This window comes from Bacillus sp. Cr_A10, assembly GCF_029222665.1.
Lineage (GTDB): Bacteria > Bacillota > Bacilli > Bacillales_A > Planococcaceae > Psychrobacillus.
In genome coordinates, this window is record NZ_JARHXR010000008.1 from 115,344 (window position 1) to 230,686 (window position 115,343).

Below are 115,343 nucleotides of genomic sequence, written 5' to 3' on the forward strand. Positions count from 1 at the left end.
TAGAGCTATATTTGACTGTGAAGCTACTGGATATTTACTTATGCATCTATTGAAGGAATCGGAAGAAAAAAAGATTCAGTATCATGATGATTTCAACAAACACATCGGTCAAGGGGATTCCTACAAAAGAGCGAGACCATCGCATTGTACAATTCTAGCGGTGAATGATGAAGGTTTGAAAAACTTATTTAAATTAGTCTCTCTTTCTCACATCTCTACTTTTTACAGAGTTCCTCGGATTACTCGTTCTACTCTTCAAAAACACCGTGCTGGACTTATCATCGGTTCCGGTTGTGATAGAGGAGAAGTATTTGAGGGCCTAATGCAAAAACCATTAGAGCAAGTAGAAGACATTGCAAAATTCTATGATTATTTAGAAATTCATCCGAAAGAAGTTTATTCTCATTTACTAGAATTAGAATTAGTAAGAGATGAGTGGAATTTAGAAGATATTATTCGAAAGATGATAAAGCTAGGGAAAAAACTTAATTTACCGGTTGTTGCTACAGGTAATGTCCATTATTTAAATGAAAATGATGCTATTTTTAGAAAAATACTTGTAAACTCACAAGGTGGAGCAAATCCGCTAAACCGTCATGAGCTACCTAAAGTCCATTTTCGTACTACAAATGAAATGCTAGATGCATTTTCATTTTTAGGTGAAGAGCTAGCGAAAGAAATCGTTGTAACCAATCCACAAAAAATTGCCGATTCTATTGAAGATATAAAACCTATTAAGGATGACTTATATACACCTAAAATAGAAGGAGCAGATGAAGAAGTTAGATCACTTACGTATGCTAAAGGTAGAGAAATCTATGGGGAAGACCTACCTGAAATTGTGGAAGCAAGAATTGAAAAAGAATTAACTTCTATTATTGGGCACGGATTTGCGGTTATTTATTTAATTTCACATAAACTAGTTAAAAAATCGCTGGATGATGGTTATTTAGTTGGTTCCCGAGGATCGGTTGGTTCCTCATTAGTAGCAACGCTTACAGAGATAACGGAAGTGAACCCATTACCACCACACTATGTGTGTCCTAACTGTAAGCATTCTGAGTTTTTCCAAGATGGTTCAGTAGGGTCAGGATTTGACTTGCCAAACAAAAACTGTGAAAAATGTGATACTCCGTATGTAAAGGATGGACAAGACATTCCTTTCGAAACTTTTCTTGGCTTTAAAGGAGACAAAGTTCCTGATATCGATTTAAATTTTAGTGGAGAATATCAACCACAGGCACATAATTATACGAAAGTATTATTTGGAGAAGATAATGTTTTTAGAGCAGGTACTATTGGTACTGTTGCTGAAAAAACGGCGTATGGATATGTCCGTGGGTATACAAATGATAATAATATGACTTTACGCGGAGCAGAAGTGGATCGATTAGTACAAGGATGTACGGGAGTTAAACGTACAACAGGGCAACATCCTGGGGGAATAATTGTAGTACCTGATTATATGGATATTTTTGATTTTTCTCCTATACAGTTCCCAGCAGATGCACAGGATTCTGAATGGAAAACAACACATTTTGACTTTCACTCCATTCATGATAACTTATTAAAACTTGATATTCTTGGACATGACGATCCTACTGTTATTCGTATGCTACAAGATTTATCTGGAATTGATCCTAAAACAATTCCTACAGATGATCCTGAAGTGATGAAAATCTTTAGCGGAACTGAAACTCTCGGAGTTACGCAAGAACAAATAGATTGTAAAACTGGTACACTCGGGATTCCCGAATTTGGTACTCGATTTGTTCGACAAATGTTAGAAGAAACGAAGCCGTCTACTTTCTCAGAGCTTGTTCAAATTTCAGGTCTCTCACATGGTACAGATGTATGGCTAGGAAATGCACAGGAACTGATTCAAGATGGAACTTGTCAGCTTTCGGACGTTATAGGTTGTCGTGATGATATTATGGTTTATTTAATTTACCAAGGTCTAGAACCTTCGTTAGCATTTAAAATAATGGAATCGGTTCGTAAAGGGAAAGGCTTAACTCCAGAGTTTGAATCAGAGATGAAAAAAGAGGGAGTTCCTAATTGGTATATTGAATCTTGTAAAAAGATAAAATACATGTTCCCAAAAGCCCATGCGGCTGCATATGTATTAATGGCTGTGCGTATTGCATATTTCAAAGTGCATTTTCCCATACTATATTACGCGGCGTATTTAACTGTTCGTGCTTCTGATTTTGATTTGATATCCATGATTAATGGTTCCCAAACAATCCGAGCAAAATTAGAAGAAATAAATGGAAAAGGCTTGGATGCATCTCCTAAAGAAAAGAGTTTAGCTACCGTTCTTGAAATCGGACTTGAAATGTCAGAACGTGGTATTCGTTTGCAAAAAGTGGACTTATATAAATCAAAAGCAAGTGAATTTACAATTGAAGGAAATACGCTTATACCACCATTTAATGCTATTCCAGGATTAGGAACCAATGTTGCATTCCAAATTGTTAAAGCTAGACAAGATGGAGAGTTTTTGTCTAAAGAGGATCTACAACAAAGAGGTAAAGTTTCCAAAACAATTATTGAATACATGGATGCAATGGGTTGTTTAGATGGACTTCCAGATGCAAACCAGCTTTCTTTGTTTTAAAATGAAACGGGTTAATTTTCCTTTGAAAGTCACCGCTTCAATGCTTCCACTTTTGTTCTCAATTTGCATGAATTTGAGTAGTATGGTAATATAAAACTACCAATGTTTCATAGTTCTGTGACGAAAGAGTGGGATTTCCCGCTCTTTTCTGTTGTTATATAGAAAATATTGTTATATAGGAGGTATGTATGAGTAATATAACAAGTAAAATTGAAGAGCTTGTAACCCCGATTTTACAGGAGTTGAACTTAGAGCTTGTAGATATTGAATATGTCAAAGAAGGTCGCGATTGGTTTTTACGAGTATATATTGATACACCAGCTGGTGGAATTGATATCGAGCAATGTGCTCAAGTTAGTGAAAAGCTTAGTGAAAAATTAGATGTCGTGGATCCAATTAAAGAAAACTACTTTTTAGAAGTCTCATCACCAGGTGCAGAACGTCCATTGAAAAAAGATGCAGATTTTCTAAAAGCTGTCGGAAAATATGTTTATATTAAAACGTATGAGCCTGTAAATGGTGCAAAAGAATTTGAAGGGACATTACTTTCTTATTCAGATGATGAGGGTGCTTTAATTGAAGTGCGTGTGAAAACTAGAAGAGTTAAAATTCAAATTGATAAAGAGAAAATTGCGCTTGCTCGTTTAGCAATCGATTTCTCTGCATAATGTATATTGAGGAGTGATAGCTATGAGTAGTGATTTATTAGATGCGCTAACTGCGCTCGAACAACAAAAAGGAATTTCCAGAGATGTATTAATAGAAGCAATTGAAGCTGCATTAGTGACAGCTTATAAAAGAAATTTCAATCAAGCGCAAAATGTTCGTGTAGACATAAATTTAGCAACAGGTACTATGCTTGTGTATTCAAGAAAAGATGTAGTAGAAGAAGTAGAAGATGATCGTTTACAAATTTCTCTAGATGATGCAAGAGCTATTAACCCACACTATATAGTGGGGGATGTAGTAGAGGAAGAAGTAACACCTCGTAATTTTGGACGTATCGCAGCACAAACAGCTAAACAAGTTGTAACACAAAGAGTTCGTGAAGCGGAACGTGGTCTCATCTATGAAGAATATGTGGATCGTGAAGATGATATTGTCAATGGTATCGTTGAACGCTTAGATGCACGCAATATCTATGTTGGCTTGGGTAAAGTGGAAGCTGTATTACCAGTGAATGAGCAAATTCAAACTGAAACGTATCGTCCACATGATCGTATTAAAGTTTATATTACAAAAGTAGAGCGCACAACTCGCGGTCCACAAGTATTTGTATCTAGAACGCATCCAGGTTTACTTCGTCGTTTATTTGAAATGGAAGTACCTGAGATATTTGAAGGAATTGTAGAAATTAAATCGATTGCTCGTGAAGCAGGAGATCGTTCAAAAATTTCTGTATTTGCTCACAATGATGAAATTGATCCAGTTGGTTCTTGTGTTGGAGCAAAGGGTGCACGTGTACAAACAATAGTGAACGAGTTAAGCGGAGAAAAGATTGATATCGTAGAATGGTCAGAAGATCCAGTTGTCTTTGTTGCAAATGCACTTAGTCCATCCAAAGTGTTAGATGTACAAGTAAATGAGGAAGAAAAATCTACAACTGTTGTTGTACCTGATTATCAACTTTCTCTTGCTATTGGTAAAAGAGGGCAAAATGCACGTCTAGCTGCAAAACTAACTGGTTGGAAAATTGATATTAAAAGTGAAACGGACGCAAGAGAATTAGGTATTTATCCGAATGAGAATTCTCCTGAAGTTATTTTAGAAACTCTAGACGATGAAATGGATGACTTTGACTTCTATAAAGACGAAGAGTAAGCAAGGATGGTGAGTTTGGATGGCAGTTCAAAAGAAAATTCCATTGCGCAAATGTGTTGCTACAGGCGAAATGTATCCTAAAAAAGAGATGATTCGCATCGTCCGATCAAAAGAAGGAGAAGTTTCTGTCGATTTGACTGGTAAAAAGTCAGGAAGAGGCGCATACGTTTCAAAAACGATTGAAGCGGTAAATCAAGCTAAAAAGAAAAACTCCTTAGGTAATCATTTAGAAGCACCTATACCAAATGAAATTTATGATGAGTTAATCGTCATAATTGAAAGAGAAAAATTAAAATGACAGTAGAGCAACAAATAACACAATTATTAGGACTTGCAACAAGAGCGAGAAAAACTATTTCTGGTGAAGAATTAGTAGTAAAAGAAATAAGAAGCAAAAAAGCGAAGCTAGTCTTACTGGCTTCAGATGCTTCTCAAAATACTGCAAAAAAAATTAATGATAAATGTGCATCTTTTAACGTTGAGCTGCATGTCTTTGGAGACCGGCACGATCTCGGACATGCGACGGGAAAAGAGGCCAGAGTGGCAATAGCCATTATGGATGACGGTTTCGCCAAAAAACTGTCCGGCCTTCTCAACGAATATAACCGGGGGTGAGCTAATGACTAAAATCAGAGTTCATGAGTACGCGAAACAAATAGAAAAATCTAGTAAAGAAGTTATCGAGCAATTAGGAAAGCTTAATATACAAGTAGCTAACCATATGTCAATGCTTGAAGGAGACGCTGTAAAAAAATTAGATAGTGTTTACAAAAAATCAACAGAAACTACTAAAAACACTGCTCAATCAACACCACAGACTTCTACAAAATCACAACAAGTAGGACAAAACAATCGTACATCAAATCAAGGACAATCAAGACCATCAAATCAAGGACAATCAAAACCAACAGGGCAAGGTCAATCAAAGCCTTCAAACCAAGGTTCTAGACCATCAAATCAAGGTCAATCAAGACCATCAAATCAAGGTCAATCAAGACCATCAAACCAAGGGCAAGCTAGACCTTCTAACCAAGGACAATCTTCCCAAGGAAATACTTCCCAAGGATCAAACAATTATTCGAAAGATAAAAAACCTTTCAATAATAATCGTCCAGGAGGGCAAAACAGACCAGGTGGACAAAATCGACCAGGTCAAAAATTTCAAAAGAGAAGAAAAGGACCTACTACTCCTGTTCAACCACCAGTACCAAGAAAAGAAAGAGAACTCCCTGAAAAAATTACATTCACTGAGTCATTAACAGTAACAGAGCTAGCGAAAAAATTAGGTCGTGAACCATCTGAAATTATTAAAAAACTGTTTTTACTTGGAGTAATGGCAACAATTAACCAGGAACTTGACAAGGATGCAATTGAATTAATATGTGCAGACTATGGTGTAGAAGTGGAAGAAGAAATCAAAATCGATATCACTGATTTAGAAGTGCATTTCGAATCGACAGAAGATGATGAAGCTAACCTGAAGGAACGTCCTCCAGTAGTTACAATCATGGGACACGTTGACCACGGTAAAACAACTTTACTTGATTCTATTCGTCATACAAAGGTTACTGCTGGTGAAGCAGGTGGAATTACTCAACATATTGGAGCATATCAAATCGTTGATAATGGTAAAAAGATCACGTTCCTTGATACTCCTGGACATGCAGCCTTTACAACAATGCGTGCTCGTGGTGCTAAAGTGACTGATATTACCATTCTTGTAGTTGCTGCTGATGATGGTGTAATGCCTCAAACAGTCGAAGCGATTAATCATGCAAAAGCAGCCGAAGTACCAATTATTGTTGCTGTAAACAAAATGGATAAACCATCAGCTAATCCTGACCGTGTAATGCAAGAGTTAACTGAGCATGGATTAGTACCAGAAGCATGGGGTGGAGAAACAATTTTCGTACCAATTTCTGCTTTAAAAGGGGAAGGTATCGACAACCTTCTTGAAATGGTATTACTTGTTTCAGAAGTAGCAGAATTAAAAGCAAATCCAAAACGCCTAGCACTTGGTACAGTTATCGAAGCACAGCTAGATAAAGGTAGAGGTTCAGTTGCAACATTATTAGTTCAAGATGGAACTTTACGAATAGGTGACCCAATTGTAGTAGGTCATGCATATGGGCGTGTTCGTGCTATGGTTAATGATTTAGGACGTCGTGTAAAAGAAGCTGGCCCATCAACGCCAGTGGAAATCACTGGATTAAATGAAGTGCCACAAGCAGGGGATAGATTCGTCGTATTTGAAGATGAAAAAACTGCTCGTCAAGTAGGGGAAACTCGTGCATCACAAGCTCAAGTTAACCAACGTTCTGAAAAAACCCGTGTAACATTAGATAATTTGTTTGATCAAATGAAACAAGGGGAAATGAAAGAATTAAACATTATTGTTAAAGCAGACGTTCAAGGTACTGTAGAGGCAATGGCTGCTTCCTTGATGAAAATTGAAGTAGCAGGTGTAAATGTTCGAATCATTCACACTGGGGCAGGAGCGATTACTGAGTCGGATGTAACATTAGCAGCTGCTTCTAATGCTATCGTTATTGGGTTTAATGTTCGTCCTGATGTGAATGCAAAACGAGCAGCAGACCAAGAAGGCGTAGATATTCGTTTACACCGAGTTATTTATAAAGTAATTGAAGAGATTGAGTCTGCTATGAAAGGACTTTTAGATCCTGAATTCCAAGAAAAAATTATTGGTCAAGCAGAAGTACGTGAAACGTTCAAGGTTTCTAAAGTAGGAACAATTGCAGGGTCTTACGTAACGGAAGGTAAAATTTCAAGAGATAGTGGTGTTCGTATTATCCGTGATTCTATCGTTATCTTTGAGGGTGAATTAGATACGTTAAAACGTTTCAAAGACGATGCAAAAGAAGTTGCAAAAGGCTATGAATGTGGTATAACGATTAAAAACTTTAATGATATTAAAGAAAACGACATTATTGAAGCATTTATCATGGAAGAGATTAAACGATAATGATTGTATATGCAGAGTGTGAATACATCATTTCTACTGCACATTCCTTAAAAGAAAAAAGAGCTGTTCTTCAACGAATGCTCACAAGAACAAAACAAAAATTTAATGTTTCTATTGGAGAGTTGGATCATCAGGATGTATGGCAGAGAACATGTATTGGTATAGTGACTGTTGCCTCAGATAAAGTAGCAGCAGAGCGTGAACTAATGCATGCCATCCGCTATCTTGATTCTAACCCTGAGTGGGAACGTATTGAATTAAGAAAAGAATATTTATAATCAGAATATGAGGTGTAGCGATCATGTCTATGCGCGCAAACCGAGTTGCTGAACAAATGAAAAAAGAGTTAGGCGAAATTATTGTCCGAAAACTTAAAGATCCTCGTATCGGTTTTGTTACTGTAACGGATGTAGAAGTTACGGGAGATCTTCAACAAGCGACAATTTATTTAACTGTTCTTGGCGGAGAAACAAAACGTGATGATACTTTAAAAGCTTTAGAAAAAGCAAAAGGATTTATTCGCTCCGAAATTGGACATAGAATAAGACTTCGAATTACGCCAGAGCTACTATTTAAATTTGATGAATCTGCAGCTTATGGAAATCGTATTGATGATTTATTACGAGAAATTAACAAATCATCAGAAGAATAAAAAACAAGAGAAGTCTGCTTACTATAACAAGCAGACTTTTTTGTTGTAAATTATTGTTATAAGAGGTGAAAAGATGTATGAAGGTATACTTCCGTTATGGAAGGAAAAGGGGATGACTTCCCATGATTGTGTATTTAAACTGCGAAAAATATTAAAAATGAAAAGAATTGGACACACAGGTACGCTTGATCCAAGTGTCGAAGGTGTATTACCAATTTGTCTAGGTCAGGCTACTAAAGTTTCTGAATATATTATGGAGCAAGGAAAAACTTATATTGCCACAGTCAGTATTGGAGCTTCTACTACAACTGAGGATGCCGATGGTGAAATTGTTCACCACGATCAAACCGATAAACATTTTACTCGTGAACAAATTTTACACGTTCTGGATCAATTGACAGGTGAAATTGTTCAAACCCCACCCATGTATTCAGCAGTAAAAGTAAATGGGAAAAAGTTATATGAGTATGCAAGAGAAGGAAAAGAAGTCGAACGTCCAAGTAGAAAAGTTTCCATTTACCAATTAAATCTATTAGATGAAACAAAGGATTTCAACGGTAAAAATGTTTCCTTTTCAATAGTAATAGGTTGCAGTAAAGGTACGTATATTCGGACGCTTGCGGTGCAAATTGGTGAGCTATTAGGGTACCCTGCACATATGTCTTCCTTAGTTCGGACTGCTTCAGGTAGCTTTACAAAAGAACAATGTCTAACGTTATCAGAGGTAGAAATTGCTAAGGATGACGAGAGATTAAATGATTTTATGTTTCCGATAAAATATGCTTTGCAAAGTTGGCCAAGTATTGAGATTACAGCAGAAGTAGAAAAAAGTATAGAAAATGGACAGGTGATTAAAGCACATTCACTCCTTGAAAAAGTTGAAAAAATTGTATATACGCAAAATTCGGTACCTAGAGCAGTTTATGTAAAGCATCCAACAAAAAATGGTATGATGAAACCGGAGAAAATGTTTTCAACGGAAAAAGGAGATTAATATGGAAGTACATCACTTATCTTACCCAAATCATTTATTTGAGAATTTAAACAAGGATAGCTTCTCTTTAGCTATAGGTTTTTTTGATGGAGTACATAGAGGGCATCAAGCAGTTATTAAAGAAGCATACAAAAAGGCTAAAGAGCTTCATATCAAAACTGCTGTGATGACCTTCGATCCTCATCCATCTTTAGTACTTGGTAAAAGTAAAGAACAAGTATTTTATATTACTCCATTGGAGCAGAAAATAGAAATTCTAAAAAAACTAGATGTAGATACTTTATTTGTAGTTCGTTTTACTTCCGATTTTGCTAAGTTAACCCCAGCTGAATTTATTGAAGCTTTTATCAAAAAAGCAAATGTAAAGCATGTGACAGCTGGTTTTGATTTTACATTTGGAGCTTATGGTAAAGGGACTATGAAAGAAATGGATTTACTTGCTGAAGGAAAGTATTCTGTCTCAGTTGTCGATAAACAAGAAATGAATGAAGAGAAAATCAGTTCTACTCGAATTAGAGCTAATCTTAAAGCAGGTAACGTAGGAGAAGTTAAAGAACTTTTAGGTCGTCCTTTTACACTTTCGGGGGTAGTTATTCACGGAGATAAAAGAGGAAGAACGATTAATTTCCCAACTGCAAATGTACAACCAATAGAAGGCCAATATACGCCTGCAACGGGTGTCTACGCTGTGAAAATTAGAGTACAGGAAAATTGGTTTGAAGGTGTATGCAATGTTGGATATAAACCAACTTTTAACAATCCAGATGATAAAAAACTTTCGATTGAAGTACATATTATAGATTTCGATAAGTCTATTTATGGAGAAGAAGTCGATGTACATTGGTACAAGAGAATACGTTCAGAAAAGAAATTTAATGGCATAGAGGAATTAAAAGAACAGATTGCCAAAGATAAATTAGTTGCTATAAATTTTTTTAAAGAAAACGTATAAGTTGATTCTCATTCATTCCTATGGTATATTTTAAAAGTACAAAACTGTACTTAACCATTCCTTGGCTTTTTCGATTCTCCAACGATTGCTCAGGAACTGGGGATACTATGAAATTTTAGGAGGAAAATAACATGGCAATTACACAAGAACGCAAAAATGAACTTATCGCTGAGTTCAGAACTCACGAAAGTGACACTGGATCTGCTGATATTCAAATCGCAATTCTTACAGAAGAAATCAATTCTTTAAACGAACATTTGCGTACACATAAGAAAGATCATCATTCACGTCGTGGTCTTTTCAAAATGGTTGGACGTCGCCGTAACTTGTTAAAATACTTACGTGAAAACGAAGTACAACGTTACCGCGAGTTAATCGCTAAACTTGGTTTACGTCGATAATTATAACATGGAAGAAAGCGGGATTATTTTCCCCTTTTAGATTGTGACAAAAGTTTGTTGAAGTTTTTACTTCAGACTGGCTTGAAAACGCTTGTCAGTCTAGGCGCGCCAGCATGAGGCGGAAGCGAATTGAACTAATGGTTCATGAGCTTACAACGATATGCAAGGAACGAAGAATGAAAGCGTTTGTCATCAGTCTGAAAGCGGGATTCGTCCCGCTTTTTCTTTTGCATAAAATACTTCGCATAGTTTCGATATTTTTGATACACTACTTATGATACATATACTTTTATATGCCCTGTATAAGGAGTTTTTTTTAAGTTGAGAGGAGTTCTGATTAAATGAGTGAAAAGAAAGTGTTTACGTACGAATGGGCTGGCCGTACATTGCAAGTGGAAATAGGACAACTTGCAAAACAAGCAAACGGTGCAGTTTTAGTAAGATATGGTGATACAAGCGTATTATCAGTAGCAACTGCTTCAAAGAATCCTAAGAATCTGGATTTCTTCCCATTGACAGTTAATTATGAAGAAAAATTATATGCTGTTGGTAAGATTCCTGGTGGATTTATTAAACGTGAAGGACGCCCTTCTGAAAGAGCAATTTTAACTAGTCGTTTAATTGACCGTCCAATTCGTCCTTTATTCCCAGATGGATTTCGTAATGAAGTTCAAGTAATTTCAATGGTTATGTCTGTCGATCAAAACTGCTCATCAGAGATGGCGGCAATGCTCGGTTCCTCTTTAGCACTTAGCGTATCGGATATTCCATTCGATGGACCAATAGCTGGAGTTCAAGTAGGTTTAATTGGTGATGAATTTTTCATTAATCCAACTGTTGAACAAATGGAAAAAAGTATATTAGATTTAACTGTCGCAGGAACAAAAGATGCGATAAACATGGTAGAAGCAGGAGCGAAAGAAGTTTCTGAAGAAGTTGTGTTAGAAGCAATTATGTTTGGTCACAGTGAAATTATAAAACTAATCGAATTCCAAGAAAAAGTTGTTGCAGAGATAGGTAAAGAGAAAAAAGAAATTCCTCTTTTTGAATTGGATAAAGAACTTTTTGTAGAAGTAAAAGAAATTTGTGAAGCAAAACTTGTACAAGCAATACAAGTGCAAGAAAAACACGCTCGTGAAGATGCTATTACAGAAGTAAAAAATGAAGTATTAGATCAATATACAGAAAAAGAAGCATCGGAAGAAACTTTAAAACAAGTTCGCGAAATTTTGGATGCGATGGTTAAAGAGGAAGTTCGCCGTTTAATAACAGAAGATAAAATTCGTCCAGATGGTCGTGGAGTAGCTGAAATTCGCCCTCTATCTTCTGAAGTAGGAATTTTACCTAGAACACATGGTTCAGGATTGTTCACTCGTGGACAAACACAAGCTTTGAGTATTTGTACTTTAGGACCGCTTGGCGATGTACAAATTATCGATGGACTTGGTTTAGAGGAATCAAAACGTTTCATGCATCATTATAATTTCCCGCAATTTAGTGTTGGTGAAACTGGACCGATTCGTGCTCCAGGTCGTCGTGAAATTGGACATGGCGCTTTAGGCGAACGAGCTCTAGAAGCAGTGATTCCAGATGAAAATGATTTCCCATATACACTTCGATTAGTTGCAGAAGTATTAGAATCAAATGGTTCTACATCTCAAGCAAGTATTTGTGCTTCTACACTTGCAATGATGGATGCTGGTGTACCTCTTAAAGCACCAGTTGCAGGTATTGCGATGGGTCTTGTCAAAAAAGGCGAGAACTATACAATTTTAACGGATATTCAAGGTATGGAAGATCATCTTGGAGATATGGACTTTAAAGTAGCAGGAACATCTAAAGGTATTACTGCGCTTCAAATGGATATCAAAATTGAGGGTCTATCAAGAACCATTTTAGAAGAAGCTCTTGAACAAGCTAAAATTGGACGTATGCAGATTTTAGAAAGCATGCTTTCTACTATTAGTGAACCTCGTGAAAAGCTTTCTAAATATGCACCTAAAATTTCTGTTATTAAAATTAACCCTGATAAAATCCGTGATGTAATTGGACCAGGTGGTAAACAAATTAATAAAATCATTGATGAAACTGGGGTAAAAATTGATACAGAGCAAGATGGTACAATTTATATTGCTTCAGCAGACGAAGATATGATTGCTCGTGCAAGAGAAATTATAGAGAATATTGTTCGAGTTGCACAAGTTGGTGAATACTATTTAGGTAAAGTGAAACGTATTGAAAAATTCGGTGCTTTCCTAGAAATATTCAGCGGAAAAGATGGATTACTTCATATTTCGGAAATTCAAGAAGAACGTACGAAGAATGTGGAAGATGTCTTAAAAATTGGCGATGAGCTTTTAGTAAAAGTTATAGAAATCGACAACCAAGGCCGTGTAAATCTCTCTAGAAAAGTAGTAATAAAAGAAGAAAAAGAACGTGCAGAACAAAAAGAACAGTAATGAAGTAAGAAAGGTTTCCAATAATCAGCAGTAAGTAAATGGATATCCACAGGAGGCAGTTCTTTAGTCGCTGTGGGAATTCCGTTAGATCTCGAGCAGACTTGGAGGCTTGACAGATAATAAGTAGAAGAGTATAAAACGTTCCAACACAAAGGGTTGACCGTAGTTAAGTTTCTACGGCAACCTTTTTGAATGTTTGAATAATATAAATAGGGGTGTTGTTAATTTGATTAATAAAATTACTTGTGAAAATGGACTTCGTATTGTTTCTGAACATATTCCACATGTACGCTCTGTTGCTGTTGGGATATGGGTACAGGCAGGTTCGAGAAATGAACTGCCAGAAGAAAACGGGCTAACTCACTTTATTGAACATATGCTATTTAAAGGTACATCTTCAAGATCTGCAAAACAAATTGCAGAAGAATTTGATCGAATCGGCGGTAACATAAATGCATTTACATCTAAAGAAAATACTTGCTACTATGCAAAGGTATTGAATCACCATGCGACGCATGCAGTAGAAATACTTGCCGATATGTTTTTTAATTCTACTTTTGACTCAAATGAAATCGATAAAGAAAGACAGGTAGTTCTTGAAGAAATAAATATGGTGGAAGATACACCTGATGATATTGTTCATGAATATTTATGGAGAGCTATGTACGAAGACAATCCTTTAGGTTCACCAATATTAGGGAAAGAAGAGACTTTAAACAGCTTTACAAAAGAATCTATTTTATCCTATATGAAAAAACATTATATACCTGAAAATATTGTCGTTTCCGTAGCAGGTGACATACAAGAGGGATTATTAGAATATATTGAATCGCTATTTGGACATTTTAAGGGTGTAAACTCACAAGTTGCAACGCTTGAAATACCAAAGCTCAAAGCTACTTATACAGAAAATTCCAAAGAAACGGAGCAAGCACATATTTGTTTAGCTTATCCTGCTTTAAGTGTAAAAGCGGACAATATTTATAGTCTCGTTGTATTGAATAATATTTTGGGAGGCAGTATGTCCTCTAGACTTTTCCAGGATATCCGTGAGGATAAAGGGCTTGCTTATTCAATCTACTCTTACCATTCTGCATACGAAGATACTGGAGTACTTGCAATATATGGTGGAACTTCTAGTAATCAATTAACGGAATTAAAGAATTGCATTTTCGATACAATTCAAACAATTGTAAAGAATGGAATGACGGAGACTGAGGTTACAAATTCAAAAGAGCAATTAAAAGGAAACTTACTACTTGGTTTAGAAAGTACAAATTCACGAATGAGTAGGAATGGAAAAAATGAGCTCCTTTTTGGAAAACATCGTTCCTTAGATGAAGTGAGTGAAACAATTGATGAAGTAACACTGGATTCGGTCCAAGAGCTTGCAAAAGAAATATTTGCCCATGAGCCGGCTATTTCTATAATAATGCCTAAAAAAGTCGATTAGATATCGACTTTTTTTCTTGCTTTATTTCATCCAATCAGGTCCTTTTTTCTATTCACTTTGTTTAAGGAAAAGGCATATACATAAGTAGAAGTATAAGGGGGAGGGAAAAGGTTGTTACTTTCGGAACTTGCTGAAAAAGAGCTTATCCAAGTAAAAGACGGTGCAAGATATGGAAGACTTGCTAACACCGAGTTACTTTTTGATCCAACTACGGGGAAGATTCAAGGATTTGAGGTATATCAAAAGTCAGCTTCTTTTTTTCAAGGAAATAAAGCAAATAAGAAAAAAGAATTTATTTCGTGGGAAGAAATTATTCTAATAGGGAAAGACCGTATTTTGTTTAATGAAGCAGATTCTTTAAATGATTCAAGTGGTTATTATGAACAATAAGTTAGCAATCATAGGTACCGATGATCGGTTACAGTACCTCAAAGATGAATTATCCGAGAATTTAGAAGTCAAATTATTTTCAACGATGGTTTGGAATGATGAGGTTGAGAACGCAATACACGATTTCCAACCGAATATTGTATTCATGCCCATCCAAGCTATGAAGATGGAACGTCCTTTCGCTTTACCAAGTAAATGCGAATTACTTTTTGTTGGTAAGAAATACGAAGAAATAGAGGATGCATGTAACGAGAATAATAGAAAAGTATTTTACTATTTAGAAGACGAACCGTGGATTTGGGATAATGCAAATCTTACCGCTGAAGGGTTTATTAATTATTTTTATTTAAATGAAAAGCAGTCTGTGTACAACAAAAGGTTTATCATAACTGGTTATGGAAGGGTCGGAAAAAGGCTAGCATATGCACTACATCATTTAGGAGCAAAAGTAATCATATCTGTACGCTCCGAGAATCAATTGTTTGAAGCAAAAAGTTATGGATATGAAATTGAAGCATTAGATTATGTAATTGAAAAATTAAAAGATCCAACAGTTTATTTAGTTAATACAATACCTTCCAAATGGTTAAGTAATGAAGATACAATATTTTTTAATAAAATTATTGATCTTGCATCAAAGCCAGGATGCTTATTAGATTCAAGTGAAAATATTCCAGAAAATTATGCAAACCCAACAAGTCTGCCAGGGATGTATTTTCCTCAAGATGCAGGAAATTTATTAGCTAGGTCTGTTCGAACTCAATTGGCTTTACTAGAGGGGGATAATTTGTGTTAAATGGTCTTAGAATAGGTCTTGGAATAACCGCTTCTCATTGTACTTATGAGGAAGTCATTCCAATGATTAATCAATTTACAGATAAAGGTGCAACTGTTGTTCCTATTATTACGTATTCTGTTTTAACAGCAGCTACTCGTTTTGGAACAGGTGAAGAATGGATTGAAAAAATAGAAAAAGCAAGTGGAAGTAAAGTAGTTTCTAAAATTGTGGAAGCAGAGCCTTTTGGACCGACAAATCCATTAGACTGCATGGTTATTGCACCGATGACTGGTAATTCAATTAGTAAGCTTGCCAATGCACAAACTGATTCACCTGTTTTGATGGCTGCTAAAGCTACTTTACGAAACGGTAAGCCAGTTGTATTAGGTATTTCAACGAATGATGCACTTGGATTAAATGGTATGAATATAATGAAACTGCTTTCTACCAAAAATATTTACTTTATCCCCTTTGGTCAAGACAATCCTCATAAAAAACCAAACTCATTAATTGCCGACTTTACTCAAATCATACCAACCGTTGAACATGCTATTCAATCAAAGCAATTACAGCCTTTACTTATAACTCATTCATTATAAATATAATAGATAGTGTATTTTCATGTATTTTCATGTATAATATGAAACAATATCGCAAAAATGTTTTGATTTTAGGAGGAGAGCTTTTATGTCACAAGGTTATACAGTAGCAGTAGTCGGAGCGACTGGTGCAGTTGGTCAAAAAATTATTGAAAAATTAGTAGAGAGAAGCTTTCCCTATTCGACTTTAAAGCTATTAGCTTCTAAAAAATCAGCAGGTAAACAAGTAGAAGTAAATGGTTCATCCTATACAATTGAAGAAGCAACACCTGATTCTTTTGAAGGAGTAGACGTTGCTTTTTTCTCTGCAGGTGGCGCTATATCGAAAGCATTGGCAAAAGAAGCAAGCAATAGAGGTGCTATTGTTATTGATAACACAAGTGCATTCCGTATGGATAAGGATACTCCTCTTGTTGTTCCTGAAGTAAATAAACAAGCATTACATGAGCAAACAGGGATTATTGCTAATCCGAATTGTTCTACTATTCAGATGGTTTGTGCTTTAGAACCTATCCGTCAACAATTTGGTTTAAATAAAGTAATCGTTTCTACTTATCAAGCTGTTTCAGGAGCAGGGGCTGCAGCAATTGAAGAGCTAACTGTTCAAAGTGAAGCAATTCAAGTGAAAAATCCACAACCACAAATCTTGCCAGTGAAAAGTGCCGAAAAGCATTATCCGATTGCAGGAAACGTTATTCCTCAAATTGATGTGTTCGAAACAGATGGTTTTACATTTGAAGAACATAAAATGATGAACGAGACAAAAAAGATCATGTCTATGCCTGAACTCTCTATAGCTGCAACTTGTGTACGTGTTCCAGTAGTTACAGGACATTCGGAATCTGTCTATATCGAAGTAGATAATGAAAATGTAACAGTAAATGATATCAGAGAAGTGCTTTCAACTGCGAAAGGTATCACTGTACAAGATAAACCGGAGCAACAACATTATCCAATGCCATATTTTGCAGAAAATGAAGACGATGTTTTTGTCGGCCGTATTAGAAAAGATCCTTCAAGCAAGAAAGGCTTCCATATGTGGATCGTTTCAGACAATTTGTTAAAAGGGGCAGCACTTAACTCCATACAAATTGCTGAAGCTTTAATTGAAGAGGGCATACTAAAAGAGGTGTAAGAAAAATGAATATAGGTCAAGTTTCTACAGCAATGGTTACTCCATTTCAAAAAGATGGATCAATCGATTATATAGCAACAGAGAAACTAATTGAACACTTACTTACTAATGGAACTGACTCTCTAGTTGTATGCGGAACAACTGGAGAATCTCCAACATTATCAACAGATGAAAAATTATCATTAATACAATTTGTTGTAGAAAAAGTGAACAAAAGAGTTCCCGTGATAGCAGGAACAGGAAGCAATAATACAGCTGCTTCCATTGATTTATCTTTAAAAGCAGAGGCACTTGGAGTAGACGCTCTTATGATAGTGACTCCTTACTATAATAAACCAAATCAAAGAGGTATGATTGCACACTTCAAAGCAATTGCCAATGCGACTACATTACCAATAGTTGTATATAATATCCCCGGTCGTTCGGTTGTTAATTTGGAACCGGAATCGATTGTCGAATTAAGTGAAATTCCGTCGATTCAAATTGTAAAAGAAGCAAGTGGAAGTTTGGATCAAATGACAAAAATATTAGCAAACACGGAAGAGGATTTTCTAGTTTATAGTGGAGATGACTCTTTAACGTTACCACTGATTGCAATTGGTGGATCAGGAATAATCTCGGTTGCTTCTCATGTTATCGGAACCGAAATGCAAGAGATGATTCAATTATTTCATGCAGGTGAGCATAAAAAAGCATCAAGTATCCATCAACGAATTTTACCAGTGATGAAAGCTTTATTTGAACATCCAAATCCAGTTGTTGTTAAATACGCCCTTTCAAAAATAGGGTTAGAAGTAGGTTCCTTACGTTTACCTTTAGTGGAAATGACTTCAGAAGAAAAAACAGCATTCGATCGAATTTGGGAAAGTTATTTAGAGAGTAAATAATAATAAGAGGCTGTCCTGAAAGTCATAAAAAATGACTTTTTGGGGCAGCCTCTTTCTTCATAGCATCTATTTTAAAAAGTGCGATATTTTCCGTTCCAGGCGGACGCTTTCCGCGGGCGAGCGCCGAGCCTCCTCCTTCGCTACGATCGAGTGCACTGAAAAAGTCTTCAATGAGATTTCATAACAGTATGTGGACGACAAGTTGTTCACATACTCGATTATTATTTGGATCCGTTAATTTCCGTTCCAGGCGGACGCGTTCCGCCGGCATGACTTCAGCCGCTTCCCTCGCTACGCTCAGTCCAGGGTCTTCAGTTCATGCTATTCCGGCAGGAGTCGCCGCCTTCTTCTCCATTCAACTATTATCCGCTTTTCAAATAGATAACCATCTTGCCATTAATAGAGCAAGTTTTTATCACTAACATTTTTTCAATTAGTATTAATAGAAAATCGTTGAAAAAGGCGACACTCCTGCGGGAATAGCGTTAGCCGAAGACCCCACAGCGCAGCGAGGAGGCTAAGGCAACGCCAGCGGAAAGGGAGCCGTTTCAACGATATTTTCTTATTTATTGGACGAAATTATTTAGTAATGCAAATTCTATAGACTTTCAGTGCCCTCAACTTAGGAGAGGAAGGTAGGCTAAGTACGCTCCGTCAAATGGAAGGCAATCTAAGTTCGCCGCGTCCTGCGGCAATTATTGCATGACCCAACATCGTGTTGGACCAAGCGGCTCGGAACTCGCCCGCGGAAAGCGAGCGGTAAGTTTCGGAAAACATGGTTTGTCAAAAGACTTAGACTGAAGACATGTTTAGTCTTTTTATGTGATTTGCAAGTAGATGAAAGTAACTGTTCTTTAATTATTCAAAGTAGTACAAAGCTATTTTCAAAAGGTAGAGGGAAACAGAAAGAAGGTCGCTATATGATTGCCCTTCAAAAAGTCCTTGTAATGTTGAAACCAAACTCTTTCCAATGCCTTTCGCTAGCGTGATGAAAGAGATTTAATGCTTAAAGCACCACAATAGGCACTTTTTTAATTTATACTAATTCATATGAGTATGCGTTATGCTTTTATTATTGTGCGAATCGTTGACGTTCGATATAATGAAAACTAGTGGATGTTGGTCGGGTTAATTTTAGGAGGAAAACAATTGGTTAAAGTAAAAAATGAACTTATTCGAATTATACCGCTTGGTGGAGTGGGAGAAATCGGAAAAGCAATGTATGTGGTAGAAATTGACGAAGAAATATTCGTAGTAGACAGTGGACTTATGTTCCCAGAAAATGAAATGCTAGGTATTGATATTGTAATACCAGATATCACGTATTTAGAAGAAAATAAGAGTCGTGTAAAAGGTATATTTTTAACTCATGGACACGAGGATGCTATTGGTTCAATTGCGTATTTATTGCAAAAAGTACAAGCACCAGTGTATGGATCTAAGTTAACAATTGCTTTAGCTAAAACTCATATGAAAGCTTTGCCTACAAAGCAACAGGTTAAATACTTTGAAGTAACGAATAAGAGCCGTATGAATTTCCAAAATACGTATGTGACTTTTTTCCATACGACACATAGTATACCAGATTCACTCGGTATTGTTTTTCATACTTCAGAGGGCGCAATTGTGCATACAGGAGAATTTAAATTCGACCAATCAGCTAAAGGAAAATATCGCCCTGATATCGCAAAAATTGCCGGATTAGGTGAAGAAGGCGTATTTATTTTATTATCTGATTCAACGGAAGCAGAAAGACCAGGATATACAACTTCAGAAGCAGTTATAGAAAACCAATTATCAGAAACATTCCACGCTTCTCAAGGACGTATCCTTGTATCTTTATATGCTTCAAATTTTATACGTATTCAACAAGTATTAGATAAAGCTGCAGAAACTCATAAAAAAGTTGCGATAGCAGGAAAAAGCCTAGAAAATATATTTGAAATTGGGTTAGATTTAGGCTATTTTACAGTGGAAGAAGACACCATTATTCCAATAAAAGAGATATCGAAGTATAACGATAATGATATAGTTGTAATTGTATCAGGCAATCAAGGGGAACCCCTAGAAGCATTAGAAAAAATGGTTCGTAAACATCACAAAGATATAAAAATTAAAGACACAGATACAGTATTAATCACGTTTACCCCTTCTCCTGGTATGGAGGTTGGGATGTATTCAACGATGAACCAAATTGCTAAAGCGGGTGCAAAAGTATTGACTTCAGAAAAAAATGTCCATGTTTCTGGACACGGAAGTCAAGAAGATTTAAAAATGATGCTTAACTTAACAAAGCCGACTTATTTTATTCCAATTCAAGGGGAATATCGTATGTTAATGGCTCACTCTAAATTAGCTCAAGATATCGGTATGTCTAAATCAGAAATTTTTATTGCAGATAAGGGAGATATTGTCGAATATAAAAATGGAAAAATGAGAATGAGCGGAAGAGTTCAAGCTGGTAACGTATTAATTGATGGTATTGGTGTAGGGGATGTAGGTAATATTGTTCTACGTGATCGTAAGCTTTTATCGCAGGACGGTATATTTATAGTTGTTGTAACATTAAACCGTGCTCAAAAGAAAATTGCTTCTGGACCAGAAATACTTTCAAGAGGATTCGTATATGTTAGAGAGTCCGAAGAGTTAATGGATGAGTCTGCTAAACTAGTAAAAGCAGTTGTTGAAAAATATGTGAATAAAGAAACGTTTGAATGGACAAACATAAAACAAGAAATCCGCGATACGCTAAATTCATATTTATTCCAACAAACAAAACGACGTCCAATGATCATCCCGATTATTATGGAATATTAATGTGAGTATATAAGGATTTCCTTTCCGATTATTGCGGAAGGAAGTCCTTTTTATCATTTTGAGGAAAGCAGGTGACTTAGATGGCACAAAAAAGGAAAAAACCAGTCAAAAAAGCAGCAGCCAAAAAAACGTTACATCCATTAATGTATGAAATTATTGGATTAATCGTTATTGGAATTGCAATTATCTCGTTTTATGAATACGGCCTTGTCGGAAAAAGTTTAGCGTATGTAGGTTATTTTCTATTCGGTAATTGGCATATTGCTGTACCGTTTCTATTAATTGTTTTTGCACTAATTATTATGATTAAACAAACATTTCCTTCTTGGAATCATCGACTTTTATTAGGTTTTGCCTTTGTATTAAGTAGTCTTTTGTTATTTAGTCATTTATCTCTCTTTGAACAGCTCTTTAGTGGAAATGCATTAGTAACAAATTCTGTACTAAGAGAAAGTTATAGAGTATTAGTAGAAAGTGGAGGAATTACAGATAGAAGCAGTTCACTTGGTGGTGGAATGATTGGTGCTATCCTGTTTGCCTCTTTTCATGTGTTGTTTGATGCTGCTGGAGCAAAAGTAGCTGGATGGCTATTGCTATTTATAGGTATAGTATTAATAACAGGTAAAGCACTAGTTCCTTATTTAGTTGAGGTATCTCCTAAATTTAAAGAGTTGTTTAAAAGACGTAAGAAAAAATCAAAACCAGTAGTATCGGAGAGAAAAGCAAGAAGAACAAAAAAAGAAATGGTCCAAGAAGAAGCAGTTACTATCCACGAGGAAAAAACTCTTCCATTAGAAGAAGAAATAATTCAAGATTCGGCTCCTATCATTTCTGCATTTACGGAACGAATTTCTAAAAGAGAAGAGTCAACAGAAGCTCCCGAACCATTAGAAATTAATATGGAATCAGAAGTTATTGAAAATGAAGATTATCAACTCCCATCGATGTCACTTTTAGATTCACCTACTCACAGTGATCAAAGTGGAGAATTAAATGCAATTCAGGCGAATGCAAAAAAGCTAGAACAAACTTTTTTAAGTTTTGGAGTAAAAGCAAAAGTTACTCAGGTTCATTTAGGGCCAGCAGTTACAAAATATGAAGTGCTTCCTGATGTAGGAGTAAAAGTAAGCCGTATTGTAAGCCTACATGACGATTTAGCTTTAGCACTTGCAGCGAGAGATATTCGAATTGAAGCTCCAATTCCAGGGAAATCTGCAGTCGGTATAGAGGTTCCGAATAAGGAAGTTGCAATTGTTAGCCTGAGTGAAGTGCTAGAATCCAAAGAAAATAACAAGCCTAATCTAAAGCTTCTAATTGGTTTTGGTAGAGATGTGACGGGACAAGCTGTATTAGCGGAACTAAACAAGATGCCTCATTTACTCGTTGCAGGTTCTACCGGTAGTGGGAAGAGTGTTTGCATTAATGGAATAATAATCAGTATTATGATGCGAGCTAAACCTCATGAAGTGAAAATGATGATGATTGACCCTAAGATGGTAGAGTTGAATGTGTATAATGGCATTCCCCATCTTTTAGCTCCAGTTGTGACAGATCCAAGAAAAGCTTCACAAGCCTTGAAAAAAATTGTATCGGAAATGGAAAGAAGATATGATTTATTTTCTCACACAGGAACACGAAATATAGGTGGATATAACGAACACATTGATAAATGGAATGAAGAAAATGAAGAGAAACATCCAAAACTTCCATATATAGTTGTAATAGTTGATGAGTTAGCAGATTTAATGATGGTAGCTTCAAGTGATGTGGAGGATTCTATTACGAGACTTGCACAAATGGCACGGGCAGCTGGTATTCATTTAATAATTGCTACACAACGACCAAGTGTGGATGTTATTACGGGTATTATTAAAGCAAATATTCCTTCGAGAATAGCATTTGCAGTATCTTCTGCTATTGATTCACGAACTATATTAGATATGGGAGGAGCAGAAAAACTTTTAGGGCGTGGAGATATGCTTTTCCTACCTGCTGGAAGTTCGAAGCCTGTCCGTGTTCAAGGTGCATATTTATCAGATGCTGAGGTAGAACGAGTAGTAGATTTTGTCATTGAACAACAAAAAGCAAATTATCAGGAAGAAATGATTCCAGATGAAGTGGAAGAATCTTCAGAACAACTAGACCGAGATGAGTTATATGAGGATGCTTTGCAATTAGTAACAGACATGCAGACTGCATCTGTCTCCCTTTTACAACGTCGTTTTAGAATCGGATACTCTCGTGCTGCTCGAATTATTGATCAGCTCGAAATGGGTGGAGTTGTTGGTCCATATGAAGGAAGTAAGCCACGGCAAGTGCTTATATCTAAACAAGCGTTAGATGAAGAAATATGAGGACATATATAATTATTTTTTTGCAATTAGTATCACACTTTGAAGATATAATATGACAAAAACATTACATTTAGTTAAATTTTACGTTAAATCTTTTATTCTAATATTAATAAAAGTATTTATTTCAATCATTAAAAATGTTATAGTATGACTGATTAGTAGGAATCTTTTACATCGGAGGTCTGATCTCTTCAAAATGGTGGTGTTTTCGTTGACAATCAAAATAGACCATCGTCATCTGTATCTTCAAGTAATTGATCGTCTTAAACAAGACATTGACAATGGCATATTCAAAGAAAAGGAAAAGCTTCCGTCAGAATTTGAATTAGCTAAAACGCTTGGAGTAAGTCGTGCAACTTTAAGAGAAGCACTTCGCTTATTGGAAGAAGAAAATGTCATTATTAGAAGACATGGTGTCGGCACATTTGTTAATTCAAAGCCTGTTTTTACTTCAGGAATTGAACAATTATCTAGTGTTTCATCCATGATTCGAAGTGCAGGAATGGAACCGGGAACAATTTATCTTAGTTCTATGCAATCACTTGCTTCTGAAGATGATATAAAACGCTTTCAGTGTAGTGAAGAACAATCAATAATATCGATGGAACGAGTCCGTACTGCAAATGGTGAGCCAGTTGTATATTGTATAGATAAAGTTCCAGAAAATTACTTGCCAAATGATTTTCTTGTTAGAGAAGAAGGTTCTATATTTAATGCATTAGAGGAATCGGGAGAAATTAGAGTTTCGCATGCGGTAACATTTATTGATCCAGTGGGATATCATGAAATTGCTTCACCGACGTTAAACTGTGAACCAGAAACTTCATTGCTTGTATTAAAACAACTTCACTACGATGAAAATGATCGTGTAGTTTTGTACTCGAAAAACTATTTTCGAGCTGATAAATTTAGCTTTCATGTTGTTCGGAAAAGGGTGTAAAAAGATTTAAATTCCTGCTAATAAGAAAAAAAATGGGGGTTTTCAATTTGACAAAACGTAAATTTGGATTAGGACTGTCACTTGTACTTGCTGCTGGAACAATTCTTGGAGCATGTGGTGCAAAAGAAGATGAGGCTACTCCTTCAAAAGGTAATGAAGGTTCAGGTTCAACTGCAAGTGAAGCAAAAGACTTTTCTTTAGCAATGGTAACTGACGTTGGTGGAGTAGATGACAAATCATTTAACCAATTAGCTTGGGAAGGTATTGAAGCATTTGGGAAAGAAAACGGTCTTGAAAAAGGTGACGGTGGATATGATTACCTTCAATCTGCATCAGACGCTGATTACAATACAAACTTAAATAACTTAGTTCGTCGTGACTTTGACGTAGTTTATGGTATTGGTTTCCTAATGGAAAAACCAATTGCAACTATTGCTGAGCAACAAAAAGATGCTCAACTTGCTATCATTGATGCTATTGTTGATGCACCAAACGTTGCTTCTGTAATGTTTAAAGAGCAAGAAGGTTCATTCTTAGCAGGTGTAGCTGCTGCTCTAATGTCAGAATCTAAACAAATCGGATTCGTTGGTGGAATGGAAATTCCAGTTATCGAACGTTTTGAAGCTGGTTTCTTAGAAGGCGTTAAAGCTGTAGATCCAAGCATTAAAGTAGATGTTCAATATACAGGGAAATTTGATGATGCAGCACTTGGTAAAACTACTGCAAACCGTATGTACTCTTCAGGAGTAGATATTATTTTCCACGCAGCTGGTGGTACTGGTAATGGTGTATTCGCTGAAGCAAAAGAACGTAAAACAAAAGATGCAAATGCTAACGTATGGGTAATCGGAGTTGACTCTGACCAATACGAAGAGGGTGCAGTTGGTGATACTAACGTAACTCTTACATCTATGCAAAAACGTGTTGACGTAGCAGTTCAAAACATTGCAAAAGAAACAATGGCTGGAAACTTCCCAGGTGGAAAAACAGTAACTTATGGTTTAGCGGAAGAAGGAGTTGGCCTTGCTGATTCTCGTGGAGCTATTCCAGAAGATGTTCTAGCAAAAGTTAAAGAGTTCTCTGATAAAATTGCTTCAGGTGAAATCGTAGTACCTGAAACAGTAGAATAATTTTGTAACGCACATCATAAAGGCCGAGTTATCGGTCTTTATGATTCTTTAATTAGTAGATGAAAGATTTTAAATATTTAAAGTCTTCATTAGATTTTTGAGTCTAATTTAATAGATAGACATTTCAGGTTATAAGGGTTATTGATTATGAAACTATTTCCAATAATCTATAAGATGAAAATTTAAAGTCTTTCTTGTATTAATTTTGTACTAGTATAGTAGGGAGTGAATTCATTGGATTATGTAATAGAGATGCTTGGCATTCGTAAAGAGTTTGGATCGTTTGTTGCAAATGATAACATTACCCTTCAATTAAAGAAGGGAGAAATTCATGCTCTGCTAGGGGAGAATGGTGCTGGAAAGTCCACTCTCATGAATGTTTTATTTGGTCTATATCAACCAGAAGCTGGTGAAATAAAAGTTAACGGGAAATCAGTTAAGATAACTGATCCAAACGTTGCCAACGATCTTGGAATAGGTATGGTACATCAGCATTTTATGCTTGTAGAAAATTTTACGGTAACTGAAAACATTATTTTAGGTAATGAGTTAACGAAAAATGGAACTATCAATATTAAAGATGCTTCAAAAAAAATACAGAAATTATCCGAGATGTATGGTTTAGATGTAGATCCAAACGCAAAAATTGAAGATATTTCTGTAGGTATGCAACAACGTGTTGAAATCTTGAAAACACTTTATCGTGGAGCAGAAATTTTAATTTTTGATGAACCTACTGCTTCTTTAACACCTCAAGAAATTCATGAACTAATTCAAATTATGAAAAGACTTATCCAAGAAGGAAAATCTATTATTTTAATTACGCACAAATTAAAAGAAATAATGGACGTTTCTGATCGTGTTACAGTCATTCGTAAAGGTGTAGGAATTGGAACAGTTATTACTGCCGAGACAAATCCAAATGAACTTGCTTCTCTAATGGTAGGAAGACAAGTCGACTTTAAAACAATTAAGGAAGAGGCCCATCCTACTGATGACTCGCTTATTATTAAAGATTTAACTGTTACGGATTACAGAGGAATTGAAAAAGTTAAGGGATTAAACTTAACAGTTCGTAAAGGAGAAATACTAGGGATAGCTGGTATTGATGGGAATGGACAATCCGAATTAATAGAAGCTATTACTGGCCTTCGTAAAGTTAAGAAAGGTACTATTTCTATCAATGGACAAGATGTTACGAACAAAAAGCCTCGTCAAGTGACAGAAGCAGGAGTTGGGCATATCCCACAAGATCGTCATAAACATGGTTTAGTATTAGACTTTTCAATAGGGCATAATATTGCGTTACAAACATACTATTTGTCACCTATTTCGAATAAAGGAATTATGGATTATGGGAAAGTATCGGAGCTAGCAAAAAAAGTAATTAGTGACTTTGATGTTCGTACTCAAGGTGAAGATACACTTGCGCGTTCCTTATCAGGAGGAAATCAACAAAAAGCAATTATTGGTCGTGAGATTATTCGAAATCCCGAACTTCTAATTGCTGCATTACCAACGAGAGGTCTTGATGTTGGTGCTATCGAGTTTATTCATCAACGCTTAATCGAACAACGTGATAATGGAAAAGCAGTACTACTTCTTTCATTTGAATTAGATGAAGTAATGAATGTTTCAGATCGTATCGCGGTTATTCATGATGGCCAAATTGTTGATACTGTGTATCCGAAAGATACAACTGAGCAAGAGCTTGGCTTGTTAATGGCAGGTCAAAGCATAAGAGAAGAAATTGAAGTGAACCAGGGGGATAAACAGCATGTCGAATAGAGTAGTAAATATTCTTGTCCCTGTTATATCGGTTATTTTAGGGTTGCTTGTCGGAGCTATCGTCATGCTAGTTAGTGGATATGATCCAGTACAAGGTTATATTGCATTATGGAATGGTATTTTTGGAGATTCATATGCAATCGGAGAGACAATCCGTCAAATAACACCATACCTTTTATCTGGTCTAGCAGTGGCTTTTGCGTTCCGAACAGGATTGTTTAATATTGGGGTAGAAGGACAACTTTTAGTTGGCTGGTTCGCAGCTGCATATGTTGGTGTAGCTTTCGATTTACCAATGTATATACATCTTCCATTTGCTATTATTGCTGCTGCATTAGCAGGTGCTATATGGGCATTTATTCCTGGATTATTAAAAGCGAAGTTGCAAGTTCATGAAGTAATTGTAACGATTATGATGAACTACATTGCACTTCATACAACAAATGCCCTTATCCGGATTATTTCGGATGGAGGAGATAACACAGGTACTATTAAAGAGACCGCTTCATTAAAGTCGGCATTTTTTGAAAGTATGACTGACTTTTCACGCTTACATTATGGTATTTTCATTGCTCTTGCGATGGTTTTATTAATGTGGTTTATCTTAGAAAAAACTACGACTGGTTACGAGCTAAAAGCAGTTGGTTTTAACAAAAATGCTTCTCAATATGCTGGTATGAATGTAAATAAAAATATTATTTTATCTATGGTTATTTCTGGGGCTTTTGCTGGTCTAGCTGGAGCTATGGAGGCACTTGGTACATTCCAATACGCGAATGTAAAAGGTGGATTTACTGGAATAGGTTTTGACGGTATCGCCGTAGCCCTTTTAGGTGCGAATACTCCACTTGGAGTGGTTTTCGGAGCAACTTTATTTGGGGCTTTAAAATATGGGGCTTTAAATATGCCGAACGCAGCAGGAATACCTGTTGAAATTGTATCGATTGTTATTGCAATCATTATTTTCTTTGTAGCTTGTGGTTACGTTATTCGCTATTTCCTTGAAAAAATGAACAAGAAAAAGGAGGCGAAATAATATGAGCTTTTTAGATGTTCTATATTTCATTATTCCATCGGCTATTTTCTATGCTGCTCCATTAATCTTTACTGCCATTGGTGGGGTGTTTTCTGAACGTTCAGGTGTTATTAATATTGGACTTGAAGGTTTGATGGTAATGGGAGCATTTATTGGTATATTATTTAACTTAATGTTCGTAGATACTTTTGGAGCCTTTACTCCTTGGGTTTCATTACTTGCAGCTATGGTTGTCTCAGCAATTTTTTCTTTAATGCATGCAGTTGCAGCAATATCTTTCCGTGCTGACCAGACCATTTCTGGGGTTGCGATCAATATGCTTGGTGTCGCAATTGCATTATTCTCAGTGAAAATGATTTATGGTAAAGGTCAAACAGATTATATTCAAGAACGTTTTATACGATTTGACATACCATTTTTAAGTGATATACCGGTGATAGGACCAATGTTCTTTAAGGATGTTTATTCAACGTCGATTTTAGCTGTAGCTATAGCGATTCTAGCTTGGTTTGTTATTTATAAAACTCCATTTGGATTGAGATTACGTGCTGTTGGTGAACATCCGATGGCAGCAGACACGATGGGTGTAAATGTTACAAAAATGCGCTATATAGCGGTTGTATTATCTGGAGCTCTAGCTGGTATAGGGGGAGCGGTTTATTCGCAATCTATCTCAGGAGAGTTTAGCCATACTACTATAAATGGACAAGGATTTATGGCACTTGCAGCAATGATTTTTGGTAAATGGCATCCACTTGGTGCTCTAGGAGCGGCTTTATTCTTTGGTTTTGCTCAAGCGCTAAGTATTGTGGGAGGGCAAATTCCTTACATTGACCAAATACCAAGTTATTTCTTACATGTACTACCTTATGTCTTGACGATCTTGGCGGTTGCTGGATTTATAGGTAAAGCATATGCACCGAAAGCAAGTGGAATTCCATATATAAAAGGTAAACGATAAGTTTTTAAACGTTTATTTTGATCGTCTTAAGAGACACGTTAGATGTATACTATTGTTAAATCTGTAGGGACCAAATTTATTTGGTCCCTTTTATTTGGCATAGTTTAAAAGGAAGATGTATAGTGAATAGAAGATAGAGTAAACTATATAGAAAAAGGGGGATAACAACATGTTTCAGAAGTATGAACTTGCACATGGTGTTAAGCTTTATGTTAGACCGACAGAACAATTTAAAACAATTAATATTTCATTTAAATGGAAACAGCCAATTAATGTTCAAGATGCCTCAATTCGTGCAGTACTTGCCAATATACTTCAATATAGTAATGAAATATATCCTACGAATTCCGAATTTCGTAAACGTGTAGATGAATTATATGGGGCAGTTATATATTTCGATACGATAAAAAAAGGTAATAATCATATCTTTTCGTTGAATGCTGAAACTGTAAATGATGCTTATTTGTCTAATGAAAAGGTAGTAGACGAAGTAATTTCCTTGCTTTCTACAGTAATTTATAAACCCCTTTTAGTAAATGGTAAATTTGTTGATTCCATCGTAAAACGTGAGAAGGAACAAGTTATCGAACGAATTCAATCCATGTATGATGATAAAACTAGATATGCTCAACAACGTTTGCTCGAAAACATTCGTCCAGATCACCCTGCTTCCATATCTTCAAATGGAACGGTACCTGCAGTTCAAGCAGTAACAAATGATCAATTAGTTGAAATGCACAGAAAAATAATAAACGATGATGAATTATCTATTTACATAGTTGGTGACGTAGATGTTAATGACATCAAAGGGAAAATAGAAAGTCACTTCCCATTTACAGCTCGCAAAGATAAAGTATCATCCAAACACGATACACAAAAAGTAGGTCATAAAAACGAATTTTTACATGAAATACAAGAGATGAAACAAGGTAAATTACATATTGCCTATCACACACCAATTACTTTCTTCTCTGAAGAATTTCCAATTATGCAGATGACAAACGGGATTTTTGGTGGATTTGCTCATTCAAAAATATTTATGAATGTTCGGGAAAAAGAAAGTATGGCTTATTACGCATCTAGTAGTTATTCATCGATGTATGGTTTAATATTCGTGTTAGCTGGAATAGATTCGAATTTACAAGAAAAAGCAGTACAGCTAATTGATGAACAACTGAAGGTAATGCAAGCTGGTGAGATTTCTGATTTAGAAATAAATCAAACGAGATCGATGTTAAAGAACCAGCTAAAGGAAGCGTTAGATTCTGCTCGTGCACAAATTGAAATTTATGATCAATATAAAGAATTGAATGAAGAATTTACAGTAGAAGATTGGTTTGAAAAATGGTCTAATGTGACAAAAGACCAAATTCAACAAATGGCTTCTAAGATAGAGAAGGAATTCGTCTATTTCCTATCTGGTAAGGATGGTGCGGAGAATGAATAAAACTTATTTTCAACAATTAGATGAGACTTTATACAATGAACAACTACCGAATGGTTTAAATGTATATATTTTACCGAAAAAGGGTTTTTCCAAAACCTATGTAACATTTACAACTAATTATGGCTCAATTGATCGTGAGTTTATCCCTCTTGGCAAAGAAGAACCGGTTATCGTTCCAGACGGGATTGCTCATTTTTTAGAGCATAAAATGTTCGAAAAAGAAGAAGGCGATGTTTTTCAACAGTTTAGTGAAAAAGGTGCTTCGGCTAATGCTTTTACCTCGTTTACGAGAACTTCTTATTTATTTTCGTCCACAGATCATGTGTTAGATAATACAAAAACTTTGCTTGATTTTGTTCAACAACCTTACTTTACAGAACAAACAGTAGAAAAAGAAAAAGGTATTATTGCCCAGGAAATTACCATGTATGACGACCAACCAGATTGGCGATTGTATTTTGGTACGATTGAAAATATGTATAAAGAACATCCTGTGAAAATTGATATTGCAGGAACAATTGAATCTATCAATAAAATAACTGCAGATCATTTATACGAATGTTACAACACTTTTTACCATCCATCTAACATGATGGTATTTGTGGTCGGTGCAGTGGATCCAGAGATAATGATGAATTTTATAAAAGAGGATCAAGCGTCAAAATCATTTGAAAAACCGCAGGAAATAAAAAGATTTTTCCCAAATGAGCAATTATCTGTTGATATTCAAGAACGTACTCTCCAAATGGATGTACAAAAACCTAAAGTAATGTTCGGAATTAAATCAAATAATACAAATATCTTTGGAAATGAAATGTTGAATTATGAACTTTCCATGCAGGTGGCAGTCGAATTAATTTTTGGTAGAACTTCAGTCTTTTATCAAGATGTATACGAAAAAGGATATATTGATGAATCATACTCTGCGGATTTTTCAATGGAACATGGCTATGGATTTACTATGATTGGTTCAGATTCCACTAATCCTGAAGCACTTGTTGCTTCCATTAAACAAACAATCGCAGATACTCAGAATGAATGGAAATACACGGAAGATGACTTAAAGCGTGTTACACGTAAAAAGATTGGCTTTTTCTTACGTGCTTTAAATTCTATTGAATATATCGCGAATCAATTTACTCGATATTCGTTTAACAAGATGAATTTATTTGATGTAGTCCCTGCTTTGGAAAACTTAACGATGGAACAAGTAAAACATGCGTTTGAATCATTAACTAACAGTGAAATGCATACAGTATTTACCGTTCTTCCAAACGAGAAAAAGCAAAATGACTAACAAATTTGCTCTAGTTGTAGGTGCATCAGGTGAGATTGGTCATGCAATCAGTTATAAACTTGCTGAAGCTGGTTGGTCATTGTACTTACATTTTGCTAGTAATGAAGAACTTGTAAAAAGCTTGTTAGCAAAACTAGAGTCTTCTTATCCAGAACAAGATTTTTTGCTCGTTCAAGCGGATATGAGGAGTTCTGAGTCTGTAGAATCTTTAGTATCCTCGATATTTTCGCTTCAGACCATTATATTTGCTCAAGGGCATAGTTTGTATAAAGGGTTAGAAGAGACGACATTAGTTGAAATACGAGATCTTTTTCAAGTGCATGTTGAACATCCAATTTATTTAGCTGGAAAACTTACACCCAAACTTCGAAAAAATGTGAATGCCTCCATTGTTTTTGTAGGTTCTATATGGGGAGACACCGGGGCTTCTTATGAGGTAGCATATTCCGCTGCAAAAGGTGCTCAGCATGCGTTTGTGAAAGCATATGCAAAAGAAGTGGCTTTGCAGAAAATTACAGTCAATGCTGTTGCACCAGGATTTATTGATACTAAAATGAATCATCATTTAGATATGGAAGCACGAGATCTGTTATTAGAAGAAATACCTGCTGGTGTATTTGGTACTACGGATGATGTGGCAAATGCTGTCGAATTTTTAGTAAGTGAGAAAGCAAATTATATAACTGGTCAAATTATCCGAGTAAATGGTGGATGGTATATTTGATGTAAAAAGAAAAGAGAGGGATCCTGTAGCTCTTTTCTTTTTTTCTTTTATTCATCTCAAAAATCATATATGATAGAACTTATAATGAAATGAAACGTCATCTAAATAGAGGGGACAGATAACTATGGCAAGTGAATGGTTTTTTGAATATGACATTCAAATAAATCGTCCTGGACTTTTGGGAGATATCGCTTCTTTACTTGGTATGCTACGAGTTAATATCGTCACAATTAATGGTGTTGACGAAGGCCGTCGAGGAATGTTGATTAAAGCCGAAAAAAAAGAAAATATTGAACGCTTTGAGCATATTGCTTCTACGATGGAAATGATTCAATTAACCAAATTTAGGGAACCTAAGTTGAGAGACCGTTTAGCTGTTAGACATGGAAGGTATATACAACGTGATGCAGATGATAAAAAGACCTTTCGATTTGTAAGAGATGAGCTAGGTTTGCTAGTTGATTTCATGGCAGAAATATTTAAGCAGGAAGGCCACAAACTAATTGGTATTAGAGGTATGCCACGTGTCGGTAAAACGGAATCAGTTGTTGCTGCTAGTGTCTGTGCTAACAAGAAGTGGATTTTTCTATCCTCTACAATGATTAAGCAAACAATCAGAAGTCAGCTTGCAGGGGACGAGTTTAGTGATCGTAACATTTTTATTTTAGATGGTATAGTAACAAGAAAGTCAAATGATGAGAAACATCAAATGTTAGTAAGAGAAATGATGCGGATGCCTACTATTAAAGTAGTAGAACACCCGGACATGTTTATCCAACATTCGGAGTACTCTATTGATGATTTCGACTATATTATTGAACTTCGTCATAACCCAGACGAGGAAATTACGTACGAAATGATGGAGAAAAACCACGGAATGTCCGACAAAGGGATGAGTGGGTTTGGCGGATTTGGTGGATTTAATTTTTAAACGGGCAGGTGTTTTAAGTGACAGAACTAGGTGCTCGCTTAAAAGAGGCGAGAATTGCAAAAGGATTTAGTATTGATGATTTACAAGAAATCACAAAAATACAAAAGAGATATTTGGCTGGAATAGAAGAAGGAAATTATGCGACTATGCCTGGTTCATTCTATGTGCGTGCTTTTATTAAACAATATGCAGAAGCCGTTGGTTTAAACGGGGATGAACTATTAGATACTTATAAATCGGAGATTCCAACACCGATGAATGAAGAAGTATCAAAGAATATAACTACAACGCCTTCTCGAAGATCATTAGGCGGTCGTTCAACGGGCAAGTTTATGGAAGTTTTTCCGATGCTAGTAGTTGCACTTTTTGCTATCGCTATTATAGTGATTTTATGGTTTTTATTTCAAAATTCACCTAAGAATGATGAAACGGATCCAGCTGAAACTGATAACGCTTTAACTCTGGAAACAAAACCACCTACAGAGGAAAAGAATCCAGTTACACCAACTGAGGAAGAAAAACCAGACGAAGAAGTACAAGAAGAAGTTGTTGAAGAAACTAAGCCGGAACAACAGTTAACATTTGTAGAAACGCAAGGTGAAACAACAACATATGATTTAACTGGTGCAGAGTCTTATTTAGTTAAAATTGTTGCAACAAATAAAACCTGGCTGAATATTAGAGACCAGGACAACAAAATTTTAGTTGATCAAGCAGTTAATGCAGGTGAAACATTCGAGTATGATGCAAGTGCATTAACACGAGTGCGAATCCGTTTAGGTCATACACCTGGAAATACAGTATCTATAAACGATCAAGCAGTTGAATTTAAATCAGATAGTACTACTCAAAATTTAGTGATACAGTTCAACAAATAGCCATCTATTTAGATGGCTTTTTGGTCTTATAAGAAAGGAGTTTGTCGTAAATGAAAATGAATATTCCAAATCAAATTTCCATGTTTCGCATTTTTTTAATTCCAGTATTTATGTTTTTTATGCTTGTAGATTTTAACTGGGGGGATGTTAGCTTCCTCGGAGCTACAATTCCTTTAGGTCATTTAATTGGAGCGATTATTTTTATCATTGCATCCATTACGGATTTTATTGATGGTTATTACGCGAGAAAATATAATCTCGTAACTAATATGGGGAAATTTTTAGATCCATTGGCAGATAAATTATTAGTTTCTGCAGCTCTTATTATATTAGTTCAGTTTGGAATGGCTCCTGCTTGGGTAGTAATATTAATTATTAGCCGTGAATTTGCAGTAACAGGACTACGTTTAATACTTGCAAACGAAGGAGAAGTAGTTGCTGCGAACCAGTTAGGTAAAATTAAAATGTGGACACAAATCATTGCAATATCTTCATTGTTATTAGGGAATGTCTTTTTTGAAATGTTCTCTATCCCATTTGATATGATTATGTTGTATGTATGTCTCATTTTCACCTTATGGTCTGGGTTTGATTACTTCTATTTAAATCGTAGAGTGTTACTTGATTCTAAGTGATAGGAAGGAAGTATTGTTAGATGAAAGCAGAGATAATTGCTGTAGGCTCAGAGTTATTGTTAGGGCAGATTTCAAATACGAATGCCCGATTTATTTCTTCCCAACTTGCTGAATTAGGAATCGATGTTTATTTTCATTCGGTAGTGGGAGATAATCCGAAACGCTTACTCGATTCGATTAAAATCGCGGAAGAACGTGCAGATTTAATTATTTTCACAGGTGGTTTAGGACCTACAAAAGACGACCTAACAAAAGAAACTATTTCCGCTCATTTAAACAAAAAATTGGTACTTGATCAACAAGCGTTACTTTATATCGAAGACTTTTTCAAAAGAATGAACCGTGAAATGACCGAAAATAATAAAAAACAAGCATTAGTACTTGAAGGCTGTACAGTATTGCCGAATAAGAATGGGATGGCTCCCGGGATGCTACTTACATCAGAGAATCACTCGTATATCCTTTTACCTGGACCACCAAAAGAAATGGAGCCTATGTTCCAATTTGAAGCAAAACCATTACTGCTAAAATTACTCAATGAAGAAACGGTTATTTTGTCTCATGTAATGCGTTTTTATGGTATTGGTGAAGCAGAACTGGAAACGCGGGTACAGGACTTATTAGATAACCAAAAAAACCCTACATTGGCTCCACTCGCTTCAGATGGGGAAGTTACGTTACGCTTGACAGCTAAAAGTGATTCAGAAGCTGCAGCATGGGAAAAGATTGAGGTTCTTCAAAAAGAGATTTTTGACCGTGTAGGTGAATATGTATATGGGTACAATGACGACTCTTTAGCCTCTAAGCTTCAAGAGATACTAGTTGAAAATCAATTAACTATTTCTGCCGCAGAAAGCATGACTGCAGGATTATTTCAATCCGAAATTGCTGCAGTTAAAGGAATGGGTGCAGTATTAGTTGGAGGTATGATTACATATACCGAGTCTATCAAAGTCGATCAACTTGGCGTAGATCAGCAAATAATAGACTCATTTGGGGTAGTATCTAGAGAATGTGCTGAGGCTATGGCTAATTGTATTAAAGAAAAATTTAATACAAATATTGGTGTTGGCATAACAGGGGCAGCTGGACCAGATGCTCATGGTGGCCAGCCGGCTGGCACTGTCTGGATAGGTATTGCTTTAAATGATATGGCACCAGTGTCGTATAAGTTAAGTCTTTCGGGTATGAGAAACACTAATAGACTGAGAGCTGTGAAATTTACTATTCATTACTTAATTCGATTACTTCGCGAACAAGGTTTTAAAACAATTTAATCTTATTTTCATTATGAAAAACGACCCAAAATTCAATTTTGAGTCGTTTTTAAGTCCAATAATTAAATTGTCGTTAAAAATAAACGAATAAACGTTCGCTTTTTTCTTGAATATTTCTCAAACACCTAGTATAGTAGAGATAGAAATAAAAACAGACTTTCTTTTGAGGAGGAAAACAATTGGCTAATGATCGTAAAGCAGCTTTAGAAATGGCTTTAAAACAAATAGAGAAACAATTTGGTAAAGGTTCAATTATGAAACTTGGTGAAAAAACAGATAGAGAAATTTCAACATCTTCTAGTGGCTCTTTAGCACTTGATGCAGCTTTAGGAATAGGTGGATACCCAAGAGGTCGTATAATTGAGACATACGGTCCAGAAAGTTCTGGTAAAACTACAGTTGCACTTCATGCAATTGCTGAAGTGCAAAAAACTGGAGGCCAAGCGGCTTTTATTGACGCAGAGCATGCGCTAGATCCTGTCTATGCTCAAAAACTAGGTGTAAATATCGATGAACTCCTTTTATCTCAACCGGATACGGGAGAACAAGCACTAGAAATAGCTGAGGCATTAGTACGTAGTGGAGCAGTTGAAATTTTAGTTATTGACTCTGTTGCTGCTCTAGTTCCTAAAGCTGAAATTGAGGGTGAAATGGGAGATTCTCATATTGGTCTTCAAGCTCGTTTAATGTCACAAGCATTACGTAAGCTTTCTGGAGCTATTAATAAATCAAATACTATTGCAATCTTCATCAACCAAGTTCGTGAAAAAGTAGGCGTGATGTTTGGTAATCCAGAAGTTACACCAGGTGGACGTGCACTTAAATTTTATAGCTCCGTACGTTTGGAAGTTAGACGTGCAGAAGCGATAAAACAAGGTACAGATATTGTAGGTAACAAAACGAAGATTAAAGTTGTAAAAAACAAAGTAGCTCCACCATTCAGAACAGCAGAAGTGGATATTATGTATGGGGAAGGAATTTCTCAAGAAGGAGAAATTGTGGACCTTGGTTCCGAAATGGACATTATTCAAAAAAGCGGTTCTTGGTATGCTTACAATGAAGAACGTATAGGACAGGGTAGAGAAAACGCAAAACAATTCCTTAAAGAAAATCCTGCTATTAAAAATGAAATTTCACAAAAAATCCGCGAATCTCTTGGAATGACTGCAGCTTCATATACTATTGCAGGACATGAGCCAGAAGAAGAAGAGGAAGAATTTGAATTATTATTAGATGAAGAATAAAAAAGAAGTCTCTCATTTTATGGGAGACTTTTTTTCTTTTTTCAATTAATCCACAAACAAGAGTCATAGAATAACTTCAACGTAGAAAACTTATGAAGCGAACATAATGATTCCACTTCTCTAGTATCCAATTTACTAAAGTTAATGATTAGAGACTATATTTACAAAATTACTGATAAAAAAGAGGGGGATAGTGAGGTACCCCCCTCCTAATAATCTGCCGAATGATAAAGCAACCATTATATCCAAAGAATTACGATAACGATTAATAACAGATATTCCTTCTAAGGGACGAGATTAGCGCTTTTCTTTCATAATTATCCTTCCGATTCCTTGACAGAGTATTTCTACATCTATACAATTAAAATTGTATAATTTCTTTACTAATACTATGATGAAATAGGCAATATGCATTTGCATATTTGTGCCGACTGAAACTTAAAAAGAATAGCAAATAGGGGGTGTTCGAATGCCATTATTATTGGAAATTATCATCTCCGCTTTGCTTGGTCTGTTCGTCGGTGCCGTTGTTGGTTATATTTATCTGAAAAAAGTGAACGATTCAAAAGTGACTGGTGCAAAACAATCTTCTGCACTCATCTTAGATGAAGCAAAGCGAGAAGCGGAAGCATTAAAAAAAGAAGCACTATTAGAAGCCAAAGATGAAACTCACCAATTACGAATTGAAGCAGAATCTGACATCCGTGAACGCCGAATGGAACTGCAAAAACAGGAAAATCGGTTATTACAAAGAGAAGAGAATCTTGATCGTAAGGATGATGCTCTAAACAAGAGAGAAGTAGGTCTTGAGCGTAAAGAAGATGCTCTAACCGAAAGACAACAGCATATCGAACAGAAAGAAAGTAAAGTGGACGAGCTAGTGAATAAGCAACAAAGCGAACTCGAAAGAATCTCTACTTTAACACGTGAAGAAGCGAAAGCGATAATTCTTCAAGAAGTAGAAAATGAGCTTGCTACGGATATTGCTGTAATGACGAAGGAATCTGAAACACGAGCAAAAGAAGAAGCAGATAAAAAATCTCGTGAAATTCTTTCTTTAGCATTACAACGTTTTGCAGCCGATCATGTTGCAGAAACAACCGTTTCTGTAGTTAATTTACCAAACGATGAAATGAAAGGTCGTATCATTGGTCGTGAAGGTAGAAACATTCGTACGCTCGAAACTTTAACTGGTATTGATTTGATTATTGATGATACGCCAGAAGCTGTTATTCTATCAGGATTTGATCCAATACGTAGAGAAACTGCCCGCTTGGCACTTGAAAAATTAGTACAAGATGGTCGTATTCATCCGGCACGTATTGAGGAAATGGTAGAAAAATCAAGAAGAGAAGTGGATGAACAAATCCGTGAAATCGGTGAGCAGACTACATTTGATGTAGGTGTTCATAATTTACATCCAGATTTAATGAAAATTTTAGGTCGACTTCGCTATCGTACAAGTTATGGGCAAAACGTATTAAAGCATTCAACCGAAGTAGCATTTTTAGCTGGTTTACTTGCAGCAGAACTTGGTGAAGATGTAACTCTAGCGAGACGAGCAGGCTTACTTCACGACATCGGAAAAGCTATTGACCATGAAGTTGAAGGAAGTCATGTTGAAATCGGTGTCGAACTTGCAACGAAATATAAAGAGCATCCAGTAGTTATTAATAGTATTGCTTCTCATCATGGAGATACGGAGGCAACATCTGTTATAGCGGTATTGGTTGCAGCTGCAGATGCATTATCCGCAGCACGACCTGGTGCTAGAAGCGAGACATTAGAAAACTATATTCGTCGTTTAGAAAAACTAGAAGAAATTTCAGAGTCTTACGATGGCGTTGAAAAATCATTTGCTATTCAAGCTGGAAGAGAGATTCGTATTATCGTTCGTCCAGATCAAATAGATGACATTTCTGCTCATCGTTTGGCAAGAGATATCCGTAAACGAATCGAAGAAGAACTAGATTACCCTGGACATATTAAAGTAACTGTCATCAGAGAAACTAGAGCAGTAGAATACGCAAAATAGTACAAATTGTTGACAAACGCTCTCATTCAGTTTGATAATAGAGTTTTACTACGAATACAAAAAGGCTTCTAAAAGAAGCCTTTTTTTCGTGAGAGAGGATGGAAGTAGAAGTTGAAAATATTATTTATTGGTGACATTGTTGGATCTATAGGAAGAGATACATTAGAAAGTTATTTACCAAGACTTAAAAGAAAATATAATCCCGACGTAGTAATTGCAAACGGTGAAAATGCTGCAGCGGGTCGAGGGATCACAAGAAATATATTCCAAGGCTTATTGCACATGGGTGTTGATGTCGTAACAATGGGTAATCATACATGGGATCAGAAAGAAATCATGGACTTTATCGATGATACTGACTATTTAATTCGACCTGCAAACTTTTCAGAGGAAGCACCAGGTAAAGGAATGACATCTATCACTAAAAATGGGCAAACTATTTCAGTTATAAATATACATGGTAGAACTTTCTTACCTCCTCATGATGATCCATTTAAAAAAGCGACGGAGTTAGTAGAAGAAGCAAAAAAATTATCTCCGATTATCTTCGTGGATTTCCACGCGGAGGCAACTAGTGAAAAAATTGCATTTGGTTGGCATTTAGATGGAAAAGCATCAGTTGTCGTAGGCACACATACACATGTGCAAACCGCTGATTCGCGTATTCTGCCTGGAGGTACTGCTTATATTACAGATGTAGGTATGACTGGACCATACGATGAAGTACTAGGTATGAAAAAAGAAGATGTATTGTATCGATTTCAAACGAATATGCCAACTCGTTTTGAAGTTCCAAAAAGTGGGCGTTCTGTATTAAGTGGCTTTTTTGTAGAGGTAGATAGTGCTACAGGGAAAGCAATTTATCAAGAGCGTGTTTATATAAACGATGACTATCCGTTTAAAGGCTAAAGCGTCTAAAAAAATACTCCGATGCATACGTTAGATTATGGACGAAAGCAAGTTCATAATCTAGCGATAAAAGGAGAAATGATAGTGGATTCTTTAAAAGTATCTTCTCGTTCAAACCCAAATTCCGTTGCAGGTGCTTTAGTAGCAGTAATAAGAGAACAAGGGTATGCAGAAATGCAAGCAGTAGGAGCTGGTGCATTAAATCAGGCAATTAAAGCTATTGCCATAGCAAGAGGATTTGTCGCACCGAGTGGTACTGATTTAACTTGTTCGCCTGCTTTCACGGATATTATTATTTCAGGTGAAGATCGAACTGCTTTGAAGTTATTGGTAGAAAAAAAGACAAAATAAATTCAAAGTGTTGATTAACTGATAAGCGTTCATAATTTGCTTGAGGTGCTTTCTTTGAATATAGATATTGTCAAATACCACAAAGTCGCTACATAATTTGTAGCGGCTTTACTTATGAGCAAATGTTATACATAAGTGATTTTCTGAATAAATTGTGACGGTGAAATTCCGTCAAAGGTCTGAATTTCACTAAAAATACACTGAATACATAGTGAATATGACTACTTCATGATAAACTAATGAAGGAAAAAAGCATTCAACCAGATAGTAAGGAGATGTTTATATGTTGCAACAACTTTCTTGGAAAGTAGGCGGGCAGCAAGGAGAGGGTATTGAAAGTACTGGTGAAATTTTCTCAATGGCGATGAATCGCCTTGGATATTACCTTTACGGATATCGTCATTTCTCTTCTCGTATTAAAGGTGGACATACGAATAATAAAATCTGTGTACGACCTACGCAAGTTCGTACAATACCAGATGATTTAGATATACTTGTAGCATTCGATCAAGAAACAATTGATGTAAATTACAAAGAACTTACAGAGAATAGTATTATTTTAGCAGATTCTAAGTTTTCTCCAGTATCTCCTGAAGATTGTTTGGCACCTATGTATATAGTTCCATTTACAGAGATTGCAGCTGAACTTGGTACTTCCCTAATGAAAAACATGGTGGCAATTGGGGCAACATCCGCACTATTAAATTTAGATAAAGCAGTGTTCCAAGGTGTAGTAGATGAGATTTTCGGTAAAAAAGGAACAGAAGTAGTAGAAAAAAATATGCAAGCTATTCAACAAGGTTTTGATATAATGGCAGAACAATTAGGGGACCGATTAGGGGAATGGGAACTAGTTGCAGCTGATGGGAAACATCGTATGTTTATGATTGGAAATGATGCTATTGCACTTGGAGCATTAGCAGCAGGAGTACGCTTCATGGCGGCTTATCCAATTACACCAGCATCTGAAATTATGGAATATATGATTAAAAAGCTACCACTATTTGGTGGAGCAGTTATTCAAACAGAAGACGAAATTGCCGCAGCAACAATGGCTATAGGTTCTAACTACGGTGGTGTACGTGCATTTACCGCATCAGCAGGACCAGGGCTATCTTTAATGATGGAGGCAATCGGGCTATCTGGTATGACAGAGCAACCACTTGTTATTGTAGATACTCAGCGTGGAGGACCTTCTACAGGACTTCCAACAAAACAAGAACAGTCTGACTTAATGCAAATGATTTATGGTACACATGGGGAAATACCAAAAGTGGTTATAGCACCAAGTACAGGGGAAGAAGCATTTTTTGATACAATTCAAGCGTTTAATATTGCAGAAGAACTTCAATGCCCTGTCATAATCTTATCCGATTTACAACTTTCACTTGGTAAACAAACTGTTGAGCCATTTGATTATTCTAAAATTGAGATCCGTCGTGGTAAATTAGTTCAAAATGAAGAAATTCCTGTGGCGGAGGATAAAGCTTACTTCAAACGTTTTGAAGTTACAGAGGATGGTATTTCACCACGAGTTCTACCAGGTACAGAACATGCTATTCACCATGTAACAGGCGTAGAACATGATGAAACAGGAAAACCTTCCGAAGCTGCTACAAATCGTAAAGCACAAATGGACAAACGTCTTGGAAAGTTAAAAAATATTAACTTTAATGAACCTGTCTATGTAAGTGCTCCTTATGAAGAGGCAGATATTTTATTTGTTGGATTTAACTCAACAAGAGGTGTGCTAGAAGAATTACAGCAAACATTTATTGCGCAAGGGTTAAAAGTGAATCATGCCCATATTCGGTTAATTCACCCGTTCCCAGTTGATGAAGTACAGCCACTTGTTGCGAATGCAAAGAAAGTAATTGTAGTTGAAAATAATGCTACCGGCCAATTAGCAAACATCTTAAAAATGAATGTTGGTGGGCATGATAAAGTCATCCCTGTAACGAAGTATGATGGAACACCTTTCTTACCTCTACAGCTTGAAAAACAAGTAAAGGAGTTGCTTAACTGATGGTGACATTTAAAGATTTTCGTAATAATGTAAAACCAAACTGGTGCCCAGGATGTGGTGACTTTTCTGTTCAAGCAGCTATTCAACGTGCAGCAGCAAATGTAGGCATTCAACCCCATGATTTAGCCGTAATATCAGGTATTGGCTGTTCTGGACGAATTTCAGGATATATACACTCTTATGGTTTTCATGGTATTCATGGGAGAGCACTTCCTATTGCTCAAGGTTTAAAAATGGCGAACAAGGATCTTCACGTCATTGCTTCTGGTGGAGACGGTGATGGTTTTGCTATCGGAATCGGCCATACTATTCACTCGATTCGACGTAATATTGATTTAACATATGTAGTAATGGATAACCAAATTTACGGTCTCACAAAAGGGCAAACTTCTCCACGTTCTGCGGAAGGATTTAAAACTAAGTCAACACCTGGTGGAGCAATTGAACCTTCACTAAAACCGCTTGAATTAGCTTTAACTTCTGGGGCTACATTTGTTGCTCAAGGTTTTTCGTCAGATATTAAAGAGTTAACTGCAATCATTGAAGCTGGTATTAACCATAAAGGTTTCTCTTTTATTAACGTATTTAGCCCTTGTGTAACATACAATAAAGTAAATACGTATGATTGGTTCAAAGAACATTTAACAAAGCTTTCTAACGTTGAAGGTTATGATCATACTAGTAGAGAAGATGCACTAAAAGTCGTAATGGAAACGGAAGGGCTAGTCACAGGAATCATTTATCAAAATGAGAATGCTCCATCTTATCAAGAGCAAGCACCTGGATACGCACAAACTCCACTTGTTGATCAAAACTTGAAAATGAGTGAACAAGAATTTAACGCATTGTTACAAGATTTTATGTGATATGGAAGACTGCCGATATAAATCGGTAGTCTTTTTATCTGTTTTCATCAGATTATACTGGATTTCGTGAAACCGAACCGATACCGGTCAAGTATAACTAAGACGTATGTGCTATTGGTGTGTCTAATTTACAACTTTTAAGCTTTATACCTTGTAGCAATGGAGTGCTATTAAGTATAATAATAGGATGGATATTCGTGCTATTTACGAATGAAAGAAAGGAGCGTTCTCATGAACGAAGAATCACGATTACTAAGTAGTCAAGTCAAAGAACCTAATTCTCCGGACAAAAAATCCGAGAAGGATTATAGTAAATATTTTCAAACTGTATATACACCACCTTCCTTAAAAGAAGCAAAAAAAAGAGGTAAGGAAGAAGTTGCTTACCATAACGATTTTGCCATAGCTGAAGAATTTAGAGGGATGGGTCAAAATCGCAAATTTTATATTCGCACTTATGGTTGTCAAATGAACGAACATGATACTGAAGTAATGGCTGGTATATTCCTGCAATTAGGCTATGAACCAACTGATTCTGTGGACGATGCAAATGTAATCTTACTTAATACATGTGCGATTCGTGAAAATGCAGAAAATAAAGTATTTGGTGAACTAGGTCACTTAAAACATTTGAAGCAGAACAATCCTGATGTATTGATCGGTGTCTGTGGATGTATGTCTCAAGAAGAATCAGTAGTCAACAAAATATTGAAAACCTACCATCAAGTAGATATGATTTTCGGTACACATAATATTCATCGTTTACCTAACATTTTAAACGAGGCTTATCTATCAAAGGAAATGGTAGTAGAAGTTTGGTCAAAAGAAGGCGATGTAATTGAAAACCTGCCAAGAGTAAGAAAAGGTTCTATTAAAGCGTGGGTAAATATTATGTATGGCTGTGATAAATTCTGTACATATTGTATCGTGCCTTATACACGAGGAAAAGAGCGTAGTCGACGTCCAGAAGATATTATTCAAGAAATTAGACACCTTGCAGCACAAGGATATAAAGAAGTAACATTATTAGGTCAAAACGTAAATGCCTATGGAAAGGACTTTGAAGATTTAGATTACCGTTTTGGTGATTTAATGGATGATCTGCGTAAAATCGATGTAGCGCGTATTCGATTCATGACGAGCCATCCAAGAGATTTTGATGACCATTTAATAGAAGTACTTGCTAAAGGCGGAAACTTAGTAGAACATATTCATTTACCAGTTCAATCTGGTTCTTCTGATATATTAAAAATTATGGCTCGTAAATATTCAAGAGAGCATTATTTAGAACTTGTTCAAAAAATTAAAGCTGCGATTCCAAATGCATCTTTATCAACAGATATTATTGTAGGGTTCCCGAATGAGACAGATGAGCAATTTGAAGAGACCATGTCTTTATATAAAGAAGTAGGATTTGAAATTGCTTATACGTATATTTATTCTCCTCGAGAAGGAACTCCAGCTGCAAAAATGGTTGATAATGTACCGATGGAAGTGAAAAAAGAACGATTGCAGCGTTTAAATAAACTAGTAAATGACATGTCTGCGGAAGCTATGAAAAAGCATGAAGGACAAATTGTAGAAGTGTTAGTAGAAGGAGAAAGTAAAAACAATCCTGATGTACTAGCAGGTTATACAAGAAAAAGTAAACTCGTTAACTTTAAAGGACCAAAAGAAATTATTGGTAAGTTAGTACAAGTTAAAATTACGGAAGCAAAAACATGGTCACTTACTGGAGAATTAGTTGAAGTACCAAATGAACTAAAGGTGGGAATTTAATGACTACAAAGTATTCAAGAGACGAAATCATTGAAAAAGCAAAAGAAATAGCTAACATGATTGCCAACACAGAAGAAGTAGATTTCTTCAAAAGAGCGGAAGCACAAATCAATGAAAACCAGCAAGTTCGTGAAAAAATTGCCAGTCTTAAAAGTTTACAAAAACAAGCAGTAAACTTTCAACATTTAGGAAAAGAAAAGGCTCTAAAAATGATTGAAGGAAAAATTGAAGCAATTGAAGCTGAAATTGATGAAATTCCTATTGTTCAAGAGTTTAAGCAATCACAAGGAGATGTTAACAGTCTTCTTCAGTTAGTAGCTAACTCAATCTCTAACAATGTTACAAATCAAATTATTGAAGCAACCGAAGGCGACTTACTAAGAGGGGAAACGGGATCTCAAGTAAGAAACTCAACACCAGGTAGCTGCTCATAAAATATACTATAAAAGGACATACATGAATCTTTATAAGATTTATGTATGTTTTTTTTGTGGAAAAATGAATATATATTAATATATTTGGCTGGAATTTCTATAAAAAAACAAAAAAATCTATTATTTTTTATAGAATTTAATATAACTTAGTATTTATATTAGGGTGATAATAGTGAATAAATATAATAGGTTGGCAATTCGAATAATTATGGTAAAATTATAATGTACTTGGGGAATAATATATAGAAAAGGGAGGAATTGAATTGATGAAAAAGCAATTCAAATGGGTAGCAATCTTAAGTATTATAGCATTATTTATATTATCAGCTTGTGGCTCAACTGAGAATGGTTCTGAAAGCGGGTCTGGAGAAGAATCTGGTAAAACAAAAGAAGATGTTAAATTTTTGAGTCTATTAACTGGCGGAACACAAGGGACGTATTATCCTCTTGGTGGTACATTTGCTGAGTTAATTTCTACAGAAACAGATATTAAAACAACGGCAGAAGTTTCTCAAGCATCCGCTGCAAACATGACAGCGTTACAAAATGGTGAAGGTGATATTGCTTTTGTTCAAACGGACATTGCATTCTACGGAACCGAAGGTACATTAATGTTTGAAGGTAAAAAAACAGATAGTGTTTCTGCACTAGGTGCACTTTACCCTGAAACAATTCAACTAGTAACTTTGGCTGATTCAGGTATTACTTCATACGATGACTTAAAAGGTAAAAAAGTTTCTGTTGGTGCTCCAGGTTCTGGTACTTATGCAAACGCAGAACAATTGTTAGAAATTCATGGTTTAACAATGGATGACATCGAAGCACAAAACTTAGATTTCGGTGAGTCAACAGATGGTATTCAATCTGGACAAATTGACGCTGCATTTATTACAGCAGGTTATCCAACTGGTGCTGTTGAAGCGTTAAACGCAACTAATAAAGTAACAATCATTCCAGTAAGTGAAGAAAAGGCCGATGCATTGATCAAGAAATATCCATATTATGCAAAAGATAAGATTCCAGCGGGAACTTATGGATTAGAAGCAGAAGTTCCAGCAGTTTCTGTACTTGCGATGCTAGCTGTTAAAAAAGAACTTCCAGAAGATTTAGTATATGAAATTACAAAAGCAATTTACGATAACACAGAAAAAATAAGTCATGCAAAAGGGGAATTTATAAAAGCTGAAACTGGCTTAGATGGTATTGGTATTGAAATTCACCCAGGCGCGCAAAAATATTTTGATGAAGTAAACAAGTAATAATCAGGAGAAAGAGGCTCTGTTGCGAATAGCTTCGTGCCTCTTTACTCATTAAATGGGGTTCGCTTCATGAAAAAAATAATAGCAACTTGTTTAATCATAATGCTTATAAGTTTATTATTTATTCCAATGTGGACCGTGTTTGTCTTTACGGAAACAAGAAACGAGAACCCTGTTCTCCATTACATACCAATAAGTGAAGAGAAAGACTTTCAAATTATTTTTACTCATTCTATTCATCTGACTGATGTTATTGAGAGTTATAGAGTAGAAGATACAAACAAAATTCGTTTAATGTCAATGAAATATAGTGACGTTGCGATTGGTATGCCCAGTTATGCAGAGGAAGGCCAAAAGTTAAACTATCAGGATGGAATTTATACGCTTCAATATGATGATGCAGACTTACAAAACTTCACCTTATATATTGGTGATGTTGACTACCCATTAAGTTTTAAATATGAAAATAAGATGTTTGATTTAAAAACGAATCTCGTTAGAGGAAAGTCATATTTATTTGAAGTGAAAAAAATATCATTAGTTGAAAAAATGAAAGGAGTCAGACTGAATGGACGATAAGAAGAACCCAAAATCTCCAAACAACCAGTTTGAAGAGTTGTCTGTCGAAGATCAGCAGGCCATTTTAGAAAAATACGATTTAGAATCTAATACCCGTACTTTAAGTGGAATATTAAAATATGTCATTTATTTTGGTTTAATGGCATTTTCTTTATTTCAGCTATACACGGCTATTTTCGGTCAGTTCCCAGCACAAATTCAACGAACAGTCCATTTAGGATTTGGTTTATTATTTGTATTCTTACTGTTTCCTGCACGTCGTAAATTATCGAAAACTAAAATTCCATTTTACGATTTTATACTTGGAGCAGGTGCTATTTTAGTAGGAAGTTACTGGACGATTCATTATAACCGCCTCGTTCAGAGTTTAGGACAATTTGAAGGGATTGACTTTTACGTTGGACTTCTTGCAATAGTCCTAGTATTAGAAGCAGCAAGACGTGCAGTAGGTTTACCTATCACAATTATCGCAGGATTGTTTCTAGTGTATGCATATTTAGGTCCTTATTTCCCTGCATTTATGGCACATCGTGGGCAAAGTATTGAGAACATTGTAAATTTAATGTTCTTTACGACGGATGGGATATTAGGTACGCCACTAGCAGTTTCTTCTACCTATATTTTCGCATTCTTATTATTTGGTGCGTTTTTAGTGAAAACTGGAGTAGGACAATACTTTAATGATTTATCCGTTGCTGTAGCCGGAAAGTTAATCGGTGGTCCAGCAAAAGTAGCAATTTTCTCTTCTGCTTTGCAAGGAATGATATCTGGTAGCTCTGTAGCAAACGTAGTTACTTCAGGAGCTTATACAATTCCAATGATGAAATCGCTTGGTTATAAAAAGGATTTTGCAGGGGCAGTAGAAGCATCCTCTTCAACTGGTGGACAGCTAATGCCTCCAATTATGGGTGCTGCCGCGTTCTTGATGGTTGAATTTATCGGACGTGGTATAACATATTGGGATATTGCAAAAGCTGCTGCTATTCCTGCAATACTGTATTTTACTGGAATTTGGATAATGACACATTTTGAAGCAAAAAGATTAGGTCTTAAAGGTTTAACAGATGAACAAATGCCGGATCGGAAAGAGATATTAAAAAAGATCTATTTAATTTCACCGATTTTCCTAATCATTATTCTTATGATGGTAGGAGTTCCAGTTATCCACTCTGCTTTATATGGAATTTTGGCCTGCATCATAGTTGGTTTAATCAACAAGGATACTCGTCTTGGACCGCTTGAAATCTTGGATGCTTTAGTAGATGGAGCACGAACTGCTCTAGGTGTAGTTGCTGCAACTGCATGTGCAGGAATTATAGTAGGAGTTGTAGTGAAGACTGGTTTAGGTTTAAGCTTAGCAACGAGCCTAGTTAAACTTGCAGGCGGAAGTATTATGTTAACTTTGTTCTTTGTAATGATCGCTTCCCTTATTCTGGGAATGGGTGCTCCTACAACGGCAAACTATGTCATTACATCAACTATTGCTGCACCAGCAATAATCGCATTATTAGCACCAGACGTACCACAGAGTGCAGTACCAATTGTTGTCTTATTATCAGCACATTTTTTCGTTTTCTATTTCGGAATTATCGCGGATATAACCCCTCCAGTAGCGCTTGCCGCCTTTGCTGCCTCAGGTATTTCGGGTGGAGATCCTATTAAAACGGGTGTGCAGGCCTCAAAACTTGCTATAGCTGCTTTTATTATTCCGTATATGATTGTATTTTCACCAACCTTATTAATGATTGATACAACATTTTGGGAAATAATTTGGGTATTCTTTACCGCAATAATTGGAATGATTGCAATTGGAGCAGGGATGATTGGTTATTGGTATCGAAAAGTGACTTGGATTGAGAGAATATTTGCAGTAGGCTCAGGTTTATTGTTAATATATCCAGAAAGTATTTCTGATATCGTAGGATTAGTTGTATTTGGGATTTTACTAGCAATACAATTAGTTACGCGTGAGAAAAATAAGGATAAACAAGCAATTGCATTATAAATATAAAACACGAACCTCTGAGGTTCGTGTTTTATTTTTAAATATTATAAAATACTTTTACTGGTATAATAAGAAAAAGATTCATAGAATAGAGGTTTTACAATGTCCCTTAACTTTTTACAAGCCGAGAAACAGATATATGATTCTGTTGTCTTTCCTGCATTTGATTTAACGACAGTTCCAGGTGAGGTTGTTGCATTATGTACGAGTGTGAACGTTCGTGAACAGCTTATTGATATTCTATTAAGAAAGACATTGTTATCTAATGGAGAAATTCAACATAATCCAAATGAAGCATTAGGATTTTTCTTTCTTATTGATGGAGTATACGAACGTCTAACTGTTAAAGAGTCATTAAAATTTTACAGACAGTTATACAAATCAGAAGTGATTATAGAAGATATAGTTCGTTTAGTTCAACTTGATTCGAAAATAAATAAAAAATTAAAACAACTTACATACTCTGAAAAAAAACGTGTGCAGTTAGCAAACCTACTTATTCAGGATCCTGAAATTTACATAATGGAAGAACTCGATCAAAATTTAGATGTGGAATCTAAGCGTATATTTACTAACGTTCTAAAACAACTAAGAACAGCTCAAAAAACTATATTAATTTTGACTGGTTTAATTGAAAGCGCCGTTACATTTGCCGATAAAATTTTTCGATTAGATGATAAAGGAATCCATCTATTACAAACCGAAGAAGAAAATCCAGATGAAGATTTTTCGGAGGTTAATGATAATGTAGAAGATAAAATTACCCAACCTATTCGGTTTGAAAAAATCCCGACGAAAGTAAATGAAAAAATTGTATTATTTGATCCTCCTGAAATTGATTATATTGAAAGTACAGAAGGGCAAACATTTTTACATATAAAAGGAGAAAATTTTCCTTGTAGTTTTACATTAAATGAATTAGAAGATCGACTACTTCCTTTTGGTTTTTTTAGATGTCATCGTTCCTATATAGTGAATCTACAAAAAGTTCGCGAAGTCATCACATGGACAAGAAATAGTTATAGCCTTGTACTAGAAGATCAGAATAAATCGTCTGTTCCATTATCAAAATCGAAAATGGCGGATTTAAAAGGAATGTTGGGCTTAAAATAAGCTCCATTCAACCCTAAAATGACTCCTTTCACCATAAATAAGATGTTTTCATACAGTAAATCTCTTAATCTAAGGGTGTACATACGAAATGTTCAGCCAACAATTAGGAGGATGATTATGGAAAATGCAATTGAAGTAAAAGGATTAGCAAAAATATTTTCTAATTTTAAAGCACTTGAAGATGTCAATTTTTATGTGAAAAAAGGAGAAATTTTTGGCTTTCTTGGACCAAGTGGATCAGGGAAAACGACGACGATCAAAATTTTAACTGGTCAGTTAGAGCCAACCGAAGGAAAAGCACTTGTTTTTGGGGAGAATGTATCTACTCTAAATACTCCGACTGCTCGGAAGCGTTTTGGGGTTCTAACTGATAATAGTGGGTTGTATGGTCGACTAACTATATATGAGAATTTAAAATTATATTGCCAACTTTACGATCTTCCAATCAGAAGAGTTGATGAGGCGCTTGCCTTTGTAAATCTAAAAGAGGAACGTAAAAAGAAAGTATCTTCCTTATCCAAAGGTATGGCACAACGTGTTATTTTAGCAAGAGCCATCCTTCATGAACCAGAGTTATTATTTTTAGACGAGCCGACGTCTGCTTTAGATCCAGTGAACACTCTCCATATTTACAATGGATTAAGGGAGTTAAATAAAAGAGGGACAACTATATTTTTAACAACACATGATATGCAAGAAGCAGACACATTGTGTAATCGTGTTGCTTTTCTAAATAAGGGACAAATCCAGCTAATGGATCAACCAAGCAAGTTAAAAAAACGATTTGCAGATGATACTTTAACATTGGAATTGACGAATGATGAGAAACTAGTTCTTCCAAAAAATGCAGCAGGTGCGGAAGAAATGTATCATTTAATGAAAGAAAACAGAGTGGTGACAGTTCATTCAAATGAACCTACTTTAGGGGATATATTTGTAAATGTAACAGGGGGAGAATTAGTATGATCTTTTCATGGAAACGTATAAATGCTATTTTTCAAAAGGATTTTAAAGATTTTTCAAGAAATTTGGCAGTATCAATTGTTATTTTCTTACCACTATTCATGGCCGCTATTTACGGCCGTATGGGATTAGACACAATTCAAGCACACTTTTTGAGTATTAACATGACATTTGCAATGGTTGGAACTTATGTGCAATGTTGTTTAATAGCAGAAGAGAAAGAAAAAAATACGCTACGCAGTTTAATGCTATCTCCTGCTAGCACATTAGAAATTCTTGGTGGTAAAAGTTTATTATCTTTTGTTTTAACGATCGTTATTATTTTCTTTAGTGCCTTTTTATCCGAATATAATCCGACAAATATTACACTTGTTGCATTAGCTATTATTATATCTGCTGTATTTTATATTGCGGTTGGCACACTTTTAGGACTTATTGCAAAATCAGTTATGGAATCTTCTGTTTTAGTACTTCCTGTCATTGGTATTTTTAGTTTGGGGTCCTTTGTTACGGTATGGGCTGAAAAATATCCAATATTAAAACTTGCAGAATACATGCCAAGCGTTCAACTTATTGAGCTAGCTACTTTGGTAGAAGAAGGAGCAAAATTTTCTGACGTACTTTCTAATTTAGGAATTATTAGCGTATGGGCAGTACTATTTATAGTGTTAACAGTAATTGTGTATAGAAAACGAATGGTAGATTAAAAAAATATAGAAGGAATTTATATATAAATTCCTTTTATATTCAGACTGTAGATAAACCGGAAATTATTTCTATATTGAATAGATCAGGTTTTCCGAAGCTTACCGATCGCGTGCGCCGAACCGCTTGGGCAAATAAGATTTTGGTCATGCAATCGTTGCGAATAAGAAAATCGTTGAAACGGCTCCCTTTCCGCGGGCGTTGCCTTAGCCTCCTAGCCCAACACGATGTTGATCATGCAATCGTTGCCGCAAAAGTTCTTTTGCGACGAGCATTGAGCAGGAGCAGGATGCGGCGAACTTATATTGCCTTCCCCTCAACTGTGGGGTCTTCGGCTAACGCTATTCCTGCAGGAGTGTCGCCTTTTTCAACGATTTTCAAAAATAATAAATAATGTAAGTGATAAAAACTACCGGCGAAACGCGTCCGCCTTGAACGGAAATCAACAAGCCCAAAATAAATAAATTACTTTTATATTATTTTTCTGTCATAATTCCCTCACAACTTTATAAACCTAAGGACTTGTTTGTACTCAACAGTTTCTTTTATGATGGTAAGGAACAGTGGAAGGGATGAATGACGTGTTAAAAGAAGCGAAAGATTTTATTAATACGTATTACGATGAAATAGGACAATCTAATGAAAAAAAACAAGCCCGTTTAAGAGAAATAGAGAAAGAAATATTGAAAAAAGGCTGCTATGAACAGACATTAGATGAGATTACATATGGTGCTAAAATGGCATGGCGTAATAGCAATAAATGTATAGGGCGTCTATTTTGGCAAAGCTTGAATGTAAAGGATAAGAGAGATTTACTAACAGAAGAAGAAATTTTCCAAGCATTATTAGAGCATATTCAGTTTGCATCAAATGAGGGAAGAATAAGACCTACCATTTCAGTTTTTTCTTCTGTAGATGTTCGTATTTGGAACCATCAGTTAATTCGATATGCTGGTTATGAGACCTCGGATGGAGTTGTTGGTGATCCCGATTCAATTCCATTTACAAAGGTATGTGAAAACCTAGGTTGGAAAGGTGATTACAGTCATTTTGATGTGTTACCTATAGTCATTCAAATAAAAAATAATCAACCAAAGTTATTTGAGATTCCTAAAGAATACATCTTAGAGGTTTCCATTCGTCATCCTGAATATAAATGGTTTGAAGAGCTTCGATTGAAGTGGTATGCAGTCCCTATAATCTCTAGTATGAAGTTGGAAGTCGGGGGAATTACCTATGCTGCAGCTCCTTTTAATGGATGGTATATGGGTACTGAGATTGGGGCACGAAATTTAGCAGATGATTATCGCTATAATATGCTTCCGGCCATTGCTGAACGGATGGGATTAAACACTAAATCTAATGCTTCCCTTTGGAAGGATCGTGCATTAGTTGAATTGAATGCAGCTGTATTATATTCCTATAAAGAGGATGGGATCAGTATAGTAGATCACCATACAGCAGCACAGCAATTCAAGCGCTTCGAGTCAAATGAAATGGATGCAGGTCGTGATGTAACGGGGAACTGGACTTGGTTAATTCCTCCTGTTTCACCAGCAACAACACATATTTTTCATAAAACCTTTTCTAATGATAAAAAGACCCCTAATTATTTTTATCAAAGCCCTCCTTACTAAATTAAACGTATGGTTAAAATTATTCTTTGCTTATTGTAATGCAATGCGAATCATCCTGCGGAGGCTGATGCGTAGCGTGTGTCAAGTGCACATTCGTAAACCTACTCATAAGTATCTGAAACATTTACTATAAAGCTTTTCAAAATTCCATCATTATAAATACTCAAGCCAACTAAAAAAGGAATCAGCATATGAAATCCGCTGATTCCTTTTTTTATTTTTCCGGAAATACATAACGATCTCTTCCGGCATGCATGCCAGAGATGAATAATAATATTGCCGTTACGATAAACAGAATGATAGGAGTATTCCAACTCAAGGTAACATCATGAATATAACCGAAGAATACAGGACCTACAGCTGCCAACAAATATCCAATTGATTGAGCAGTTCCAGAAAGATTTGCTGCTTCCATAGGTGTTCGAGTTCGAAGTGAGAAAAACATCATTACTAGACCAAACGAAGCCCCTCCAGCTAAACCGATGAAAATCATCCAAACAATAGCAAGTGTTTTAATTCCCATTAATAACCCAACGAATCCAATTAAATACAGAATCGTATATACTAATACAAGTATTCGCTGATCTTTTAGTCTTCCAGCTAAAATCGGAATTAGAAAGGTCATTGGCAGTTGTGCAAATTGCATGATGGATAGCATCCATCCCGATTGGTCTGCTTCCATCCCTTGAGATTGTAGTATTTCTGGAATCCATGCAGCAGTTGTATAAAATATTAGCGATTGTAGCCCCATACATAATGTAATAGTCCAAGTGAGAGGGGATTGCAATAAAGATTTTTCATTGTTGCTTGTGAATACATTTTTTGTCTCCAAACTCTCTTTCTTCCTAATTTGGGGAATCCAAATAATCGCAGCTATAATGGTTAAAATTGCCCAGCAACCAAGGGCACCTTGCCAACCGAATGAAGTACTAGCTGCTATTGGATAGCTTATTCCAGCCCCAATACCGGCAGATATATTCATCGATACTGTAAAAATTGCTGTCAATAACCCAACTTGTAAAGGAAATTTAAGTTTAATCAGGCTTGGCATCAATACATTACCAAAAGAAATAGCAATCCCTATAAGTGCTGTACCAATAAGTAAAAAAGTAGTGGATCCTATAGAACGTGAAATAATTCCAATAGCTAACAATAAGACAGAGAGAAACAGAGCCATTTCCATTCCGAATTTACGAGCGATTTTGGGTGCAAACGGTGAAACAATTGCAAATGCTAGAAGAGGGATAGTCGTTATAAAACCTGCTAAAACATTCGATATAGCTAGTCCATCTCGAATGTATGAAATAATCGGCCCTACCGATGTTAGGGGAGATCTTAATGTTGCTGATATAAAAATGATACCGAGTACGAGGAACGTAATACTCCTGGTATGTGCTGCTTGTTTCGTTGACAAAAGAATTCTCTCCTTACGTTGTGAGTAATAGATTGATTACTATGAAAGACTAACACTTTTTAATAGAGAACTTCAATAGAAAAAAGCAATAACAATTTTATTAGTCAGATTGCAACAGACTATAACATTATTAGTATTGTTTTACAAGTATAGAAGGATTATCCTTAATATAAGAATAGGGGGATATCAAATGAATAGTGATAAGGTATTATCATTGATAAAAGTATCTAAATCCTTTGGTAATAAAAAAGTACTGAATGAAGTTAACTTAGAAGTATATAAGGGGCAAATTATAGGTTATATCGGCCCGAATGGCGCAGGTAAAAGTACTACCGTTAAATTGATGCTCGGGTTAATAGAAGGATACAGTGGTAAAGTAGAGATTTTCGGTAATGATATTTCTTTGGGGGATGTGACGTATAAAAAGAGGATTGGGTATGTACCTGAAACCGCAGATTTATATGAAAATTTAAGTGCATGTGAATATTTAACTTTTTGTGGAGAGCTTTATAGTTTAAATAGGGAAACTGCCGAGAAGAAAGCATTCGAGTTAATGAAGCAATTCGATTTAGAAGCAGCATTTCATCAACGTCTTTCATCCTTTTCTAAAGGAATGAAGCAAAAAGTATTAATTATCTCTAGTTTGCTACATGATCCTGATTTATTGTTCTTAGATGAACCATTAAGTGGGCTAGATGCGAATAGTGTAATGATTATAAAAGAAATACTAGCAAAGCTAGCAGCAGAAGGAAAAACTATATTTTATTCGTCTCATATTATGGATGTTGTTGAAAAAATCAGTAACCGAATTGTATTACTAGTGAATGGTCAAGTAATTGCTGATGGCTCGTTTGAAGAATTAAAGGCTCAAAACAAAGAGGGAACATTAGAAGAAATTTTTAATCAATTAACTGGTTTTACAGAACATGAGGAAATTGCTGAGAAGTTTGTTGGCATAGTAAGAGAGGGTAGTATACATGAATGATTTTAAAATTCTTCATGTGCTTGATAACTTTAAAAGATTATTTCAAAAATTCGATATAGATTATGAAGTTATGCGAACGATTTTACAGCTGAAATTAATGATGGATAGCAGACGAATGCCAACGGTCTTTAGTGGATCTAAAGTAAAAAAAGAGGGAAATCAGTTCCTGAAGTCTTTATGGTTTTATGCATTAATTGGTCTTTTTTTATTGACACCATTTTTATTTTTAGGCAGCCAATATATTTTTTTAATGAGTATTATGTTTAGTTTAGTAATGTTTATATTAATGACATCCATGATATCTGATTTTTCGGGTGTATTACTCGATATCCGAGATAAGAATATTCTTCATACAAAACCTATTAGCTTGAAAACACTAAATGCTGCAAAAATAGTTCATATTATGATTTATATGCTTTTGCTTACGGGCTCTTTTGTAGGATTACCATTTTTAGTAAGCATTTTTAAACATGGAATCTGGTTTGGACTGATATTTTTAACTGAAATTATTCTAATTAGCTGCTTCGTGGTTGTTTTAACCGCTTTTGTTTATTTAATTATTTTACGTTTTTTTAGTGGTGAAAAGCTAAAAGATATTATCAACTATGTGCAAATCATTCTAACAATAGCCTTAACGATTAGCTATCAACTAGTTGCAAGGTCTTTTGAAATTATTAATATGAAAATTTCGTATACGTTTGAATGGTGGCATATTTTATTATTCCCGATTTGGTACGGGGCTCCATTTGAATTGTTTTTAAATAAGGACTTCTCATTTCACATTATTCTGATGACTTTATTTGCATTGTTCACTCCTATTTTCTCAGTTTGGCTTTACGTTCGTCTAATGCCTGCTTTTGAAAGAAACTTAGGGAAACTACTAAGTGATTCTACTAGAAAGAGAAAAGCTTTTAAATTTGATAGAATATGGGCAAAGATTGTTTGTAGAACCGAGGAAGAACGTACTTTTTACCGATTTTCTTCCTTAATGATGAAACAAGAAAGAGAACTAAAACTAAAAATCTATCCTCAATTAGGCTTTGGTTTCATTTTTCCTTTAATCTTTTTAGCTAATGATATCTCGATGAAATCCATTGAAGAAACAATGGAAGGAAATATTTTTTTGGTCATTTACTTTAGTGTGATGATAATACCAACTATCGTTCATATGCTCCAATTTTCAAGCAATGCAAAAGGTCATTGGATTTACAGAGCAGCGCCATTGCAAAACGAATTATCTATCTATAGCGGTACGTTAAAAGCATGTATAGTTAATTACTTTCTTCCAATTTTTGTATCTTTAAGTGTTCTTTTTATAGTCCTGTTTTCTGTTAGAATTGTACCTGACTTGTTTGTTGTTTTACTTGTTGGGATAGCGATGACTCTTATCTCCTATCGTATGCTAAATGGGGAAGTATTTCCTTTTTCAAAATTACATGAGCATGCACAAGATGCAGGGACATTAAAAGTGTTTATTAGTTTAATATTTATCGGATTATTTGTTTTAGCGCATGTAATTGTTTCTAAAATACCATACGGCTTGTTTGGCTACATGGTTGTTTTAATCGTTGGAATTATATTTGGATGGTCTGTAACTTTTTCAAAGCACACAAAAAAGAGGTAGAGATATGAAAATAACATATGAAAATGATATTACTAATCTTATAGCTGAAGATGAATGGATGATGGAAGTGTTACAAGCTGCCAAAACACTTAATCTTCCAGATTGGTGGATCTGTGCAGGTTTTGTTCGCTCTAAAATATGGGATACTATTCATAATTTTAAGGATAGAACACTTTTGACAGATATTGATGTCATTTATTTTGATAGTTCCAATACAAACGAAGAAACGGAAAAGACATTCGAAGCAACTCTTAAAAAAATCTTGCCTAATGTACCATGGTCTGTTAAAAATCAGTCTAGGATGCATGTGATAAATAATTTTCCCCCGTATTCATCAGCAGTTGAAGGGATAGCAAATTTTCCAGAAACAGTAACAGCTTTAGGTGTGAAGCTAGATAAGGAAGATAACGTTATCTTAACTGCTCCTCATGGAATTAAAGATTTAATTCATTTAAAAATAAAACCGACTCCTCGTTTTTTGGAATCTCCTGATTTACTGGAAATTTATAGAGAGAGGATTTACAAAAAGAATTGGCCATCAACTTGGCCGTTGCTTGAAACTTATTATTAGAAAACTAGAGTCTATTTAGGATGAGAAAAAAGAAAGAGCTCATTTTCAGCAGATTTTTATAATAATTTTGAAAACAATGTATTTGAAATGAAGGATTATGAAGTGTTGTATGTTCTGAAAGTGAGATTCATCCAATATGATAAAAAAAGTTGTCTTCTATTTTTTAGAAAACAACTTTTTTATCGTTTAATATTTGTTATGAGGGTAACATGGGGATGTTTTTTCAAAACAGTGATTGGCCATTGTTCTGTTATGTTATCTCCAAGTAATGCATCAATGGCAGCTCGTTTTTTTTCACCGAAAGCCAATAAAATTATTTTCTTTGCCTTCAAAATAGAAGCAATACCCATTGTAAAAGCTTGAGTAGGCATATTCTCGTTGTCTTCAAAATATTGACTATTTACATGAACAGTGGAATCGGACAATTCAGCAACATGCGTTAAAGCATCAAATGGAGTGCCAGGTTCATTAAATGCAATATGCCCATTTTCTCCTACCCCTAAAAGTTGAATATCTATTGGATGCTCGTCTAACTTTTTTTCATATCTTACACATTCAAGCTTTTTATCTAACGAAAGTCCGTTTGGAATATTTGTTTCTTTAAAATGCTTTTTGGAAAATAAGTGTTCATGCATAAAAAAAGCGAAACTGTTTTTATGTGAGGGATCCAGTCCTACGTATTCATCTAAGTTAAAGGCGATAACTTGAGAAAAATCTAAATTTGTATCAACAATACTTGTATAAAATGGAATCATCGTACTTCCAGTTGCCAAACCTAAAGAATTTAAATTTCCTGATTTTAATTCTTCTTCTAGGTTATCAACAACAAGGCTAGTGGCTTTTTCGACATTTTCAACATATATAATATTAAAAAATGGCATTCAATTACCTCTCTATCCTATATATGTAATCATTGTATATAGAATCGTTTAGCTGGTCAATGGAATAAAAAAACAGAAGAACCGATTGGGCATATTGCGCATATGATGTTATGACTTGAATACAAGGAGGAAAAAAATGAAACACTTGCGACAAATCGTGACGAAAGCCGTGATAGCTAAAGGAAAGAAAAGAACGGAGTCATGTGAAGTACTTTGCCCGCCAAATACACCGTCTAGTATTTTAGGATGCTGGGTTATCAATCATTCTTTTCAGTCAAAAAAACATGGAAAATATGTAGAAGTTGTTGGTAAATTTGATATCAACGTCTGGTACGCACACCATGACCATTCGAAAACATCCGTATTCACAGAAACAATAAACTACAAAGATCGCATTCGATTACATTATAGAGATAGTGATTCAACTGGTGAAGAAGTACACGTACGTGTAATCCAACAGCCTAATTGTACAGAGGCAATAATTATTGAGAATGGTACTAAATTTCAAGTAATGGTGGAACGCGAACTTCTTGCTGAAGTGGTAGGAGAAACAAAAGTTTGCATCCAAGTACATGAACAAGATTTTGAAGAAGAGTGGGCATTTAATGAAGAAAGCTCCTCAAGTTCGTCTAATTCATCTAGTTCATCTAGTTCTTCTAGTTCTCAAAATCATGGCCACGACCAATCTTCATCACTTTAAAAGCCGGTCAGTTATTCCGGCTTTTTTTTATTTACAACAAGTACCTTTCCTTCTATTAATGATAGGGGCATGCGCTTTTCTTCGTATCTTTTGCTATAATAATTATAGAGAAGTATAGAAAAGGGAATGACTAATGATGACAACACTTACTCCAATGATGCAACAATATTTAACTATTAAAGAAGACTACATAGATGCTTTTTTATTTTTTCGCTTAGGCGATTTTTATGAACTATTTTATGAGGATGCAATAAAAGCGTCAGCCATATTAGAAATAACATTAACAAGTAGAAAAGATAATGTCCCAATGTGTGGTGTACCTCATCATGCAGCGCAGAACTATATTGAAACGCTTGTTAGCAAAGGACATAAAGTAGCAATTTGCGAGCAAGTTGAAAATCCTAAAGAAGCAAAAGGTGTTGTAAAAAGGGAAGTGCTTCGTTTAATTACACCTGGAACAATTATAGAAGGTAAGGCGATGCAAACTAAATCTAATTTTTTTATTGCATCTGCTGACTTACTTTCAAACAATGAAGTGGCATTTGCTTATTTAGACGTATCTACTGGCGACGGTTTTACTACTATTATGACAGGCGATGAAAAAGAAATTGTACAGGAACTATTATCTTTACAGGCGAAAGAATTGATTGTTAGTGAACAACTGTATGTATTGATAAATGATCTATCTTCGATACATGACTTTACTTTATCTATAGAACAAGATGAGTTAAGTAACGATAGTGCAGAAAAATATGTTACTAATCATCCGGTCGAAACTCACCGAACAGTAAAGCGTTTATTGAAATATATTAAAAAAACACAGAAGCGTTCCTTATTACATATTCAGCCCTTCACATTTCAAAAAAGAGAAGCATTTCTAGCGATGGACTATCATTCGAAGAGAAATCTAGAGCTTATTTCTTCTATACGAAATGGAGAGCAAAAAGGGACACTATTATGGCTACTGGATGATACGGTAACTGCAATGGGCGGTCGAAAGCTTAAACAATGGATCCATCAGCCTCTAGCTGACAAAAAAGCGATTGAATCTCGTCTAGAAATTGTTACAAGCTTTTTAGAAGATTTTATGCTTAGAGAAGAAATAAAAGAAGCGTTTAAAGAGGTATATGATTTAGAAAGATTGGTTGGAAGAATTGGATTTGGCAGTGCTGGAGGTAGAGACCTTGCGCAACTTAGACAATCCCTTTCAAAAATTCCTATTATTAAGCAGCTATTAGTTGATTCTAATAGCCCGACATTAGTCGCTTTAGGACAAGCTTTGGAGGATTGCCAAGATATTTGGAGTAAGCTAGATGAAGCGATCAGCGATAACCCTCCCATATCAGTTAAAGATGGTGGGGTCATAAAGGATGGTTTCAATGAACGTTTAGACCAGCTCCGTGATGCATCTGTAAACGGGAAAAAGTGGATAGCTGAGTTAGAACAAAAAGAACGAGAGCTGACTGGGGCAAAAAATTTAAAAATAGGGTATAACCGAGTGTTCGGCTATTTTATTGAGTTAACCAAATCAAATATTCACTTTGCTGACGAAACTAGATATGTTCGTAAACAGACACTCGCGAATGCAGAGCGATACATTACAGATGAATTGAAAGAAAAAGAATCCCTAATACTTTCAGCAGAAGATGAGAGCTTAGTATTAGAATATGAATTATTTACAAAGGTTAGAGATCAAATAAAAGGATACATACCTAAAGTCCAAAAATTAGCCAAGCAAATAAGTGAGCTAGATGTGTATATTTCATTTGCACAAGTATCTGAAAAGCATCGTTTAACAAAACCTGTTTTTCATGCATCTAATGCAATGGAAATTTTGGAAGGTAGACATCCAGTAGTCGAAAAAATGATGAACAATCAATTGTATGTTCCAAACGACTGCATATTGACAGAAGAAGAAAATATGCTCCTCATAACAGGGCCAAATATGTCCGGGAAAAGTACATTTATGCGACAAGTTGCGATAACAGTAATCATGGCTCAAATTGGTTGTTATGTGCCTGCTGAGTCTGCAAAGCTACCTATAGTCGATAAGATATTCACGCGCATTGGTGCTGCAGATGATTTAGCAGGTGGGCAAAGTACTTTTATGATTGAAATGATTGAGTCCCAGCATGCAATTGTGAATGCAACAAGTCAAAGCTTACTTCTATTTGATGAGATAGGACGAGGAACATCTACTTATGATGGAATGAGTTTAGCACAAGCAATGATGGAATATATACACGAACATATTGGGGCGAATACGCTATTTTCAACCCATTATCATGAGCTGACAGATTTGGAACAGACTTTGCCTAAACTGCGCAATGCTCATGTATCTGCTACAGAAAAGGATGGAAAAGTAGTATTTCTTCATAAATTAAAAGAAGGTCCAGCTGATAAGAGCTATGGAATACATGTAGCAGAACTTGCTCAACTTCCTCCAGAAATTATATTAAGAGCAAGAGATATTTTAGCTACTTTTGAACAAATAGAGAAAAAAGAAAAAGCAACTGCTATTCAAGAAATGCAGTTATCATTTTTTGATGAACAACCAAAACAGGTAGATGTAAAAACTACCGATAATACAACGGCAGAAAAAATAATGAAAAAACTAAAAAAAATCAATATTTCAGGAACAACACCATTAGAAGCATTACAGTTGTTGTATGAATTACAAAACGAAATAGATAAGTGATAAAATAACTCTCTATTATTCTTATAAAAGCAGGTGAAAAAATGGGACAAATCATTGTCATGGAAGAGCTACTTTCCAATAAAATAGCAGCGGGAGAAGTGGTTGAACGTCCCGCCTCAGTTGTAAAAGAATTAGTGGAAAATGCTATAGATGCTGGTAGTAGTTCAATTGAAATAATGTTAGAGGAAGCAGGGTTAGCAAAAATACAAGTAACCGATAATGGAAGAGGGATGGACGAAGATGATGCTGTCCAATCCTTCTCCAGACATGCTACGTCGAAAATTACGACTGAGCATGATCTATTTAGAATTCGATCATTAGGATTTCGTGGAGAAGCACTTGCAAGTATAGCTTCCGTTTCAAAGATAAATTTATGGACTTCTGACGGTGAAAATGTTGGAACTAAAGTAGATTTAGAAGGGGGCCGTGTTCTTTCATGTAAACCTGCCCCGATACGAAGAGGAACGGATATCGTAGTAAAACAATTATTTTTTAATACTCCTGCAAGATTGAAGTATTTAAAAACGATTCAAACGGAACTTGGCCATTCAATTGATTTAATTAACCGTTTAGCCCTTAGTTTTCCATCAATAGCTTTTAGACTCGCGCATAACAATCAAACAATTGTTCAAACGAGTGGAAGAGGAGATTTAAGGCAGGTACTTGCCTCTATATACGGAGTTTCAAATGTGAAGAAAATGGTCAGTTTTTCTGGAGAATCTTCAGATTTTCGTATTTCAGGTTATGCATCACTACCAGAGATAACAAGAGCATCTAAAAACTATATTACAATACTTGTTAACGGCAGATGGGTGAAGCATTACGGTTTAAATAATGCAATTGTTGATGCATACCACACATTATTGCCAATTGGAAGATTCCCAATTGTAGTATTAAATATTGAAACTGACCCTATGCTTACTGATGTGAATGTACACCCAGCTAAGCATCAAATACGTTTAAGCAAGGAGAAAGAACTAATGGAGCTAGTTAGACAATCCATTCGTTCTATTATACACCGTGTTCAACAACCGCCTAAAATTATAGAAAAGCCTGAAGTAAAAAAACAGCCAAGTGTACAATTTGATTTCTTTAAACAAACATATAAAGAACCGGAACAGCAATTTCAAGAAACCCCTATCCAAAACCAAAATGAAAAAGAACAAGCTTCTATTGTCTACGAGGAAATTGAACCATTACAGGAAGAAATCCTAGTAGATGATCCAATCGAAGTAAAAGAGGCATTTCCAGACCTACATGTTGTTGGCCAAATTCACGGGACATATATAGTGGCGCAAAGTGAAGATGGTTTTTATTTAATAGATCAGCATGCTGCTCAGGAGCGTATCAAATATGAGTTTTATAAAGAGAAAGTAGGGGAAGTAAATGCAAGTGAACGTCAAGCGTTACTGTTGCCCCTTACTTTTCACTACACTTTAGATGAAGCATATCGTATTAAAGAATCTATTGATGAACTAAATACTGTTGGCATATTTTTAGAAGAGTTTGGTTCATCAAGTTTTGTTGTAAGAGAGCACCCTGCTTGGTTTCCAAAGGGTCATGAAACAAAAATTATTGAAGGATTAATCGAACAGGTTTTAACAAACCGAAGAACAGATATTAAAAAATTGAGAGAAGAAGCTGCAATTATGATGAGCTGTAAACTCTCCATAAAGGCGAATCATTATTTAACGATAAAAGATATGGAACAGCTGCTTGAAAGTTTGAAGAATGCCAAGCATCCGTTGACATGCCCACATGGGAGACCAGTAATTATTCATTTTTCAACATATGAAGTGGAAAAAATGTTCAAACGAGTAATGTAGGAGGGGAATTTGTGGGTAAATACATTTTATCAATTGATCAAGGGACCACCAGCTCTAGAGCTATATTATTTGATAAGAAAGGTAATATAGTACATTCTTCGCAGAAAGAATTCACTCAATTTTTTCCTAAATCCGGATGGGTAGAGCACGACGCCCAGGAAATTTGGGGTTCTGTCTTGTCTGTAATTGCGTCCGTTTTAACAGAAAGTGGCAATCAACCAGAAGACGTACATGCAATAGGAATTACAAATCAACGTGAAACGACGGTTGTTTGGAATAAAAATACTGGAAAGCCTGTCTATCATGCAATTGTATGGCAGTCTAGACAAACGCAATCAATCATTGATGAATTGAAAAGGGAGAAGTTGGATAGCTTTTTTAAGGAAAAAACAGGTCTAATGCTTGATCCATATTTCTCTGCGACAAAAGTAAAATGGATACTCGACCATGTGGATGGAGCAAGGGAGCAAGCTAAAAACGGAGAACTTCTTTTCGGCACAATAGATACATGGCTAATTTGGAAGTTATCCAATGGGAAGAAACATGTAACGGACTATTCTAATGCCTCTAGGACGATGCTTTATAATATATTTGAACAGTGCTGGGACAAAGAAATATGTGAAAAACTAAATATACCAATGGAGATATTGCCAGATGTTGCTTCCTCCTCTGAAGTGTATGCCCAAACAGACCCCTCCGTTTTTTTTGGCAAGCAAATTGATATTGCTGGAGTAGCGGGGGATCAACAAGCGGCTCTATTTGGTCAATGTTGTTTTGATAAAGGTATGGCTAAAAATACGTATGGAACTGGCTGCTTCATGCTACTTAATACGGGAGAAGAAGCAATTTCCTCGTCATCTGGATTACTGACAACAATTGCATGGGGGTTAAATGGAAAAGTAACTTATGCTTTAGAAGGTAGTGTTTTTGTTGCTGGTTCTGCGATTCAATGGTTGCGAGATGGTTTGCGCATGTTTAAAAATGCTGCGGAATCAGAAAGTTACGCTAATAGAGTAGAGTCAACAGAAGGTGTTTATGTGGTTCCTGCTTTTGTTGGATTGGGCACTCCTTATTGGGATTCAGATGCAAGAGGGTCTATTTTTGGATTATCCCGTGGAACTACAAAAGAGCATTTTATACGTGCGACACTTGAATCCCTTGCTTATCAAACAAAAGATGTATTAGATACGATGGAAAACGATTCAATGGTTGACGTAGAAGTACTCCGTGTAGACGGAGGGGCTGTGAGTAATGAATTTCTTATGCAATTCCAGAGTGATTTGTTAAATGTGCCGGTGGAACTGGCTAAGTTGAATGAAACAACAGCATTAGGTGCGGCATTTTTAGCTGGACTTTCTACAGGATTTTGGAAAAATGAGCAAGAGCTTTCAGCAATGCGGGAAAGCCAAAGATTATATGAACCAAAAATGGATGAAACTAAACGAAGTCAACTTTATAGAGGTTGGAAAAAAGCAGTTGAGGCAACAAGAATATTTAAACTGGATGATGAGGTGTAAGGATGAAATCTTCTGTCGAACGTGAACAAATATTAAATACATTAAATTTTTATGAATTTGATGTACTAGTTATTGGTGGTGGAATTACCGGAGCAGGTATCGCTTTAGATGCTGTTACAAGAGGAATGTCCGTGGCACTTGTAGAAATGCAAGACTTTTCAGCAGGTACTTCTAGCAGATCCACCAAATTAGTGCACGGTGGATTACGTTATTTAAAACAATTTGAAGTCAAGATGGTAGCAGATGTTGGAAAAGAAAGGGAAATTGTATATGAAAACGCTGTTCACGTGACGGAGCCAGAATGGATGCTACTTCCATTCCACAAAAAAGGAACGTTTGGCCCGAAAACAACTTCCCTTGGCTTGAAGGTATATGACTTTTTAGCTGGAGTAAAAAAGGAAGAAAAGAGACATATGCTTTCAGCAGAAGAAACCCTTCAAAAAGAACCATTATTAAAAAGTAACGGTCTTCGAGGAGGCGGATACTACGTAGAGTACCGGACGGATGATGCAAGGTTGACAATCGAAGTAATTAAAAAAGCGATTGAAAAAGGAGCAGTTTGTCTAAACTATGCAAAAGTAAAATCATTTGTCTATAACGACCAATATAAGGCTATCGGTGCAGAAGTAATAGACCAAGTGAATAATAAGAAAATCACAATTCATGCAAAAAAGATTATTAATGCAACTGGTCCTTGGGTGGATACTGTCCGAGCTCTAGATTCTATGGATAATAATAAAAAATTGAGACTCACTAAGGGCGTTCATGTTGTTATCGATCAAGCATACTTTCCACTCAGACAACCAATCTATTTTGATACACCCGATAAGCGAATGATTTTTGCTATCCCACGGGAAGGTAAAACATATGTAGGAACAACAGATACTTTTTTTGAAGGAGATATACAAAATCCTGTAGCGACAAAAGAGGATGTACAATATCTTTTAAAAGCAATACAGTATATGTTCCCAGATGTTCGAATTTCGGAAGAATGTGTTGAGTCTACCTGGGCCGGGGTCCGTCCACTCATTTATGAAGATGGAAAAAATCCTTCCGAGATTTCCCGTAAAGATGAGGTTTGGCAATCCGATTCAGGCTTATTCACGATTGCAGGTGGAAAACTGACGGGATATCGGAAAATGGCTGAGTCCATTGTAGATACTATTTCAAAACAACTGGGAGATTATAATTATGGCCCATGTGTAACAAAACATCTAGTTCTCTCTGGAGGAGATGTAGGTGGCTCAGAAAACTTTAGGGCATTTATTGCTTCGAAAGAAAGACTTGCGCAATCATATGGACTTACTATAGAAGAAGGAAGACAACTCGCTAAATTTTATGGCTCGAATGTAGATAAACTTTTTCAGTATGCGCATTTATTGAAAGCATCCAATAACTCAAAATTACCATTAAGTGTTTTAGCACAAGTTTATTATGCGATACATGAAGAGATGGCTTACTCTCCTTCTGACTTTTTAGTCCGTAGAACAGGCATGCTATATTTTCAGGTAAATCAGTACAAAGCTTATAAAAATGAAATATTACAAGAGATGAAACAATTATTAAACTACACAGAAAAAGAAACAGATAATTTCCAAAAACAACTAGACAAACTTCTGATGCAAGCGACTTTAGGGGGAAGTAGGGAAGCTTAATGAAATCCATTATTGAAGCTCAAATGTCTGACGGGCATTTGATCCATGTTGTTAAATATTTACCAGAACAAAATCCGATTGGTCATGTCCATATACTACATGGAATGGCTGAGCATATTGGTCGTTATGAGGAATTCGCCAATTTTTTCGTAAACAAAGGATATATAGTTAGTGGTCATGATCATAGAGGACACGGTAGAACAGTTGCTAAAAATGGACAACAGGGATATTTTGCCGAGGCTAATGGATTTGAACTTGTTACAGAGGACGTTCGTGAAGTGTTGCTGAAGGTTCGAGAAGACTTGGTAGAAATACCGCTAATATTATTTGGACATAGCATGGGCTCCTTTGTTGCACGTAGATATATACAGAAGTATAGTGACTCTTTATCAAAAGTAATTCTTTGCGGAACTACTTTTAATCCAGGAGTAATGGGAGACGTTGGTTTAATCATTGGTAAAATGGCTTCTAAATTTAAATCACCAAAAACCGAAAGTAAGATCCTTAACAATTTATCCTTTGGTGGATTTAATAATAAAATAAAGGAAGCTCAAACTCCTTTCGATTGGTTAAGTACGGATACAGAAGAAGTGAGAAAATATGTAGATGACCCGATGTGTGGATTTATTCCTACAAACCAGTTTTTTATCGATTTGTTTGATGGTCTAAAGACGATTCATAAAAACAAAGAGGTTGTCCGCATACGCCAGGATCTACCAGTTCTCTTGATTAGTGGAGCAGTGGATCCGGTGGGGAAAGATGGGAAGGACATTTTTAAAGTTGCGAAAGGTTTGTCAAATGCAGGGATGAAAAATATAACCGTACATTTAGTGGAAAATGCAAGGCACGAAATATTATTAGAAAAAAATAAATTAGATACTTTCAATGTTATTGAAAAATGGATGATGAATAATGACTGAAAAACCTTTTGTAGTGGCAATTGTAGGTCCTACAGCTGTCGGTAAGACTGCACTCAGTATAGAGCTTGCAAAAGCATGCAATGGAGAAATCATTAACGGCGATTCTATGCAAGTATATCGTGGATTAACTATTGGAACTGCTAAAATCACTATAGAAGAAATGGAAGGGGTTCCTCATCATTTATTGGATATCAAAGAACCTACTGACACTTTTTCTGTTGCTGAATATCAACGAATAGTCCGTGAAAAAATAGAAGAGATTGCGCTACGTGGTCGTGTTCCTATAATAGTGGGAGGAACAGGGCTATACATTCAATCTGTATTATATGATTTTCGTTTTACGGAAGAGCATAAAACGGATAGTAACTTGATGAAAGAATTAGAGCAGTTATCTTCAGACGATTTATATACCCGATTAATTGAACTTGATCCAATCGCTGCTAACGAAATCCACCCGAATAATGTTCAACGAATTATGAGAGCTATTGAACGAGTGGAATTAAGCGGTAAAAGAAAAAATGAAATTGAACAAAATCAAGGGAATGAAAAAATATACCCTCATTATATTATCGGACTTACCATCGACCGAGCACTTCTTTATGAAAGAATCAATAAAAGAGTGGATATTATGTTGGATAAAGGATTACTAGATGAAGTAAAAGGCCTTCACAGAATAGGTATTCGAGATGTCCAATCAATTCAAGCAATTGGTTATAAAGAAATCTACGAATATTTGGATGGGAAAATTTCTTTAGAAGAAGCTATTGATAACTTAAAGCAAAATTCACGTAGATATGCAAAACGCCAACTAACTTACTTTCGAAACAAAATGGAAATACACTGGTATGATCCATTTACTGAATCAGAAAGAATAATAAAAGAAATTAAAGCTATTTTGCAGGAAAATGAGTAATTAAAGCGAATAGTAATGAGTGGAAGAGTCTATTTGATGTAAAATGCATACTTTGGGGGTATTGGAATGAAACCTATGAATATTCAGGACAATTATTTAAATCAATTAAGAAAGAATAATATTTATGTCACCGTATTTTTGTTAAATGGTTTTCAATTGAAAGGCGTTATTAAATCATATGATAATTTTACTGTTTTACTTGAATCTGAGGGTAAACAGCAATTAATCTATAAGCATGCAATTTCTACTTTCTCACCATCCAAATCTGTAGATATCAACACTGAAGAAGTTTGATAAATTGACTTTTAGAAATACTCCTATTATTATTTGTAGGAATCTATACAGAAAGTGGCGAGTAAAATGAACTTTATAACAGCAGAAGAGCTTCTACAAAAAATAGATGCTGGAGAACAATTTAGCATAATAGATGTCCGTGAAAAGGAAGAAGTTGCAAACGGAATTATTCCCGGTGCCAAGCATATTCCATTAGGACAAATTGAAACTAGTTTTGATCAAATCGATAAAACAGTTCCTCAATATATTGTTTGTAAAGCTGGTGGACGCAGTGCAATGGCGTGTGAAATTCTAGAAGAGAATGGATATACAGTAACAAATATTGTTGGTGGCATGCAAGAATGGGAAGGCGAATTACAGTTCTAATGGGGAGGACTAATTTCATTTTATGAGATTAGTCTTTTCTCATGGTGTTTTTCAAGAAAAATTAGGAGAGAATAACATGAACTTTCATACAACATTGTCAGACGAAATATTAGCTATAGCAGATAAGGCTGAAGAAAAAATTACATCCTTTCATAAGGAGGTAGAAAAAATAGCATTTTTTAACCAACAAAAAGTGATTAATGCTTTCAAGTCCCATCATGTAAGTGACCATCATTTCCAACCATCCACTGGTTATGGGTACGATGACGAAGGTCGTGATACCCTAGAAAAGGTATATGCGACAACATTTGGGGCAGAGGCGGCGCTCGTTCGTCCACAAATTATTTCAGGGACACACGCTATATCGATAAGTTTGTTTGGTGTATTACGTCCAGGAGACGAACTTCTATACATAACAGGTAAACCATATGATACGCTCCAATCTATTGTTAGCGGTCAAGGAGAGGATACTGGTTCACTTGTTGACTTTGGAATCTCTTATCAACATGTGGATCTCTTAGAGACAGGAAAAGTGGATTGGAAAAGCGTTGAAAATAAAGTCACAGAAAATACGAAAGTGATCGCAATCCAACGTTCAAAGGGATATGCAGTACGTCCTTCTTTTACTATTAGTGAAATCGAAGAAATGGTTCAAAAAATAAGATCAATTAAAAAAGACAGTATTATTTTTGTTGATAATTGTTACGGAGAATTTGTGGAAAAATTAGAGCCAACTAACATCGGTGTAGATTTAATGGCAGGTTCACTCATAAAAAATCCTGGCGGGGGTATAGCTAAAACGGGTGGATATATTGCTGGTAAAAGTGACTTAGTAAAAAAATGTGCTTATCGAATGACGTCACCTGGAATAGGAGCGGAAGCAGGTGCTTCTCTAAATACGTTATTAGATATGTATCAAGGGTTTTTCCTTGCTCCTCATATTGTCTCACAAGCTGTAAAAGGGGCTATTTTTACTTCTGCAGTATTAGAAGATGCTGGCATGACAACTGAACCACACTTTTCTGAAAAGAGAACGGATCTTATTCAATCCGTTTCATTCCAAACAGCAGAGCAAATGATTCAATTTTGCAAAGCAATTCAATTACATTCCCCTGTAAATGCTCAATTTGCACCTGAGCCTGCTTATATGCCTGGTTATGAAGATGATGTTATCATGGCCGCTGGAACATTTATTCAAGGATCAAGTATGGAGTTAACAGCTGACGGACCAATCCGTCCTCCTTTTACTGCGTTTATACAAGGTGGTTTAACGTATGAGCATGTGAAATATGCAATATTAGGAGCCTTACAAACATTAAAAAAATAGGCAGTAAGCAAAACAGTAAGTGATATTCATTAAGATAAAAATAAATGTAAGTTTTTCTGACATGATGTTGACATGTAAGCTAACATCACATATACTATTTTTATAACCTACTAGGAGGTGCAGCGATGGAAAAGGAATGGAGACGTTCTATGCCACTGCTATCCATGAATATAGTCATGCAGTTAACAGGATTAACAGCAAGACAAATTAGATATTATGAAGAGCAGGAACTTGTTCACCCTGCACGTACAGAAGGTAAGCAGCGAATGTTTTCGTTAGATGACATTGATGTATTATTAGAAATTAAAGATTTGCTCAAAACAGGAGTGAATATTGCTGGTATTAAGCAAATTTTTGAAATGAAAAAGAATCCAGCTGCTTCGAAAGAAGTACGACAAGTAATTTCGGACAAAGAATTACGTGCAATTGTTAAAGAAGAGATGCAGCTTGCTCAAAGGCAACAACGTGCATCTTTAAGACAAGGGGACCTATCTCGTTTCTTTCGATAGAACGAGGTTCATATATATTAACTTTTTAGGAGAGTGAAAAAATGGGCAAGTATACAAAAGAGGATATTAAAAAGTTCGTTCAAGAACACGAGGTGAATTTTATTCGTCTTCAGTTTACAGACATACTAGGTACGATTAAAAATGTTGAAATTCCAGTGAGTCAGCTCGATAAAGCTCTCGATAATAAAATGATGTTTGACGGATCTTCTATTGAAGGATTTGTTCGAATTGAAGAATCTGATATGTATTTAGTTCCAGATTTAGATACATGGGTAGTATTCCCTTGGATTACTGGGAAAGGGAAAGTTGCTCGTCTAATCTGTGATGTTAATAAAGCGGATGGTACACCATTTGCCGGCGATCCACGTAGTAATTTGAAACGCGTATTGAAAGAAATGGAAGAATTAGGATTCACAAGCTTCAACTTAGGACCTGAGCCAGAATTCTTCTTATTTAAACTTGACGCTCAAGGGGAGCCAACTCTTGAACTTAATGACCATGGTGGTTATTTTGACTTAGCACCAGTTGATCTTGGAGAAAACTGCCGTCGTGATATCGTGTTAGAACTTGAAGAAATGGGCTTTGAAATTGAAGCATCTCACCATGAAGTAGCTCCAGGACAACATGAAATCGATTTTAAATATGCTGATGCAGTTACAGCTTGCGACAATATTCAAACATTTAAATTAGTAGTTAAAACGATTGCTCGTAAACATGGTTTGCATGCGACATTCATGCCAAAACCACTTTTCGGTGTTAATGGTTCAGGAATGCACTTTAACGTTTCTTTATTTAAAGGAAAAGAAAATGCATTCTTCGATGATTCAGCAGAATTGAAAATGAGTGAAACGTCCATGCAATTTATGGCAGGCGTATTAAAACATGTTCAAAGCTTTACTGCTATTACGAATCCTACTGTAAACTCATATAAACGTCTAGTACCTGGATACGAAGCACCATGTTACGTAGCTTGGTCTGGTCAAAATCGTAGCCCGTTGATTCGAATTCCATCATCTAGAGGATTGAGCACTCGTATCGAAGTTCGTTCAGTAGATCCTGCAGCAAATCCATATTTAGCAATGGCAGTTATTCTTCAAGCTGGTTTAGATGGTATCAAAAACAAAATGACACCACCACCTGCAGTAGATCGTAATATTTATGTTATGACAGAAGAAGAACGCATAGAAAATGGTATTCACAACTTACCACCTACTCTTCACGCTGCTATTCAAGAGCTTGGTAAAAACGAAATAATCCGCGGAGCACTTGGCGAACATATTTACGCTAACTTCGTAGAAGCAAAAGAAATCGAGTGGGATATGTTCCGTACAACTGTACATCCTTGGGAACGTGAACAATACTTGAAGATGTACTAAGATTGATTTAGCGGGGTTTATGGACTTGATTTATGGGGTGTTTTAAAAAGGAACACCCCAATTTCACCCCAATAAAAAGCTATAAAAATATTATTTGAAAACATCGTTCAGTCGTGAGTCGACTCGTTCGGTGTTTTTCTTTTTTGTTTTATTAGAAATATAAGCGTATACATCAACGGTTATTAGAAATCTAACATGTCCCAGTTGTTTTTGAATATACTTAATATCCGCTTTGGCTTCCATTAGTAAAACTACATACGTATGTCGTAATGAGTGGGTTGGTAAAGGTTTTATGTCTGCTCTTCTAAAATTCGTTAGTAGGACTTAAACTGAAAAGTCTTTGGCATGGTTGACTATCTTTTGGACAAAGTCTGTCCATTTTTAAGAAGCATCTTCACCTTTACTAATACGTCTTTCAATTAATGGTTTGAAAAATATCCCAAAAAAATTCATACCTTAAAACGTTGACGGTTCGTAAATACCTTTCAGAGAATCCTGTAGGTGTAGTGAAGGTGGGGTGGAATAAATAATGAAAAGACAGGTAAAAGAAACCTGTCTCTAATGAATGATTTTTATAAGGATGTTGTTAGCAATCGTCGCCACCATATCTACCATGGTTTACGAAACTTGCGCCAATGATAATCAATAGAATAAATAAAACAACAATTAAAGCGAATCCTGAACCATAAGGTCTATTATACTCAGGTCCATACCCGTACCCGTAACATGGATAACAATCATAACCCATTTCAAACACCTCCCGTTTGTTAGATAGTTCATCCTATGTAATTCATTTTTCACCGACTGGTTCTTTTGCTTAGTTAGAAGAACTAATTTTTCTGAACTAACTGGAGGGTGACTGGAGGGGCTTCCTTCGAGATGGCACAAGATTGTGCCCAAATTAAAATGGATATCTTAAAAAAGATCTTAGAATTGGTTGAATACAAAAATCTAAAAATTTGCTATGAAAGATAACTAAGAGTAATTTAATGAAGTGTAATCCATTTTCGAACTAATACTTACATCCTTTCTAAATAGGTTTATCAGTGCTTTAAGCGCATTTTTTTAGTATATGTCTGTTCTTATTTTTGGTTTAAGTTATTTGTGTTTGGATTTTTAGTCTTTCAATATAAGATTCTTTTGATTAACTATGAAAGGTATTTCATAATGTCATAGAGAATATTTTATAAAATGAATATTTTAATGGGGGATAGGAATGTATGACAAAAACATCTATTCAAAGTAATGGTATAAATGGAAATGTAGTTATATGGCATTTTGTAGAGGATTTACTTAGTGCGGTTGAATGGTATTCAGACCTTTTAGGGACTAAACCAACTAGCAATATTGATGTCGCTTACTTCTTTTCTCTAAATGAACACACTAAACTTGCAATCAGTAATCGTTTTAAAGCAAGTGAGAAGAATAAGTTGCCCAAAAGCGCTGCACTGGACTTACAAAGCGATGATATATTTGAGACCTATCGGATTTTTAAGGAAAAAGGAGTGCGGGTAGAAGAGATTCAAAATCCTATTTTTAACTACTATGAATTTTATTTAAGTGATTTAGAGAATAATTTAATTAGAGTACATGGTTTTGTAAAAGAATAAAAACTTATTACGACATTTCAATTATTAAAAAAATAAAATAAGTGTATTTCATAAAGAGAACAATGTTTGCAGGGGGGCATGAAGGAGGGGGTTTATAAGATGAAAATTATAAAAGAGAGTATAGAGGGGTATAAAGGGTTTAAAATTCCGTATAAATTATACGGTAAAAAAGAAGACTCTCAGGACTTATACATCTTACTACCAGGTTCAGGATACACAGTAAATAGTCCAGTTTTTCATTATATAAGTGGAATTATTTTTAATAACAATAAAGATATTTTAGAAGTCAATTATTCTTATAACACAGATTTTTATAGTGACTTTAACAAAGAAGAGATAATTAAAGCAGTAAAAATGGATTCAAGGTTAGTTATAGATACTGTTTTAGAAACTAACTCATACACAAATTTTTATTTTATTGGGAAATCCTTAGGAACAATAGCTATGAGCTCAGAATTACGAAGAGAAAAGTTTAAGGAAGCAAAAGCAATTTGGTTAACCCCGTTATTAAATTTAGACGAAGTCTTAGAAACTATAGTTAATATTGGAAGCAAAGGGTTTTGTATAATTGGGGATAAAGATCAAGTTTATAAGGAAGAGTTATATGATAGATTGATACAAAACAAAAATTTAACGTCACAATTAATTTCTGGTGTTAATCATAGCCTAGACTATAACGATGATATTATTAACTCGATAGATGTTCTAAAAAATATAATTATAGACATAGATAAATTTTTATCTGAAGACTTTTAAGTACTTTTTATTCTGCATTACAGAAAAGCGGTGCAAACAATTATTGCTTGCACTGCTTTTAAAGTTTATTAATTTTATTAAACTATTCCATATTATTGTCTTTGGATAAAAACTAGCTATTTACTGGAATTCTAATCGATACAGCATAGAAGATAAGCTTCCACTAAAGCGAGTGGAGAAGGTAGGGAGCTAGCTAATTATTAACTGGAACAGCACAAAATTTAATAGTACACATTCATAGGATGGCGGTTCTTTTGGAAAGATGAAACTCTTATTTTTTTAGATTATTAAATTATTACAAACTCTTATGCATTTGCTATACTTGAGTACATAGCAATAATAAAGTAGGAGGAACGGAATGATTCGCAATAAATTATTATATGACTTTCTTCGTGAAAGAACATGGTTAATAACAGAGCGTTGGTATGCAACACTTAATAAAGATCAAAAAGGAATATACGGTACCTTAAATCCAGAAGAAATAGATAAGCTTAAAAAACAGAATCATAGATTTCAAGAAAAGTTTGTTTATTTATTTAATGAGCCAAGTGAAGAATTCTTAGAAATCTTTGATGATTTTGTGGAAACTGTCGTAGAAGATGAAGGGCATCAGAAGACTCCTTTAACTGAGATAATCGGGGAATTCTTTCGTCAGCAATACTTATATTTAGAATTAATAGAAGAATTTGTTGAACAGTATCCAGAAGAACTTACAATTAAACAAATTTTTAAATGTCATAGTGCAATTATTGAAACGATTAATGGAGTCATACTAAAATTTAGTAATGAATTTATTAGACAAACAGAAAGTCGTTTAATTGCTCATCAAGAAATGATAATGGAACTAAGTGCACCAATTATCGAATTGGTTAATAAGACAGCAGTATTGCCGTTAGTAGGAGAGATTGATACGAACAGGGCAAAGGTGATGCTAGAGCAGGTGTTAAAGCAATGTGCTGATTCTCACATCCGCCATTTGTATATTGATTTATCTGGTGTTCCAGTAGTGGATACAATGGTTGCACAGCAACTATTTCATATGATTGATGCATTAAAGTTGATTGGAGTTACATCAAGCCTATCTGGGTTACGACCAAGTATTGCTCAAACAACTGTACAACTCGGGATAGACTTTTCCAATATAGATACACATTCTACGATAGAACAAGCTATGAGAAAACATAAATAAATATAACAGAGCTCTATTGGAGGGCTCTTTTTTGTTTTAAATAAAATGTTAAATAACAGTTCTTTATAACAATTATGTAGAAAATTTTTTCACCTAACACTTTAAATCGAAAAGAGATGTATGTTATTTACTGCATAAATGTATATGCTGCGAAGTTGTATATTAGAGGATTAAAATTATCTATAAAAAAACTCTGAGTTATTTGTGAGGAAAGATATGGAGCATTATTTAATCAAAGATGCTAAGATTGTATTGTTTTTAATAAGTTAGTATTAATTTATAGGATAGGAATCTTGTTCATTTTGTTGTAAAATAGCCAAAGCTTCTTTTAAAAGATTAATATCTTGTAGTATTAGTTCTTTAATAGAAGAATTTTCACAATTTCTATAATCCTCTAACAAATAATTTAGCTCATTCTTGATGAAAATCATAAGACATTTCTCCTTTTAAAGCTTCTTTTACACCCTCATTATGAACTATTTTTAAGGAAAAAGAAATAGTAAATATTAAAGTTATGTGCCCTACATAATGTAGGGCGTAGTACTATGGCTTTAATCGCTGTTCTTCAATCCACCAATCAATATGTTCTAGATTAAAAACAAGCATAGTGGAAAGAGGTTTTTGATGAGGTATCTCTTTTTTTAATATTAAATCATTAATTTTTGATTCAGACATTGGAAAATTTACTGAATCAAGATACTCTACTAAGCTTTTAATACCATAGACTTTTTTCAATTAATCACCTCCCACCAAGCTCTCTTTTCTGTAAAGAAATCTTAGAGTTAGGTATTAAGTGAAATATGAACTAACTTAAATGTACCCTATATTTTTAATTTTACTCCTTTTATTTTTTGAAAATTACATTTAGAAAAAATCTAGTTTTATCTTTTTAAATTGGGGTATATAAATATAGAGAAACAAATGTGATCTCCCTTCATTTTTCTCATATATATTTGACTTAAAAGATTGTCAGATATGGTCTCACTCATAATAGAGTGAGACTATTTTTTTATGTCTAATTATTGTTAGAAAAAATGAAAAAAGAAAAATATATTAACTTAATAGACTTACATTAGTCCTTCTCTTATGCATTCAATCACTGTTGAATCAAACAAAGGAATAGACTTTGGTAACGATAGAAGTCCATTAGTAAGTATCAGTCGGTTAAAGTTTTACAAGATCTGTGGTTTACTGAAGCTGTACTTATAAACCGATAAATCGCTTGAGACTTTGGCTTTGCTAGTTATTGTTATATTAATGATTATTAAATTTAAAATATACATTTATTTATTTTGAATATAATAACGCTCAGAGAGATTTTCTGAGTGTTAAATTTATTATTGAAAGTGTAACTAACAAGGTGTTTATATACATTATTCCGGAAACTACTCCTTTAGATGAAGTCTTTACAAATGAAATAATAGTACTTACTAGAATAAAACTATAGACAAACACATATTAATAGAATTATGTATCCGAGATTATATTATTTTTAAAATGACAAAAACCCCTCGACCATGAGGTCAAGGAGTTTTTTCGATGATCTAAACAAAAATGTCCACTTTTTGTTTAGATATGATATCGGCTCTACGTAATCATACGGATTATAACTCTATCTGTCAAGTCAACCATGAATCTATTGAATGTGACGATAAACACCTACAACTTTTCCTAGTATTGTTACTGAGTTGACGATAATTGGATCCATTGAGGAGTTTTCAGGTTGTAACCTGAAAAAAGATTTTTCTTTGAAAAAACGTTTTACAGTTGCTTCATCGTCCTCTGTCATTGCAACTACAATTTCACCATTATTAGCAGATTGTTGTTGTTTTACTACAACATAATCTCCATTTAATATGCCTGCTTCAATCATACTGTCACCCATAATTTCAAGCATAAACAAATGATCGTCAGATGTACCAAACGTTTCAGGAAGAGGGAAGAATTCTTCAACATTTTCAATTGCTGTTATTGGAAGTCCCGCTGTTACTTTACCAACTAACGGTACATGAACAACACCTTGTCTTTCTATAGTAGCGCTTGTACCATCAAGAATTTCGATGGCACGAGGTTTTGTAGGATCTCTTCTTATCAATCCTTTGCTTTCTAATCTTGCTAAATGACCGTGTACTGTAGAGCTAGAAGCGAGTCCAACCGCTTCACCTATTTCACGTACGGAAGGTGGATATCCTTTTTTTCGCACTTCTTCTTTTATGAATGCTAATATATCTTCTTGTCGTTTAGATGCTTTCTTCAATACCTTCACCTCTTTTTATTATAGAACTGTTTTTTCTTATTTATAGTATATCAGCCTATATAATGAAATGCAAACATAGGTTCTAAAAGTTGTTGACAAAAACATGTGTTCGTTTTAATATAAGAACATACATACCGAACAAACATTCTATAAAAGGGGTAATTTAAATGAAATTGTTAGCAAAAAATTATTTTCTTACTTTATTTTTAGGATTAAGCGTAACTTTCATCTTATCAATTGTTATTATAAACTCTCAAGTTGCTGAAGAAGAATATAAAATAAAAGTAGAACCAGGTGATTCATTGTGGGCGCTTGCTGATAAGTTTCAATCCGAAAAATCAAGAGATGCATGGATCAATGAAGTAATGAATTTAAATAATTTACATTCCGCACATATAAAAGCAGGAGATGTATTAATAATTCCGAATGAAACGGAACATTTTCATTTGGATAATTCCACAGAGTTAGCAGGGGATAGTGAATGAAAGCGGTAATATATTGTCGAGTTAGTACTGAAAAAGAGACACAGGAATCGTCTCTAGTAAGACAAGAGGAAGAGCTAACCGGCTTTGCACTTGCTCAAGGGTATGAGATAGCAAGAATATTTACAGATCAGCATAGTGGTTACGATATGGAAAGAGAAGGGTTACTTGATTTATTGTCCTTTATTAAAGAAGAAGAAATAAAAGCTGTATTTGTTCAAGATGAGACTCGAATAGGTCGTGGCAATGGAAGGATGGCAGTTTTACATTTACTTCAAAAAACAAATACTTCTGTCTTTACACTTCAAGATAAAGGAGTATTAAATTTAAATGAAATGGACTCTATGCTTTTAGAAATTTTGGCTCTAGTTGAAGAATATCAACGGAAATTGCATAATGCTAAAATAAAGCGTGGAATGAAACGTGCAGTATCGCAAGGGTTCCGTCCAGAAAAGAATTTAAAGATGCGAGGAAATCAAGAAGGTAGAGAACGAATTGAAGTCCCAGTTGATGAAATCGTAAGATTGCGTAATGCTGGGTTGACGTTTGAAGAAATTGCTTCCACATTAAAAGGTTTAGGTTTTGATATAAGTAAAGCAACAGTACATAGACGATATATTGAATTTATTGAAACACATGGAGGGTAAAGGCTTGCACTCTGTGTGTTTTTTCCTTACCTTTATATAAGAATAAAATATAAAGGGTGATTGTTATGCTTAGTAAGGAAAAACTAGCAAGAATTGGTGAACTATCTAGAAAATCAAAGTCTTCTGGATTATCTGTTGAGGAAGCAAAAGAACAAAGTTCATTAAGAAAAGAATATTTAGAGACATTTCGTGCAACAATGAGAGATACAATTGAAAGTGTGAAAATTGTGGATCCTGCAGGTAATGATGTGACACCACTTAAGGTGCAACAAGCTAAAAAAGGAAAATTTCTGAATTAATCAATCATTAAGAAACCATTGATAATGCAAAGATTGTTGTCTAAACTATAGATATAGAAAAAATTAGCTTGAGAGGATGTCAAATATGTCACTTCAATCAGATTTACTTGCAATTAATACCATTCGTACTTTATCAATTGATGCTATAGATAAAGCGAATTCTGGTCATCCAGGTTTACCAATGGGAGCAGCTCCAATGGCTTACACGCTTTGGACAAAGCATTTACGACATAACCCAAATAATCCTAATTGGTTCAATCGTGATCGATTTGTTTTATCGGCGGGTCATGGTTCTATGCTTCTGTATAGTCTATTACACCTTGGTGGATATGATCTTCCTATGGAAGAGATTAAAAACTTTAGACAGTGGAATTCTAAAACTCCAGGACATCCAGAGTTTGGTCACACAGCAGGGGTAGAAGCAACAACAGGACCTCTTGGACAAGGTATCGGAATGGCTGTTGGAATGGCAATGGCAGAGGCTCATTTAGCAGCTTCTTATAATAAACCAAATTATGAAGTGGTAGATCATTACACGTATGCTCTTTGCGGAGATGGAGATTTAATGGAAGGTGTAGCAGCAGAAGCGATTTCACTTGCTGGACATTTGCAATTAAGTAAATTAATTGTTCTTTATGATAGTAATGATATTTCTTTAGATGGAGATTTGAATAAATCTTTCTCAGAAAAAGTAGAGAAACGTTTTGAATCTTACGGATGGAATTATATTTTTGTAAAAGATGGTAATGATTTAGAAGAGATATCTGCAGCAATTGAAAAAGCTAAAGCGCAAAATGATAAACCAACACTTATTGAAGTTAAAACAGTAATAGGGTTTGGTTCACCAAATAGAGCGGGTAAATCAGATGCTCATGGTATGCCATTAGGTAAAGACGAAACATTATTAGCGAAAGCATCTTATAAATGGTCGTTTGAGGCGGACTTCCATGTACCAGATGAAGTATACGAAACGTTTAAAGAAGCGTCAAAACGATTAGGTGTTGAACAAGAAAGTGCTTGGAATGAAAAGTTCCATGCTTACTCTAATGAATTTCCTGAACTTGCAGATACATTAAAACGTGCGATAAATGGGGAATTACCTGAGAACTTTGATGAAGCTATGAAAGTATATGAGGAAGGCTCATCTCATGCAACTCGTTCAGCATCTGGTGATGCAATTAATGCAATAGCTCAAAATTTACCTTCCTTCTTTGGAGGAAGCGCGGACTTAGCTGGCTCCAATAAAACGACAATTAAAAATGCTGGAGATTTTTCTCCACTAAATTACGAAGGTAAGAACATTTGGTTTGGTGTTCGTGAATTTGCAATGGGTGCTGCTCTAAATGGAATGGCATTACATGGTGGACTCCATGTATTTGGTGGTACTTTCTTTGTGTTCAGTGATTATGTAAGACCTGCAATTCGATTATCTGCTCTTATGGGACTTCCTGTAACATATGTGTTCACTCATGACAGTATCGCTGTTGGGGAAGATGGTCCGACACATGAGCCAGTTGAACATTTAGCATCTTTACGAGCAATGCCAGGATTATCTGTCATTCGTCCAGCTGATGCAAATGAAGCGAAAGAAGCATGGAAGCTTGCAGTATCTTCTAAAAACAAGCCAACAATTCTTGTTCTTTCAAGACAGAATCTACCAACACTTAAGGGTTCTGTGGAGAAAGCGAGTGAGGGTGTTTCTAGAGGTGCCTATGTAATTTCTCCTAATGAACAAGCGGAAGCTATCTTACTTGCTACTGGATCAGAAGTTAGCCTTGCCATTGAAGCGCAAGAGGTTCTTGCGAAGGATGGAATACAAGTTTCGGTTGTGTCTATGCCTTCATGGGACTTATTTGAGCAACAGGACAGTGAATATAAAAAATCTGTATTACCTTCACATTTAACTAAACGCCTCGCTATTGAAATGGGAGCATCTCTTGGTTGGCATCGATATGTTGGATTTGAGGGAGATGTAATAGCGATTGATAAATTTGGCGCAAGTGCTCCGGGCGAAATCGTTATGAAAGAATATGGTTTCTCGGTTGAGAATGTCGTTTCCAAAATGAAAAACTTGCTTGAAAAGTAATAGATACTTTAAAGCAATTCGAATACTTACATCGTAAAGTATTCGAATTGCTTTTTATCTTTGTAGGATAAACAATTCTAGAAAGTTAATCTCACTGGAAGAAGTTATATTTAGTCTAAATTACTTTTTTTGAATTTATATAGTCTGGATAAAGAATCTATAGTATAATTTTCAGTGGTGTCTTGTACACGTAGACAAGAACGTAAAGGAGGAGAAAGTATGCAAACTTGGATTTGGATTGTTATTGTAATCGTTGCATTAATTGCTGGAGCTGCAATAGGCTTTTATGCTGCACGTCAATATATGATGAAATATTTAAAAGAAAATCCACCTATTAATGAACAAATGCTTCGTATGATGATGGCACAAATGGGTCGCAAGCCTTCTGAGAAACAAGTAAAACAAATGATGAATCAAATGAATAAAATGCAAAACAAATAAAAGCACTCAATGGAGTGCTTTTTATTTGTTTAATAAATTATTTTGTTGTAAAAAGTCCGCAACAACTTGTTCGTACTCCTCGCTATTTTCATTGAAAGATTTTGCATGTGCCCCAATATCAAAAAGCTTTAATGACTTAGGACCTTTTTTCTTTTCGTACAATTCTTCTGTCATTACCGGAAGAATAAAATCATCCTCTAAACTATGAATAAACAACACCGGTTTCTCTATTTGATCCACCACATCGATCGGAGATACAAGATTTAATGTATAACCATCCCGCATTTTTAAAAATAAGTTAGCGAAGCGAATAGCTAAGCTGGATCGAAGAGGGGTTGTTTGTCGCATAATATGAAGAACTTGTTCTTCAAAATTTGAAAAAGAACAATCGGAAATATAGAAATCAGCATCATCTATTATGGAGCCTGCATATAGTATCATAGTCGCAGCACCCATTGATTCTCCGTGTATCCCTATGATTGCATTTTCTCCAGCACGTTCTCTTACTGCTTCTACAATAGATTGCAAATCAATTTTTTCATAAAATCCAAAACTTGTTGTTTTTCCACCAGAATCTCCATGCCTACGATGATCATAAACGACACTGTTAAATCCTAATCGTTCGAACATGCGAACAAAACGAAGAGAATTAATTTTATTTTCTGTTACTCCATGACATATAATTACGTAATTATTTGTTTGAAGCGGTTCTACAAAAATAGCTTTAAGCGAATATCCATTTATCGATTCAATCCACTTCTCTGTTTTATTCACAGCACGAAACCAAGCTTCGTCTAATCGTTTTGATGTTATCTCCCTATTGAGTATAAAGTCATCTTCTTTTTTCTTCATATACATTAGTTTATTAGTGACAAAATAACCAAAAACAGTGGCAGTAGCTGTTAAAATACTAGTTAACAAACTCGTCCATATGATTACACGTTTTTTCATTGCATCAACCCCTATTTGCTTTTAACTAGTTTATACATACCGGTCTCAATTGGTCTAGACACAAAAGGAGCAACTGAATCAACAGCTTCAATTAATAAATCAAGGTTAATATCCGTTTCAATATCCATTTGATGTAGCATATTCACGACATCCTCAGTTGCTACATTTCCCGTAGCACCCGGCGCAAATGGACATCCGCCTAAACCACCAGCTGAACTATCAAAACGATCAACCCCTGCTTGGAGTGCAGCAAATATATTAGCTATACCCATTTTTCGTGTATCATGGAAATGTGCAGTGATAAGTGTTTCAGGAAATTCTCTTTTCAGTCGTTCAAACAGTATATAACTTTCTTTTGGATTAGCCATACCTATTGTGTCTGCAACACTTAATTCATTTACTCCCCAAGAAACAAATTCTCTACATAACTCGATAGTTTTATTGGGGTCAATTAATCCTTCATATGGACAATAAAAAGCAGTGGAAATGCAAGCACGTACAAAATGACCCTCATTAACTAGAACTTCCACAAGCGGTTTGAGTCCGATCATACTCTCTTCGGTCGTTTTATTGATATTTTTTTTATTAAATGTATTTGATACCCCTACAAATACCGCAAAATTATTTGCCCCCGCTTGTTTTGCGAGTTCAATTCCTTTTTCATTAGGTGTTAAAACAAATTGCCTTCCAAATTTAGTAGTATTTCCTACTATTTCTTTTGCATCCTTCATTTGTGGAACCCATTTTGGTGATACAAATGATGTGAGCTCCATTTCCTTTACACCAGCTTTTTGAAGTTTCTCGATAAACTCTAATTTAACTTCAGTTGGTACTTCATTTTTTTCGTTCTGTAATCCATCTCTCGGACCGACCTCGATAATTGTCACTTTTTTTGGTAAACTGAACATAATCATCCCTCCATCTATATTGTAAGGAATGGATGGTTAAACAAGCAAATTTTATTTTAGGGGATTAAGAGGAGGAGTTTAACTGTGACAAACGAAGTAGTTATTGTAAGTGCTGTTAGGACAGCAATCGGATCTTTCCAAGGGGCACTGAAAGATATACCTGCAACAAAATTAGGTGCTATTGTTATTGAAAAAGCGTTAGAAAAAGCAGGGATCGCTAAGGATTCTGTAGATGAAGTTATCATGGGAAATGTCCTACAAGCGGGCTTAGGACAAAATCCAGCAAGACAAGCTTCGATTCAAGCAGGATTACCAGTTGCTGTTTCAGCATTAACAATAAACAAAGTATGTGGTTCAGGTCTTAAAGCAATCCATCTAGCATCTCAAGCTATTATCGCAGGAGATGCAGATATAATAGTAGCAGGTGGAATGGAAAATATGAGCCAAGCTCCTTATCTATTAAAAAATGCTAGAGACGGTTTCCGAATGGGAGATCAAAAAGTTGTAGACAGTATGATTTCTGATGGTTTGTGGTGTGCATTTAACGATTATCATATGGGAATAACAGCTGAAAATCTTTGTGACCAATTCAATATTACAAGAGAAGAGCAAGATTCATTTTCTGCACGTTCCCAAGCTCGTGCAGCAAAAGCAATTGAAGAAGGAAAATTTGTGGATGAGATTGTTCCAGTAGAAATTCCTCAACGAAAAGGAGATTCAATCATATTTGATACCGATGAATATCCGAAAAAAGGGTCCACTCAAGAAAAATTAAGTACTTTACGCCCAGCTTTTAAAAAGGATGGTTCTGTAACGGCAGGAAATGCTTCCGGAATAAATGATGGTGCAGCAGCGGTAGTTGTTATGTCTAAAGCAAAAGCAGACGAATTGGGCATAAAACCATTAGCTACGATTGTTGCAAATGCATCTGCTGGGGTAGATCCAAGTGTTATGGGTATTGGTCCAGTGGAAGCAGTGAAAAAGGTTCTAAAAAAATCAAACCTTTCACTAGCGGATATCGATTTAATTGAAGCAAATGAAGCCTTTGCTGCACAGTCGATTGCTGTAGATAGAGAGCTTTCATTTGATCATGATAAACTAAACGTTAATGGTGGTGCTATAGCTTTAGGCCATCCAATCGGAGCAAGTGGAGCAAGAATTTTTGTTTCTTTACTTCATGAAATGGAGAAAAAGGATGCAAAAACTGGATTAGCGACACTTTGTATCGGTGGAGGACAAGGGGTAGCTACAATTATTAAGCGTTAATAAAAGAAGGTGAAACATTTGGCAAAGAAAAAACAAAGACAGCCTGTTAAGCCAGCTGTTCAAAAAGAAGAAGGAAATGGTTTGTTTGATCAACTTTCCTCTGATGTGCTTGCTAAACTAAAAGAAACAAAGAAACAATTAGTGGCAGAAGAGCAAGAAAAAGAGGAAGAACGACAAGCAATGCTTGCATTTGAAAAAAAGCAAAGAGAGAAGAACAAATCATTTGCAGAATTACTAGATGAGTATGGGGACAGCGGTTCAAAGTTTTAATAGAAGACCTATTCGCTTCGGCGGATAGGTCTTTTATTTATTTTTATGATTGTGGTCCTGTGAATTGACAAGTGCATAAAAGGTAGAATGTAAGGTGGAGGAAACGATGCTTATCTTTTATACCCTCTTTTAACCAATAGTTCCTCTATAGTGGTAATATAAATTAAATTAACTAAAAATATTATAATCTATCATTAGTAAAGGGGAACTATATGACTTTTATCGTATGGATAGTTTTTGCAGTTGCAGCTGGAGCAATGTTTGAAGCCACAATTTCAAAAAAAAAACTTAGAGAAAAGATTCAACGATTTAGAGGTAGAGGTGGAACTCCTTAAGTATGAGGATAGAAAAAGAAAAGAAAGGGGAAGTACAAATGATTAAGGCAATCATTTTTGATCTTGATGGAACGTTGTTAAACCGTGATGAATCGGTAAAGAATTTTATTGACGATCAATACGAGCGGTTTAAAAAATGGGTAGGCAATATTCCAAAAGATACATATACGAAAAGATTTATTGAGTTAGATTGCAGGGGTTATGTATGGAAAGATAAGGTCTATCAACAATTAGTGAGAGAGCTAGAGATAGAGGGAATTGACTGGCAGTACTTATTACAAGATTATATTTCTCAATTTCCGAATCATTGTGTTCCATTTCCTAATGTATTAAGCATGCTGGAAAAACTCAAAAAAAATAATTTAGTTTTAGGAATGATTACGAATGGATTTGGGGACTTTCAGATGAATAATTTGAAGGCATTGGGCATAGAAAAGTATTTCAAGGCTATCCTCGTGTCTGAATGGGAAGGAATTAAAAAACCAGATCCAGAGATATTTGAAAGAGCATTAAAAAAACTCCAAGTAAATCCGAACGAAAGTATATTTGTTGGTGACCATCCGGAAAATGATGTCATAGCATCTAGAAACGCTGGTATGATTAGCATTTGGAAGAAAGACTATCAATGGGATACATTTGTAACAGAACTATATGTAAATGATTTAGCTGAACTTCCTTCTATTATTGAAGAGGTAAGAACAAATCTATGTAAAGGAAAATAATATCATTTGCAAATTATTCAATTCGTTTTAAGAATGAATACATGTCCAGCTGTAGAAAAAGTACCCCGAGAGTTCGTCTCTCACCTTGATTTCCTTCATTTCATCACGTACTTCTCCGGGTGAAACGGCTTTTTTCCGTTTTCTTCACAATATAGATTCAGCTCTTCTTGAAGCTTTTCCTCGTAGGCACGTGTTTCTTTCCTTGCGATCTTCTTGCCATACTTGCGTTTAATAGCACTCGCCTTCACATGAGTTGAATCAATGAATACATGGTCTTCTGATAATAGACCACGGTCCATAATCTCTTTTAAGATGCGATATGTTCAAAGATGTCGGTCTCTTGAAAACGACGTTCGTAGTTCTTACCGAAGGTTGAGAAGTGCGGTATTTCTGTATGAAAACCAAATCCTAAAAACCAGTGATACGCCATATTCGTTTCAATCTCTTTTATTGTTTGGCGCATCGAACGGATTCCAAATGTATATTGAATAAACGTCATTTTAAATAACACAACAGGATCAATAATTGGTCGCCCAGTAGCAGAGTAAAGATGTTCTACTAATGGATAAATGAAATGGAAATCAATCGCGGCATCTAATTTACGGACCAAATGTGCCTTCGGTACAAGCTGCCGTTAGCATTTCAAGTTGTTCACGTTCATTGATTTGGTTTTCAGACATCATTCAACACCTTAACATCTTAGAAATTTAGAAAATCAACACTTTTTATATAAGCCAACACTAGTCGATTGGAGTGGAAGGCGCGAAGACTCCTACGGGAACAGCACGAGCCGAAGCACCCGGACTGAGTGTAGCGAGGGAGAAGGCTGAGGCCGTGCCCGTGGAAAGCGTAGCGCCTGAAACGGAAATCGACGATTTCTTACTATGTATTGTAAATAAAAATAGACTATAGACAATTTCAAATTTCTTTGAGTTTGTCTACAGTCTGATGTCCTTTGTATGTATAAAAAAAATACCTTTACCTTGGATAAAACCATTAAAATAGAATTTATAAAATTTTCAAAAAATTAATTGATTAATAATTGTATTTATACTACTATTTAATAAAAGGTTATAAATACATGTTGTATACATGTATTATATGTTCTGAGAGGTGATGTTAATATGAAAATGGCTAAACTGGGAATCGTTTTTGATGAAGAAGAAGCGGAGTTACGATGGTCAAAAGGACAGAATATTTTTGAGAAATATTTATTTGAAATTCTTGATCATTTCAGACTACCATATGAAAAAATTGATATTTTGGGAGAATATGAAACATTTGATGTTTTGATGATAGCTCAGTGTCAAGTAAGCATAAATACTACTTCAAAAATATTAGAATATGTTCATGCTGGAGGAACAGTAATTTCATATGGTGGATTGGAAAGTGCTAGAGAATTATTAGGTTTTTCTAAGAATTTAGAGCCTATTAAAGGATATGCTCATTTGTCTAGCTTTCTAAATCAAAGTGTTCCATTGCGTTTTCTTCATGCGGATCCTTGGAAGAATGAACATAACCGTTTGAAAGTAATTGAAATGGGTTTGATCAATGAGACAAAGAATGGGCAAGAAGCAACTGCATTACAACGGATTAAATATGGTGAAGGGATAATAGAGCGTTGGGCAGTTTCCATTCCAAGTACAATAGTTGGGTTGCAACAAGGTACTCAACATGTGATTGAAGATGGAATACCAGCTCCTGATGGTTCGGCAAACCTAGACGAAAATATTTTAAAGGCGGAAGACGGTTTTGAATTAGACTGGGTTTTAGACAGAACTTATTCAGAAACAGGGATGCTTTATTTCCCACACCCTTATGCTGACTTGTGGAAAGAAGTTATTGTTGAGCATCTATTAAAATGTGTTATGGAAAAAGGATTGACACTTCCATTTTTAGATCTGTGGCCTTCTGATGTGAAATATGTGGCTATGATATCCCATGACAGTGATTTAAATGTCGATGAATCAGCTGAAATAACATTAGATACCCTAAAATCTGAAAATGTCCAATCAACTTGGTGTATGATAGCGCCAGGATATAGCTCTTTGATCTATGAACAGATTAAAAGAGATGGACATGAAATTGCTTTACATTATAATGCACTAGAACAGGAAGATGGAGTTTGGTCAGAGGATGCCTTTACATCACAATTAAAGTGGATAAAAAAAGCAGCAGATACTGAAGACATTATTTCAAATAAAAATCATTATACGCGTTACGAAGGCTGGGGAGATTTATTTGCGTGGTGTGAAAAAAATGGGATACAAGTAGATCAATCAAGAGGCCCTAGCAAAAAAGGGAATATTGGCTTTTTGTTCGGAACCTGCCATCCTTATTTTCCAATATCATGGTCGGATGAAAAGAATCGTTTCTATGACGTTTTGGAAATTGGTTTTTTAACGCAAGATTTAAATCATAATACGCTTTCAGACGTTAGTGTAATTCAGCCATTCTTAGATGGTGTAAAAAGGGTAAACGGAGTGGCTCATTTTCTTTTCCATCAGTTTCATATTTACAACCAGCCGAAAGTACGTGAAGCAATTCTAGAATTAATAACTACTGCCAAAGATCAGGATTTTACGTTTTGGACCAGCCGGCAAATCAATGATTGGGAAAGGGAACGTCGAAAATTATCTATAACAGGCATAAGTGAATCAGGAGAAATTGAATTAACTGGATCAATGGATAGAAATGACTTTGTAATCCTAGTTCCATTATCCAAAAATCAAAACTTAGATACAAATAATTTGGAGATAGTACAAAGATTTGGGTTTAATTGTAAACAGGTCTCAAAAACAGCTGAGATTCTGAAAGAAGCCTAATTTGGGGGACTTATTATGGGGGAAAATATTCTGGCTTTAAAAGGTGGATCAAAGGTGAAAACAACTCCTTTTGGTACTGGCCAACGTTTTGGACTTGATGAGGCAAGTGAGTTGTTGGAAGCTCTTGAGCAAAATACATTATTTTATCATTTTGGAAATAAGGTTAAACAATTTCTGAATGATTTTAATGATTTATACGGAGTTGAATATAGTGTCGCTACATCCTCTGGTACTGCAGCGCTTCATGTAGCCCTTGGTGCTGCTGGAGTTTCAGTTGGGGATGAGGTTATAACAAGTCCAATTACAGATCAAGGGACGGTAATCGGAGTTCTTTACCAAAATGCAATACCTGTGTTTGCTGATTTGAATCCCTATAGCTATACAATGACCGCTGAAACAATTGAAGAAAAAATAACTCCGAGAACAAAGGCAATCATTGTAGTTCATTTGGCTGGCAACCCATGCGATATGGACCCCATCATGGAACTTGCGAAAAGGTATAATCTCAAAGTCATTGAAGATTGTGCACAAAGTTATCTTACGACATATAAAGGGCGTTTAACTGGCACAATTGGTGACTATGGGTGCTTTAGTACAAATGATTTTAAGCACATTTCTACTGGAGACGGAGGAATTGTGATTGTTAACTCAGGCTCAGAGTCGGATTATTTCACTACTCATGCATTTGCTGATAAAAATTATCACAGACAAGAAACGTCCGTCTTAAAGGAGTTAGAGTACCTAGCGCCGAACTACCGTATGACAGAGTTACAAGGTGCCGTAGGTATTGCACAGTTAAGAAAGCTTAACTGGATCTGTACAAGACGAAATGAGTTAGGGGAAAAGTTAAATCACGGTCTAAGTGCTATAAATGGAATTAACCCGATGAGAATTACTAATGGGGGTTGGTGTAGCTATTGGTTTTATATGTTGACCTTAAACACGGAACATTTATCCTGCTCGAGAGAAGAATTTTCAGAAGCTCTATCTGCTGAAGGAATCCCTAATCAGCCGGGATATATTCCTAAAGTCTTATATGCACAACCTTTATTTCAAAAAAAACAAGCATATCTAAATAGCCACTTTCCGTTTGAAACTGCTACGTATGACTACTCTATTGGTAGCTGTCCCAACGCCGAGCGTATACTTGAGACAGCAATTCGATTAAATATTAGTGAATTTTATACCAATCAAGATATTGAAGATATGATTGCAGCTGTAAATAAAGTTGCTTCCTATTATGTTTTGTAAAATGAAACTAGAAGGAAAGAGTAGTTTGCGAAAGGAGAGCCAAAGTGCATAAAGCTAATTCACATTTTACTGACTATGGAATCCCTGTTTCTGCAGAAGAAGAAAGAACTGCTGCGATGTGCATTAATGTAGATAGAGAAATTAGATTTGTTATTGCTGCAAAAGGATTTGTCCTAATAATTAATCCTGAAAACGGTTATTCAAAACAAGTATTTTTTCCTGATAACAACCTAGAGTATCCTTTCTCATCGTTTAGCAGTAATGGGTTATTTTATACAGGCGCTGGAACAATGTTCATGGTATTGGATCCTTTTCTAGAGCGCTTTGTATATTATAGAGTCATAAAAAATGGAGAAGAAATTCTAGGTTTTAGCTTTGGAGAGGATAAGGTTGGGAATATTTACTTCACTTCATATCCGCACTGTCATTTACTCTGTTATCATCCTAAAACAAAAGAAATTGTTGATTTTGGCTCTATGGATTCATCAGAAAAATATCCAGGTAGTTTAGCGATTGATCAAATGGGCTGGGCGTATATAGGGATTGGAACAGAAAATAAAAATATCGTTGCCTTTCATCTTGAGAAAGGCTATAAGAAAAATTTAATCCCGGATTCACAGAGGCAAAAGGGAGCAGGTTATGTCTACTTGGGAGAAGACGGAAAAGTTTATGGACATACGGACGCTTCTGACTTAAAGGATGTGAATTATTCCTCACGTTGGATGAAATTTTCTGATGGAGAATTCCAATATATAGACAGTAACGAATTATCTCCATCCTCCTTCTCTGGAACAGGCTTTCAAAAAATTCACCGTAATCTTGAAACAAATTATCAAGTCATTTTATACAGTCTGTCGGAACGTATCGTTCGTATGATTCATAAAGAAACTGGAGAATCAAAAACAATAACATTCACATATTTTTCGGATGGAGCAATTTTATCTACAATATGTTTTGGTCCAGATGGACATATTTATGGCACCTCTATGCATCCGTTGCAATTTTTTCGATTTGATATCTCAACAGGTAAGACTACCAATTTTGGTGGTCAAATAATCGAGAAAGGCGGAGGAGGGAATATTTGTGCATATGCTTCCAATGGAAGTTTGCTTATTGGGGTTGCCTATGCAGGAGGTAAGCTATATGTGTTTGATACATCAAAGGCATTCATATATAAAGATAACCCTAAGTTAGTGTTACAGGAAGAGAAAATTCATCGACCACGTTGTGCAATTGCACTAAGTGATAGGCAACATATCATTTGGGGAGGATTCCCTGGATATGGAATGGTTGGGGGTGCGTTGGGCATCTATCATATAGAAACAGAAAAAAACCAATTGATTACGCATGAAAATGTTGTGGTCAACCAAAGTACTGTCAGCCTTGCTGAATTAAGCTCAGGAGAAATCCTTGGGGGAACAAGTATTGAGACACCAGGTGGAGCTCAGTTAAGAGAAAAGGAAGGTTGCTTATATGTTTTAGATTGGAAGTCTAAAGTAGTGAAACATAAATTTACTCCTATAAAAGGTGCAAGAGAAATTTCCTTGATTTATGTGGATTCATTCGACCGTGCTCATTGTCTAACAGATCAGAGTGTTTATTTTGTGTGTAATCCCTATCAACAAGAAATACTTTATCAACAAGACTTATCTAGCTGGGGGAATGTAATTAGAGAAGGATTTGTATATGATATAACTTCTAAAACACTCTTTTGTCTCTTAAGTAAAACATTGCTTAAAATTGAGATTAGTAAAGAGAAGGTTTATGAACCGAAAGTAGTCCAAAGATTGGTACGGGAAGCCAGTAGTGGGATCGTCTTTTTTAATAAACAAATTTTTTACGGTAGTGGAAGTCATTTATGCAGTATTCAGACAGAGAAATAAATAGTTGATTTGGAGTGGACACAAACCATGTATACATTAAGAACATTGGAAAAAGAGGGTGCACCACCTTTACTAAGAAACGTAAATGACTCGAATGATTGGATGAACAAAAGAACCACCATATTAAATGATTGGCTGAAGTGTATAGGTGGTATTCCCCCTTTAGTAAAAACCAACAAAAAGATTATCTCTTGGGAGGTTTACGCTGACTATTACTTAATCAGGATTAGGTATGCCTCTGTCTATAATGATTGGGTACCCGCAAACCTGTTAATACCAAAATCCATTGAACAAGGCGAGTTAAGAAAAGAGAGCGATGTTATAAACTTATTACATGCTAATAACAAAAATAAGTTCCCTGCAGTTATTGCTTTGCACCCAACGAGTGATAACGGAAAGGAAGATATAAGCTCTTCAAGCGGAAGAGAAAACAGAAAATATGCTCTAGAGCTTGTTAAAAGAGGCTATATTGTTTTAGCCCCTGACACTATTACTGCAGGAGAAAGAGTCCACCAAAACGAAAAGCCATTTCAAACTGCTTCTTTTTATAAAAGTCATCCAGAATGGTCCGCGGTAGCCAAAATGATTGTAGACCATCAACAAGGAATAAGCTTGTTGGAAGAGCTAACTATAGTAGAACATTCAAAGATTGGTGCAATAGGTCATTCTCTTGGGGGCTATAATAGCTACTTTTTAGCTACTGTTGATAAAAGAATAAAAGCTGTCATTTGCAGTTGTGGATTCTCGCTATTTGAACAAGACCCTGAGATACATCGTTGGGGTAGAAGAGAATGGTTCACCCATTTACCTAAAGTGAGTGATTATCTAGATGATGGAAATGTACCATTTGAGTTTCATGAAATTGCTGCCCTTGTTGCCCCAACCCCATTTTTTTTATGGATGGGTCAAAACGATAAAATATTTCCACATTGGAAGCCAGCAGCAGTAGGTTTAGTTGAACTAAATTCTTTATATGATTGGTTGGGGGAAGGTGAAAAAATAAAATATCTTATAGGAAACTCTGGACATGATTTTCCGTTTGAGATCCGTCAAATTGCCTATTCATTTCTTGATTATTGGTTGTGTAAAAAATGATTTAAAACATCTTTGCAAAACATTCCATTCTCATTTAAAATAGGGCAATCAATCTGTAGGGGAGTTGTATTTATTGCTAAAACGTAAAAGTGAATTTGAAAACCGCTACAATAAGTTTATCCATGCTCTAAAAGACGAAATAATAGCAGGGAAAATTAAACCTGGGGAATTTATTCTTCCTGAAAATACATTAAGTAAGGTGTATGAATTAAGTAGAGTATCCATAAGGAAGGCCTTGGCCGAGCTAGTCGATGAAGGTCTTATTGAAAAAATACCTGGAAAAGGCAATAGAGTTACTATTCCTAATGAAACACAAAAACAGACGATTACTCTCGGCTGGTTTTCGAATTCCTATGAAATTGAAATTATTAGACAGATTATTAGACGTTTTGAACAACTTAATCCTTTTACTAAAGTAAATCTTCGAATATTACCAAATAGTCAATACGTATACAATCTGACACAATCCCTTGAACATGAAAATGGACCGGATGTATTTATTGTTTCTGATTATCATTTCCGTGAGCTGATGGAAACGAATCGTTTGGATATTCTGGAGCCTTATTTGCCTGAACACATTGATCCAGAGAAGGATAGCTATCAAAAAGTATTTGAAATGTTTTCAGTTGATCAGGAAATTCCTGTAACGCCATTTGTGTTTTCACCAGTTATGATCTGCTACAACCGACGAATGTTTGAGGAAGCTGGTATTTCAAAGGATTTCAAGATGGAAAATTGGAATGACTTACTTGAACTGGCACGCCGGACAACGAGAGGTTTAAATAATAACAGTTTAATAAATGAATATGGCTTTTGCTTTTCGTCTTCCACTAATCGTTGGCCAGTATTTCTCTTGCAAAATGATGGGAAATTTATGGAAGATGATCTGTCCAATTCGATCATGAATAGTAAAGAAAATAGTGAAGCGCTAAATTTCTGTGGTGATTTAATGTATAAGCATCAAGTCTCTCCAATATTCTCTCATGGCAGTAATGAGTTAGCTGAAAATCTTTTTATGCGTGAAGGTGCTGCAATGATCTTAACCACCTATTACTTTATGAATGAATTTAGAGATCACAAGATTAAATGGGATGTTCTTCCACCACCTAAAAAAAAGGTGCCGGCAAGTCTTCTCCTAGGTGGTGCTCTAGGAATTAGTGCAAGTAGCAATATAAAAGAAGCTGCACAGGCTTTTGTAAGTTTTATGGTCAGTACGGAAGCACAAACTCTAATAAAGCAAAACGGCTGTACAATTCCAATGCTTCGCTTTGTTGCGGAAGATAATAATTTACTACAACCTGGAATACATCCAGAAAACTATAATGCTTTTAAAAATGTAATGAAGAGTGTGTATACAATTAGAGATCTTAATTTGACGATCGATGAGTTTGAGTTAGTTGAACGGGAAATGCAATTCTTTTGGGCTAATATGGAAAAAGCTGACGAAACGTGTAAAAGAATTGAAGACTTAATAAATCAAAAACAAGCTACTGTTAAGAAGTAAATGTAGAGATACTTTATTAAACTTGGATAATCAGAATAAATAAGGGGTGTAATAGTTGTTATGGTATTATCCCAGTCTCTAAAGTCAATAAAGCCAAATCCTAGGATTCTAATGAATGAAATGGAAATAAGAGAAATTAAAGCTCGAGTGGAGAAAAACGAATTTAGTGACATTTGGAAAAATACTATAAAATTGGCGGAGTCATATATTGTAGAACAAGGTTTTACTTTGTCCTATCCAAGCTGTTCTGTAACGTTGGATATCACTTTACCTCTGAAGCAATTAGAGCCTATTGGCGACCCCCCTGGATATACTGATTACCCTTTTTGGACCATGTTTTCTCGCGCAATTGAGGAAAGAATCAATGTTTTAGCATTTGCCTATGGAATGACTAAGGAAATAAGGTTTGCTAATAAGGTGAAGGCGTACCTTATTGAATTATCTTCTTTTACTAGATGGTTTGAATTTCCGCATAGGGGTTCAGAGGGGAATTTAAGTAATGCTCATTTCACAATAGGAGCAGCAATCGGTTATGATGCAATTTATAGCACGTTAACTATGAACGAAAGAAGAACAATTAGGGATGCTATATTTACAAAAGGTTTACAGCCATTTATAAAGGATTTTAACAATCATGACAGTCATAATATTATTGCTTCAAAAAAAGTGGCAATGTTTATTGGTTCACTTGCCATATATGATAGCGATAATAAGGATGAACTCAAGCCATTTTTGTTAAACGCCTATAGCTATCTAAGAGATTATTTAGATAATAGGATGAAGGATTCTGATGTTGAAGGTTTGTTGTATTTGAATGTGGCCGCACGACATATTTTAATGGCTGCAGATATTTTTTATCGTTCTACTGGAGATGATACGTTACTGAAGCATTCATATTTTAACTTTCTGCCAGATGTTTTTATTTACATGCTTGGAACAGGAGGAAAAACGAGCTTTGCTAATTTTTCGGATTCTTTTTATAGCTTAGATATTTCCTTTACAATGGCGATTTTGGCTTCCAAAAATCACAATCGTATTGCTAGCTGGTACATAAATAAATTCGCAAATAGTAAATTGGAAACATTGATCCATACAAATGGCATTCCTGACCCAATGGAACCAGAAATTTATTATAAGAATAAATATGCTAATATATTTTCTAGGATTGGCTGGGCTGCTCTTCGAAGTGGTTGGAAAGAGGAAGATCACCTCTTGGCTTTTAATTCAAGTCAATCTGCTAAAGACCATAACCATTATGATCAAAATAATTTTATATTACATGTTGCAGGCGAATGGTTAATAACGAATCCTGGATATCAGGATTATGTAGAAGGTTCTAGAAGAGATTTTACTATTGGAACTGTTGGACATAATAGCATGCTTATGAATGGTGTAGGACAAACACAAATGGGGAGCAGTAAGTTTGTAGATTGGTATACTTCCGCAAACTTTTCCTACGTTATTGGTGATGCAACGCACGCTTATGATGCAAGTGTCTCAAAATGGGAAAGAAAAATTTTACACGTAGACAAAAGCTATTTTATTCTGGTTGATAAGTTAGTGAAGGAAAAAGCAGATAGCATTCCTAGCTTTCTATATCATACAACTTCTCCCATATTCGCAAATGAAAAGATATTAATGGCGGGAGAAAAAACAGAAGAAAACAGGATAGATTTTAGAGGTGAAATAGCTTCAGTATCTCTGTACATTTGCTATCCCCACCAAACAATTAAGAGTATTGAGCAATATGAAGGAGCAGAGGAGTACGGATCATATCTTTCAGTGGTACCTAGTGAGAAGGAAAAGATGCAATACCTAATCACTATGCTTGTTCCCAAAGTTTTAAAAAGTGATATCTCTTATTCAATGAATAGTAATAGAACATTTTTTCAAATGCAAGTTAGCCGTATAAGTGAGGGCATTACTGATTATATCCTTATAAATGAAGATAGGAAAAGTGCCTTACAAATTACGGATAATGGAGTGATTTGTCTTCATGGAGAACAGGGATGGGTTTCATTTCATCTCACCGATAACTCTCCAAGTAAATTTTCACTAATGAATGGTAGCTTTCTGAAGGTGAAGGATGACACTTTTATTAAATCGACAGAGAAGATGAATATCTCCGGCTATTTTGAGGAAACAGAGGCAATGCTGCAAATTGAACTTCATAAAGTTACTCAAATTTTTATAAAAACTGCTCCTCCTACAAAGATATGTATTAATGGTGAGGAGGAAAAGGGTAAATACGATGTTTTCTATAATACAAAACAAGGCTTGCTAGAATTTAATTTGAAGAATGGAACGTATAACGTCGATTTATTCTTTTGATTTTCAAAAATGAATAAAATCTGTGAAATAAAGACTGAATTTTCGATAATTAATTTCGTTCTAAAGAGGGGTGAATATATGGAACTTACTGGATGGAGGGGCACTATATTTCGTTACTTGGACTTAGCTATGAAACTTGCATATCTTAATATTCTGTGGGGTGTGGGAATTGTGATTGGGGCAGGGGTTGCTGGCTTCTTTCCCTCTAGTGTAGCAATGTTTTCGGTCCTAAAAAAGTGGATGCATGGTGATGACATCGAAATTAACATGTTTTCGCATTTTAAAGACGAGTACCGCAAGGAATTTATTAACGCAAACTTATATGGGTATGCATGGACTATTTTAGGGCTAGTCATATATGTAGATTTACTGTTTTTTCGAGGTATTTCAACACTATGGGGACTGTTAATTTCCTTTTTCTTTTTTATTCTTGGTTGCATTTATATTGTAGCTTTACTTTATGCTCTTCCGATTTATGTCCATTATAAACTTAATTTTAAGCAATATTTTAAAAACTGTTTACTTATTGTCCTTTCCAACCCTCTCTACTCAGTGATGATGGTGCTAGGTTTTTACTTTCCGTATTATTTTATGATTAAAATTCCGGGATTGCTTCCTTTTTTTGGTGGTAGTCTGATTTGTTTTATATTAATGACTATTTCAAGCAAAGTGTTTATCCTTTTTGAAGGAAATAAAAGAACAAATTAAGAAAAAAATAGAAAAAATATCCCTGAAAAATATTGAATAATTCTGAAATTTAAATTATTATTATATAAATACATGTAATATACATGTAATCTATAGTAGCTTTCTAGTTTAAGAGAAAGGGGTAATTAGTTATTGGAACTAAAAAAAAGAATATTGATACACTTGATTCGACTTTAGATGTATCAATCAAAATCCCGAAACAGAAAAGAAAGAATTCTATAAAAAAGAAATTATGGCGTGATCGCTATCTATTACTTCTAATTTTACCTGGTATTTTGTATTTTCTCATTTACCGTTACATTCCAATGGCTGGAATTCTTTTAGCATTTAAGGATTATAGTCCATTTCGTGGTTTTTTTGATAGCCCCTGGGTAGGGTTAAAATATTTTAAATTGATCTTTGAGGATGCAGAAGTCATTCAAGTCATTTGGAACACCTTACAAATCTCTTTGTTACAAATATTTTTTGCTTTTCCAATTTCTATCATACTTGCCTTAATGTTAAATGAAATAAGGAATCAGCTTTATAAAAAGTTTCTTCAGTCTGTCGTTTATTTACCGCACTTTTTATCATGGGTGGTTGTAGTAGGAATAACAGTTATTTTTCTTAGAAGTGAAGGATTGGTAAATAGTTTTCTAGTAAATTTTTTGGACATAAACCCAATCCCTTTTTTGACTGATCCAGCAATGTTCAAGCCGATTGTCATTTTTCAAGTAATCTGGAAAGAATCCGGGTGGGGAACAATTCTTTTCTTAGCAGCGTTGTCCGGTATCAGTCCTCACTTATATGAGGCTGCTGTAATGGATGGAGCTAGTCGATTAAGACAAATGTGGCATATTACATTGCCAGCATTAAAAAGCACAATTGTCATCTTGTTAATTCTTCGTCTAGGAAATGTAATGGACAGTGGTTTTGAACAAATATTTTTAATGCTAAATCCTTTTAATATGGAGTCTGGGAATGTTCTTGACACATATGTCTACTTCAAAGGAATACAGCAGGCGAATTTTAGCTTTGCTACAGCTGTAGGCTTGTTTAAAGGAATTATTGGTTTAGTGCTGGTTGTACTAGCAAATAGGCTCGCTAAAAGGTTTGGCGAAGAAGGTTTATATTAATATGTTAATATTTTCTTTATCTTTGTTTAAGTGAGGGGGTTAGGTTGTGTTTAAATCTACAGGTCGTGAAAGGGTTATGGAAGTTATAAATAACATTCTATTGTTATTGATTGCTTTAACAATGCTCTTTCCTTTCTTTTACATTTTTTCAGTTTCGTTTTCGAGTGTAAGTGATGTACTTAATAGTGAATTCCTATTATGGCCAAAGGAATGGGTGACAGATGCTTATACCTATATTTTGGGTTCTGACCAGTTTATTCGGTCCCTCTTTGTAACGATTTATATTACAGTGGTAGGAACATTTGTGAATCTCGTGTTCACCTCCACAATGGCTTATACATTAACAAGAAATATTATTGGTCAGCGTACGATCATGTTCCTTGTATTGTTCACGATATTATTTTCTGCGGGAATGATTCCTACTTACATTATTGTGAAAGAAACTGGTTTATTAAATTCGTTATGGGCTTTAATAATTCCGGTTGCAATAAGTCCTTTTAATCTAATCATCATGACACAATTTTTTAAAGGTATACCTGAAGAACTAACAGAGGCAGCGGTTATTGATGGCGCCAATGACATTCAAATTTTTTCTAAAATTATTTTACCTTTATCGAAGCCAGCTTTAGCAGCCTTTGGTCTGTTTTATGCGGTTGGTCATTGGAACAGTTATTTTACAGGAGTACTATATTTAAACGATCCTGCGAAATGGCCAATACAAGTCATTTTAAGGCAAATTGTAATTGTGAATGAGCCAAATGCTGCTCTTGGTGGTCATGCAGCAATGTTAGAAGCATTACCTCCTCCGGAAACAGTTCAAATGGCTGCTATTTTAATAGCTACCTTACCAATACTGATTGTATATCCTTTCTTACAAAAACATTTTGCTAAAGGAGTGATGCTTGGATCGGTAAAAGGATAATAGTAAAGTTTTTCTGTATTGAGTGAACTTAAATAATATTTTTACTTAAAAAAATGATGGAGGGGTTTACTTGAGAAAAAAGCATTTGATTATTAGTTTTCTAATTCTTTTCCTAAGTTTTATATTGGTAGCTTGTTCAGATGAGACGACAGAGGATGGGAAGGAAACAGCAAAAGAGAAAGAAACTGCAACTGAAACAGAAAAAAACATTGAAATTGACCCGTTCGATCATACTGAAAAGTATACTATTACAGGGATGACATTTCGCTTTGGTGACCCTCCCCCTGTAACAAGCCCTGGGCTAGACATGATAAATGAGCGATTTAACGTTGATTACAAACCAGAAATTATTCCGCAAGGAGATTATATTGAAAAATCTTCAGCTATTGTAGCATCAGGTTCTATGCCAGATTTAGTTGGATTTCCTGGAACAGATACACGATTTTATCAATGGGCTGAAGATGGTGCATTTTTACCTTTAGATGATTATTTAGCACATTATGAAACTCTAGGTAATATCCCAGATTATATTTACAATTCATTTAAAGTGGATGGTAAAATTTACGGAATTCCACGATATTCTCAGCCGTATCCTGTTACCCCTGTTATACGTAAGGATTGGTTAGATAAATTAGGTCTTGAAGTTCCAACGAATTACAAGGAACTGGAGGAAGTTGCGATCGCTTTTACAAAAGACGACCCAGATGGAAATGGTAAAGCGGACACTTATGGTGTTGCAATTGGCGAAAATATAAATCCAAACTTCAATATGGGAACTTATTGGGACTTTAACGCATGGTATCACCAAAATGATAACGGGGATTATATTCCTGGTGTGATTTCTGAGGGAAGAAAAGAATTAATTCAATTTTTTGCTAACATTTATAAAGAAGGCGCAATGACAAAAGATTTTGCAGTACTTGACTGGGCAAGTACCAACACGGAATTTTATTCAGGCAAAGCTGGGATATTTGTTGGTGGAGTCTCTGGTATGTCTGAAGCGTATTTCGAAGGGTTATTAGCAGCTAATCCAGATGCTAAACTTGTAGCAATACCTCCATTTGAGGCACCTGATAAATCGAAAGGTTTTACAATGGGATCGGGTTATTCGGGAATTCTTGCTTTAAATGCAAAACTTGCAGAAGATGAGGGGAAAATCTATCGAGCTTTAGAAATGATAGACTTTGGAAAGAAATACTATCCAAGAGATGAAAAGAATCCTCAAAATGAGGATTATGATTTCTTTTTAGGAAAAGAAGGAATTGGTTATAACATGGAAAATGGAGCTCCTGTCCAAGTTCCAACATTCTCATCTGACGGGCTAGCACCTTCGACTTACTTCTTAGATAACAGAGAGCAAGTTCCAACGGATGCAAAGATTAATTATGCCGACGATTACAAGTTGCCGGAGTTGAAGGAAATGACAGCGTCATTACAGGAGATGTTCGAGTCAAATCAACTATATGTTGATCCTTCATACGGAGTCTTGTCACCAACAAATCAAGAAAAGGGTACTGATTTAATGCAATTTTTGATTAATGAACAATCTAAAATGATTGCTGGTCAAAGACCGATATCTGATTGGGATAATCTTGTTGATGAGTACTTGAAAAAAGGCGGAGAAGCGATAATCAAGGAAGTAAATGAAGGCATTAAAGCTAAAGGGTATACTGATAGAGAATGGAAATAATAAATAGTTGACCTTTAATAGGCATATCACGCGTGTTGATGTATTGTTATATGAGGAATTTCAGTAAAATAGTAAGCACTCACATAATAATAGATGAATAAGGCAAAGTAATCTAAAGTTACAAGTTGGCTACTTTCAGTAATAGGATTACCAACAAAAGAGAGGAGGGTAGTGACGGTAGTCACTGCCCTCCTCTCTTATATGTTGGCCAAAGTCTGTTCACAGGGCTCCGAGAACCATTTTGAGATACGTAGTCTACTTATTTTTAGCTATTCTAATGATAGATTATACTCTATGCTCCTTATAAACATCTTGTTTGGTAAATTCACTTACTTTATCAAGTATGCCTACAGAAACATGCTGTTTGTAAGCATGAAATGTCTCTAATAACTGCTGAGAACTACTAGCACCAATTATCATCGAACCTGTAACTTTACTTTGTAATACATATTGAAGAGCTATCGAGTTAAGGGGCTTATCTAATGATTGAAGATTTTCAATCGTCTCGATTAATTCACCTTTTGAATAGGACAAATATTCGTCTGTTTTGTTTGCTCGGCTTATCCCTTCTGGAGTTAATAAGCCTTTTGCTAAAGTTCCGCGTGTTAGAAGAGAAACTTCATTTTTTTCCAGTAAGGAAAACCATTCTTCAGGTCTTCGATCTAATAAACTATATTGCATCATTACAGATACTGCATTGCTTTTCGATAAAAAGCGATCAATTACATTTGGTCGAATAGAAGAAATTCCGTATTCACGAATAAGTCCATCCTTTTTCAGCGATTCCATCGTGTCAATTACTTCATCAACGTCATCCTCCATAGTGCCACCATGCAATTGATAAACGTCTATATAATCCGTTTGCAGTCGCTTAAGTGATTCGTGAACTGCTGTAGTTATCCACTTTTTTGATGCATCCCATGTCCAGCCTTCTCCTGTTTCATTAGTACGATTGCCGACTTTTGTTCCAAGAATTATATCTTTACGATTATTCTTCAATGCATTTCCGACAATTTTTTCATTTTCTCCTTTGTTGTATAAATCTGCCGTGTCAAAATAGTTAATGCCATTATCAAGAGCGAGTTGAATAATTTTATTAGCCATTAGTTGATCTGTTGGTAGTGACATACAGCCTAGACCAATCTCCGAAAGATATAAATCACTTTTACCAAGCTGTCTTTTTTCCAAGATTTATCACATCCTTTACTACATGGTACAATGAGAATTATACAGTTTCAAATGAAAGGAAGTAGAGTGATGAAAAAATTTGAGGAAAAAACAATTCAAACTGACCTTAAATATAAAGGTAGAATTATTACGTTACAAGTGGATGAGGTATTATTACCAAACGGGGAAAAGAGCAATAGGGAAATAGTTAAACATCCAGGGGCTGTAGCTATAATAGCTCTAACAGAAGATAAAAAGATTGTATTGGTGGAACAATATAGAAAAGCTCTAGAACGTTCAATTATTGAGATTCCAGCTGGAAAAATCGAACCTGGGGAGCCACCAGAAGTAACAGCATTAAGAGAATTAGAAGAAGAAACAGGTTACACGACAAGTAAACTAATCTATATTCAATCATTTGCTACATCTCCTGGTTTTGCAGATGAAATTATCCATCTTTATTTTGCAGGAAATATAGAAAAAATGACAGTAAAAGCAAATCTTGATGAAGATGAGTTTGTAGAATTAATGTATGTATCATTGGAAGAAATGGGATCTCTTATTAAAAATAAGCAAGTTTATGATGCTAAAACAGCGTTTGCTTTTCTTTGGTTAAAAAACTATTTGAAAGAAAATTGATTTTATAGATAAGGGAATTTCATAATTGCTACTACTAAACATACGAATATTGGGATAGAATTATTTTAAAACATTCCTTTAATAGAGTTATGATTACTTGATTGGAGCGGAAGGCGGCGACTCCTGCGGGATTAGCTTGAGCTGAAGACCCCGCAGGAAAGACGCTGGCCGAACTTTATTTGGCCAGTGTCTTTGCGACGAGTAACCGCAGGAGCACATGTTTTTGTAGCTCCGAGGAGGCTGAAGCCAAGCCCGCGGAAAGCGTCCACCTGAAGTGGAAATCCACTTTGTTTGGATTTCAATATTTAATTCCCTATTATGAAATTAACTTAGATATTTATATTTTAAATAGTTTTGTTTGAGTTTATGTTGGCATATTTAATCTTTGTACAAGCATATGATGGAAATAGATAGGGAGGTGTTCAAATCGAACCAGACTTATACTATTTTCATTTCATTATGCGTGCTCGTATTTAGTTTTATTGGTGGTTTAATACTATTCGAAAAAAGTACTACAGAACAACAGCAATGGATTATTAATCTCTTGGACGCTCGTGTTCTCTTGGCAGAACAACCTACTTTTCTAGAAACTATTTTTCCGCACTTGATGATAGCAGTTGTATTTTTTTTATTTTATCAACACCGATATTTACGAAAACTAATATTAGTTATTTGTGCATTTAAGATTACTTTTTATGGTTTTTGTTCTAGTTATCTATTACAAACCCAAGAATCCACTTATCCATATGTGTTTTGGTGGTTTCCGTTTCAATTAGTATATTGCATCCTTCTTCTAGCTCTAGCAAATCGGGTTAATTTGTTTACGTTGTCCTTCTATATAATTATTATAATTATAGAGTTCTTTGTTATACCATTTGTATTATTTAATAATTAGTTTTTATTAATAATTATTATCGTGTGAATCTCTTGTCATTAGAATTCACTATTTGGTATAATGTAAGAAGTTTAAGGAGGCGTCATATGGAAAGCCGTATTGATCGTATAAAAAAACAATTATCTGGTGCGAGCTATAAACTGACGCCACAGCGCGAAGCGACAGTCCGAGTATTGCTTGAAAATGAAGAAGATCATTTAAGTGCTGAGGATGTATTTTTACTAGTTAGAGAGAAATCTCCTGACATAGGGCTTGCTACAGTTTATCGTACATTAGAATTATTAAATGAATTGAATGTTGTCGATAAGATTCAATTTGGAGATGGCGTATCGCGTTATGATTTAAGACAAGAGGGAGCCGCTCATTTTCACCACCATCTTGTTTGTATTGAATGTGGAGCAGTAGATGAAATTCAAGAAGATTTATTAGAAGACGTGGAAGCGATCGTTGAAAAAAAATGGAATTTCATAATTAAGGACCATCGATTAACTTTTCACGGAATATGCCACCGTTGCCAAGATAAATAGATTTAAAGGAAGTATTTATCAACAATCTGAGGATAGCAAATTGCTATCCTTTTTTTTATAAGGAGGTAAACAATGAAAAAAGGAATGCTTCAATTAGAAGATTATTTGCATTTTTTACGGATTGAACGGCAATTGGCAGATAACACACTAATATCCTATAAAAAAGATTTAATGGATTATATAAATCATATTTTTAACGAACAAAAATTACATAGTTTAGATGAAGTAGAGCGCCAGAATATTCTTATTCACTTACGAAAGTTAAAGTCAGAAGGGAAAAGTCCAAGATCTATTGCTAGACATATTTCTTCGATTCGTTCGTTTCATCAATTTTTGTTGAGAGATAAAGTGACAAACCAGGATCCCACCATCCATTTGGAAATTCCACAGATGGATCAAAAATTACCAAATTTCCTTTCCGTAGAAGAATTAAACAATTTATTAAGTAGTATCGACGTTTCAAAGCCTCAAGGTAAACGAGATTTAGCAATGTTTGAATTAATGTATGCAAGTGGTATGCGTATTAGTGAGTGTCTAAATTTGAATTTGGAAGACTTACATTTAACTATGGGATTTGTTCGTTGCTTCGGAAAAGGTGGGAAAGAGCGTATTATACCATTAGGTGGAGCAGCTATAAAAGCGTGCCAAAATTATATTGAAGAGGCACGTCCAAAATTATTAAAAGCTACTGAGAAGACGGATGCCATATTTATTAATCAAAGAGGAAAAAGATTAACTAGACAAGGGATATGGAAGTTGTTAAAAATGCATGCTATGAATGCAGGAATAACAAAAGAAATCACTCCACACGTACTTCGACACACTTTTGCTACTCATTTGATTGAAAATGGAGCCGATTTACGAGCGGTTCAAGAGATGCTTGGTCATGCAGATATTTCAACGACACAAATATATACACATGTAAGTAAAACTCGTTTAAAAGAAGTTTATAGACAATTTCATCCAAGAGCATAACTTTAAAATTTGTCAGAGGTCTGACCTGTACTTTATTAAAAATTTTGGTAAACTAGAAGTAAATAGTGGGAGGGAAAAAGATGAGTAAATTTAAACGTATCCATGTCATCGTCATGGACTCAGTTGGAATAGGTGAGGCACCAGATGCGGAAGCATTTGGGGATGCAGGATCACATACCTTAGGACATATAGCTGAAAAAATGAACGGCTTGAATATGCCAGAGATGCAAAAATTAGGGTTAGGAAATATAGAAACGATAAAAGGTATTTCACCTGTCCAACATCCTTCAGCGTATTATGGAAAAATGCAAGAAGCTTCTGTAGGAAAGGATACTATGACGGGTCATTGGGAAATCATGGGTTTAAACATCGATAAACCTTTCAAAGTATATCCTAATGGATTTACAGAAGAATTAATCTCAGCTTTAGAAGAAAAAACTGGACGTAAGGTAATTGGTAATAAACCTGCTAGTGGTACTGCAATACTAGACGAACTTGGTGAAGAACATATGAAAACTGGAGCAATTATTGTATATACTTCAGCTGATCCAGTACTCCAAATAGCTGCACATGAAAAAATAGTTCCACTTGAAGAACTATATCGGATTTGTGAAATTGCAAGAGAACTAACTCTCTCACCTGAATATTTAGTTGGAAGAATTATTGCACGTCCATTTATCGGAGAACCTGGAAACTTCATACGAACATCCAATAGACATGATTATGCTTTAAAGCCCTTTGGAAGAACAGTTATGAATGAATTACAAGATGCTGGTTTAGATGTGATAGCTTTAGGCAAAATAAACGACATATTTAATGGGGAAGGAATAACTTCTACCGAACGCACGAAAGATAATATGGATGGAATGGATAAGTTCATCACAACATTAGACAAAGACTTTACTGGCATAAGCTTTTTAAATTTAGTAGATTTTGATGCATCATTTGGGCATCGCCGTGATCCACTTGGATATGGGAAAGCTTTAGAAGAGTTTGACGCACGCTTAACAGAAGTCTTACCAAAGTTAACAGAAGAAGATTTATTGATTATTACTGCAGATCATGGGAATGATCCTACAATGCCAGGAACGGACCATACACGTGAATTTGTTCCTTTGACAGTATATTCTCCACTGTTAAAAGAGATGAAAGAACTTCCTTTACGTAACACATTTGCTGATATCGGGGCAACTATTGCCGAAAACTTTGGAGTATCAAAAACGAAATTTGGAGAAAGCTTTTTATCCTTACTAAAATAAAGGGCGGGTCAAAACAATGAGAATGATTGATATTATTGAAAAGAAAAGAGACGGAAATTCTTTAACGAAAGCTGAAATAGACTTCTTTATACAAGGATATACGAATAATACCATTCCAGACTATCAAGTCAGTGCGTTCCTAATGGCTATTTTCTTTCAAGATATGAATGATGAAGAGAGAGCGAATCTAACGCTTGCAATGGTAAACTCAGGGGAGCAGATAGATTTGTCTGCTATTGAAGGGATAAAAGTCGATAAACACTCAACCGGGGGAGTTGGCGATACAACTACACTTGTACTAGGTCCGTTAGTTGCTGCGTGTGGCGTTCCTGTTGCTAAAATGAGTGGACGAGGTCTAGGTCATACTGGCGGTACTATCGATAAACTAGAAGCAATTGAAGGGTTTCATGTTGAGCTTTCTCCACAACAGTTTGAGAAACAAGTCAACGAACTTAAACTCGCTGTTATTGGTCAAAGTGGTAATTTAACTCCTGCGGATAAGAAGTTATATGCACTTCGTGATGTAACTGGGACCGTAAATAGTATACCGCTTATCGCAAGTTCCATTATGAGCAAAAAGATTGCAGCTGGAGCAGGAGCAATCGTTTTAGACGTAAAAACTGGCGAGGGAGCATTCATGAAAACGACAGAAGATGCTAGAGAGCTTGCAAAAGCAATGGTACGCATCGGTAATAATGTCGGAAGAAAGACAATGGCTATCATTTCAGACATGAGTCAACCTTTGGGGTATGCGATTGGAAATGCACTAGAGGTCATTGAAGCAATTGAAACGCTTAAAGGAAAAGGACCAAAAGATTTAACGGAACTTTGTTTGACTTTAGGAAGCCAAATGGTTGTGGTAGGAGAAAAAGCCGATTCGTTAGAGGAAGCAAGAGAGATGCTCCTAAAAGTTATAGAAGACGGTTCTGCTTTAGATATTTTTAAAAGGTTTATTAAGAGTCAAGGTGGAAACGATGCGATAATTGATGATATTTCATTGTTACCTCAAGCAAAATATACCATTAATGTTCCAGCTAAACAGGATGGTTTTATCACGTTCATGGAAGCAGATGAAATTGGTACTGCAGCAATGCTATTAGGAGCAGGGCGAGCTACGAAAGAGTCAGAGATCGACCTTGCAGTAGGTATTGTATTACAGAAAAAAGTTGGTGATTACGTTAAGAAGGGCGAATCACTTGCAACCCTATATGCTAATACAGAAAATGTACAAGAAGTATTAGACAAATTAACTGCTAACATTGAAATTGCAGATACACAAAAAGAAGCCCCACCACTTATTTATGAAATTATAACAGCTTAAATTTATTACAAGTAGGCATCTTGCGAAAGTTTAAAAAAACTTTTGCGAGATGCCTATTTTTTGTTTAGAAATAGAATAATATTCCTATACTAGGAATGAATAATTCTTTGTCGAAAATGAACTAAAAAACAATGATTTTTTCTACTTTTGTCAAGCGCAAGGATTTTCATTTGTGAATGTTGAATAGCGCTATCAGAGGAGGCGATTTTATGTATCACGAAGTAGAAAAAGTCGGAGACGAAATAATTATTATTCGATTAAAAGGTGAATTAGATCATCATGGAACTCATGATATACGCAATGAGATAGTACCGATGATCAAAAATGGTTCTATTAAAGTAATAGTTTGGAATTTAAAAGATTTACATTTTATGGACAGCTCTGGAATCGGTCTAATTCTTGGTAGAATGCGCGAACTTGCACCAGTAGATGGACAAACAATTATTGTAAATCCATCCCCTACGATGAAGAAAATTTTCGAGTTTGCAGGTTTAAGCCCATATATTTATAACGAATCAGAAATTGAAATTATGTCAAATTTAGGGGGAATCGTTTATGGACAATGAGATCACATTATCTTTTATTGCCAAAAGTGAGAATGAAGCGTTAGCTAGAATGGTAATGTCTAGCTTTATTGCTGAAATTGATCCAACCATTGAGGAATTATCGGAATTTAAAACAGTTATTTCAGAAGCAGTAACAAATGCAATTGTTCATGGATACGACGAAGATGGTGTTGGGAAAATAGAAATTCATGCGCAAAGAATAGGTAGAGAAATAGTTGTTTCTATTGTTGACTCTGGCAGAGGAATTCGAGATATCAATCAAGCACGTGAGCCTCTTTTTACAACGAAACCGGAGGAAGAACGTTCTGGAATGGGGTTTACCATTATGGAAAGCTTTAGTGATGACGTGGACATTTACTCTATTCCTGATAGGGGGACAACGGTAACCATTACGAAGAAATTTGTACCAATTCAAGAGTCATGTAGGATTGTCTAATGATGATGAATAATAAGCCGACTACTTTACTTACACAAGAAAAAATGAGGGAGTTAATTGCTTTATCGCAATCGGGTGATAAATTAGCGAGACAGCAGATGATTGAGGGTAATACGAGGCTTGTTTGGTCTATTGTGCAACGGTTTGCATCAAGAGGGGCCGACTTAGAAGATTTGTTTCAAATTGGTTGTATTGGTTTAATGAAGTCCGTCGATAAGTTTGACCTTAGTTATGAAGTTAAGTTTTCCACGTATGCAGTTCCGATGATTATTGGAGAAATTCAAAGATTCTTAAGAGATGATGGGATGGTTAAAATTAGTCGTTCCATTCGAGAGCTGAATTTTAAAATCCGTCACGCAACAGATGACTTCATGAAAAAGCATGAACGACAACCGACTATACTTGAACTAGCAAGTATTTTAGAAGTTTCAAGAGAAGAAATAGTCATGGCAACAGATGCATTAAGAGATCCAGCTTCGTTACAAGAACAACTATATGAAAATGAAAGTGGAGATGCTTTGACTTTGATGGATCAAATGAAAGATGAGCGCTCTGAAAAGTCATTTGATCATATACCGCTTAGAGAACTAGTAGAAAAGTTAGAAAAAAGAGAACAGATGATTATTTATTTGCGATATTACCTAGACTGTACTCAAAGCGATATTGCAGAACGATTAGGTATATCTCAAGTACAAGTCTCAAGATTAGAGAAGAAAATCTTAACTCAGCTTAAAACTTGGTTGGTACCTGCTGGTTTTGCGCATAATCCAAAAGCAAAAGATGGGTGATTAAAACGAAACCGCTATTTTCTAATATGTCAGAAGCAGAAGAGTACTTAAAAGAAAAGTTTGGCGTCAATGAATCGTATGATGTAGGAATATTGCATACCCATTTATACGAATTTCCAGTACTGCTTGTCTATATAAATGGTCTAGTAGATGGGCTAGTGCTTACTGAATTGTTAACAAATGTCCAAGATAATAATTGGCATACAGATTTAGATGAGAATAGAGTAATGGAGCATTACTTTCCTTATCACGCCATTACAGAATATGATTCGAAGGAAAAATGGCTTGCAGCACTTCTTAGTGGACAAGTTACATTTATATTAAAAAATGGCTCTGTATATACGATAGATGTAAGATCATATCCAGGTAGACAGCCAGAAGAGCCAGATAATGAAAAAGTAGTAAGGGGTTCTCGTGATGGCTTTACAGAGAATATCGTACAAAATACGGCATTAATCAGAAGAAGAATCCGTGATACCGATTTGCGGTTTGAATTACATCAAGTATCAAATTTAGGTCAAACAGACATAGCAATTACTTTTATTAAGGGCATAGCCAATGAAGATAATTTGGGTCAGATTCGTGATAGGCTAAAACAAATTAATCATGACGGGTTCACGATGACGGATAAAGCCTTGGAGGAATGGTTATTTAAACAAGGCTTTCATCCATTGCCTTTTGTAAGATTCACCGAAAGACCTGACATTGCAGCAGCTCATTTACTTGAAGGACATATTGTGATCGTTGTCGATACTTCACCGTCTGTCATTATTGTTCCGACAACACTTTTTCACCATCTTCAGCATGCCGAAGAATATAGGCAGGCTCCTATAATTGGTACAGTTGCACGACAGTTGCGATACTTAGGAGTGCTACTAAGTTTATTTCTTTTACCTTTGTGGTATTTATTTGCGAAGCATCCAGAATTTCTACCTAAAGCATTAGAGTTCTTAGGGCCGAAGAAGCTAAGTGAAATACCACTTTTATTACAAATTCTATTTGCAGATGTTGGTATAGAATTTCTGCGATTGGCAGCTATTCATACACCTACCCCATTGTCTACAGCGATGGGAATTATTGCAGCATTGGTAATCGGGCAAATGGCTGTTGATGTAGGTTTGTTTATTCCAGAAGTAATTTTGTATACAGCTATCACTGCAATTTTTACATTTGCTATTCCATCTTATGAGTTAAGTATAACGACAAAAATTTTCAGATTGTTTATTTTGTTGAGTACTGCAATATTTGGCGTAAACGGGTTTTTCATCGCTCTTGTAATTTTGTTTTGGTATGTGTGCTCGGTGAAACCATTGAATGTTCCCTATTTATGGCCAGTTGTTCCTTTCTTTCCTAAGGCTTTTTTACGTATTTTTATAAGATTTCCTATGCCTGCAGATGCAAAAAGACCTTTTATTACACGAGCGCCTGTTCGCAAAAGGTCATGAATAACATTGCATTTGCCTCATTTTCTGTGGTAAAGTTCATATAGAAATAGAGGAAAAGAGGCGGGAGACATGGTGATGGTATCAAAGCATGCTGTAAATGAAAAAGGACACTTATTAATTGGTGGAATCGACAGTACAGAATTAGCTAAAACTTATGGGACACCACTATTTGTATATGACTTGTCGCTAATTAGAGAGCGTGCACGTGGATTTAATAACACGTTTAAAGAACAAAATGTACAAGCCCAAGTTGCCTATGCAAGTAAAGCATTTTCAAGTGTCGCAATGTATCAAGTAATGAAGCAAGAAAATTTATCTCTTGATGTCGTTTCGGCAGGAGAGTTATTCACCGCTTTAAAAGCTGGATTTCCAGTTGAACGTATACACTTTCATGGGAACAATAAAAGCAAAGAAGAATTATTGTTGGCGCTTGAGCATAAAATAGGTTGTATCGTGGTAGATAATTTCTATGAATTAGAATTATTGGATACGTTAACTAAAGAACACAATCAAAAAGTAAATATTCTATTGCGTGTTACTCCTGGCGTAGAAGCACATACACATGACTATATTACAACAGGGCAACAAGATTCCAAGTTCGGATTCGATTTGTTAAATGGACAAGCTGACAAAGCGTTCCAAGAAGTTTATCAACATGATTATATTCAATTACTTGGATTGCATTGCCATATTGGATCTCAAATTTTCGAAACAATCGGATTTAAAGTTGCAGCCGAAAAATTAATCAAAAAAATGATTGAATGGTATAATAATTATGGATTCCTGTGTACTGTATTAAACTTAGGTGGGGGCTTCGGTATTAAATATACGGAAGAAGACTCTCCTCTTGAGCCGTCTGTTTATGTGAGAGAAATGATAAAGGTTGTTAAAGATTTAGTGGAAGAAGTTAACTTGGCAATGCCAGAAATTTGGATTGAACCAGGCAGATCACTAGTTGGAGATGCAGGTAGTTCTCTGTATACAATAGGTTCTGAAAAAGAAGTACCAGATGTACGGAAGTATTTAGCAGTTGATGGTGGTATGTCCGATAATATTCGACCAGCATTGTATGGAGCACTTTATGATGCAGTTATTGCAAATAAAATGGGTGAAAAAAATGTTGAAAACTATACAATCGCTGGTAAATGTTGTGAATCAGGTGATAAATTAATTGAACAAATTTCATTACCTACAGCGGAGCCAGGGGATATTTTAGCAATGTTTTGCACAGGAGCATATGGCTATTCGATGGCTAGCAATTACAATCGTTTAGTAAGACCTGCAGTCGTTTTTGTGGAAAATGGCAAACATCAATTAGCGGTAAGAAGAGAAACGCTGGAAGATATTGTCCATCTTGACCTTCCTTTATCATTAGAAAAGGAGTGAAACAAGATGAAAAAACAAAACATTATTCTGTTTCTTATTTTACTTTTAGCTGGAATTATTTGGGGTTTAATATACTGGTTCTTTATAGCTCCTAATAGTAATTTGTAATTGAAAAAATTGTCACGTAAAAATATTCTTTTAAAGAAATTAAAAGAGGGTCTTAACTATGTTGCTACGTTATAAAAAAACATTTGAAAAAATATCAATGGGACTACTTTCCTTTATGCCTCACGAGAAAGACGTGAAAAAACTATTGGAAACAATTCATCTATATGAAACCGATCCCGATTGGCATTTGTTTCTTTGGAAAAAAGATGAAGATCTAGTAGGGCTAATTGGTGTTAGAATGAATGGTACAGATGGAATCATTCAACATATTTCAGTCAATCCTTCTCATCGAGGAGAAGGTATAGGAAAAGATATGATACAGAATTTGCCATCTATTTTACATACAACATCTATTCAACCATCAGAGGATATTAAAGCTTTCTACGAAAAATGTAAGACAGAAGATGAAGAGGTTTAGATTCTTAATGTATTCCGATTAAAGTTCTGTTAAGAAAGAAGAATGACATT

The 115,343-nt window shown here is 35.3% G+C and carries 106 protein-coding genes and 1 pseudogene (2 of these 107 cut by a window edge); 95 read left to right on the top strand and 12 right to left on the bottom strand.

All coding sequences use genetic code 11. The annotated features are described in order from the left end of the window. From P2Q73_RS06290 to P2Q73_RS06520, 47 genes are all read left to right on the top strand, one after another. Positions 1-2,620: the 3' portion of a PolC-type DNA polymerase III gene (locus tag P2Q73_RS06290; RefSeq protein ID WP_275785004.1), read on the top strand. Its footprint begins 1,700 nt before the window's first position; 2,620 of the gene's 4,320 nt are visible here — the last part of the coding sequence; the start codon falls outside the window, past its left edge; its stop codon occupies positions 2,618-2,620. A 188-nt stretch (positions 2,621-2,808) separates the two neighbouring features. Beyond that, complete coding sequence (rimP, locus tag P2Q73_RS06295) at positions 2,809-3,288, top strand: ribosome maturation factor RimP (RefSeq protein WP_056829311.1); 480 nt, start codon at positions 2,809-2,811, stop codon at positions 3,286-3,288. Positions 3,289-3,310: 22 nt separating this feature from the next. Then, positions 3,311-4,441 (top strand): transcription termination factor NusA, encoded by a 1,131-nt coding sequence (gene nusA, locus P2Q73_RS06300; protein ID WP_053589943.1) that lies wholly within the window; start codon positions 3,311-3,313, stop codon positions 4,439-4,441. Between the two features lie 19 nt (positions 4,442-4,460). Next, entirely contained in the window at positions 4,461-4,739 is a 279-nt protein-coding gene (gene rnpM / locus P2Q73_RS06305; RefSeq protein WP_056829313.1) for an RNase P modulator RnpM, read from the top strand. Then, entirely contained in the window at positions 4,736-5,056 is a 321-nt protein-coding gene (locus P2Q73_RS06310) for a YlxQ family RNA-binding protein (RefSeq protein WP_053589941.1), read from the top strand. Before rnpM ends, P2Q73_RS06310 begins: the two co-directional genes overlap by 4 nt. A 4-nt stretch (positions 5,057-5,060) precedes the next feature. Next, positions 5,061-7,424, top strand: a complete 2,364-nt coding sequence (infB, locus tag P2Q73_RS06315; RefSeq protein ID WP_275785009.1) for a translation initiation factor IF-2 — start codon at positions 5,061-5,063, stop codon at positions 7,422-7,424. Next, on the top strand, positions 7,424-7,702 hold the full coding sequence (locus P2Q73_RS06320) for a DUF503 domain-containing protein (protein ID WP_053589939.1): 279 nt from the start codon (positions 7,424-7,426) through the stop codon (positions 7,700-7,702). Before infB ends, P2Q73_RS06320 begins: the two co-directional genes overlap by 1 nt. Positions 7,703-7,725: 23 nt before the next feature. Continuing rightward, positions 7,726-8,076 (top strand): 30S ribosome-binding factor RbfA, encoded by a 351-nt coding sequence (rbfA, locus tag P2Q73_RS06325; protein WP_053589938.1) that lies wholly within the window; start codon positions 7,726-7,728, stop codon positions 8,074-8,076. Positions 8,077-8,149: 73 nt separating this feature from the next. Next, positions 8,150-9,070: a tRNA pseudouridine(55) synthase TruB gene (gene truB / locus P2Q73_RS06330; protein ID WP_275785012.1), complete on the top strand. Its 921-nt coding sequence runs from the start codon at positions 8,150-8,152 to the stop codon at positions 9,068-9,070. A gap of 1 nt (position 9,071) precedes the next feature. Further along, a complete protein-coding gene (gene ribF, locus P2Q73_RS06335; protein ID WP_275785013.1) occupies positions 9,072-10,022 on the top strand; it encodes a riboflavin biosynthesis protein RibF in 951 nt (316 codons plus the stop codon). Positions 10,023-10,153: 131 nt separating this feature from the next. Then, the gene (gene rpsO, locus P2Q73_RS06340) at positions 10,154-10,423 is read left to right on the top strand and encodes a 30S ribosomal protein S15 (RefSeq protein ID WP_053589935.1); all 270 of its coding nucleotides are present in this window, start codon (positions 10,154-10,156) and stop codon (positions 10,421-10,423) included. Between the two features lie 341 nt (positions 10,424-10,764). Next, positions 10,765-12,882 carry a polyribonucleotide nucleotidyltransferase gene (pnp, locus tag P2Q73_RS06345; RefSeq protein ID WP_053589934.1) on the top strand — a complete coding sequence of 706 codons (2,118 nt, stop codon included), beginning with the start codon at positions 10,765-10,767 and terminating at the stop codon, positions 12,880-12,882. Between the two features lie 226 nt (positions 12,883-13,108). Then, positions 13,109-14,335 carry a M16 family metallopeptidase gene (locus P2Q73_RS06350; protein ID WP_275785014.1) on the top strand — a complete coding sequence of 409 codons (1,227 nt, stop codon included), beginning with the start codon at positions 13,109-13,111 and terminating at the stop codon, positions 14,333-14,335. Positions 14,336-14,446: 111 nt separating this feature from the next. Continuing rightward, complete coding sequence (locus P2Q73_RS06355) at positions 14,447-14,725, top strand: YlmC/YmxH family sporulation protein (protein WP_053589932.1); 279 nt, start codon at positions 14,447-14,449, stop codon at positions 14,723-14,725. Further along, positions 14,697-15,521: an NAD(P)-dependent oxidoreductase gene (locus P2Q73_RS06360; RefSeq protein WP_275785015.1), complete on the top strand. Its 825-nt coding sequence runs from the start codon at positions 14,697-14,699 to the stop codon at positions 15,519-15,521. The genes P2Q73_RS06355 and P2Q73_RS06360 overlap by 29 nt, the downstream gene beginning before the upstream one ends. Continuing rightward, positions 15,515-16,102 carry a dipicolinate synthase subunit B gene (locus P2Q73_RS06365; protein ID WP_053589930.1) on the top strand — a complete coding sequence of 196 codons (588 nt, stop codon included), beginning with the start codon at positions 15,515-15,517 and terminating at the stop codon, positions 16,100-16,102. Before P2Q73_RS06360 ends, P2Q73_RS06365 begins: the two co-directional genes overlap by 7 nt. Before the next feature lie 88 nt (positions 16,103-16,190). Then, on the top strand, positions 16,191-17,237 hold the full coding sequence (locus P2Q73_RS06370; RefSeq protein WP_056829323.1) for an aspartate-semialdehyde dehydrogenase: 1,047 nt from the start codon (positions 16,191-16,193) through the stop codon (positions 17,235-17,237). Positions 17,238-17,242: 5 nt separating this feature from the next. Continuing rightward, a complete protein-coding gene (dapA, locus tag P2Q73_RS06375) occupies positions 17,243-18,124 on the top strand; it encodes a 4-hydroxy-tetrahydrodipicolinate synthase (RefSeq protein WP_275785019.1) in 882 nt (293 codons plus the stop codon). 1,149 nt (positions 18,125-19,273) lie between these two features. Beyond that, positions 19,274-20,941, top strand: coding sequence for a ribonuclease J (locus tag P2Q73_RS06380; protein ID WP_056829327.1), 1,668 nt, complete (start codon positions 19,274-19,276; stop codon positions 20,939-20,941). Positions 20,942-21,021: 80 nt separating this feature from the next. Then, positions 21,022-23,295 carry an FtsK/SpoIIIE family DNA translocase gene (locus P2Q73_RS06385; protein WP_056829329.1) on the top strand — a complete coding sequence of 758 codons (2,274 nt, stop codon included), beginning with the start codon at positions 21,022-21,024 and terminating at the stop codon, positions 23,293-23,295. A gap of 211 nt (positions 23,296-23,506) precedes the next feature. Then, positions 23,507-24,235, top strand: a complete 729-nt coding sequence (locus P2Q73_RS06390) for a GntR family transcriptional regulator (protein ID WP_053589925.1) — start codon at positions 23,507-23,509, stop codon at positions 24,233-24,235. 47 nt (positions 24,236-24,282) lie between these two features. After that, complete coding sequence (locus tag P2Q73_RS06395; RefSeq protein ID WP_056829330.1) at positions 24,283-25,365, top strand: BMP family lipoprotein; 1,083 nt, start codon at positions 24,283-24,285, stop codon at positions 25,363-25,365. A 234-nt stretch (positions 25,366-25,599) separates the two neighbouring features. Then, complete coding sequence (locus tag P2Q73_RS06400) at positions 25,600-27,153, top strand: ABC transporter ATP-binding protein (protein ID WP_056829333.1); 1,554 nt, start codon at positions 25,600-25,602, stop codon at positions 27,151-27,153. Further along, positions 27,143-28,189: an ABC transporter permease gene (locus P2Q73_RS06405; RefSeq protein WP_056829335.1), complete on the top strand. Its 1,047-nt coding sequence runs from the start codon at positions 27,143-27,145 to the stop codon at positions 28,187-28,189. Before P2Q73_RS06400 ends, P2Q73_RS06405 begins: the two co-directional genes overlap by 11 nt. A gap of 1 nt (position 28,190) precedes the next feature. Further along, complete coding sequence (locus tag P2Q73_RS06410) at positions 28,191-29,150, top strand: ABC transporter permease (protein WP_056829337.1); 960 nt, start codon at positions 28,191-28,193, stop codon at positions 29,148-29,150. A gap of 169 nt (positions 29,151-29,319) precedes the next feature. Beyond that, entirely contained in the window at positions 29,320-30,597 is a 1,278-nt protein-coding gene (gene yfmF, locus P2Q73_RS06415; protein WP_275785024.1) for an EF-P 5-aminopentanol modification-associated protein YfmF, read from the top strand. Beyond that, positions 30,590-31,894 (top strand): EF-P 5-aminopentanol modification-associated protein YfmH, encoded by a 1,305-nt coding sequence (gene yfmH, locus P2Q73_RS06420; RefSeq protein WP_275785026.1) that lies wholly within the window; start codon positions 30,590-30,592, stop codon positions 31,892-31,894. Before yfmF ends, yfmH begins: the two co-directional genes overlap by 8 nt. Beyond that, entirely contained in the window at positions 31,887-32,618 is a 732-nt protein-coding gene (gene ymfI / locus P2Q73_RS06425) for an elongation factor P 5-aminopentanone reductase (protein WP_275785028.1), read from the top strand. Before yfmH ends, ymfI begins: the two co-directional genes overlap by 8 nt. Positions 32,619-32,742: 124 nt before the next feature. Then, a complete protein-coding gene (locus tag P2Q73_RS06430) occupies positions 32,743-33,549 on the top strand; it encodes a YmfK family protein (protein ID WP_056829344.1) in 807 nt (268 codons plus the stop codon). A 17-nt stretch (positions 33,550-33,566) separates the two neighbouring features. Next, positions 33,567-34,427: a helix-turn-helix domain-containing protein gene (locus P2Q73_RS06435; RefSeq protein ID WP_053589916.1), complete on the top strand. Its 861-nt coding sequence runs from the start codon at positions 33,567-33,569 to the stop codon at positions 34,425-34,427. Between the two features lie 56 nt (positions 34,428-34,483). Continuing rightward, a complete protein-coding gene (gene pgsA, locus P2Q73_RS06440; RefSeq protein WP_056830273.1) occupies positions 34,484-35,062 on the top strand; it encodes a CDP-diacylglycerol--glycerol-3-phosphate 3-phosphatidyltransferase in 579 nt (192 codons plus the stop codon). 20 nt (positions 35,063-35,082) lie between these two features. Next, on the top strand, positions 35,083-36,339 hold the full coding sequence (locus P2Q73_RS06445; RefSeq protein WP_275785031.1) for a competence/damage-inducible protein A: 1,257 nt from the start codon (positions 35,083-35,085) through the stop codon (positions 36,337-36,339). A gap of 179 nt (positions 36,340-36,518) precedes the next feature. Continuing rightward, positions 36,519-37,583 carry a recombinase RecA gene (recA, locus tag P2Q73_RS06450; RefSeq protein ID WP_256363917.1) on the top strand — a complete coding sequence of 355 codons (1,065 nt, stop codon included), beginning with the start codon at positions 36,519-36,521 and terminating at the stop codon, positions 37,581-37,583. A gap of 469 nt (positions 37,584-38,052) precedes the next feature. After that, positions 38,053-39,618: a ribonuclease Y gene (rny, locus tag P2Q73_RS06455; protein ID WP_156316784.1), complete on the top strand. Its 1,566-nt coding sequence runs from the start codon at positions 38,053-38,055 to the stop codon at positions 39,616-39,618. A 111-nt stretch (positions 39,619-39,729) separates the two neighbouring features. Next, the gene (locus P2Q73_RS06460; RefSeq protein ID WP_053589914.1) at positions 39,730-40,527 is read left to right on the top strand and encodes a TIGR00282 family metallophosphoesterase; all 798 of its coding nucleotides are present in this window, start codon (positions 39,730-39,732) and stop codon (positions 40,525-40,527) included. A gap of 84 nt (positions 40,528-40,611) precedes the next feature. Further along, positions 40,612-40,878 (top strand): stage V sporulation protein S, encoded by a 267-nt coding sequence (locus P2Q73_RS06465; RefSeq protein WP_053589913.1) that lies wholly within the window; start codon positions 40,612-40,614, stop codon positions 40,876-40,878. A gap of 283 nt (positions 40,879-41,161) precedes the next feature. Beyond that, complete coding sequence (locus tag P2Q73_RS06470) at positions 41,162-42,904, top strand: 2-oxoacid:acceptor oxidoreductase subunit alpha (RefSeq protein ID WP_275785036.1); 1,743 nt, start codon at positions 41,162-41,164, stop codon at positions 42,902-42,904. Then, positions 42,904-43,770, top strand: coding sequence for a 2-oxoacid:ferredoxin oxidoreductase subunit beta (locus P2Q73_RS06475; protein WP_053589911.1), 867 nt, complete (start codon positions 42,904-42,906; stop codon positions 43,768-43,770). The genes P2Q73_RS06470 and P2Q73_RS06475 overlap by 1 nt, the downstream gene beginning before the upstream one ends. 231 nt (positions 43,771-44,001) lie before the next feature. Next, positions 44,002-45,549: a tRNA (N6-isopentenyl adenosine(37)-C2)-methylthiotransferase MiaB gene (gene miaB / locus P2Q73_RS06480; RefSeq protein WP_056829349.1), complete on the top strand. Its 1,548-nt coding sequence runs from the start codon at positions 44,002-44,004 to the stop codon at positions 45,547-45,549. Then, positions 45,549-45,983, top strand: coding sequence for a YlbF/YmcA family competence regulator (locus P2Q73_RS06485; RefSeq protein ID WP_053589909.1), 435 nt, complete (start codon positions 45,549-45,551; stop codon positions 45,981-45,983). Before miaB ends, P2Q73_RS06485 begins: the two co-directional genes overlap by 1 nt. 266 nt (positions 45,984-46,249) lie before the next feature. Then, positions 46,250-47,242, top strand: a complete 993-nt coding sequence (locus P2Q73_RS06490; RefSeq protein ID WP_056829351.1) for a TAXI family TRAP transporter solute-binding subunit — start codon at positions 46,250-46,252, stop codon at positions 47,240-47,242. A 69-nt stretch (positions 47,243-47,311) separates the two neighbouring features. Then, on the top strand, positions 47,312-47,821 hold the full coding sequence (locus P2Q73_RS06495) for a DUF1850 domain-containing protein (RefSeq protein ID WP_056829353.1): 510 nt from the start codon (positions 47,312-47,314) through the stop codon (positions 47,819-47,821). Beyond that, on the top strand, positions 47,811-49,826 hold the full coding sequence (locus P2Q73_RS06500) for a TRAP transporter permease (RefSeq protein WP_056829354.1): 2,016 nt from the start codon (positions 47,811-47,813) through the stop codon (positions 49,824-49,826). The genes P2Q73_RS06495 and P2Q73_RS06500 overlap by 11 nt, the downstream gene beginning before the upstream one ends. A 102-nt stretch (positions 49,827-49,928) precedes the next feature. Continuing rightward, complete coding sequence (locus P2Q73_RS06505) at positions 49,929-50,939, top strand: LytTR family transcriptional regulator DNA-binding domain-containing protein (protein ID WP_275785041.1); 1,011 nt, start codon at positions 49,929-49,931, stop codon at positions 50,937-50,939. A 117-nt stretch (positions 50,940-51,056) separates the two neighbouring features. Next, positions 51,057-51,905, top strand: a complete 849-nt coding sequence (locus tag P2Q73_RS06510) for an ABC transporter ATP-binding protein (protein ID WP_275785044.1) — start codon at positions 51,057-51,059, stop codon at positions 51,903-51,905. Continuing rightward, positions 51,902-52,609 carry an ABC transporter permease gene (locus tag P2Q73_RS06515; protein WP_056829357.1) on the top strand — a complete coding sequence of 236 codons (708 nt, stop codon included), beginning with the start codon at positions 51,902-51,904 and terminating at the stop codon, positions 52,607-52,609. The genes P2Q73_RS06510 and P2Q73_RS06515 overlap by 4 nt, the downstream gene beginning before the upstream one ends. A gap of 570 nt (positions 52,610-53,179) precedes the next feature. Further along, positions 53,180-54,244 carry a nitric oxide synthase oxygenase gene (locus tag P2Q73_RS06520; protein ID WP_056830276.1) on the top strand — a complete coding sequence of 355 codons (1,065 nt, stop codon included), beginning with the start codon at positions 53,180-53,182 and terminating at the stop codon, positions 54,242-54,244. A 214-nt stretch (positions 54,245-54,458) separates the two neighbouring features. Here the strand turns inward: P2Q73_RS06520 and P2Q73_RS06525 are convergent, their stop codons facing one another. Next, complete coding sequence (locus P2Q73_RS06525) at positions 54,459-55,658, bottom strand: CynX/NimT family MFS transporter (RefSeq protein ID WP_275785048.1); 1,200 nt, start codon at positions 55,656-55,658, stop codon at positions 54,459-54,461. Positions 55,659-55,848: 190 nt separating this feature from the next. Here P2Q73_RS06525 and P2Q73_RS06530 point away from each other — a divergent pair, with 190 nt between their 5' ends. The 3 genes from P2Q73_RS06530 to P2Q73_RS06540 are packed head-to-tail and all read left to right on the top strand — an operon-like array spanning position 55,849 to position 58,838. Then, positions 55,849-56,643 carry an ABC transporter ATP-binding protein gene (locus P2Q73_RS06530; protein WP_056829359.1) on the top strand — a complete coding sequence of 265 codons (795 nt, stop codon included), beginning with the start codon at positions 55,849-55,851 and terminating at the stop codon, positions 56,641-56,643. Further along, positions 56,636-58,267, top strand: a complete 1,632-nt coding sequence (locus P2Q73_RS06535) for a hypothetical protein (RefSeq protein WP_275785050.1) — start codon at positions 56,636-56,638, stop codon at positions 58,265-58,267. Before P2Q73_RS06530 ends, P2Q73_RS06535 begins: the two co-directional genes overlap by 8 nt. Positions 58,268-58,271: 4 nt before the next feature. Then, positions 58,272-58,838 (top strand): nucleotidyltransferase family protein, encoded by a 567-nt coding sequence (locus P2Q73_RS06540; RefSeq protein WP_275785052.1) that lies wholly within the window; start codon positions 58,272-58,274, stop codon positions 58,836-58,838. A gap of 179 nt (positions 58,839-59,017) precedes the next feature. On the opposite strand, the gene P2Q73_RS06545 is transcribed toward P2Q73_RS06540, so the two are convergent. Further along, positions 59,018-59,719 (bottom strand): glucosamine-6-phosphate deaminase, encoded by a 702-nt coding sequence (locus P2Q73_RS06545; RefSeq protein ID WP_275785054.1) that lies wholly within the window; start codon positions 59,717-59,719, stop codon positions 59,018-59,020. Positions 59,720-59,855: 136 nt separating this feature from the next. Between P2Q73_RS06545 and cotE the strand changes: the two genes are divergently transcribed. The 12 genes from cotE (at position 59,856) to glnA (ending at position 73,820) form a co-directional block, all read left to right on the top strand. Further along, positions 59,856-60,419 (top strand): outer spore coat protein CotE, encoded by a 564-nt coding sequence (cotE, locus tag P2Q73_RS06550; RefSeq protein WP_053589896.1) that lies wholly within the window; start codon positions 59,856-59,858, stop codon positions 60,417-60,419. A gap of 136 nt (positions 60,420-60,555) precedes the next feature. Beyond that, complete coding sequence (gene mutS, locus P2Q73_RS06555; protein ID WP_275785181.1) at positions 60,556-63,117, top strand: DNA mismatch repair protein MutS; 2,562 nt, start codon at positions 60,556-60,558, stop codon at positions 63,115-63,117. A 41-nt stretch (positions 63,118-63,158) separates the two neighbouring features. After that, positions 63,159-64,943, top strand: a complete 1,785-nt coding sequence (gene mutL, locus P2Q73_RS06560) for a DNA mismatch repair endonuclease MutL (RefSeq protein ID WP_275785056.1) — start codon at positions 63,159-63,161, stop codon at positions 64,941-64,943. Positions 64,944-64,954: 11 nt separating this feature from the next. Continuing rightward, positions 64,955-66,460, top strand: coding sequence for a glycerol kinase GlpK (gene glpK, locus P2Q73_RS06565; RefSeq protein WP_275785059.1), 1,506 nt, complete (start codon positions 64,955-64,957; stop codon positions 66,458-66,460). Positions 66,461-66,462: 2 nt separating this feature from the next. Then, positions 66,463-68,115, top strand: a complete 1,653-nt coding sequence (locus P2Q73_RS06570; RefSeq protein WP_275785061.1) for a glycerol-3-phosphate dehydrogenase/oxidase — start codon at positions 66,463-66,465, stop codon at positions 68,113-68,115. Then, the gene (locus tag P2Q73_RS06575; protein WP_275785063.1) at positions 68,115-69,035 is read left to right on the top strand and encodes an alpha/beta hydrolase; all 921 of its coding nucleotides are present in this window, start codon (positions 68,115-68,117) and stop codon (positions 69,033-69,035) included. The genes P2Q73_RS06570 and P2Q73_RS06575 overlap by 1 nt, the downstream gene beginning before the upstream one ends. After that, positions 69,028-69,948, top strand: coding sequence for a tRNA (adenosine(37)-N6)-dimethylallyltransferase MiaA (gene miaA / locus P2Q73_RS06580; protein ID WP_275785065.1), 921 nt, complete (start codon positions 69,028-69,030; stop codon positions 69,946-69,948). Before P2Q73_RS06575 ends, miaA begins: the two co-directional genes overlap by 8 nt. A 66-nt stretch (positions 69,949-70,014) precedes the next feature. After that, a complete protein-coding gene (gene hfq, locus P2Q73_RS06585; protein ID WP_053589890.1) occupies positions 70,015-70,242 on the top strand; it encodes an RNA chaperone Hfq in 228 nt (75 codons plus the stop codon). 66 nt (positions 70,243-70,308) lie between these two features. Next, positions 70,309-70,608: a rhodanese-like domain-containing protein gene (locus tag P2Q73_RS06590; RefSeq protein WP_275785068.1), complete on the top strand. Its 300-nt coding sequence runs from the start codon at positions 70,309-70,311 to the stop codon at positions 70,606-70,608. 76 nt (positions 70,609-70,684) lie between these two features. After that, on the top strand, positions 70,685-71,935 hold the full coding sequence (locus tag P2Q73_RS06595; protein ID WP_275785070.1) for a methionine gamma-lyase family protein: 1,251 nt from the start codon (positions 70,685-70,687) through the stop codon (positions 71,933-71,935). 125 nt (positions 71,936-72,060) lie between these two features. Further along, positions 72,061-72,444 (top strand): MerR family transcriptional regulator, encoded by a 384-nt coding sequence (locus tag P2Q73_RS06600; RefSeq protein ID WP_056829377.1) that lies wholly within the window; start codon positions 72,061-72,063, stop codon positions 72,442-72,444. Between the two features lie 41 nt (positions 72,445-72,485). After that, on the top strand, positions 72,486-73,820 hold the full coding sequence (gene glnA, locus P2Q73_RS06605; RefSeq protein WP_053589886.1) for a type I glutamate--ammonia ligase: 1,335 nt from the start codon (positions 72,486-72,488) through the stop codon (positions 73,818-73,820). 90 nt (positions 73,821-73,910) lie between these two features. Here the strand turns inward: glnA and P2Q73_RS06610 are convergent, their stop codons facing one another. Next, a complete protein-coding gene (locus P2Q73_RS06610; protein WP_275785184.1) occupies positions 73,911-74,114 on the bottom strand; it encodes a tyrosine-type recombinase/integrase in 204 nt (67 codons plus the stop codon). A gap of 292 nt (positions 74,115-74,406) precedes the next feature. Next, positions 74,407-74,568 (bottom strand): YjcZ family sporulation protein, encoded by a 162-nt coding sequence (locus tag P2Q73_RS06615; RefSeq protein WP_082355217.1) that lies wholly within the window; start codon positions 74,566-74,568, stop codon positions 74,407-74,409. A gap of 472 nt (positions 74,569-75,040) precedes the next feature. Here P2Q73_RS06615 and P2Q73_RS06620 point away from each other — a divergent pair, with 472 nt between their 5' ends. From P2Q73_RS06620 to P2Q73_RS06630, 3 genes are all read left to right on the top strand, one after another. Then, the gene (locus P2Q73_RS06620) at positions 75,041-75,430 is read left to right on the top strand and encodes a VOC family protein (protein WP_275785074.1); all 390 of its coding nucleotides are present in this window, start codon (positions 75,041-75,043) and stop codon (positions 75,428-75,430) included. 99 nt (positions 75,431-75,529) lie between these two features. After that, positions 75,530-76,186: an alpha/beta hydrolase gene (locus P2Q73_RS06625; protein ID WP_275785077.1), complete on the top strand. Its 657-nt coding sequence runs from the start codon at positions 75,530-75,532 to the stop codon at positions 76,184-76,186. Between the two features lie 358 nt (positions 76,187-76,544). After that, positions 76,545-77,375: an STAS domain-containing protein gene (locus P2Q73_RS06630; RefSeq protein WP_275785079.1), complete on the top strand. Its 831-nt coding sequence runs from the start codon at positions 76,545-76,547 to the stop codon at positions 77,373-77,375. Between the two features lie 272 nt (positions 77,376-77,647). On the opposite strand, the gene P2Q73_RS06635 is transcribed toward P2Q73_RS06630, so the two are convergent. The 3 genes from P2Q73_RS06635 to lexA form a co-directional block, all read right to left on the bottom strand. Next, positions 77,648-77,806, bottom strand: coding sequence for a hypothetical protein (locus P2Q73_RS06635; RefSeq protein WP_156316778.1), 159 nt, complete (start codon positions 77,804-77,806; stop codon positions 77,648-77,650). A gap of 112 nt (positions 77,807-77,918) precedes the next feature. Next, a complete protein-coding gene (locus P2Q73_RS06640) occupies positions 77,919-78,110 on the bottom strand; it encodes a hypothetical protein (RefSeq protein ID WP_056829388.1) in 192 nt (63 codons plus the stop codon). A gap of 901 nt (positions 78,111-79,011) precedes the next feature. Beyond that, on the bottom strand, positions 79,012-79,632 hold the full coding sequence (gene lexA, locus P2Q73_RS06645; RefSeq protein ID WP_053589869.1) for a transcriptional repressor LexA: 621 nt from the start codon (positions 79,630-79,632) through the stop codon (positions 79,012-79,014). 167 nt (positions 79,633-79,799) lie between these two features. Between lexA and yneA the strand changes: the two genes are divergently transcribed. The 5 genes from yneA to P2Q73_RS06670 all read left to right on the top strand — a co-directional run bounded on the left by yneA (position 79,800) and on the right by P2Q73_RS06670 (position 83,587). Continuing rightward, positions 79,800-80,117, top strand: a complete 318-nt coding sequence (gene yneA / locus P2Q73_RS06650; RefSeq protein WP_053589868.1) for a cell division suppressor protein YneA — start codon at positions 79,800-79,802, stop codon at positions 80,115-80,117. Continuing rightward, complete coding sequence (locus P2Q73_RS06655; RefSeq protein ID WP_053589867.1) at positions 80,114-80,761, top strand: YneB family resolvase-like protein; 648 nt, start codon at positions 80,114-80,116, stop codon at positions 80,759-80,761. Before yneA ends, P2Q73_RS06655 begins: the two co-directional genes overlap by 4 nt. Positions 80,762-80,826: 65 nt before the next feature. Continuing rightward, the gene (locus P2Q73_RS06660; protein ID WP_053589866.1) at positions 80,827-81,060 is read left to right on the top strand and encodes a DUF896 domain-containing protein; all 234 of its coding nucleotides are present in this window, start codon (positions 80,827-80,829) and stop codon (positions 81,058-81,060) included. An 85-nt stretch (positions 81,061-81,145) separates the two neighbouring features. Beyond that, positions 81,146-83,146, top strand: coding sequence for a transketolase (gene tkt / locus P2Q73_RS06665; RefSeq protein ID WP_275785085.1), 2,001 nt, complete (start codon positions 81,146-81,148; stop codon positions 83,144-83,146). Between the two features lie 219 nt (positions 83,147-83,365). Continuing rightward, the gene (locus tag P2Q73_RS06670) at positions 83,366-83,587 is read left to right on the top strand and encodes a YneF family protein (protein WP_053589864.1); all 222 of its coding nucleotides are present in this window, start codon (positions 83,366-83,368) and stop codon (positions 83,585-83,587) included. Between the two features lie 21 nt (positions 83,588-83,608). Here P2Q73_RS06670 and P2Q73_RS06675 read toward each other — a convergent pair whose 3' ends face one another. Next, a complete protein-coding gene (locus P2Q73_RS06675; RefSeq protein ID WP_275785089.1) occupies positions 83,609-84,538 on the bottom strand; it encodes an alpha/beta hydrolase in 930 nt (309 codons plus the stop codon). An 11-nt stretch (positions 84,539-84,549) separates the two neighbouring features. Further along, positions 84,550-85,446: a hydroxymethylglutaryl-CoA lyase gene (locus tag P2Q73_RS06680; protein ID WP_056829394.1), complete on the bottom strand. Its 897-nt coding sequence runs from the start codon at positions 85,444-85,446 to the stop codon at positions 84,550-84,552. Between the two features lie 84 nt (positions 85,447-85,530). On the opposite strand from P2Q73_RS06680, the gene P2Q73_RS06685 reads away from it, so the two are divergent. The 4 genes from P2Q73_RS06685 to P2Q73_RS06700 all read left to right on the top strand — a co-directional run bounded on the left by P2Q73_RS06685 (position 85,531) and on the right by P2Q73_RS06700 (position 88,039). Beyond that, positions 85,531-86,712 carry an acetyl-CoA C-acetyltransferase gene (locus P2Q73_RS06685; RefSeq protein WP_053589861.1) on the top strand — a complete coding sequence of 394 codons (1,182 nt, stop codon included), beginning with the start codon at positions 85,531-85,533 and terminating at the stop codon, positions 86,710-86,712. 18 nt (positions 86,713-86,730) lie between these two features. Next, positions 86,731-86,982, top strand: coding sequence for a YqkE family protein (locus tag P2Q73_RS06690; RefSeq protein WP_053589860.1), 252 nt, complete (start codon positions 86,731-86,733; stop codon positions 86,980-86,982). A gap of 212 nt (positions 86,983-87,194) precedes the next feature. Further along, a complete protein-coding gene (locus tag P2Q73_RS06695; RefSeq protein ID WP_275785095.1) occupies positions 87,195-87,317 on the top strand; it encodes a hypothetical protein in 123 nt (40 codons plus the stop codon). Between the two features lie 38 nt (positions 87,318-87,355). After that, positions 87,356-88,039, top strand: a complete 684-nt coding sequence (locus P2Q73_RS06700; RefSeq protein ID WP_275785187.1) for an HAD family hydrolase — start codon at positions 87,356-87,358, stop codon at positions 88,037-88,039. A 107-nt stretch (positions 88,040-88,146) separates the two neighbouring features. Here the strand turns inward: P2Q73_RS06700 and P2Q73_RS06705 are convergent. Continuing rightward, positions 88,147-88,722 (bottom strand): annotated as a pseudogene (locus P2Q73_RS06705) (transposase); the annotation flags it as partial. Positions 88,723-89,163: 441 nt separating this feature from the next. Between P2Q73_RS06705 and P2Q73_RS06710 the strand changes: the two are divergent. The 10 genes from P2Q73_RS06710 to P2Q73_RS06755 all read left to right on the top strand — a co-directional run bounded on the left by P2Q73_RS06710 (position 89,164) and on the right by P2Q73_RS06755 (position 103,363). Next, complete coding sequence (locus tag P2Q73_RS06710) at positions 89,164-90,864, top strand: polysaccharide deacetylase family protein (protein ID WP_275785097.1); 1,701 nt, start codon at positions 89,164-89,166, stop codon at positions 90,862-90,864. 15 nt (positions 90,865-90,879) lie between these two features. Beyond that, positions 90,880-92,115 (top strand): DegT/DnrJ/EryC1/StrS family aminotransferase, encoded by a 1,236-nt coding sequence (locus P2Q73_RS06715; RefSeq protein ID WP_275785099.1) that lies wholly within the window; start codon positions 90,880-90,882, stop codon positions 92,113-92,115. A gap of 44 nt (positions 92,116-92,159) precedes the next feature. Then, positions 92,160-93,998: a ligand-binding sensor domain-containing protein gene (locus P2Q73_RS06720; protein WP_275785102.1), complete on the top strand. Its 1,839-nt coding sequence runs from the start codon at positions 92,160-92,162 to the stop codon at positions 93,996-93,998. A 27-nt stretch (positions 93,999-94,025) separates the two neighbouring features. Beyond that, positions 94,026-95,093, top strand: coding sequence for a dienelactone hydrolase family protein (locus P2Q73_RS06725; RefSeq protein WP_056829402.1), 1,068 nt, complete (start codon positions 94,026-94,028; stop codon positions 95,091-95,093). Positions 95,094-95,166: 73 nt separating this feature from the next. Continuing rightward, positions 95,167-96,597 (top strand): extracellular solute-binding protein, encoded by a 1,431-nt coding sequence (locus P2Q73_RS06730; protein WP_275785106.1) that lies wholly within the window; start codon positions 95,167-95,169, stop codon positions 96,595-96,597. A gap of 120 nt (positions 96,598-96,717) precedes the next feature. After that, positions 96,718-98,928 carry a heparinase II/III domain-containing protein gene (locus tag P2Q73_RS06735; protein WP_275785108.1) on the top strand — a complete coding sequence of 737 codons (2,211 nt, stop codon included), beginning with the start codon at positions 96,718-96,720 and terminating at the stop codon, positions 98,926-98,928. A gap of 78 nt (positions 98,929-99,006) precedes the next feature. Further along, a complete protein-coding gene (locus P2Q73_RS06740; protein ID WP_275785110.1) occupies positions 99,007-99,636 on the top strand; it encodes a YesL family protein in 630 nt (209 codons plus the stop codon). Between the two features lie 185 nt (positions 99,637-99,821). Next, positions 99,822-100,751 carry an ABC transporter permease gene (locus P2Q73_RS06745; RefSeq protein WP_056829413.1) on the top strand — a complete coding sequence of 310 codons (930 nt, stop codon included), beginning with the start codon at positions 99,822-99,824 and terminating at the stop codon, positions 100,749-100,751. Between the two features lie 76 nt (positions 100,752-100,827). Further along, positions 100,828-101,673: a carbohydrate ABC transporter permease gene (locus P2Q73_RS06750; RefSeq protein WP_156350756.1), complete on the top strand. Its 846-nt coding sequence runs from the start codon at positions 100,828-100,830 to the stop codon at positions 101,671-101,673. A 70-nt stretch (positions 101,674-101,743) separates the two neighbouring features. Further along, positions 101,744-103,363, top strand: coding sequence for an extracellular solute-binding protein (locus tag P2Q73_RS06755; protein ID WP_275785112.1), 1,620 nt, complete (start codon positions 101,744-101,746; stop codon positions 103,361-103,363). A gap of 285 nt (positions 103,364-103,648) precedes the next feature. Here the strand turns inward: P2Q73_RS06755 and P2Q73_RS06760 are convergent, their stop codons facing one another. Beyond that, the gene (locus P2Q73_RS06760; protein WP_275785115.1) at positions 103,649-104,551 is read right to left on the bottom strand and encodes an aldo/keto reductase; all 903 of its coding nucleotides are present in this window, start codon (positions 104,549-104,551) and stop codon (positions 103,649-103,651) included. Positions 104,552-104,620: 69 nt separating this feature from the next. Between P2Q73_RS06760 and P2Q73_RS06765 the strand changes: the two genes are divergently transcribed. From P2Q73_RS06765 to P2Q73_RS06815, 11 genes are all read left to right on the top strand, one after another. Then, positions 104,621-105,169: an NUDIX hydrolase gene (locus P2Q73_RS06765; protein WP_275785118.1), complete on the top strand. Its 549-nt coding sequence runs from the start codon at positions 104,621-104,623 to the stop codon at positions 105,167-105,169. 981 nt (positions 105,170-106,150) lie between these two features. After that, on the top strand, positions 106,151-106,591 hold the full coding sequence (gene fur / locus P2Q73_RS06770) for a ferric iron uptake transcriptional regulator (protein ID WP_053589843.1): 441 nt from the start codon (positions 106,151-106,153) through the stop codon (positions 106,589-106,591). Between the two features lie 72 nt (positions 106,592-106,663). Further along, entirely contained in the window at positions 106,664-107,566 is a 903-nt protein-coding gene (gene xerD, locus P2Q73_RS06775; protein ID WP_053589842.1) for a site-specific tyrosine recombinase XerD, read from the top strand. Between the two features lie 80 nt (positions 107,567-107,646). Further along, on the top strand, positions 107,647-108,825 hold the full coding sequence (gene deoB, locus P2Q73_RS06780; RefSeq protein ID WP_275785123.1) for a phosphopentomutase: 1,179 nt from the start codon (positions 107,647-107,649) through the stop codon (positions 108,823-108,825). 16 nt (positions 108,826-108,841) lie between these two features. Beyond that, on the top strand, positions 108,842-110,146 hold the full coding sequence (locus P2Q73_RS06785) for a pyrimidine-nucleoside phosphorylase (RefSeq protein WP_275785126.1): 1,305 nt from the start codon (positions 108,842-108,844) through the stop codon (positions 110,144-110,146). A gap of 209 nt (positions 110,147-110,355) precedes the next feature. Beyond that, positions 110,356-110,712, top strand: coding sequence for an STAS domain-containing protein (locus P2Q73_RS06790; protein WP_053589839.1), 357 nt, complete (start codon positions 110,356-110,358; stop codon positions 110,710-110,712). Further along, entirely contained in the window at positions 110,702-111,148 is a 447-nt protein-coding gene (gene spoIIAB, locus P2Q73_RS06795; RefSeq protein ID WP_053589838.1) for an anti-sigma F factor, read from the top strand. The genes P2Q73_RS06790 and spoIIAB overlap by 11 nt, the downstream gene beginning before the upstream one ends. Beyond that, entirely contained in the window at positions 111,148-111,936 is a 789-nt protein-coding gene (locus tag P2Q73_RS06800; protein WP_053589837.1) for a SigF/SigG family RNA polymerase sporulation sigma factor, read from the top strand. The genes spoIIAB and P2Q73_RS06800 overlap by 1 nt, the downstream gene beginning before the upstream one ends. Positions 111,937-111,962: 26 nt before the next feature. Then, positions 111,963-113,381 (top strand): spore germination protein, encoded by a 1,419-nt coding sequence (locus P2Q73_RS06805; RefSeq protein ID WP_053589836.1) that lies wholly within the window; start codon positions 111,963-111,965, stop codon positions 113,379-113,381. A 69-nt stretch (positions 113,382-113,450) separates the two neighbouring features. Continuing rightward, positions 113,451-114,767 (top strand): diaminopimelate decarboxylase, encoded by a 1,317-nt coding sequence (gene lysA, locus P2Q73_RS06810; RefSeq protein ID WP_275785131.1) that lies wholly within the window; start codon positions 113,451-113,453, stop codon positions 114,765-114,767. A 166-nt stretch (positions 114,768-114,933) separates the two neighbouring features. Then, a complete protein-coding gene (locus P2Q73_RS06815; RefSeq protein WP_056829424.1) occupies positions 114,934-115,293 on the top strand; it encodes a GNAT family N-acetyltransferase in 360 nt (119 codons plus the stop codon). A 48-nt stretch (positions 115,294-115,341) separates the two neighbouring features. Here the strand turns inward: P2Q73_RS06815 and P2Q73_RS06820 are convergent, their stop codons facing one another. Next, positions 115,342-115,343: a 2-nt sliver of a DUF309 domain-containing protein gene (locus P2Q73_RS06820; protein ID WP_275785134.1), read on the bottom strand. It continues 514 nt past the right edge of the window; just 2 of its 516 coding nucleotides fall inside the window; its start codon lies beyond the right edge, outside the window; its stop codon straddles the right edge of the window (only 2 of its three bases are visible, at positions 115,342-115,343).

Excerpts from the sequence above, each read along its gene's own strand:
- rimP (WP_056829311.1), top strand. The coding sequence starts at position 2,809 with ATGAGTAATATAACAAGTAAAATTGAAGAGCTTGTAACCCCGATTTTA.
- P2Q73_RS06725 (WP_056829402.1), top strand. The coding sequence starts at position 94,026 with ATGTATACATTAAGAACATTGGAAAAAGAGGGTGCACCACCTTTACTA.
- P2Q73_RS06540 (WP_275785052.1), top strand. The coding sequence starts at position 58,272 with ATGAAAATAACATATGAAAATGATATTACTAATCTTATAGCTGAAGAT.
- P2Q73_RS06360 (WP_275785015.1), top strand. The coding sequence starts at position 14,697 with ATGATTCAAGTGGTTATTATGAACAATAAGTTAGCAATCATAGGTACC.
- P2Q73_RS06485 (WP_053589909.1), top strand. The coding sequence starts at position 45,549 with ATGACTACAAAGTATTCAAGAGACGAAATCATTGAAAAAGCAAAAGAA.
- miaB (WP_056829349.1), top strand. The coding sequence starts at position 44,002 with ATGAACGAAGAATCACGATTACTAAGTAGTCAAGTCAAAGAACCTAAT.
- ymfI (WP_275785028.1), top strand. The coding sequence starts at position 31,887 with ATGACTAACAAATTTGCTCTAGTTGTAGGTGCATCAGGTGAGATTGGT.
- P2Q73_RS06575 (WP_275785063.1), top strand. The coding sequence starts at position 68,115 with ATGAAATCCATTATTGAAGCTCAAATGTCTGACGGGCATTTGATCCAT.
- P2Q73_RS06695 (WP_275785095.1), top strand. The coding sequence starts at position 87,195 with ATGACTTTTATCGTATGGATAGTTTTTGCAGTTGCAGCTGGAGCAATG.
- P2Q73_RS06500 (WP_056829354.1), top strand. The coding sequence starts at position 47,811 with ATGGACGATAAGAAGAACCCAAAATCTCCAAACAACCAGTTTGAAGAG.
- P2Q73_RS06590 (WP_275785068.1), top strand. The coding sequence starts at position 70,309 with ATGAACTTTATAACAGCAGAAGAGCTTCTACAAAAAATAGATGCTGGA.
- rbfA (WP_053589938.1), top strand. The coding sequence starts at position 7,726 with ATGTCTATGCGCGCAAACCGAGTTGCTGAACAAATGAAAAAAGAGTTA.
- P2Q73_RS06790 (WP_053589839.1), top strand. The coding sequence starts at position 110,356 with ATGTATCACGAAGTAGAAAAAGTCGGAGACGAAATAATTATTATTCGA.
- P2Q73_RS06655 (WP_053589867.1), top strand. The coding sequence starts at position 80,114 with ATGAAAGCGGTAATATATTGTCGAGTTAGTACTGAAAAAGAGACACAG.
- P2Q73_RS06815 (WP_056829424.1), top strand. The coding sequence starts at position 114,934 with ATGTTGCTACGTTATAAAAAAACATTTGAAAAAATATCAATGGGACTA.
- glnA (WP_053589886.1), top strand. The coding sequence starts at position 72,486 with ATGGGCAAGTATACAAAAGAGGATATTAAAAAGTTCGTTCAAGAACAC.
- P2Q73_RS06520 (WP_056830276.1), top strand. The coding sequence starts at position 53,180 with ATGAATGACGTGTTAAAAGAAGCGAAAGATTTTATTAATACGTATTAC.
- P2Q73_RS06660 (WP_053589866.1), top strand. The coding sequence starts at position 80,827 with ATGCTTAGTAAGGAAAAACTAGCAAGAATTGGTGAACTATCTAGAAAA.
- P2Q73_RS06570 (WP_275785061.1), top strand. The coding sequence starts at position 66,463 with ATGAAATCTTCTGTCGAACGTGAACAAATATTAAATACATTAAATTTT.
- lysA (WP_275785131.1), top strand. The coding sequence starts at position 113,451 with ATGGTGATGGTATCAAAGCATGCTGTAAATGAAAAAGGACACTTATTA.
- yfmF (WP_275785024.1), top strand. The coding sequence starts at position 29,320 with ATGTTTCAGAAGTATGAACTTGCACATGGTGTTAAGCTTTATGTTAGA.
- P2Q73_RS06470 (WP_275785036.1), top strand. The coding sequence starts at position 41,162 with ATGTTGCAACAACTTTCTTGGAAAGTAGGCGGGCAGCAAGGAGAGGGT.
- rny (WP_156316784.1), top strand. The coding sequence starts at position 38,053 with ATGCCATTATTATTGGAAATTATCATCTCCGCTTTGCTTGGTCTGTTC.
- rpsO (WP_053589935.1), top strand. The coding sequence starts at position 10,154 with ATGGCAATTACACAAGAACGCAAAAATGAACTTATCGCTGAGTTCAGA.
- P2Q73_RS06430 (WP_056829344.1), top strand. The coding sequence starts at position 32,743 with ATGGCAAGTGAATGGTTTTTTGAATATGACATTCAAATAAATCGTCCT.
- P2Q73_RS06320 (WP_053589939.1), top strand. The coding sequence starts at position 7,424 with ATGATTGTATATGCAGAGTGTGAATACATCATTTCTACTGCACATTCC.
- P2Q73_RS06490 (WP_056829351.1), top strand. The coding sequence starts at position 46,250 with ATGAAAAAGCAATTCAAATGGGTAGCAATCTTAAGTATTATAGCATTA.
- P2Q73_RS06535 (WP_275785050.1), top strand. The coding sequence starts at position 56,636 with ATGAATGATTTTAAAATTCTTCATGTGCTTGATAACTTTAAAAGATTA.
- P2Q73_RS06680 (WP_056829394.1), bottom strand. The coding sequence starts at position 85,446 with ATGTTCAGTTTACCAAAAAAAGTGACAATTATCGAGGTCGGTCCGAGA.
- P2Q73_RS06625 (WP_275785077.1), top strand. The coding sequence starts at position 75,530 with ATGAAAATTATAAAAGAGAGTATAGAGGGGTATAAAGGGTTTAAAATT.
- mutL (WP_275785056.1), top strand. The coding sequence starts at position 63,159 with ATGGGACAAATCATTGTCATGGAAGAGCTACTTTCCAATAAAATAGCA.
- P2Q73_RS06740 (WP_275785110.1), top strand. The coding sequence starts at position 99,007 with ATGGAACTTACTGGATGGAGGGGCACTATATTTCGTTACTTGGACTTA.
- P2Q73_RS06635 (WP_156316778.1), bottom strand. The coding sequence starts at position 77,806 with ATGATTTTCATCAAGAATGAGCTAAATTATTTGTTAGAGGATTATAGA.
- P2Q73_RS06310 (WP_053589941.1), top strand. The coding sequence starts at position 4,736 with ATGACAGTAGAGCAACAAATAACACAATTATTAGGACTTGCAACAAGA.
- P2Q73_RS06505 (WP_275785041.1), top strand. The coding sequence starts at position 49,929 with ATGTCCCTTAACTTTTTACAAGCCGAGAAACAGATATATGATTCTGTT.
- P2Q73_RS06530 (WP_056829359.1), top strand. The coding sequence starts at position 55,849 with ATGAATAGTGATAAGGTATTATCATTGATAAAAGTATCTAAATCCTTT.
- hfq (WP_053589890.1), top strand. The coding sequence starts at position 70,015 with ATGAAACCTATGAATATTCAGGACAATTATTTAAATCAATTAAGAAAG.
- nusA (WP_053589943.1), top strand. The coding sequence starts at position 3,311 with ATGAGTAGTGATTTATTAGATGCGCTAACTGCGCTCGAACAACAAAAA.
- spoIIAB (WP_053589838.1), top strand. The coding sequence starts at position 110,702 with ATGGACAATGAGATCACATTATCTTTTATTGCCAAAAGTGAGAATGAA.
- P2Q73_RS06495 (WP_056829353.1), top strand. The coding sequence starts at position 47,312 with ATGAAAAAAATAATAGCAACTTGTTTAATCATAATGCTTATAAGTTTA.
- P2Q73_RS06445 (WP_275785031.1), top strand. The coding sequence starts at position 35,083 with ATGAAAGCAGAGATAATTGCTGTAGGCTCAGAGTTATTGTTAGGGCAG.
- P2Q73_RS06385 (WP_056829329.1), top strand. The coding sequence starts at position 21,022 with ATGGCACAAAAAAGGAAAAAACCAGTCAAAAAAGCAGCAGCCAAAAAA.
- P2Q73_RS06475 (WP_053589911.1), top strand. The coding sequence starts at position 42,904 with ATGGTGACATTTAAAGATTTTCGTAATAATGTAAAACCAAACTGGTGC.
- infB (WP_275785009.1), top strand. The coding sequence starts at position 5,061 with ATGACTAAAATCAGAGTTCATGAGTACGCGAAACAAATAGAAAAATCT.
- yfmH (WP_275785026.1), top strand. The coding sequence starts at position 30,590 with ATGAATAAAACTTATTTTCAACAATTAGATGAGACTTTATACAATGAA.
- P2Q73_RS06710 (WP_275785097.1), top strand. The coding sequence starts at position 89,164 with ATGAAAATGGCTAAACTGGGAATCGTTTTTGATGAAGAAGAAGCGGAG.
- P2Q73_RS06615 (WP_082355217.1), bottom strand. The coding sequence starts at position 74,568 with ATGGGTTATGATTGTTATCCATGTTACGGGTACGGGTATGGACCTGAG.
- P2Q73_RS06765 (WP_275785118.1), top strand. The coding sequence starts at position 104,621 with ATGAAAAAATTTGAGGAAAAAACAATTCAAACTGACCTTAAATATAAA.
- P2Q73_RS06735 (WP_275785108.1), top strand. The coding sequence starts at position 96,718 with ATGGAAATAAGAGAAATTAAAGCTCGAGTGGAGAAAAACGAATTTAGT.
- mutS (WP_275785181.1), top strand. The coding sequence starts at position 60,556 with ATGACAACACTTACTCCAATGATGCAACAATATTTAACTATTAAAGAA.
- fur (WP_053589843.1), top strand. The coding sequence starts at position 106,151 with ATGGAAAGCCGTATTGATCGTATAAAAAAACAATTATCTGGTGCGAGC.
- P2Q73_RS06545 (WP_275785054.1), bottom strand. The coding sequence starts at position 59,719 with ATGCCATTTTTTAATATTATATATGTTGAAAATGTCGAAAAAGCCACT.
- truB (WP_275785012.1), top strand. The coding sequence starts at position 8,150 with ATGTATGAAGGTATACTTCCGTTATGGAAGGAAAAGGGGATGACTTCC.
- deoB (WP_275785123.1), top strand. The coding sequence starts at position 107,647 with ATGAGTAAATTTAAACGTATCCATGTCATCGTCATGGACTCAGTTGGA.
- P2Q73_RS06750 (WP_156350756.1), top strand. The coding sequence starts at position 100,828 with ATGGAAGTTATAAATAACATTCTATTGTTATTGATTGCTTTAACAATG.
- tkt (WP_275785085.1), top strand. The coding sequence starts at position 81,146 with ATGTCACTTCAATCAGATTTACTTGCAATTAATACCATTCGTACTTTA.
- P2Q73_RS06595 (WP_275785070.1), top strand. The coding sequence starts at position 70,685 with ATGAACTTTCATACAACATTGTCAGACGAAATATTAGCTATAGCAGAT.
- P2Q73_RS06800 (WP_053589837.1), top strand. The coding sequence starts at position 111,148 with ATGATGATGAATAATAAGCCGACTACTTTACTTACACAAGAAAAAATG.
- P2Q73_RS06630 (WP_275785079.1), top strand. The coding sequence starts at position 76,545 with ATGATTCGCAATAAATTATTATATGACTTTCTTCGTGAAAGAACATGG.
- P2Q73_RS06785 (WP_275785126.1), top strand. The coding sequence starts at position 108,842 with ATGAGAATGATTGATATTATTGAAAAGAAAAGAGACGGAAATTCTTTA.
- P2Q73_RS06410 (WP_056829337.1), top strand. The coding sequence starts at position 28,191 with ATGAGCTTTTTAGATGTTCTATATTTCATTATTCCATCGGCTATTTTC.
- xerD (WP_053589842.1), top strand. The coding sequence starts at position 106,664 with ATGAAAAAAGGAATGCTTCAATTAGAAGATTATTTGCATTTTTTACGG.
- P2Q73_RS06515 (WP_056829357.1), top strand. The coding sequence starts at position 51,902 with ATGATCTTTTCATGGAAACGTATAAATGCTATTTTTCAAAAGGATTTT.
- P2Q73_RS06675 (WP_275785089.1), bottom strand. The coding sequence starts at position 84,538 with ATGAAAAAACGTGTAATCATATGGACGAGTTTGTTAACTAGTATTTTA.
- yneA (WP_053589868.1), top strand. The coding sequence starts at position 79,800 with ATGAAATTGTTAGCAAAAAATTATTTTCTTACTTTATTTTTAGGATTA.
- miaA (WP_275785065.1), top strand. The coding sequence starts at position 69,028 with ATGACTGAAAAACCTTTTGTAGTGGCAATTGTAGGTCCTACAGCTGTC.
- P2Q73_RS06670 (WP_053589864.1), top strand. The coding sequence starts at position 83,366 with ATGCAAACTTGGATTTGGATTGTTATTGTAATCGTTGCATTAATTGCT.
- ribF (WP_275785013.1), top strand. The coding sequence starts at position 9,072 with ATGGAAGTACATCACTTATCTTACCCAAATCATTTATTTGAGAATTTA.
- P2Q73_RS06805 (WP_053589836.1), top strand. The coding sequence starts at position 111,963 with ATGTCAGAAGCAGAAGAGTACTTAAAAGAAAAGTTTGGCGTCAATGAA.
- P2Q73_RS06510 (WP_275785044.1), top strand. The coding sequence starts at position 51,057 with ATGGAAAATGCAATTGAAGTAAAAGGATTAGCAAAAATATTTTCTAAT.
- P2Q73_RS06715 (WP_275785099.1), top strand. The coding sequence starts at position 90,880 with ATGGGGGAAAATATTCTGGCTTTAAAAGGTGGATCAAAGGTGAAAACA.
- pgsA (WP_056830273.1), top strand. The coding sequence starts at position 34,484 with ATGAATATTCCAAATCAAATTTCCATGTTTCGCATTTTTTTAATTCCA.
- P2Q73_RS06405 (WP_056829335.1), top strand. The coding sequence starts at position 27,143 with ATGTCGAATAGAGTAGTAAATATTCTTGTCCCTGTTATATCGGTTATT.
- pnp (WP_053589934.1), top strand. The coding sequence starts at position 10,765 with ATGAGTGAAAAGAAAGTGTTTACGTACGAATGGGCTGGCCGTACATTG.
- cotE (WP_053589896.1), top strand. The coding sequence starts at position 59,856 with ATGAAACACTTGCGACAAATCGTGACGAAAGCCGTGATAGCTAAAGGA.
- dapA (WP_275785019.1), top strand. The coding sequence starts at position 17,243 with ATGAATATAGGTCAAGTTTCTACAGCAATGGTTACTCCATTTCAAAAA.
- P2Q73_RS06700 (WP_275785187.1), top strand. The coding sequence starts at position 87,356 with ATGATTAAGGCAATCATTTTTGATCTTGATGGAACGTTGTTAAACCGT.
- P2Q73_RS06620 (WP_275785074.1), top strand. The coding sequence starts at position 75,041 with ATGACAAAAACATCTATTCAAAGTAATGGTATAAATGGAAATGTAGTT.
- P2Q73_RS06370 (WP_056829323.1), top strand. The coding sequence starts at position 16,191 with ATGTCACAAGGTTATACAGTAGCAGTAGTCGGAGCGACTGGTGCAGTT.
- P2Q73_RS06600 (WP_056829377.1), top strand. The coding sequence starts at position 72,061 with ATGGAAAAGGAATGGAGACGTTCTATGCCACTGCTATCCATGAATATA.
- rnpM (WP_056829313.1), top strand. The coding sequence starts at position 4,461 with ATGGCAGTTCAAAAGAAAATTCCATTGCGCAAATGTGTTGCTACAGGC.